The organism is Agrobacterium sp. Ap1, from assembly GCF_017313375.1.
GTDB classification, from domain to species: Bacteria; Pseudomonadota; Alphaproteobacteria; order Rhizobiales; family Rhizobiaceae; genus Neorhizobium; species Neorhizobium cellulosilyticum.
In genome coordinates, this window is record NZ_JAFLMY010000005.1 from 1 (window position 1) to 115,343 (window position 115,343).

Consider the following 115,343-nt stretch of genomic DNA (forward strand, 5'->3'; position numbering starts at 1 on the left):
TGGTCGGTGTGCCGTATGGCGATCAGTTGGACATTTCTATTTTGCAAATCGTCGGACATTTCAACCTTGCCGCCACATTGTGTGTGGCTAGGCTGGGTTCAAGGATGAAGTGCGACGAAGACATTCTCTCCGTGTTGCACTTTACGTTTAACCTAACTCGTTTGTCGCAGCCTTCGCCCTGCCCGATGAATTCGGGAACTCAGACAAACTTCGTCCAGTCGATGGAAAATATATAAGTCTGTCCTAAATGACCAAGTGGCCAGTTTGACCTTTGTTCTGCTGAACTGATGTTCGGATTGGCTAACTCTGCTTGTTTAAGTCGTGCATGCCAATTCGTTGCAAACCGGCGTTTCAAACCTGATGATTTTGAACTCGTCAGCGCCTCGCTCGTGAGGCTCGCAAAATGGAGGAAAGAGCTATGGTGAGTGGTCAGCTGAAAGCATTGCTCGGCGTTCTTGCGGTCGCTGGATATCAGAACAGAGACAAGATCGCGGAAATGCTGCGCGGAATACAGAACCCGCAGGCTGGAGATCCGAATATCGCGCAACCGGATGGTCGATCGCCACAGCCTCAGACGGCCGGACTCGATGATCTGTTCGGCAAGTTAGCCGGCGGCAGCGGTGCTGGTGGGCTCGGCGGCTTGGGCGGCCTTCTTGGCGGACTTGCGTCCGGCGGGATTCTCAGCGGCGGTCTGGGCGATCTCTTGAAGACGTTCCAGCAGAACGGGCTTGGAGAAAAGGCCGAATCCTGGGTAAATCCAGGCGCTAACGAGGATATCGACGACGTTCAACTCGAACAGGCAATCGGACCCGACGTGCTCGAAGAGCTTTCGACAAAGACTGGCCTTTCGCGAGAAGAGATCCTCGCGCGCCTGAGCAAGGATCTGCCGCGTGCGGTCGACGATCTGACGCCGGGCGGCCACCTGCCCCGTGACGACGGGGATTTTAGGAACGCCTGAAATCCTGCGTCCGCGAGAGAGCGAGCCTTGCAACATCACGTCATGTCGGCCGAAATCTCCCGTTAAAAACAATTGTATTAAAGCCGCGGCATACTCGAAAAAGCGATGCAAGTCGTGTTTTTGAGCATGTCTCCTCGGATCGCGTGAGGCAGAGGCTTAAGGCCCTGCCCGCTTTTTGGCGAGAGCGGTCAGCGCATCTCCGGCGAGCCGGTAGCGGATCCATTCATTCTGCGGTTCGGCACCGATGGCATCATAGACCTTGATTGCCGGTTCGTTCCAGTCGAGTACGCTCCATTCGAAACGGCCGCAGCCATTTTCCAGTGCAATCTGGGCCAGTCGCTGCAGCAATGCCTTGCCGGCTCCAAAACCTCGCGCGCTGGGCGTCACATAGAGGTCCTCCAGATACAACCCGTTGCGGGCTTGCCAGGTGGAATAGTTGAAGAACCAGATCGCCATGCCGATCGCTTGCCCGTCCTTTTCGCAGATCAGCGCCTGCGTCACCGAGTGGGGACCGAAGATCGACTGTTCGATCGTCTCGACGGTGGCTGCCACTTCGTGCTCGGCTTTTTCATAGATCGCAAGTTCGCGAATGAAGCCAAGCAGGGTTGCGGCATCACCACGCGTGGCGGGGCGAATAGAGAGTGACATCAATCGTCTCCGGAATTCAGTTTAAAAGCTGGATGAGGCTGCCGAACTTATTCGGCGGCGTCCTGGATCTTGGGAATTTCGAGCTCGTAGGCATAACCGTCGAGCATGCCATAGGCCTGTTCGATCGTCTTGATCTCGACTTCGGACTTCGAAATCGCCTCGCCGATCGTCTCGCAACGCGCCTTCAGCATGCGCCCCAGCACGTCGGTTCCGGGCTTGCGGCCCATCCGGTCCATATGATTGCGGATGCGGGCGCGATGCCGTTCCATTTCCAGGATATGGAACCGTGCGCTGACGATCCGGTCGGTCAACTTGCGGCGCATGGAGGCGACGGGATCGAATGAACCAGGCTCGCGCTCGTCGAGGATCATCTCGTTGACGAGCGTTTCCAGAATGACGAGCCCCTGAAGGTCTCTGGTATCCGCCAGTTCCGGATCATAGCCGGTATCGTCGAAAACCTTGCGGCGCACGGGATCGAGCAGCAGTTCATAAGCCCGCTTCAGGTCGCCGAAAGCCTCCTGGTCGCCACCTGCGTCCGGATGAGCCGTTTTCACACGCTTCCTGTAGGCGGATTTTACCGCCGCGTTATCTGCGTCTCGCGAAAGGCCCAGAATGTCATAGGGGTCGATCAAGGAGCGTCACCTGTCTTCGGCATGTCATGCTTGGAGCAATTGCTGGAATTGCTCTAGTCGTAAGCGTTAAGCCCCGACCGCTCAACCCCTTACCCATTCTTATGGCCAATTATGGGCGGGCGCCTGCCCTGCCCGGTCTTGCCCACAGTTATTGTTTTCTGAAGCGAAACGGGCGTTTACCCTCAGCCACCGGCGCCATCAGGAAACTGATGAAAACACAGGGCAGTAGCACGAGGAAGGTGGCCGTGAGGCTCACATGCTCGGCAATGAAGCCAAGAAGTGGCGGAATACCGATGGTGGACAGCATCAAGGTCAGCGCGAGAGCCGCGAGGTTTTCCGATGGCTGGCCCTTGCCGAGCGCGATCGTCGTGGCAACCGCCAGCGGGAATGCCAGAGCGATACCACAGCCGATCAGGAAAAGTGCAACGCCGGCATACATGTAGGAGGCAGACGAGACCAGCAGCACGACGCCGACGGCGACAGTCACCGCCGACATGCGGATCAGTGCCAGTGCGCCGAAACGGTCGCGCAGCATGTCGCCCATCATTCGGGTTGCGCCCATCCCTATCGTGAAGGCAGCGTAGAGCGTGCCGGCGAGCGCCGGATCGACGCGCAGTTCCTCGCGCAGGAAGAAGATGCCCCAGTCATAGATCGCGCCCTCGACGATGCAGAGACCGAAGACCATGACGCAGATCAGAAGGATGGTTCGGTCGGGCAGGACGTAAGCCGAGCGGCGCTTTTTCACTGGTACGGCCGGTGGATCGGCAGGCGTCAACAGGAAGACCGTGAGACAGGCAAGAAGAACAAGCGCAGCCGCCATGCTCTGCTGGATTGTCGGGGAAATGCCCTCCTCCGCCAGAAAGCCGGATGCAAGCGAGCCGACCAGAAGACCGACCGACCAGAAACCATGGCTGCGCGCCAGAACCTTGACGCCTTTGCGCGCCTCGATGCCGGCGGAAATCATGTTCGCCGCGACGTCGAAAATGGTACGGAAAAATCCGAAAAGAAAGAAACAGAAGATGAAACCCGGCAGCGGAAAGATCGTCAGCAGCGGGCTCAAGAGCGCCACGATCGGCAGCATGGTGACCGCGGTCACGCGCGGCGTCAGGCGATCGGTGATGCGTCCGGCGATCGGCAGAGCAAGAAAGGTTCCGACGGGAGCGCTGAGCAGCGCGAGGCCGAGCACCGCCTTGTCGACTTGAAGGGTTTCCTGGATGGAAGGCAGGCGGGTGAACAGTGAAATGAAGAGGATGGCATTGCTGAAATAGAGCAAAGCCGGGGGCAGCAAGGTCATAAAGGGTATCCGATCGAATCAGGCAGGGCATTCGTCGCAAAAGGTCACGGGAACAACAAGCGCGTATGACAGGACCCTGCCCTGCATTGGAAAGAACACAGGTTCAACGGTGCGCGATCTACCGATAAAATTCGCATGCCCATCTTTTCAGCGGTCAGAAACGCGCTACCATCAATCTTCTTGCTGGAGAACGTCTGATGGTCGCTCGCTTTGCTTCGCTGGTTGCTACTCTGGTGCTTGTCGCTCCTCCTGTCGTTTATGCCGAGGACCCTGCCTTGCAGGCCCAATCGGTGATTTCGGAACAAATAAGGGCGCTGATGCGGGACGATGCCGAGAAGGCTTATTCATACGCCTCCCCCGATATCCGGATGATGTATCCCGACGAGAATGCATTCCTGACTATGGTGCAGAAAAATTACGAGGCAGTCTATCACGCCGGAAACTATGCGTTCGGCCGCTCTAAACTGGTCGGCGGCGGCGAGATGGTGTTTCAGGAGGTGATGATCACCGGGCCGGGCGGCAAGGACTGGACCGCGATCTACGAAATGCGGCTGATGGACGACGGCAGCTACAAGGTGAATGGCGTCAGGATGATGAAGAACTCAACGAGCACCGGCATCTGACGAGAAACCGTTGCTAAAGCGGCGCGGCCGACATCATCTCGTCCGCGTCGTCGCGCGTCAAACCGATGACGCGGCGGGCGACATCTGAACCGAAGCCGTTGCGGGCGAATGAGGATAGCTCCTTGATGACGCGCTTCTCATCGGCAGCCTCGCGCCGATAAGGCCCGTAGCCGCGGCGGCGTGCGTAGGCGAGAGCGGCCTGCAGGTCGTCGACATCCTCAAGGGCAGCCGCAGCGGTTTCAGAGGCGATCCCCCTTTCCTGCAGCTTTCGTTGCAGCATGCGCCGTGAGCGCCCCGTCCGCACGCCCGAACGAACCTTGGTCTCGGCATAGTTCACATCATCGAGGCAGCCGAGAGTGCGGCCGCATTCGAGCGCGGCCGCAGCCAAGATCTGCAGGTCTTCGTCGGAAATATCCTCGAACTTCTGCCTGGCCTTTCGCTTGATGGCGTCGGCCAGCTCGCGTTCGGACATCATCCTGCGCGACAGCCGATAGATGGCGGAATTGCGCGCCCAAGCCAGCATGCGTGGCGTGACAACGATTACCTGATCCTGCTCGCTCTCTCCGCTCACGCCGACAAAACTCCTTAGAGTGGGGCGATATCGCCCTTGGCCCAGTTTTCCTGGGTTTCGGCGTAGAAGTCGGCGAACCGACCTTCCTCGATCGACTGGCGGATGCCCTTCATCAGGTCCTGATAGTAGTTCAGGTTGTTCCAGGAGAGCAGCATGCCGCCCAGCGCCTCGTCGGAGCGAATAAGGTGATGCAGATAGGCGCGGGAATAATCACGTGCGGCCGGGCAGTTGGACTCTTCGTCAAGCGGGCGCATGTCTTCGGCATGGCGGGCATTGCGGATGTTGACGCGGCCGCGGCGGGTGAACGCCAAGCCATGTCGGCCGGAGCGGGTCGGCATGACGCAATCGAACATGTCTATACCGCGGGCGACTGATTTCAGAATATCGTCCGGCGTGCCGACGCCCATGAGATAACGCGGCTTTTCCGTCGGCAGAACGGGAAGCGTCGTTTCCAACATCGCAAGCATGACGTTCTGCGGCTCGCCAACAGCAAGACCACCGACCGCATAACCCTTGAGGTCTAGTTGCTTCAGGCCTTCGGCGGAACGAATGCGCAGAGCAGGCTGATCGCCGCCCTGGACGATGCCGAACATAGCCTTGCCCGGCTGGTCACCGAAAGCGACCCGGCAGCGCTCGGCCCAACGCAGCGACAGTTCCATCGCGCGCTCGATCTCCTTCGGCTCGGCGGGCAGTGCCACGCATTCGTCGAGCTGCATCTGGATATCGGAGCCAAGAAGCCCCTGGATCTCGATAGAGCGTTCCGGCGACATATGGTGCAGCGAACCATCGACATGGCTCTTGAAGGTGACGCCCTTCTCGTCGAGCTTGCGCAGGCCGGACAAGGACATGACCTGGAAGCCGCCGCTATCCGTCAGGATCGGACCATCCCAGCGGATCAGCTTGTGCAGGCCACCGAGGCGCGCGACGCGTTCAGCACCGGGACGCAACATCAGGTGATAGGTATTGCCGAGGATGATATCGGCGCCGGTGTCCTTGACCTGGTCGAGATACATCGCCTTGACCGTGCCAACGGTGCCGACCGGCATGAAGGCGGGAGTACGGATCGTGCCGCGCGGCATGGAGACTTCGCCAAGGCGCGCGCCGGCGTCGGTCTTCTTCAGGGTGAACTGGAAATTCTCGGTGCTCATCTAGTCTTTCCGAAATAGCAGGCTGGAATCGCCGTAGGAATAAAAGCGATAGCCTGTCTTGATGGCATGGGCATAGGCGTCCTGCATCGTCTCCAGGCCGCAAAAGGCCGAGACGAGCATGAACAGGGTGGATTTCGGCAGGTGGAAATTGGTCATCAGCATGTCCACCGCCTTGAAGCGGTAGCCGGGTGTGATGAAGATGCCGGTCGGGCCGTTCCACGGCTCGATCGTGCCGCCATCGACGGCAGCGCTTTCGATCAGCCGCAGCGAGGTCGTGCCGACACAGATGATGCGCCCGCCCCTCGCCTTCACGGCGTTCAGCTTTGCAGCAGTTTCGGCGCTCACATACCCGATTTCCTGATGCATCTTGTGGTCGACCGTATCATCCACCTTCATGGGTAGAAACGTGCCGGCGCCGACATGCAGTGTAACGAAATGCCGTTCGATGCCTGCGGCATCAAGTTTTGCAAAAAGATCAGGCGTGAAATGCAGGCCGGCGGTGGGGGCCGCAACGGCTCCGTCCTCGCGAGCATAGATGGTCTGGTAATCCTGCCGATCCTTTGCATCTTCCGCACGCTTGGCGGCGATATAGGGCGGCAGCGGGATATGGCCGACGGACATGATCGCCTCGTCGAGCGCCGGTCCTGAAAGATCGAAGCGCAGGGTGACTTCGCCACCCTCGCCTTTCTCTTCCACCGTCGCCATCAACGAGCCGAGCTGACATGTCTCCGCCGAGTGACCAAATTCGATGCGATCGCCGATCTTGATGCGCTTGCCGGGCTTGGCGAATGCCTTCCAGACATCGGGCTCGCTGCGCATATGCAGCGTTGCCGAAACCTGCTGGCCGCCCGCACCTTCGCGGTGCCTGATACCCTCGAGCTGCGCCGGAATGACCTTGGTATCGTTGAACACCAGCGCATCGCCGGGTTCCAAGAAGTCCGCCAGTTCGGAAACGCGGTGATCCGCGAGAACCAGGTCGGCATCCGGACGCACGACAAGAAAACGCGCGCTGTCACGCGGGTTTGCGGGCCGCAGAGCGATGTTTTCTTCCGGCAGATCGAAATCGAAAAGTTCGACACGCATGGTGTAGTTTCGGGCCTGTTCTTGAAATGCGTAAGCCCGCCCCGTCCTTTAGAGGAACGGAGCGGGCCAAAGGCGAAAGCTCGACTTAGACGTCGGCTGCGACGCGGACCGAGACGATCGAATCCGGATCCTGTACCGGCTCGCCCTTCTTGATCTGGTCGATGATGTCCATGCCTTCGATGACCTGACCCCAGACAGAATACTGCTTGTTCAGCCAGGGAGCGTCGGTGAAGCAGATGAAGAACTGCGAGTTGGCAGAGTTCGGGTTCTGCGAACGGGCCATGGAGCAGGTGCCGCGAACGTGCGGGACGGCCGAGAATTCAGCCTGAAGATCCGGCTTTTCGGAACCGCCCATGCCGGCGCGCGACGGGTTGAAGCTTTCGCCGCCCTTCTTGCCGAACTTGACGTCACCGGTCTGTGCCATGAAGTCCGGGATGACGCGGTGGAAAACAACGCCATCATAGGCCTCTTCGCGGGCCAGCTCCTTAATGCGGGCAACGTGGCCCGGAGCGAGGTCCGGCAGAAGCGAGATCACGACCTTGCCCTTGGTGGTTTCCATGATGAGGGTGTTTTCGGGATCCTTGATCTCCGCCATGTGTATCTCCTTGCTTGCCTCTCGGGCTTTCTTCTAGTGGAAAATCGCGGCTTTGTGCCGTTACTTCTTGGTGACCGTGACCTTGATCATCTTGTCGGGGTTGCTGACTTCGCCATTGCCGCCCTCGCCGCGCTTGATCTTGTCGACGAATTCCATGCCCGACTGAACTTGACCGACGACCGTATACTGGCCGTTCAGGAAAGCACCTTCGTCAAACATGATGAAGAACTGCGAATTGGCCGAGTTCGGGCTCTGAGACCGCGCCATACCGACGGTGCCGCGCTTGAACGGGACCTTCGAAAATTCCGCCGGGATATCCGGCATCTCGGAGCCGCCCATGCCGGCACGCTTGGGGTTGAACTTCGCACCGCCCTGCTTGCCGAATTCGACATCGCCCGTCTGGGCCATGAAGCCATCGATGACGCGGTGGAAGACAACGTTGTCGTACTCGCCCTTGGAGGCGAGCGCTTCGATCTGGGCAACGTGCTTCGGCGCAACTTCCGGCGCAAGCTTGATGACGACCGGACCGTCCTTCAACTGGATAGTCAGGAGATCGTCAGCATAGGCGGCACCCGCCATGGATGCGAAGGCGACCAGACCGGCAAAGGCAGAGTGAAGCAATTTCATTGGAAACTCCGTGTTTCTGAACAAATCAGCGCGCAAATCTCGATTTCAAGGCCGCGAGCACGGTTGGCGGTACAAAAGGTGCCACATCGCCGCCCATGGCCGCGATCTGACGGACCAATGTGGCGGTTATGGGCCGCGACGCGGTGCCTGCCGGCAGGAAGACAGTCTGCACGTCAGGCGCCATCTGGCGGTTCATGCCGGCCATCTGCATTTCGTAGTCCAGATCCGTCCCGTCACGCACGCCGCGGATCAGTAGCTTAGCACCATTGGCGCGAGCGGCATCGACAACGAGTCGATCGAAGGAGACGACATCTATATTGGCAGCCTTTTCCGGCAGCGCTTCCTTGAGCGACGCACGGATCAGTTCTGCCCGTTCCTCGAAGGAAAACAGCGGTGTCTTGCCGGGATGAACGCCGATCGCGACGATGACGCGGTCGGCGACCTGCAGTGCCTGAACCAGAACATCCAGATGCCCGTTCGTCATCGGATCGAAGGATCCGGGATAGAAAGCGGTCGTCATGCCTAGGCCCAGCCCCTGACTTTGCCGATTAAGATTCCCCGGCCTTTTGTCACGTCGCCCCCTCGTCTGCAAGGGTCAGAGGCTATCGATGCCGTGAATGCAAGATGAACGGGCCATTCAAGGTCGTTTCAGCGGCAGTTTGTTTTACTCCACATCAGCGGCAGGGCTTCCTGCCCGATCATGGAGAGAAAAATGCTGGTTATGGTCGTTCTTGGTGCTGTTCTTGCTGCGTTTCTCATCGAAGGCGCCCTTTTCGCCCTGGAACAGAACGACGCCTGACAAATGCAAAAGATGAACGCCAGATGAACAACCCTTTCAGGCAAGCTTCAGAGGCGTTCAGTTAAGTTTCTCTCAAGATGCGGTGGAACCCGTGTGTGCTTGATGCGCCGGGCCAATTAAGAAGGAATGTGGATATGTTTAAGCGGAACCCGATGGCGCTCGACAAGGTCACCATGATCAATGTCGTCTGGACGTCCATGATCGCAGTCATGCTGACCGCGACGGTAACCCTTTACCAGAACAAGTCCGATCCGTCGGAAATGAACTACTCGCAGATGTCCGGTCGTTATCAGGACGTTTCCTACTATTAATCAGGCCGAACTGGCCTGACCCTCGGAGGCAGGTCATGTTCGAGACTCTGGCAATTCTTGCAGTTCTGATCAGCAGTCTGTGTGTCGCGTCAGTGACTCTGATGGTTTCCGCGCTTCACCGCCCGCGCGGAGATATTGAGGATTTCGCTCGCAGACACAGCGCCGTTTGATTGAAACCTCACCTCAGGCGCTGCATAGCTCAAAAGTCACCACAGAGTGTCAGACAGTCAAAATTCAAAAGCCGGAGAACATGTTCTCCGGCTTTTTTCGTATCTGACTTCAAGTTGGGATCAAACGGCGCGCATCACGCGCCGCTATCATCACCTTCCGGCGCCGGATTTTCGGCGGAAGCGGTGCCTGCGGCATCGATGCCGTTTTCCTCTTCGCCCTCGACGCCATTTTCCTCGTCACCTTCCGGCTCGCTGATACGCTCGACGGAAACCACCTTCTCATCCTTGGCGGTAGAGAAGATCGTGACGCCCTTTGTCGCGCGGCTGGCGATACGAATGCCGTTTACCGGAACGCGGATCAGAACACCGCCATCGGAAACGAGCATGATCTGGTCTGCTTCGTCGATCGGGAAGGCCGCAACCTGTTCGCCGATTTCCGCGGTCTTGGATGTGTCGGTGGCGCGGATACCCTTGCCGCCACGGCCCGAGGTCCGGAAGTCGTAAGAGGATGAACGCTTGCCATAACCCTTTTCCGACACGGTCAGAACGAACTGTTCGCGGGACTTCAGGTATTCGTAACGTTCATCGGAGAGCTGTCCCTCTTCGGTGACTTCCTCACCGACCAGAGCAATATCCTCCTCGTCGACACCCGCAGCGCGACGTTCTGCGGCGGAGCGCTTCAGATAGGCAGCACGCTCCCACGGCTCGGCATCGACATGATTGACGATGGTCATCGAGATGATGCGGTCGCCATCGGCCAGGTTGATACCGCGAACACCGATCGAGTTGCGGCCGGCGAACACGCGCACCTCATCGACAGGGAAGCGGATTGCCTGACCAAGTGCCGTCGTCAGAAGCACGTCATCACCCGGAATGGCCAGATCATGGTTTGGCGCCGTGCAGGTCTCTACGGAGAGGATTTCGTCACCCTCTTCCTCGAGCTTCATGGCGATCTTGCCGTTGCGGTTGACCTGAACGAAATCGGACAGCTTGTTACGGCGAACCGTACCGCGCGTTGTCGCGAACATGACGTCGAGGTTTTCCCAGGAATTCTCATCCTCGGGCAGCGGCATGATGGTGGTGATGCGTTCGCCGGGTTCCAGCGGCAGCATGTTGATCAGCGCCTTGCCGCGCGATTGCGGCGTGCCGACCGGCAGGCGGTAGACCTTTTCCTTGTAGACGATGCCACGCGAAGAGAAGAACAGAACCGGCGTATGGGTGTTGACCACGAACAGGCGCGAGACGAAATCCTCGTCACGCGTCGCCATGCCGGAGCGGCCCTTGCCGCCACGACGTTGGGCGCGATAGGTCGCAAGCGGCACGCGCTTGATATAGCCAAGGTGCGATACCGTGACGACCATGTCTTCGCGGGCGATGAGGTCTTCATCGTCCATGTCGAGGCCGGCATCCATGATCTGGGTGCGGCGCGGCGTGCCGAATTCATCACGGACGGCTGCGAGCTCATCCTTGACGATGGTCTGAATGCGGATGCGCGACGACAGGATGTCGAGATAATCGGAAATCTCGGCGCCGATCTTGTTCAACTCGTCGGCGATTTCATCGCGGCCGAGAGCCGTCAGACGGGCAAGACGCAGTTCGAGGATGGCACGCGCCTGCTCTTCGGAAAGATTGTAGGTCGCGTCCTCGTTGATCCTGTGGCGCGGATCGTCGATCAGGCGGATCAGCGATTCCACGTCATGTGCCGGCCAGCGGCGGGTCATCAACTGCTCACGGGCCGTTGCCGGATCGGGTGCACGACGGATCAGCTGGATGACTTCGTCGATATTGGCGACGGCGATGGCGAGACCGACCAAGACGTGGGCGCGTTCGCGGGCCTTGCGCAGCAGGTATTTCGTGCGGCGGCTGACGACTTCCTCACGGAAGGACACGAAGGCGCGCAGCATGTCGAGCAGCGTCAGCTGTTCAGGCTTGCCGCCGTTCAGCGCCACCATGTTGCAGCCGAAAGAGGTCTGCAGCGGCGTGTAGCGGTAAAGCTGGTTGAGGATGACGTCAGCGTTTGCGTCACGCTTCAACTCGATGACGACGCGGTAGCCCTGGCGGTCAGACTCGTCGCGCAGGTCGGAAATGCCCTCGATGCGCTTGTCCTTGACCAGTTCGGCCATCTTTTCGATCATCGTAGCCTTGTTCACCTGATAGGGAACTTCGGTAATGATGATCTGCTCGCGGTCGCCGCGCATCGGCTCGATCGTGGCAAGGCCACGCATCATGACCGAGCCGCGACCCGTCTCATAAGCCGACCGAATACCGTTCTTGCCGAGAATCATTGCGCCGGTCGGAAAATCCGGACCGGGGATGATTTCCATCATCTCGGGCAGCTCGATCGCCGGATTATCAATCAGCGCGATACAGCCGTTGATGACTTCCGAAAGATTGTGCGGCGGGATATTGGTGGCCATGCCGACGGCGATGCCGCCTGCGCCATTGACCAGCAGGTTGGGGAATTTGGCCGGAACCACGACCGGCTCCGACATGGTGCCGTCGTAGTTGTCGCGAAAATCGACGGTTTCCTTGTCGAGGTCGTCGAGTAGCGCATGCGCCACCTTTTCCAGACGGCACTCGGTGTAGCGCTGGGCCGCCGGCGGATCGCCGTCGATCGAGCCGAAATTGCCCTGACCGTCGATCAGCGGCATGCGCAAGGACCAGTCCTGCGCCATACGGGCCAAAGCGTCATAGATCGCCGAGTCGCCGTGCGGATGGTATTTACCCATCACGTCACCGGTGACACGGGCGCTCTTGACGTATTTCTTGTTCCAGTCGAGCCCCAGCTCGTTCATCCCGTAGAGAATGCGGCGATGGACCGGCTTCAGGCCGTCACGAACATCAGGAAGCGCGCGGCTGACGATGACGCTCATGGCGTAATCGAGATAGGAGCGCTGCATCTCCTCCATGATGGAAATGGGTTCGATGCCTGGGGGCAGCTTTCCGCCGCCGGGTGTGCTTTGCTCAGTCAAATCGGATCACGATCTCTGTACGGAATCAGTTGCATTTTTATAACGGAAAGAGGTAACGAGCGCCAATTTCCGCGAGGGTTTTGAACAGCTTTCGACGCCATTCAAGGCAAGACTTTGTCCATCACCGCAAGCGCGGCAAAGGTCCTGACTTCCCGTTAAGCCGGGACTGTCCTAACAATCATCCATCGTGTTCGCAAGGAACTCGACCTATCGGGGAAATTATACATGGCGACGGCCGATGCGCTGATCAACGCAATGACGACAATGCTGGTGACGCTGGACCCACCCGGCCTCGCCCCGGTCTTCCTTGGCCTTACGGTCGGCATGACAGCTGTACAACGCAAGCAGGTGGCCCTGCGCGGCTCGATCATCGGCTTCGGCATCCTGACCGTGTTCGCGCTGTTCGGCGCCGGCGTGCTCGGCCTGCTCGGCATCTCGATGGGAGCGTTCCGCATAGCAGGCGGCATGCTGCTGTTTTGGATTTCCTTTGAGATGGTCTTCGAGAAGCGGCAGGAGCGCAAGGAAAAGACCTCGCAGGCGGCCATCACCATCGACCATATCCGGGACCTTGCCGTATTTCCTCTGGCTATCCCGCTGATTGCCGGCCCCGGCGCGATTTCCGCCACGGTTCTGCTTGCCGGCACGTTCACGAGCCCATTTGACCGCGCGCTTCTGATCTCCGTCATCGCACTGATGATGCTTATTCTCTATGTGACGCTGCTGCTTGCCGAACGGCTGGACCGCATTCTCGGCGTTACCGGCCGCGCGATCCTGACCCGACTTCTCGGTGTGTTGCTGGCCGCACTCTCCGTGCAATTCGTGGTGGATGGCGTTCGCGCAGCCTTCAATCTGTGAACTGCCGACATCGGTCTTTTGACAGACGACAAATCAGTTGCTTCTGATAGAAGCAGGCGCCGCCAAAGATTCCGGCGACGCAATTGTCCGACTGAAGGAAATATCGATGTTGTCCATGCTGCGCCGGATGCTGCCCGATACTCAGCTAGTCAGCAAAACGGAGCGGCTACGCGCCTCGTCGGGTGCGCTTTTGGGAATATTGATCACCGGGTTTGTCGCTGGCCTCGCCGTCGGCCTTGACCCCGCCCTGCCCGCGCTCATTGCGCCGATGGGGGCTTCAGCCGTATTGCTGTTCGCCGTCCCGGCCAGTCCCCTCGCCCAACCATGGTCGATCCTTGGTGGAAATACGGTGGCTGCTATCACGGGTGTATCGGTGAGCCTGCTGGTTGCCGATCCATTCGTTGCAGCGGCGCTGGCGATCGGCATCGCCATCGGACTGATGATGACGCTTCGCTGCCTTCACCCGCCGAGCGGCGCAATCGCATTGACCGCCGTGCTCGGAGGGCCTTCAATCCACGATCTCGGCTACACCTTCGTCATATGGCCTGTTCTTGGAAATTCTTTGGCTTTGCTTGCCGTCGCGCTGCTTTACAACAATGTCACCGGCCGCAGATATCCGCATCGAGCAAGCCTTGCTCCAGTCGATCACCGAACCAGGGATCCAGCGCCCATCCAGCGAATTGGTTTCTCTTCGGACGATCTGGACGAGGTGCTGAAGGACTATGATGCATTTCTCGATATCGATCGGGATGATCTCGAATCCATCCTGAGACGCACCGAGCTGCGCTCCTATCGCCGCCGGGCAGGCGATCTGACCTGCAAGGAAATCATGTCCAGGGATGTCGTTGCGGTGGCACCGGATGAGAGCTTGCGCAATGCCCACGTCATCATGCGCAGCCGTCACCTGAAGGCACTGCCAGTCACCAATGATGCAGCCGAAGTCGTCGGAATCGTTACCCAGACCGACTTTCTTGACAAGCCCAACTGGATAAAAGGAGATCCGACAATCGGTTTTCGTCACCGTTTGCGGCTGATTGCACAGGGCGCCTCGGCGGCCAATGGGACGGTTAAGGACATCATGACATCCCCCGTCAAAACGATCCGCCCTGACGCGTCACTCTCCGATGCGATCATCATGTTTGCGGAGCAGGGGCTGCACTATCTGCCGGTGGTCGCGGAAAACAGGAAAATGGCCGGCATTCTCTCGCAATCGGACGTATTGATAGCCACGCTCGAGGCGGCGACAAAAGGCGACGGTCGCCTATAGAGACGTCGTTAGCGATCGGTCCGCTTTGCCTTCAGGATCCGCTTCCAGATCGTTCCACCGAGGAATTTGTTGAAGACGACAAAATAGGCGACGATCAGCGCGAAACACAAAAGCGCCGGCCATCCGTCAAGTGCGAAACCACCATCCGTGCGACCTCCGAAAATCGACGCCACCAGAAATCCGGAAGCCCAGAAAATCGTGAAGAAATCCAGGATGGCAGCGAGAACGATCCGCCATGTTGCGGGCTGTCTGGTGATATTGGCGGCGTCGCTCATTTATAGTCTTCGATCCTTTATATTGCAGCGCTCATGAAAGAGGCGCCTCGCGGCGCCTCTGATCAGAACGGAATATCGTCATCCAGATCGCGGGAGAAGTTTCCGCCGCCGGACTGGCCGCCACGGCCGCCCTGCCCGCCACCTTGATTGCCACCCTGGCCGCCAGAGCGCGGGCGATCGTAATCATTGCCGCCGCCACCATAACCGCCGCCGAAGTCGTCACCGCCACCGCCGAAGTCGCTCGAACCGCCGCGACCGCCGCGATCACCGCCGCCTTCGCCGCGACCGTCGAGCATGGTCAGCGTTGAATTGAAGCCCTGCAGCACGACTTCCGTCGAATAACGGTCATTGCCGCTCTGGTCCTGCCACTTGCGGGTCTGCAGCGCGCCTTCGATATAGAGCTTGGCACCCTTCTTTACATACTGCTCGACAACCTTGCACAGGCCTTCGTTGAAGACGACGACGGTGTGCCATTCGGTCTTTTCCTTGCGCTCGCCGGAATTGCGATCGCGCCAAGTTTCCGACGTCGCGATGCGAAGGTTGGCGATCGGACGGCCGTCCTGGGTCCGACGGATTTCCGGATCTGCACCCACGTTGCCGATCAGAATGACCTTGTTGACGCTACCTGCCATAATCTTCTCACCTTACTTTGCCGCCACCGCGGCCTAAATCCAATCCGTTCACCATAGACCATAGGCCGGGCAAGGCGCGACCTCCCCCCTACCCCTCATCCACAGTTTACAACATTGCCGAGTCTGAACTTGCGGCCGTCAGCGGCCTAAATTTTGTTCTTTATTTGTTCTGTTTTATTCCTATACTCCTGTCAACGGAGTCGGAACCGTAGCCGATTGCGGCAGTTTCGCCTCGACAGGCGCGGATCAATGACTACATAAGGGCCTTCAAATCCTCCCAGATGGGCCTCTCCAAAGGCATGACGATGAGCGAACTCAAGACCATTTCCATTCGCGGTGCGCGCGAGCACAATCTGAAGGGCGTCGATCTCGACCTGCCCCGCAATTCGCTGATCGTGATGACCGGCCTTTCAGGCTCGGGCAAGTCCTCGCTTGCCTTCGACACGATCTATGCGGAAGGCCAGCGCCGTTATGTCGAAAGCCTGTCGGCCTATGCCCGCCAGTTTCTGGAAATGATGCAGAAGCCGGATGTCGACCAGATCGAAGGCCTGTCGCCGGCGATCTCGATCGAACAGAAGACGACCTCGCGCAACCCGCGCTCGACGGTCGGCACGGTCACCGAAATCTACGACTATATGCGCCTGCTTTTTGCCCGCGTCGGCGTTCCCTATTCTCCCGCCACTGGCCTGCCGATCGAAAGCCAGACGGTCAGCCAGATGGTCGACCGCGTGCTTGACTTCGAGGAAGGCACGCGCCTTTACATCCTCGCGCCGCTGATCCGCGGCCGCAAGGGCGAGTACAAGAAGGAACTCGCAGAACTGATGAAGAAGGGCTTTCAGCGCGTGAAAGTCGACGGCCAGTTCTATGAAATCGCCGATGTGCCTACCCTCGACAAGAAATATAAGCACGATATCGATGTCGTGGTCGACCGTCTGGTCGTCCGGCCGGATATTGGTGCAAGACTGGCAGACAGTCTTGAAACCTCGCTGAAGCTGGCCGACGGTCTCGCGGTCGCAGAATTTGCCGACAAGCCGCTGCCGGCAAACGAAACAGCTGCCGGCGGTTCGGCCAACAAATCGCTCAACGAAACCCATGAGCGCGTGCTGTTTTCGGAAAAGTTCGCCTGCCCGGTTTCCGGCTTCACAATTCCGGAAATAGAACCCCGACTGTTCTCCTTCAACAACCCTTTCGGCGCCTGCCCCACATGCGACGGCTTGGGTTCACAGCAGAAGGTAGACGAGAATCTCATCGTTCCGGAGCCGGCGCGCACGTTGCGTGATGGCGCGATCGCGCCTTGGGCCAAGTCTTCTTCACCCTATTATAATCAGACGCTTGAAGGCCTCGGAAAGGTATTCGGCTTCAAGCTGTCCGACCGCTGGGACAATCTTTCCAGCGACGCGCAGGCGGCGATCCTCAAAGGCACCGAGGAGAAGATCGAGTTCAACTATGTCGACGGCGCCCGTTCCTACAAGACGGTCAAGAATTTCGAAGGCATTGTGCCGAACCTCGAGCGTCGCTGGAAGGAGACCGACAGCGCCTGGGCGCGCGAAGAGATCGAGCGTTACATGTCGGCGGCCCCCTGCCCGGCCTGCGCCGGTTATCGGCTCAAGCCGGAAGCGTTGGCGGTGAAGATCAACAAGCTGCATATCGGCGAAACGACGGAAATGTCGATCAAGGTTGCGCGCGACTGGTTTTCGGCGCTGCCCGAGCACCTGAACACCAAGCAGAACGAGATCGCGGTGCGGATCCTCAAGGAGATCCGCGAACGCCTGCAGTTTTTGAACGATGTCGGGCTCGATTATCTCAGCCTGTCGCGGAATTCAGGGACGCTATCGGGCGGTGAAAGCCAGCGCATCCGGCTTGCCTCGCAGATCGGCTCGGGTCTGACCGGTGTGCTTTACGTGCTCGACGAACCGTCGATCGGCCTGCATCAGCGCGACAATGCCCGGCTTCTCGAAACGCTGAAGCACCTGCGTGATATCGGCAATACGGTTATCGTCGTTGAACACGACGAGGATGCGATCCTGACGGCCGATTATGTCGTCGACATCGGCCCCGCCGCCGGCATCCACGGCGGCACTGTGGTCGCCGAAGGTACGCCGCAGCAAGTCATGGCGAACCCCAAGTCACTGACCGGTAAATACCTGTCGGGCGAACTCGGCGTCGCCGTTCCGGCCGAGCGCCGTAAGCCGAAGAAGGGCAAGGAGATCAAGGTCGTCGGGGCTCGCGGCAACAATCTCAAGAATGTCACGGCATCGGTGCCGCTCGGCGTTTTCACGGCGGTTACCGGCGTGTCGGGCGGTGGCAAGTCCACCTTCCTGATCGAGACCCTCTACAAGTCGGCTGCCCGCCGTGTGATGGGCGCGCGCGAAATCCCGGCGGAACACGACCGCATCGACGGGTTCGAGCATATCGACAAGGTGATTGATATCGACCAGTCGCCGATCGGCCGCACACCGCGCTCCAACCCGGCCACCTATACAGGCGCTTTCACGCCGATCCGTGACTGGTTCGCCGGCCTGCCGGAGGCGAAGGCACGCGGTTATGCGCCCGGTCGTTTCTCGTTCAACGTCAAGGGTGGTCGCTGCGAAGCCTGCCAGGGTGACGGTGTCATCAAGATCGAGATGCACTTCCTCCCGGACGTCTACGTCACCTGCGATGTCTGTCACGGCAAGCGCTACAATCGCGAAACGCTCGACGTGCATTTCAAGGGCAAGTCGATTGCCGACGTGCTCGACATGACGGTCGAGGAAGGGGTCGAGTTCTTCTCGGCAGTCCCGGCTGTGCGAGACAAGCTGCAGGCGCTGTTCGATGTCGGCCTCGGCTATATTAAGGTCGGCCAGCAAGCGAACACGCTGTCGGGTGGTGAAGCGCAGCGCGTCAAGCTCGCCAAGGAACTGTCGAAACGCTCTACCGGCCGCACGCTCTACATTCTCGACGAACCGACCACCGGCCTGCATTTCCATGATGTCGCCAAACTGCTGGAAATGCTGCAGGAACTGGTCAACCAGGGGAATTCCGTCGTGGTCATCGAGCACAATCTCGAAGTCATCAAGACGGCCGACTGGATCATCGACATCGGTCCCGAGGGCGGCACCGGCGGCGGTGAGATCGTCGCACAGGGTACGCCAGAACAGATCGTCAAGGAGAAGCGGTCCTATACCGGTCATTTCCTCAAAGAGCTTTTGGAACGGCGCCCGGCGAAAAAGGTCGAGGCTGCAGAGTAACGCAGGAAGCCATCAGGAGGGAAGATGAGCAAGAGTGGTACGATCCGCAGCGGTATCGGCGGCTGGACCTTCGAGCCTTGGGAGGGCACATTCTACCCCGAAAAGCTCGCTAAGAAACGGCAGCTGGAATATGCCGCGAGCAAGCTCTCGGTGATCGAGGTCAACGGCACCTATTACGGTTCGCAAAAACCTGAGACCTTTGCCAAATGGGCTTCGGAAGTGCCGGACGGCTTTATATTCTCGCTCAAGGCCAGCCGCTTCACCACAAACCGCAAGGTTCTGGCGGATGCTGGCGAGTCTATCGAGAAATTCCTGACGCAGGGACTGGTTGAGCTGGGAGACCATCTCGGCCCCCTGCTCTGGCAATTCGCGCCGACCAAAAAATTCGAGCCTGAAGATTTCGAGGCGTTTTTGAAGCTGCTGCCGGAAAAGCTGGAGGGCCTGCCACTGCGCCATGTCGTCGAGGTTCGCCACGATAGCTTCAAGGTGCCGGAATTCGTGGCGCTTTTGGAAAACTACAATATTGCACCGGTCTGCGCCGAGCATTTCGACTATCCGATGATCGCCGATGTCACTGCCGATTTCGTTTATGCGCGCTTGCAGAAGGGCTCGGACGATATTCCGACCTGTTATGCCGATGGAGACATGAAAGAATGGGCAAAGAGGCTCACCACCTGGGCCGAAGGTGGCGTGCCGAACAGCTTGCCGCTGGTCGATGAAAAACGGACGGTGAAAAGAGAACCGCGTGACGTGTTCGCCTTCTTCATCCACGAAGGCAAGGTGAATGCTCCGCAGGGTGCGATGGCCATGCAGGCGCTGATCGGCTAATGCAAATCCAGCAAAGGTGGGAACCGGTTCTGCGTCCAGAATTGCGTTGAAAGAAGTAGATAGAGCGGTTTCGCGTTTCAAAGAAAGGCGGAAACGCTCTAAAAACGGGCCACAAGGTTGGCCATGGCGTGGCCTGCTTGTCCGGCAAGATCCTCGGCTGTCATATAGGGTCCGGCCAGTCCGGCAGCCTCACCGTGCAGATAGACACCTGCGGCAGCCGCCTCGAAAGCCGGCAGGCCCTGCGCCAGAAAAGCGCCGATCATGCCAGCCAAAACATCGCCGGATCCCGCGGTGGCAAGCCATGGCGGGCCGTTGGTGTTGATCGCAACGCGACCGTCAGGCAAAGCGATAACCGTGTCCGCCCCCTTATAGACGATTGCCGCATGGGCACGCCGCGCCGCTTTCAACGCCTTATCCGGCTTACTCAATGTCTCGTCGGCAGCGATATCGGGAAACAGGCGACCGAACTCCCCCTCATGCGGGGTCAAAACCAGGTGTATCTCGCCATCCTCAAAAGCATCGAACAAGATGGCAGGATCATCCCTGAACGAGGTTATGCCGTCTGCATCCAGCACGAGCGGGTTGGCTTTCAACGCCAGCACGAAGTCGCGGGCGCGGCTGCCGACGCCAAAGCCGGGACCAAGAACAAAGGCCGACAGTTTGGCGCTCTCCAGCCAATTGCTCAATTCTGCGTGGGTATCGACCTTTTTCAACATCACGGCCGTAAGCTGCGCAGCATTGGCCGCCATCGCGTCTTCAGGTGACGCTAGCGTAACCAGCCCCGCCCCGGTCTTCAGGCCGGCGATTGCCGACAAGCGTGCGGCGCCTGTTTTGGACGTCTCTCCCGAAAATACAGCAAGGTGCCCTCGCCGGTATTTGTGACTATCAGCACTGACAAACGGCAGATGCGCCGACCAGATCGGCGGCCCGTTTTCAGATATCGAGCCTCCGGCAGCCTCGATAATGCGCCGAGGAATGCCGATGTCGGCAACTTCGATGTCTCCGCAGAGAGACTTTCCGGGAAGCAGGAGATGGCCCGGCTTCCTCGTCATGAAGGTTATGGTGCAATGCGACTTGAAAGCGGCGCCGAGAGGCTTGCCGCTTCGTCCATCGACACCCGAAGGCAGATCGACCGCCAGCACCGGCACTCCGGCTCTCTCCACCGAGGAAATCACGCCCGCGATCTCGTCTGAAACCTTGCGCGATAAGCCTGCGCCGAAAAGCGCATCGATAACGACATCACCGGGCTGCGGCTGGAACTTGCGAAGCGGAGCGACGCTGCCGCCCCACAACTGGAAAGCCAGCGCGGCATCTCCTTTCAGATCATCGGGATCTCCAAGAGCATGAACCGATATCTCTGCGCCACTATCCGCGAGCTGTCGCGCGGCGACATAGCCGTCTCCCCCATTGTTTCCCGGTCCGCAGAGAACGGCGAAACGCACCGCAGCGGGAAAATGAGACAGTGCAGTTGCCGCAACGGCGTAACCGGCACGCCGCATGAGACCGAAGGATGGAATCCCCGATTCCGCCGACATGCGATCGGCGCGCGCCATTTCGTCAGGCGTCAGCAGAATATGCGATGGAAGGTAGGCCATACCGTACTTCATCTCAAACCCGCATAAAATACAAGCAAAACTGGCCGACCTCAAAATGAACAATAAAAGTTCATTTGCATACTCAATGTGCAAATCGATTTCGATTGTATCCGTTCGAGATTTCGCATTTCTGTCACGAAACGAGCCGGTGCGGCGTCATTTCACATCGGACTCGGTGAAAATGGAGTGCTGGCGAGGCTTTCCGGCATGGAAACGGACAGGAATACGTGCAAAATGAGAATATCCTTTTGAAAGTCCAACATTAGTTTGGCACGATATCTGCATTGGCATGGCCGAGTGGGTCGACGACCCGCGCATGGGGAGAAGCGGAGATATAGTTTCTCATGAAGAAGATCGAAGCGATCATTAAACCTTTCAAGCTCGACGAAGTGAAGGAAGCCCTTCAGGAAGTCGGATTGCAGGGTATTACGGTAACCGAAGCCAAAGGTTTCGGTCGCCAGAAGGGCCATACCGAACTTTACCGCGGCGCCGAATACGTCGTGGACTTCCTGCCCAAGGTTAAGGTGGAAGTGGTTCTTGCCGACGAGAATGCCGAAGCCGTTATCGAAGCGATTCGAAATGCGGCACAGACTGGACGGATTGGCGACGGCAAGATATTCGTTTCCAACGTCGAGGAGGTCATCCGTATCCGCACAGGCGAAACGGGTGTAGACGCGATCTAGCCGCTCGGCGTGACCGTTCATATCGTTACTGAAATCGAGGAACCTGTAATGACGAGCGCAAGCGAAATCATGAAACAAATCAAGGAAAACGACGTAAAGTTCGTTGACCTTCGCTTTACCGACCCGCGCGGCAAGCTGCAGCATGTGACGATGGATATTTCCGCCGTCGACGAGGACATGTTCGCCGATGGTGTCATGTTCGACGGTTCCTCGATCGGTGGCTGGAAGGCGATCAACGAGTCCGACATGGTGCTCATGCCCGATCCGGCCACCGTGCATATGGACCCCTTCTTCGCCCAGTCGACGATGGTCATCTTCTGCGACATCCTCGACCCGGTTTCAGGCGAATCCTACAACCGCGACCCGCGCGGTACGGCCAAGAAGGCGGAAGCCTATCTCAAGGCATCCGGTATCGGCGACACGATTTTCGTTGGTCCTGAGCCGGAATTCTTCGTCTTCGACGACGTGAAGTACAAGGCAGATCCGTACAATACCGGATTCAAGCTGGACTCATCCGAACTGCCGTCGAACGATGACACGGATTACGAGACCGGCAATCTCGGCCACCGTCCGCGCGTCAAGGGCGGCTATTTCCCGGTTCCGCCGGTCGACAGCCTGCAGGACATGCGTTCAGAAATGCTGACCGTGCTCACCGAAATGGGCGTGGTCGTTGAAAAGCATCACCACGAAGTGGCTTCCGCCCAACACGAGCTTGGTGTCAAGTTCGACACGCTGGTGCGCAACGCCGACAAGATGCAGATTTACAAGTACGTCGTGCATCAGGTCGCCAATGCCTACGGCAAGACGGCCACCTTCATGCCGAAGCCGGTTTATGGCGATAACGGCTCAGGCATGCACGTACACCAGTCGATCTGGAAGGACGGCAAGCCGACTTTCGCCGGCGATGAATATGCAGGCCTGTCGGAAAGCTGCCTCTATTACATCGGCGGCATCATCAAGCATGCCAAGGCGATCAACGCCTTCACCAACCCGACGACGAATTCCTACAAGCGTCTGGTTCCCGGTTATGAAGCTCCAGTTCTGCTTGCCTATTCGGCTCGCAACCGTTCCGCTTCCTGCCGCATTCCGTTCGGCTCCAACCCGAAGGCAAAGCGCGTCGAGGTCCGTTTCCCCGATCCGGCACAGAACCCCTATCTCGGTTTTGCCGCCATGCTGATGGCGGGCCTCGATGGCATCAAGAACAAGATCCATCCGGGCAAGGCGATGGACAAGGATCTTTACGACCTTCCGCCGAAGGAATTGAAGAAGATCCCGACCGTCTGCGGTTCGCTGCGTGAAGCGCTCGAAAGCCTCGACAAGGATCGCAAGTTCCTGACAGCCGGCGGCGTGTTCGACGACGATCAGATCGATGCCTATATCGAACTGAAGATGACCGAAGTGATGCGTTACGAAATGACGCCGCACCCAGTCGAGTTCGATATGTATTATTCGGCGTGATCGGCCGGATAAAACGACATGCGGTTTAAACCGCATCCAGAAACGGCGGGCTTTCCCGCCGTTTTTCTTTTCAAACGGTCTCAGCCGCACGCGGCAATATTTTATTCCTGGTGAAAGATGGCTCCCCAAGCAAAGCCTGAAACAGGCCGGCCTGTCGACTGGCTGATTTTCTCCCTCGTCCCGATTTTCTTTTCCAGCAACATGATCTTCGGTCGCGGCATTATCGGTGATGTCGCGCCCTATACAACGGCTTTCCTGCGCTGGGCTGGATCGACCGCGATCATGCTACCTTTCATCTATTCCGATCGCCGCGCCAGCGCGCTTTTCGTGCGCAACCACTTCTGGCTCTGGCTGCTGCTAGGCGGGCTGGGCATGGGTATCTGCGGTGGCCTCGTCTACTGGTCGCTGACCTATACGAGCGCTGCCAATGGCACGCTGATCTATACAACCTCTCCGCTTTTCATCATCCTGTTCCAGTGGATGTTCAGCGGCCGCACGATCAGCGGGCGGGAACTGGCCGGCATGCTGGTGGCCTTTGCCGGCGTGATTTCGATCGTCTTGCGCGGCGATCCCGCAGCGCTTCTCAATCTCAGCTTCAATATCGGCGATCTCGGCATTCTCGTCGCCGCCATTTCCTTCGCTATCTATTCGATATTGTTGAAGAACCCCGCCCTCCGGCAACTTTCCCCCCTGGCGCTGTTCGGCATCATCGCTCTTTCAGGTGCGCTGGTTCTGCTGCCGCCGAGCATTTGGGAGGTCCTGCATGCAGAGCCTGTCCCGGACTCGGCCTCAGACTGGTGGAAAATCGCCGGCATGGTCGTCTTTGCTTCTCTTGCCGCCTTCTTCTGCTTTCAGCATGTGGTGCGTGTATTCGGGCCGGCGACGGGCGGCATAACGCTCTATCTCATGCCTCCGGTATCCATTGTCATGGCGATGTTTTTCCTTGGAGAGCCATTCGAGACTTACCATGCTATCGGTATCGTGCTTGTATTGGGTGGTGTCGTACTTGCATCTCTTAAAGGCAGGAAACACATTAAGGAGTGAAAGGCGGCGGAAGAGCTTCGGAAACACCACATCTTGATGTTTCAGCCGCTCACCACCACATTATTCTGTGAAAGGACATCGCACCATGAAACAGAAAAACGCAAAATTCACGATTGGGGAGGTCGTCCGTCACAAAGTATTCCCGTTCCGTGGCGTCATATTCGATGTAGACCCGGAATTTGCGAATACTGAAGAGTGGTGGAATTCGATCCCGTCGGAAATCAGGCCCGCCAAGGACCAGCCATTCTATCATCTGCTCGCCGAAAACGACGACACCGAATATGTCGCTTATGTTTCGGAACAGAATCTCGAGCACGACGAGAGCGAACAGCCGCTGCGCAATCCGCAGGTCTACCAGATTTTCGAACCGCGTGACGGCGGCCAGTTCAAGCCCAAGATGATCCTGGCGCATTAGGCCGTCTACAGCCCGAACGAAAAAAGCCCGGCATGACCGGGCTTTTTTCATGACAGCGGATCACCGCCAGCGACAGGAAAGTGGCTTGCCGCGCATGCAGCTTACTAGCCGAAGATTTCGTGGCTAAGGAGCTTCCAGCTCTCTTCGTCGGTTGCAAGCAGCAAGCCGCCGTCGACATGATGAGGGAGATAGGCGGAGCCATCCAGCCTGCGGATGTAACCGCCCGCTTCCGTGCCGATCAATGTCCCTGCAAGATGATCCCAGGGCATCAACTTGTTATAGATCGCGAACTGGACATGACCGCCCGCAAAGGTGCGGTATTCATGGGCTGCACAGCGATAGCTGGCGAAAAGCCGAACCTTGGCGAGATTGGCCAGGATCTTCTCACGCTCGTGACCGAAGAAATAGCCTGCCGAAGCCATGCCGATCATGTCGCCGAGGGGCTGGGGGGCTGCGACGGCCAGTTTTACCGCCTCTCCATCCGGGCGACGAAGGAATGCACCGGCACCTTTCTCCGCCATGACCCAGTCATCACCCATCGGATCGTAGATGATGCCGGCCACCGTTTCGCCCTTGTAGACGACTGCCGCCATGACTCCGAAGGCGGGAATGCCGGAGGCGAAATTGAAGGTTCCGTCGATCGGATCCACGACGACGGCCAGTTCCGCATCGGCCAGTTTGCCGAGCAGAGACGGATCTGCCGCAACGGATTCTTCGCCGACGAAAAGTGCGCCCGGCACCACATTGTCGATCTCCCGCCGGATCATGCGTTCTGCCGCTTCGTCCGCCTCCGTCACCAGATCCGACGGCTCGCTTTTGGAGCGGATGTCATCGCCACCCAGACGACGAAAGCGAGGCAATATTTCGGCCTTGGCGGCAGCTTTCAGGAGGTCGGCAAGCTTCAGGACGTCGAGCGGCAAAGTCATTTGAAATCCAATCTGCGTTTTAAGATGGCAAGATCAGTCGCCGGCCGAGGCCGACAGGCCGGTAAAGTCAAAGAGTTTAGGGTCAAGAAGGTGGGACGGGTTCACATGGGCAAGCGCGCGCAGCATCGTGTCCTTGCGGCCCGGCATGCGCATCTCGATATCCGCTAGCATCTGCTTCATCGCATTGCGCTGCAAGCCATCCTGCGAGCCGCAAAGGTCGCAGGGGATGATCGGGAACTGCATTGCGGCGGAAAACTTTGCCAGATCGTCCTCGGCGCAATAGGCCAGCGGCCGCAGCACCATAAGGTCACCCTCGTCGTTCAAAAGCTTGGCCGGCATGCCGGCAAGACGGCCACCGTGAAAGAAGTTCATGAAAAAGGTTTCAAGAATGTCCTCGCGGTGATGACCAAGGACCAGAGCCTGACAGCCCTCCTCCCTCGCCACGCGGTAGAGATTGCCGCGGCGCAGCCTGGAACAGAGCGAGCAATAGGTGGCGCCCGAAGGCACCTTTTCCTTCACGATCGAATAGGTATCGCGATATTCGATGCGATGTTTCACACCGATCGAGGTCAGATAATCCGGCAGAATGTGTTTGGGAAAATTCGGCTGTCCCTGATCGAGATTGCAGGCGATCAGTTCGACCGGCAACAGTCCACGCCACTGCAGATCGAGCAGAACGGCGAGCAGCGCATAACTGTCCTTGCCGCCGGACAAGCCAACCAGCCAGCGCTGCTGATCCTTCAGCATGCCAAAATCTTCGAATGCCTGGCGAACCTGGCGCAGCAAGCGCTTACGCAGCTTGTTGAACGAAACCGAGTTCGGCGCATCGCGAAACAATGCAGGCGCAAGACCGGTTACGGCCTCGTCCATCTCGTCTTCGATGACAGCGTTCAATCCCATGGCAAACCTCATGCAAGACGGGCGGCCAGAAGCCGCCCGGTCGTTTGTTTCAATCAGGCGCCAAGTGCGGCCGCAACCGACTCGATTGCCTCATCAGCCTTGGCACCATCCGGACCACCGGCCTGGGCCATGTCCGGCCGGCCACCGCCGCCCTTGCCGCCGAGAGCGGCAGACGCGATGCGGACCAGATCAACGGCGCTGAATCGGCCGACGAGATCTTCTGTTACCGCGACAACGGCACTTGCCTTGCCATCCTCGGACACGCCGATCAACGTCACCACGCCGGAGCCAAGCGATGCTTTGCCTTCGTCCGCGAGGCCCTTCAAGTCCTTGGCATCGATACCGGCCAGCACACGGCCCATGAACTTGGTGCCGGCAATCTCGCGCGCTTCGGCCACCGAGCCGCCTTCACCGCCGCCCATGGCAAGGCGACGCTTGGCATCCGCAAGTTCCTTTTCGAGCTTGCGGCGCTCTTCGACCAGAGCCTCGACGCGCGACACGACTTCCGATGGCTGCACCTTCAGCGCGCCGGCAAGCGACTTCACCCGCTCGTCCTGTTCGGACAGATAGGCGCGAGCCGCCTCTCCCGTTACGGCTTCGACACGGCGAACGCCGGCGCCGACAGCGCTTTCCGACAGAACGCGCACAAGGCCGATATCGCCTGTCGCGTCGACATGCGTGCCGCCGCAAAGCTCGATCGAGTATGGCTTGCCGGCCTTGGGACCGTCGATTGCCGTTCCCATCGAAACGACGCGAACCTCGTCGCCGTATTTTTCGCCGAACAGCGCCATCGCACCTTCGGCAATCGCGTCATCGACGCTCATCAGGCGGGTGGTGACCTTGGCGTTCTGGATGATGATGGCGTTGGCCATATCCTCGACGCGCTGCAGCTCTTCGGCCGACATCGGCTTGGGATGCGAGACGTCGAAGCGCAGGCGCTCGGGTGCCACCAGCGACCCCTTCTGGGCCACATGGGTACCGAGCACTTCGCGCAGCGCCTCGTGCAGAAGATGGGTTGCCGAGTGGTTCGAACGTAGGCGCGAACGGCGGGCGTGATCGACCGTCAGGATGACGGCATCGCCAACCTTCAGCTTGCCTTCGGAAACCTTGGCAAGGTGAACGAACAGGCCCTCCCCCTTCTTCTGGGTGTCGGAGACCGAAACCTTGCCGTTATCCGTCGCGATGATGCCGGTATCGCCCATCTGACCGCCGGATTCACCGTAGAACGGCGTCTGGCTGACGACGATCTGGACTTCCTCACCGGAAGCAGCGCTGTCGACCGCCTTGCCGTCCTTGACGATCGCCTGAACGACGCCTTCGGCTTTCTCGGTGTCGTAACCGAGGAATTCGGTTGCGCCGTGCTTTTCCTTCAGCTCGAACCAGATCGTCTCGGTTGCCTTGTCGCCGGAACCTGCCCAGTGCGAACGGGCTTCCGCCTTCTGGCGCTCCATCGCATCGGTGAAGCCTGCAAGGTCGACGCCGATTTCGCGAGCGCGCAGCGCATCCTGCGTCAGATCGAGCGGGAAGCCGTAGGTGTCGTAAAGCTTGAAAGCGGTCTCGCCGTCGAGCATGTCGCCCTTGTCGAGATCGGTCGTCGCATCGGAAAGGAGCGTAAGGCCGCGCTCCAGCGTTTTGCGGAAGCGGGTTTCTTCCAGCTTCAGCGTTTCGGACGTGAGCGCCTCGGCACGAACCAGCTCCGGATAGGCGCGGCCCATTTCCTGGACGAGCGTCGGCAAGAGCTTGTACATGACCGGCTCCTTCGCACCCAGAAGCTGGGCGTGACGCATGGCGCGGCGCATGATGCGGCGAAGGACGTAACCGCGCCCTTCATTCGACGGCAGGACACCATCGGCAATCAGGAAGGCTGAAGAGCGAAGATGGTCGGCGATGACGCGGTGGCTGGCGCTACCTTCCGCCTTGACGCCCATGACGTCTTCGATCGTGCCGATCAGCGTGCGGAACAGGTCAGTATCGAAGACGCTCTGCTTGCCCTGCAGCACGCAGGCCATACGCTCGAGGCCCATGCCGGTATCGATCGACGGACGCGGCAGAAGCGAGCGCTCGCCCGGTGCGGTCTGCTCGAACTGCATGAAAACGAGGTTCCAGAATTCAAGGAAGCGATCGCCATCCTCTTCCGGCGAGCCGGGAGGGCCGCCCCAGACGTTTTCACCCTGGTCGATGAAGATTTCCGAGCACGGACCGCAGGGACCGGTATCGCCCATCTGCCAGAAATTGTCGGAAGTCGGGATGCGGATGATCTTGTCGTCGGAGAAACCGGCGATCTTCTTCCACAGTGTCGCTGCTTCCTCGTCCTCGGAATAGACAGTTACCAGTAGCCGGTTCTTCGGCAGGTCGAAACCTTCGGTGACCAGCTTCCAGGCAAGCTCGATCGCCTGCTCCTTGAAATAGTCGCCGAAGGAGAAGTTGCCGAGCATCTCGAAAAAGGTGAGATGGCGGGCGGTATAACCGACATTGTCGAGGTCGTTATGCTTGCCGCCGGCGCGCACGCATTTCTGCGACGTGGTCGCGGTCGAATAGGGACGCTTTTCGAGGCCGGTAAAGACGTTCTTGAACTGCACCATGCCGGCATTGGTGAACATAAGCGTCGGGTCGTTGCGCGGAACGAGCGGACTCGAATCCACAACCTCGTGGCCGTTCTTCTTAAAGTAGTCGAGGAAGGTCGACCGGATGTCATTCACGCCGCTCATGCTACGCCCTTTTCAACCGCCGATGCGGTACCAGTATTTGAAGTCAAAAGGCTTGTATCGTCCACATAAGCGACTGTCCAGCCGAACGGAAAACCGGCCGCACATCTTGCGATGGCGGCCGGTAAAAAGTGACATCAGGGAAACAGAAGAGGTGTTCCGACTGCGGCGGAATGCCCCTCAACCAATCAAATCAGTCGTCGGCGGATCCGTCACCGTCATTGGCGTCCGGGCCGCCGTTCTGCAGGAAGCGATCTGCGATCAGACCGGCATTCTGGCGCAACGAAGTTTCGATCTCGCGCGCAAGTTCCGGATTTTCGCGCAGGAAGGTTTTGGCGTTTTCGCGACCCTGACCGAGGCGCTGGCTGTTATAGGAGAACCAGGCGCCCGACTTCTCGACAATACCGGCCTTGACTCCAAGATCGACAAGTTCGCCGGTCTTCGAAACACCTTCGCCATACATGATGTCGAACTCGACCTGCTTGAAGGGGGGGGCCATCTTGTTCTTGACGACCTTGACGCGGGTCTGGTTGCCCACGACTTCCTCGCGCTCCTTCACCTGGCCGATACGACGGATATCGAGACGAACCGAGGCGTAGAATTTCAGGGCGTTACCGCCGGTCGTCGTTTCCGGCGAACCAAACATCACGCCGATCTTCATACGGATCTGGTTGATGAAGATCACCATCGTGTTCGACTTGGAGATCGACGCGGTCAGCTTGCGCAGCGCCTGGCTCATCAGACGAGCCTGAAGACCCGGCAGGCTGTCGCCCATCTCGCCTTCGATTTCGGCGCGCGGCGTAAGCGCAGCAACCGAGTCGACGACCAGAACATCGACAGCGCCGGAACGGACCAGTGTGTCGGTGATTTCCAAAGCCTGCTCACCGGTATCCGGCTGCGAGATCAGGAGGTTCTGCAGGTCGACACCAAGCTTGCGGGCATAGACCGGATCAAGCGCGTGTTCAGCATCGACGAAGGCGCAGATGCCGCCCTTCTTCTGGGCTTCTGCAATCGTCTGCAGCGCGAGTGTCGTCTTACCCGAACTTTCAGGACCGTAAATTTCGATGATACGGCCCTTGGGGAGACCGCCAATGCCGAGCGCAATATCGAGGCTGAGAGAGCCGGTAGAAACCGTCTCGATCTCGACGATACTGTCGTTCGAACCGAGCTTCATGATCGAGCCTTTGCCGAAGGATCGTTCAATCTGCGAGAGTGCTGCTTCGAGCGCCTTACTCTTGTCCACGCCTTTTTCCTCTACGAGCCGCAATGTGTTCTGTGCCATGAGATCCCACCTTTAGGTTATTGCCGCCGCGCAAGCAATGAAGCAGCCGATGGGATATTCGTACTCATTTTGTTCTCATTTTGCAAGCCCCGCCCAAGTGCCTGCAACGAAAACATTATTTCACCTTTGTTCCATTAATGTTCACGCCATCTTCCGGCTGTGGAAAGATCGATTGGAATCAACAGCTTCGGTAATCGGATGCCAAGGTCGATACGCTCTCGGAAAGGCCGTTGGGCACTATTCCGAATCAAGCATTTCGCGCACGGCGACAGCCAGTTGCTTGAGCGAAAACGGCTTCGGCAGAAAGCCGAATTTCGCATCCGCTGGCAGGTTGCGGGCAAAGGCGTCTTCCGCATATCCAGATACGAAGATGAACTTCAGGTCGGGATAGGTCTTGCGCAATTCGCCGAGCAGCGTCGGGCCGTCCATCTCGGGCATCACGACGTCGGACACCACGATATCAACCTTGCCTTCAAGCTCTTCCATGATGTCGAGCGCTTCAGTGCCTGAACCGGCCTCATGGACAGTGTAGCCACGTGTCTCCAGCATGCGCTTGCCGCCGCGACGGACTGCTTCTTCGTCTTCGACGAGAAGAACGACTGCAGATTTTCCCGTCAAATCCACATGCTCAGCGGCGGCGACAGCCGTCTCGGCCTTCACTCTGTTATCAGTAACCCCTGCGAGAGTGGCCGGGGCATGAGAGACCTGCTGAACCTCAGGGATATGGCGTGGCAGGAACATACGGAAGCTCGTTCCCTTGCCCATCTCCGATTCCGGATAGATATAGCCACCAGATTGCTTGACGATGCCATAGACCATCGCGAGACCGAGGCCCGTTCCCTTGCCCACTTCCTTGGTGGTGAAGAACGGTTCGAAGATCTTGTCCATGATTTCCGGCGCAATACCCGTACCGCTGTCGGAGACTTCGATCATGACAAAATCTTCGGACGGCAGATCAGCCTGCTGGAAGCTTGCGGCATCGCTGGCCGTCACGTTGCGAGTTTTGATCAGAATGGTGCCGCCGCTGGGCATCGCATCGCGCGCGTTGACGCAGAGATTGATCAGTACCTGCTCGAACTGCGAGAGGTCCGTGCGCACCGGCCAGAGATCCCGACCATAGTCGACCTCCAGTTTGACATTGGTGCCGGAAATCAGGCGATCGACCAGCATGCGCAGGTCGCCTACAACATCGGTCAGGTTGAGCACAGCCGGGCGCATCGTCTGCTTGCGCGAGAAGGCCAGCAGCTGGCGCACCAGTACGGCCGCCCTGTTGGCGTTCCGCTTGATCTCCATCAGATCGGCAAAGCTGGCATCGGAAGGCCGCGCCTGCAACAGGAGGTGATCGGAAGACAGCAGGATCGCCGTCAGCACATTGTTGAAATCGTGCGCGATACCACCCGCCAGCGTGCCGACCGCATTCAGCTTCTGTGTCTGCGCCATCTGCGTTTCGAGCGCCTTCTGCTCGGTGGTCTCGACAGCATAGACGATCGCCACTTCCTCGGGCGCCTCGTCGCTTTCGTCGATCACCGCATTGACGTAAAAACGCACATAGCGGTTTTCGTCCGCCGGATGCCGCGATTCGAGCGGCAAGATATCGCCCTGCCTGTCCTTGGCAGCGGCAAGTGCCTCCATCAATGTTTCCCGGGCGCTCTCGTGGACGATGCGCTCCAGTTCTGCAGCACCGGCATCAACGTCGTCGCGAGACACGACGCCGGCGAAAAGCCTCAGGAACGGCGCATTGATGCGCAGTATCTTGCCATTCCCGTCCACCGAGGCGATCGCCATCGGCGTATTGTTGAAAAACCGGGTAAATCGCATGGCGGAGGCGGACTGGTCGGTTTCCGTGCCTTTCGCCCGCATCAGAACGACAGTGCGGCTTTCGCCCGGCGCTCCATCGCGCATGGCGCTGACATTGTGAACCAGTTTCGCCGGAAGACTCTGACCGTTTGCGCGGCGAAGGTCGAGTTCCAGTGTTTCCGTACGCTTCAGCCCGGGCGCTGCCTGCACGGATTGGATGAGAGCCATACCCTCACCTGCAACCAGATCCGAAATCCTCATGGATTGCGGCGTGAACTTGGTCAGGTCCAGCCCAAGCCACTCGGCAAGCGTCGCGTTCAGATAGAAGATCTCGCCCTTCCTGCCGGCAGAGAAGAACCCTACAGGCGCGTGATCGAGATAGTCGATCGCATTCTGCAATTCGCGGAAGAAGCGCTCCTGATCGTCCCGCTCCGAGGTGATGTCGGTTATTTCCCATATGTCGAGCGCGTTACGACCGCCCGTGCCGAGCAGACGGGCCTTGAGGCGATACCAGTGCGCATCCGAACCGTTGCCAGTCAGCCGGCCGAGCGGCTGCAACAAGCGAAATTCCTCGTGTCCCTCCCGCCCTTCGCGAAGGGCGGCCGTCAGGCGATAAAGAGCTTCGGTCGATTCGCGCGTTTTCGACAGCAGGGTTTCCAGCGATTGGACGTTGTGGCTGCCCGAAGCACCAGTCATCCGCCCATAGGCGGCGTTGGCATAAACAATCCGCCCCTTGGCATCGGTCACGACAATTCCATCGGGATGACTGGCCAGAAAGCTGCGGGCCAGTTCATCGGAGCGCGACTGCGGCATGACCTCGACAAGGCCGATCAGTGACGAAACGATGAAGAAGATTCCCACCATCGCCAGGATGCCCAGAATGCCGAGAACGACCTCGTTATCCAGCGCCCGCTGAAACACGATAAACGCGATGGCGACTCCCAGAAGCACCATCGCCAGAAGCACGATCCTGACAGCCGTACCACCGCGGCTGCCGCGATCAACCAATGGCGCTTCGTCGTTGCCGGCTTTCGGCGAACTGGTCATCGATACCTCTTGCTCCGATGCATGCACCGGCGTCACAAATGCACCCCGTGGCGCTTGCGATTCTCTCTTAGCAATTTGAAGATGAAGCAAAAAGCTCCTGAAAGCCACAAAAGGCGGGACAGCGCAGCACCCTGCCCTATGTGAGATGCGAATGAGACACATTTTAGCGTTGACGGGCAGGCCCGACACTTGCCTCGCGGGGCAAAAAATCGTCTGTGTCAGAAGCATAGATCGCATAAGGAGTTACATAAATGGTCGCAGAACTGTGGGGCGAATACGGTCGCAACCTCCTCGTGGCGGTCATTGGCGTAGGTTTGGCCCTTGTCTGCCTCGTCGGAATTCTGTGGATAGTGCGCGGACGCCGGGGGCCATCGCCTTTCGTGCGTGGCGGGCGCAACCGTCAACCGCGATTGCAGGTGCTCGACGCGGCAGCCGTCGATGCGCGACGTCGGCTGGTTCTTGTCAGACGTGACGATGTCGAACATCTGATCATGATCGGTGGACCGACCGACGTGGTCATCGAAAGCCGGATTGTCAGTTCAAGCCAAAGCGCCGAACCTTCGGAACAGGAAGTGCAGCCTGCTCCACGGTCAGCCATCCCTATGTCCGCCACTGCAAGACCATCCGCAGAAGAGCCGGCAAGACGACCGGTCCCGGCCTCCGCTCAAAGGGTGGAAATGATCAACGCGCGTGACACCAATATTCCCTCGCGAGAAAACCGAGGCGCAGTCTCACCGCCGCAACCTGCTGCCACTGTCGCGGCAAACACCATTCCGGCGCAGCGCCTGGAGCCAGTTGCGGCAACTCCAACCGTCAATCCGGCTCGCATTGACAATTTGCCTTCTGAGCCGCGCGTGGAATCAAAGGCGTCCGCTCAGCCGTCGCTCGACGATGCCGCCCGTTTTCTTGACAGTCAGCGCGAGCGCGTATTTGTCGATCGCAATCCGCCAGCAACCGCTTCGGCACCTGCAGTACAGGCGATATCTCAGCCCGCCCCGGCTGCTGTTGCGAAGCCCACAGGTCTCGGAAGCGATTTCGAGAAAATTCTTGAAGAGGAAATGGCGCAGAACATGGCTGCGCGCGAAGCATCCCTCGCCAATCGGACGAATCGCCCGTCGCAGCCAGCAGGCTCGGCCATCGCCATGCCTGTCGTCGCTGCGCCCGGTAACGCCACGCGGGACGAGCCGTCGTTGCAAAGCGAGGTTGCCCGCATATTCGGTGAAATGTCCGCCAGCCGCGAAAAGTAACGGCGCTCACGAACAGTAAGATGCAAACAAAAAAGGCACGTCAAAACGTGCCTTTTTTGTTTTCTATACTGACCCGGCGAACATTATTCGTCGCGATAGACCTTTTCACGTCGCTCGTGACGCTCCTGCGCCTCGATCGACAACGTTGCGATGGGACGGGCGTCCAGTCGCTTCAGGCCGATCGGTTCGCCGGTTTCTTCGCAATAGCCATAAGTCCCATCATCGATACGCTGCATGGCGGCATCGATCTTGGATATAAGCTTGCGCTGCCGGTCACGAGCGCGCAATTCGATTGCACGGTCCGTTTCCGATGAAGCGCGGTCTGCGAGGTCCGGATGGTTTGCACTCTCCTCAGCCAAGTGCCCGAGCGTTTCTCGCGCCTCTCTGAGGATGTCATTCTTCCATGCGATCAGTTTGGCCCTGAAGTATGCCTTCTGATTTGCATTCATGAACTCTTCGTTTTCCGAGAGCACATAGTTACTAAGATCGATCTTCTCACTCAACGCGATTCTCCTGAAGAACATCTCATGAGGCCCCTATACTCCATTAACCAGTCCTCATTCAAGCCTTTCGCCCAGATTTGCAGCAGTTTTAAATTTGTCACAAAATTCGGCTAAGTGACTAATTTTTATGCTTTTCCCCTAATCGCATGGGTAGCCGGCTTCAAAACACCTCAACCGGCGGCACATGATCCGGTTGACCAATCGACCAAAGCAACGTTACGCCTTTTACTCAGCGTTTCATTTTGGCGAGCCGAAGATGATCGAACCTGAACCATTCCGTATTTATCTGATGCGCCATGCTCAGGCGGCCTCGGCAGTGCCGGGCGGACGGGATTTCGACCGTGTGCTCGACGAACGCGGTTATGCGCAGGCTGAGATGGTGGCCGATCGCGCGGCAGACCTCGGATACGTGCCGGATCGCCTTATCAGCTCGACGGCCGAGCGCTGCCGGCAGACTGCGGAAATCGTGCGCAGGGCGGTTCGGGAAACGCTGGAGATCACGTTCGTCGACGAACTCTATAACGGCACGCCGGATCTTTATGCGACGATCATTGCCGGGCAGCGCCCTGCCCGATCCGTCATGCTGATCGGGCACAACCCGAGCATAGACCTGTTGCTGGAAGGACTGATAGGCAAGGCAGAGCGGCGGGCCGCCATGCCGGGAGGATATCCGACGGCGGGACTTGCCGTGCTCGACTATGGCGCGCAGGCAGATTCCGGCGGTTGGACGCTGACCAACCTGCTCAGCATCTGAGCCGGTCGACATTGCGGGCCAGCATCCCACGCCTATATAGCAGAAAACACTTTTTCGGGATCCCGCCTTGGCGCCTTCGCTGACCAGTTTTACCGACGACGCTCGAATTGCCCTCGACAACATCGCCGACCGCGCGTCGGGGCTCGTCAACCCGACGATACGACTCGGCGTGACCGGCCTTTCCCGCGCCGGCAAGACGGTGCTGATTTCGTCGATCGTGCAGAATTTGCTGAATGGGGGTCGTTTGCCACTGTTCGAAGCGGTTCGCTCCGGCCGGGTTTCGGGTATCCGGCTCGAAGAGCAGCCGGACGACGCCATTCCGCGGTTTCAATACGAAGATCACATCCAGGCGCTCGTTCGCGATCGCATATGGCCTGATTCGACGCGCGCCATTTCCGAATTACGGCTGACAATCGACTATCAGAGCGCCAGCGGCTGGAACCGCCTGTTTTCGCCCGGCAGGCTTTCCCTCGATATCGTCGATTATCCGGGCGAGTGGCTCCTCGATCTGCCGCTTCTTGCGCAGGATTATCGCGAATTCAGCAATACCACTGCGGAGCTGGCGCAGACGGGCATCCGCAAGGAACTCGCCCAGGACTGGATGCAGCTTGCAACCACGATCGATATGGACGCGCCAGCCGACGAAATGAAGGCTCGGCGTCTTTTCGAGGTGTTTTCCGCCTATCTCAAAGCCTGCAAGTCCGACGAGCGGTCGCTATCGACGCTGCCTCCGGGGCGTTTCCTGATGCCCGGAGATCTCGAAGGCTCGCCGGCGCTGACATTCGCGCCGTTGCCCGGCATTGCCGAGACACCTGCGATAAAGGGCTCATTGCGGGCAATGATGGAGCGCCGCTTCGAGGCTTACAAGACCGTGGTCGTGAAACCTTTCTTCCGGCATCACTTTGCGCGGCTAGACCGGCAGATCGTGCTCGTCGATGCGCTTCAGGCGATCAATCGCGGTCCGGAAGCGCTTGAGGATCTCGAACGGGCGCTTGGCGATGTTCTCGGCTGTTTCCGGCCGGGACATAACAGCTTCTTCTCATCGTTCGTCACACGCCGGATCGACAAGGTTCTGATCGCTGCCACCAAGGCAGACCATTTGCACCATGAGAGCCATGACCGGCTTGAGCGGCTGACCGGTCGCCTGGTGGACCGCGCCATTCAGCGCATCGGTCTGTCGGGTGCCGGTTTCGAGGTTATGGCCATTGCCTCGGTGCGCGCCACACGCGAAGCCAGCATCAAGGAAGGCAACCACATGCTTCCGGTGATCGTCGGCACGCCGATGGCGGGCGAAACGATCAATGGCGAGCGATTTGACGGCACGAAGACGACGGCGATTTTTCCCGGCGACCTGCCGGCAGATCCGACTCATATGTTTAACACGCTGGACAGCGACAGCCCCGATCTGCCGGACATCAATTTTGTCCGTTTTCGGCCTCCGGCACTGGAGGGCCGTCCGGGCAGCCTCAATCTCGCAGTGCCGCATATCCGGCTCGACCGTGCCCTGCAGTTCCTGCTCGGAGACCGCCTCGCATGAGACCGCCCTACACCAACGATCCGTCCCGACGCCGTCCGGCTGCATTTCAGGTGGAGGATGATGCCTCACGGGAGACCGAAACGCCTTCCTCCGTGCGCCGTCCCAAAAGTTTCGACCAGCCCGTTACCGTGGTGCCGGACGAAGACGATCCGTTTTCCGGTGCGGATCTCGATGCAGCGAGCCTTCCGGTTGCGGAACCACGCCCGCGCAGAGGTTTCTCGTTTGTCGGATTGGCTACGGCGGCACTCGGCACATTCCTGTCGCTCGCCTTCGGGCTCTGGGCGGATCAGATCGTTCGCGATCTTTTCGCGCGCGCAGATTGGCTCGGTTATGCTGCGATCACGGCGCTGGCGCTGGCACTTTTTGGATTACTGGTCGTTGTCGGGCGCGAGATCATGGGGATAGCCCGGCTCGCCGCCGTGCAGAGCCTGAAGACCGAAGCGGAAGAGGCGGCAGCGTCCGTGCCGGCCCATCCTGCGCGAAAGGTGGTGGAACGCCTGACATCTCTCCTCAGCCATCGGGCAGAGACGGCTAAGGGACGTAGTGTTCTCGAAGGCACCAAGGACGATATTATCGACGGGCCGCACCTTCTCGATCTGGCCGAGCGCGAATTGCTGACGCCGCTCGACCGTAAAGCCCGCGGCCTCATCCTGAACGCCTCGAAACGAGTCGCGGTCGTTACCGCCATCAGCCCTCGCGCGATCGTCGACCTTGCCTATGTGCTTTTCGAGGTCACCCGCCTTGTCCGCGCCATGGCCGAACTTTATGGCGCAAGGCCCGGAAAACTGGGGCTTTTGCGGCTGATCCGCGATGTCATCGCGCATCTGGCAGTCACAGGCTCCATCGCCGTCGGCGACGGTCTGGCGCAGCAGGTTCTCGGTCACGGACTTGCCTCGCGATTGTCGCGGCGACTTGGTGAAGGTGTCATCAACGGGCTGCTCACAGCTCGTATCGGGATCGCCGCCATGGACCTGTGCAGACCGCTGCCGTTCCGTGCCCTGCCCCGCCCGGGGATCGGCGATTTCATGTCCGATATCGTCGCTGCGGGACGCACTGACGAGAAGGATTAGCCCCCTTCGGGACACCTGGCGGGCGTCAAAAGATACGAAGCGTTAACCATTCTCGCTTAATTTCGACCCCACTAAACATTGCCGCTGACAGCGGAACGTCCCAAGGGGAAAGCCTCATGTATTCGCGCTTCTTTTCGCTTTTCGGCGGGCTTGCCGCTTTGACTTTGGTCACCGCAGTTCCGGCCTTTGCTCCGCAGGCGGAAGCCGCATCCCGGGACCAGGTCTTCTTCCAGTCCGTTGCAGGCGCATGGAAAGGTCCGGGTGAGATCGTCGCCGGAAAATACAAGGGCACGAAGTTCAACTGCAACCTGACCGGCTCGCCGTCTCCTGATGGCGACACGGGCATAAAGCTCGACGGCACCTGCCGGGTTGGCGTCTTCCAGCAGCCTATGTCTGCGGTCATCACCCAGAGCGGTCGCGGCTACACCGGCAAATTCCTCGATGGTGCCGAAGGCAAGGGGCTCGACATCGTCTCCGGCTCGGTCAATGGCGACAAGGTCGTGATGGGCATCAACCGCGCCAAGCTCAACGGTGCGATGGTGGCCAGCCTGCGCGGCGACAACAAGATGAACATCACCATTTCCGTCAAGGTGGAAGACCAGATGGTGCCGGTCATCGGCCTGTCGCTCGACCGTGACCTCGATTCGATCGCCGTCGGCTCGATCAAGGAGTGATGAAGCCTCGGGCGCAGATCATGCTCGCGTCCGGGCTAATTCAATTCATCAGGATTTACAAATATCCTATTCTTTGAAAACGTTCTTTTTGTTTTCAAAGACTTTAATTCAGCCTGCTGTCGCAATCTGCCGCCACCAGAGTCCGTCCGGCTTTGCGATGCTGATTCCTGTCGAATTCAGGCTACCCGCCCAGCTTTCGGCCTTGCGTTCATTGATCATCATCTGCGGCGCAAGATCCGCGAGCGGTAGCATGACGAAAGCACGTTCCGTCATGCGTGGATGCGGCAGTTCCAGCTTCGGTGACTTCTGAACGCGCTCGCCATAGGTCAGCAGATCGATATCGAGCGTCCGCGGCCCCCAGCGCTCCACCCGCACCCGCTTCATCTCCCGCTCCAGCGCGAGACATAGGTCGAGCAGTTCTTCAGGCTCAAGTTCGGTCTCTACCAGCGCACAGCAGTTGAAGAAGTCTGCCTGGTCGGTCTTGCCCCATGGCGGCGTCAGGTAAAGCCGGGATACAGCCGAGACGCGACAGTCCTTTCGCGCATCAAGCGTCTGCAGCGCGTGCGCCATAGCCGAAGCCGGATCGCCAACATTGCCGCCTAGTCCAAGTGCTGCGACTTCCCAGGGATGATCAAGCCCGATGCTCAAGGCGCACCTCCACGTAATCGAGAATGCCGGCGATCGGTGCGCTCGGCTTGCGGATCGCTACCTCGACGCGGCGGATCAACGGCGACCATGCGGCAAGGCCAACAGCCACGTCATTGGCAAGCGTTTCAATGAGGTTGCGGCGGCTGCCGGTCATGATCTTTTCAACCAGTTCATAGGCCAGCCCGTAATGAACCGTCTGCTCGACCTGGTCGGACACCAGCACATCCCCTGCTTCGACATCCATGACGACATCGACGAAGAAACGCTGACCGAGCGCGGATTCCTGCTCGAAGACCCCGTGATGCGCGTAGAAGGCGCAGTTTTTCAGCGTGATCTGATAGGTGGCCATCAGCGTTCTCCTGCCTCTTTTTTCATTTCGCCAGCCTCCAGGACCGCGTCAGCCATGCGCAAGGCATCGAGATTGCCTGCCACGTTGTGAACCCTGAAAATCGATGCACCGGCAAGCCGCAGCATCGCGGTGGTGGCGGCTGTCGCAAAATCCCGTTCGATCGCCGCCTCGCGCAAGGCGATGGCGCCGACAAACCGTTTTCTCGATGTGCCGACCAGAAGCGGCAAACCTGAAGAATGAAGCTCGGTGAAACGCGCCATCAATTCGCTGTCCTGTTCCCGCGTCTGGACGAAACCGAAACCGGGATCGAGCACGATTGCATCCTCCGCAATGCCGGCCGCCTTCGCCATGCCGAGCGAGCGAGCGAAAAACATCCGTTCGTCCTCGATAATATCCTCATGGAGGTCTTCACGCCCGCGAGCGGTGTACATGATACAGAGGCCGGCGCCGCTTTCAGAAACGACATCAGCCATCTGCGGATCGTGGCACAGCCCGTAGACGTCGTTGACGATATGGGCGCCGGCGGCGATGGCAAGCCTTGCGGTGTCAGCGCGATAGGTATCGACGGAAATCAGCGCGTCGGTTTCCCGCGACAGTCTTTCGATGACCGGCAGAACGCGGGCCTGCTCTTCAGCGGCGGTCACGGGTGCGGCTCCCGGCCGCGTCGACTCGCCGCCGATATCGAGAATGGATGCGCCGTCCCGGACGCAGGAAAGGCCGTGTTCGACTGCGCTTTTGACGTCGATATAACGCCCACCATCGGAAAAACTATCGGGCGTCACGTTGACGATCGCCATGATGTGGCCGCTCGCACCAAGCGTCAGGCTGCGACCATGGGCGAGACGCCAGGTGCTGTTGCGCGACGATGCCACAGGCGATCCATCTTTTTGAAAGTAACGCAAATTTTCATGCCTTCATGTTGCACTTGCGCAGCCTATGCCCCAAGCTCGTTTCAACTTCAACGTACCAGGCCTGAGAATGTTTTTGATGCGCAGAGTCCACCGGCTTTTCGGTGCAGCCTTCCTCCTCTGCGTGATCTCTATCCCGGCGCGGGCGGAACCTGTCATCTCAAAATCCTATTCCTATTTCCGCATCGGCGGCCGTACCGCCGAGGACCTCGACAAGGAACTGGAGCGCCATGGCCCGGTCACCAGGACCAGCGGACACCGGCATCCCGGCGCGACCGAGATCAAGTTCGGCGGAGAGGTGACCTATGTGGAGCGCGGCGGCCGCTGCTCCGTCGGCGGCGCCAAGGTGACGCTGCGGACCCACATCATCCTGCCGCGATGGAATAATGGCGGTAAGGCCGAGAAAGATCTGCGCTTCATCTGGGCGACCCTGTCGGCAGATATCAAGCGGCACGAAGAACGGCACGCAGAAATCGCCCGAAATCATGCCCGCATGCTGGAGAATGAGCTGCTTGCCCTGCCTGCCCGCAAAACCTGCGACGGTGTTGAGGCTCTCGTCACGGAAACCACGCGGCGCGTGCTTGCCGAACACGACAAGCAGCAAGCCCTTTTCGACCGCGTCGAAGCCAAAAATTTCGACGCTCGCATGACGAGGCTTCTGCAATACCGCATCGACCAGCGTCAGCGATAGATACGATCATAAACGAGCCGTTACCCGGCCTTGCGCCAGGCTTGCGGAGACACTGGTGAATAAAGGGTAATTTATTGCGGTGGCTTGGTGAAAGCCATTCCTGTATATTAGGCAGCAATTACCTATATATGTATCGGACAAGCATCCAACATTATTCGCTGCATGAAGCATGGCCTACTTCAACTCAATCCGAGAGCAAGGTCGTCGGTCAGCGTCCATTTTCGTGTTGTTTCAGTTTTCCGTGTTCCCTGGCGCGTAACCGAGCCGCAGGTGTCACCTCCCTCGCCTGCCGGCCTTGCGCCCACCTCGCCTCGCTCGACTCTGTGGAGCGAGGCTATTTTTTGGCGCCGCAAACTGTCTTTTATCAGGCCTGACGCTCAGGAATATTGACGATGAGGCCGTCGAAATCAGCCTTCATCTTGATCTGACAGGAAAGACGTGAAGTCGGGCGAACATCGAAGGCAAAGTCCAGCATGTCTTCTTCCATCGGCGCTGGCGCGCCAACCTTTTCCGTCCATTCCTCGTCGACATAGACATGACAGGTGGCGCAGGCGCAGGCGCCGCCGCATTCCGCATCGATGCCGGGAACAGAATTGCGTACAGCATTCTCCATCACCGTCGAACCGTTGTCCGCGTCGATCTCGAAGCGTGTGCCGTCGAAGGCTACGATGGTCAATTTCGTCATTTTTGGAAGATCCGGGTTTTCGGGCATTGCCCTTTGGAAGCCTTGGGTAGACCCCGTCTGTGCCACCAAACTGCCGGTTCAGTCAATCTCACGGACGACGCCGGCTTTGCTGCCGGCGTCCACGTGATGCAAGGTAGTGTCAGCGGCAGAGGCCGGTGATGAAGTTTTCAGCCTCTATGACCGCCGCGTAAAGCGAGGCCAACGCCGCCGCCTCGCCGGGCTCTGCTTCCAGACGTGCGGCTGCAACCGATACACCGAAGGCGCCGACGGCATTTGCTGACCCCTTGAGCCGGTGCGCAAGCGCGGTCACCGTTGCAGCCTCGGCACTAGCGATTTCCTGTACAAGCGCGCGTGCCTGTCGTGCGAACATCTGCAGGATTTCGGCCTCTAGCGCCTTATCGCCCATCGTCTGTTTCGCCAGATGGACTAGGTCAACCGGACGATCCTTCGACGGGCATGCCGTCTTGTGATTGTCGGGAGATTCAAAAGCGATACGCGCGGCCGTTGCCATCTGCTTGGTTCCTTGCTTTATAATGATCTCAACTCCGGATTGTCCGTCGGAGCCATGGCTATCCCGTTAAATTTCGGCACAACCGCGGCGCAAATCTTCGCAAATGGTTAATTTGCATTAAAGTGCCGTGATTGCAGGGGTTTCACTCTGAGACGTGGTTTAAATCCTGTTAACAAGACGATGATGCCGGTATCATGATGACGCGTTTCGTTTGTGCGAAAAGGCTGATTGTGCCACTACAATACGGTTCAATGGCTCACTGGAACATTGCAGTGACCGATGTGGGACGGTCGGTAAGCTTTCATTATCATCCATTTGAAAGAACGGCCGTCGAATGAATTTGTAATAGGCGATCCAAAGCTCTAGGGCTGGCGATCTCCGGCATGAGTATTCCGCTCATCGATCTGCAGGCGGCAGCAAGTCGAGTGGGATGCCGGGCGTGTATGTAACGAGGCGTAACCGCATGGCGAAGAACACTAACAATGAATCCATCGATGAAACGGCATTCCAGGCATTGGAAGATGCGCTGAAGATCGACTTCAACGATGAACCGCCCCGCGATAAGCCCGCCTCGGAGGCCAGAGTGTCAGACAAGCCGCGATCCCGCCCTGCCCCGTCTCAATCAGCGTCGCCCCGCCGCGAGGCGACCGCGGAAGCACCGCGCCAATCTTCGAATGAGACGTCGCCGCGCCAACCCGCCTTTGAGCCTGCCAACGATGCCGGACGCAGGAACACGGCGTCTATTATGCGCGCGCTGGACGGCGGCTCTGTTCGTGGCGCAATCCGCAATGCTCTGATCGTCTCCGTTCTCTGGGCGGTGGCCGGTATCGGCCTTGGTCAATTAATCTATGGTGGAGCGCTGTGGGAGATCACATCGGTTGCCGGCGTTCTGGCCGCTCCGGGTCTGGTCGCGCTTGCCGTCGGCATCCTGGTCCCCATCCTCCTTTTCTTCGCTTTCGCCATTATGATGGCCCGTGCGCAGGATCTCAGGAACGCTGCCCGCTCCATGGCTGAGGTCGCCCTGCGCCTGTCCGAGCCGGAAACCATCGCATCTGAACGGATCATGAGCGTCGGCCAGGCCGTACGCCGCGAAGTCTCGGCCATGAACGAGGGCATCGAGCGTACGATCGCGCGTGCAGCCGAGCTGGAAGTGCTCGTCCACTCGGAAGTCAACGCACTCGAACGCAGCTACAGCGACAACGAGATGCGTGTTCGCGGCCTCGTTCAGGAACTGGGTTCCGAGCGCGAAGCGATCGTCAATCACGCAGAGCGCATTCGCTCCTCTATGGTCGGAGCGCACGACCAGCTCAAGGAAGAACTGGCGCTCGCGACCGAGGAAATCTCTATCCGTCTCGCGACATCCGGCGAAGCCTTTGCCTCGATGATCGATACGCGGGCCGCAGCCCTGATGGAGAAGTCGGATGCAGCCGGCGAAGCACTCGCCTCATTGCTCGCAACCAAGACCGAAAATCTGATCGACACGCTGACGACCTCAGGCATTGCGCTGTCGACCGAGTTCGATATCCGTCTGGAAATGCTCAGCTCGACCTTGTCAGACAAGGGCGATGCGATCCTGTCCAATTTCGAAACCCGCGCATCGAGCCTCGATGCCAATACCGAAAAGCTCAATGCGGCACTTGCCGACCGCACGCGCCAGCTGAACGAAACCCTGATCGCGCGCACGCGGGAGATTACCGAAGGGCTGACGAACAGCGAAAAGACGATCACCGGTTCGCTCGACGGCGTGCTCACGGCCCTCAATCGTTCACTCGACGACAAGAGCAGCTCCTTCCGCCAGAGCCTGCAGTCCGCTGCAGACGATGCGGTGATGGATCTGGACCTGCGCACCGGCTTCTTCGAAGAACGCCTTCACACCACGATCGGCCACCTCAGCACCTCTTTCGACGAGGGTCTGTCGCAGTTCACCACGGCCTTCGACCAGCGTGCCGGCAGCCTCGACAGCAAGCTGATGGACAGCCTTGCACGCATCAACGAGACCGTAGCCGGCGGCCACGAAGCGATCGACGGCATCCTGTCGTCGAGCATCGAACGGATCGGCAATGCGCTGACCGACCAGCAGTTGGCGCTTGCCACGACGCTTGGAACGGGCCAGGAAGTTCTTGATTCGATGCTGGAAAGCCGCTCGAAGGAGTTTTCCGACGCACTCGCCGCACGCAGCAGCGAGATCAGCGGCGCCTTTGGCGATGCACACAACAAGATAGACATGATCATGGCAGCGCGTGGCGGGGAAATTTCCGCCAGCCTTGCCGATAGCCAGAAGCGGTTCGAAGACAGCATTTCCAGCCGCACCTCCGCGATCATCGAATCGGTCACGGAAAGCCACGAGCGCTTCGCTGGTGCTGTCGACGAAAAGGCTGGTGCATTGCAGGCGCTGATGGCGGAAACGCCGGATCGCCTTGCCTCCATTCTCGACCAGAAGAGCGAAGCGATCACGCGCGCACTGTCTGAAAGCGAATTGCGCCTGACCGACGAGATGGACAAGCGGGCGGCTGCGCTCGACACCACGCTCGCCTCCAGCCGCGATCGCATGTCGGAAATGCTCGACGACAAGTCCATGGAAATCGCAACCTCGCTGTCGCTGCACGAGGATCGCCTGACGACTACTCTGACAGACCATACGTCGAATGTCGTCAACAGCGTTGCAGATGCGGATATCCGCCTCGAACAGGCGTTTGCAAAGCGCGCCGAGGCCATCCGCGAGGCGTTTGCCGACAACCAGCTCAATCTCGACATCTCGCTGGAAAGCCGCACGTCCGAGCTTGCCAGCCTTCTACAGAGCGGCAGCGATCGTCTCGAACAGACTGTCGGCGGCGCGGCAGGCCGGATCGAAACGGCTTTGTCCGAAGGCACGGGGCGCTTCGATGCGACGATGAGCGATGGACTGCAGCGCATGGATACGTCGCTTGCCGCATCCCACGAACAGCTCACCACCTCGTTCACCGCTGCGCATGAACAGATTACATCGTCTCTTGGAAACGCCCATGAGCAGATGAAGTCTTCTCTGGGCACCGCTCACGAACGGATGGCCTCATCGCTCGACGCCGGCCATGAACGGATTTCCGGAACGCTCGATACGGCTGCGCGCCAGATCGGCGATACGCTTTCTATCAGCGGCGACCAGCTTACCGATGCCGTCGGTTCCGCTCATCTGCGCATGGCGGATGTGCTCGGCCAGGCGAGCCGTGACATGTCGGACGCACTTGACTCCGGCCATGACCGCCTGCGCACGACGCTTGACGAACGTGCAGCAACGATCGCCGGCACGCTGACCGACGCCCGCGACCAGATCGACAACCTGATGATGGATCAGGCGACCTCGATCGGCACAACGATTGCCACCAGCGCCGGCATGCTCGAAATGTCGCTCGAAAGCCAGCAGGAAGCCCTGCGCGCTGCGATCGATACCGCAGGTGAAACACTGGACACCCGCCTTCGCGACAATGTCGGCTCGATTGCCGGCCAGATCAGCGATGCGGCTCGCGAAATCAGCCAGTCTACCGACGCCTTCACATCACGCGTAGAACAGACTGTCGGCGGTGTTTCGACCGCGCTGGATAGTGCCGGAAGCCGCATCGAAGTGACCTTCGGCGGACTGGAAGACCGTATCCGCAACGAAGTCTTGAGTGTCAGCTCGATCGTCGACACGGCCGGCAGCAGCCTGGCGGATGCTCTCGGTGCCCGTACAGCCGAGCTCGAGCGTATTTCGAACGCTGCCGCTGACCGGGTCTCCGATGCAGTCAACAGCCGCGGTATCGAAATTGAACGTGCGACAGGTGAAGCAGCCGAACGCATCGCCCGCACCATCGACGAGCGCACCATCGCACTCGAACAGACAAGCACCGATGCCGCCGCCCGTATCGCCGAAACACTTGATGGTCGCACAGCCCATATCGAGGAACGTTTCGGCACCATGGACCGGGCACTGTCCTATGGTCTTGAAAACGTCGCCAAGACGATCGAAGGCAAGGCCGTAGGTTTCGCCTCCTCGCTTCGCGAAGCAGTCGTTGAAGCCGGTCAGGGCATGAATGACGAAGCCAGCCGGTCGGCAGAAACGCTGTCTCGCGCCGGCTCCGAATTCACCCAGGAACTCAGCAGTCGCAACGAGGAATTCACTCGCTCGATCGAGGAGCGCTCCAACGAAATCGTCGGACGCATCTCCGAGACGCAGAGCCGTCTCGCCGGCCAGGCTGCGACTGTCGCCCAGGCGTTCTCCGATGCCGGCAGCGCGATCGTCAACAAGGTGGCCGAAGCCGACAAGCTGGTAAAACAGCAAGTCGAGGCGATTTCGACCGCGCTCGGCGACGCCGAACAAGCGCTCGATAGCCGTGGCCAGTCTATCCGCTCGACCCTGTCGGACGCGGCAGGCGAGCTCGATGTCGCACTGGATGCCGTCGATCGCGCACTGGCCGCTCGTGGTGATGCCATCCGCACCGCGCTCGACACCCGTTCCCGCGACCTCAACTCGATGCTTGCAAGTCGTTCGGAGGAACTGTCCCGCCTGCTCGACGAGAAGGCAAAACCGATGGTGGAGGCCTATGCCGAAACCGGCAGGACCGCAGCCGAGCGCATGGAAGCGGCAGCGCAGCAGAGCGCAGAACGCCTGACCTCTGCCACGCAGCAGAGTGCCGAGTGGTTGACATCTGCGTCCCAGCAGAGCGCCGAACGTCTCGCCTCCGCTGCCAAGGAAACCAGCGCCCGTATCCGCGAAGAGAACGCCGCCCTGGTCGACGCCATCGCAGCCCGTACCAACGAGACGCTTGCGGCACTCAATCAGCGGACGGAAGCTGCCGCCCATGTTGTTCGTGGTGCCGAGCAGAGCCTGCTTGCGAATGTCGAAGGCATTATCGAGCGGCTGTCGAGCAGCAATGTCAACATAGCCTCTCTCGTCGAAACTGCAGCCGAGCAGCTGGCCGCAACGGACCAGAAGCTTGACCAGACTGCTTCGCGCTTCGCCCATTCGGCGGGTTCGGCGGCTGATCTGGTTGCAGGCTCCACCCGCCTGCTCGAAAACAACATCGACCGCCTCGTCAACATCTCCGGCCAGACGCTGAGCCAGGTCGGCGGCATTGTCGGTCGGTTCGAGGATCACTCCAAGGTTCTCGCCCAGGCTTCGGAGCTTCTTGGTGCAGCCCAGTCGAACCTCGTCAGCACGCTCGACGAACGCCAGGATGCTCTGCGCAACCTGTCCGTCGGCCTGGTAAAGCGCTCGGATGAGATCGAAGCAACGCTTCGCAACCTCACCGCGCTCGTCGACGGCGCCTTCGAACGTGCCGAGGAGCGGACAGCCCATGTCGGCGACAAGCTGCGCGAAGGCCTGCATGCCTCGTTTGTTGATATCGGTCGTCGTCTTGGCGAGACCCAGCAGCGTGCCGAGCAGACAGCGCAGGTCATGCGCGCCGCCCTTCTCGACGCAGGCGAGGAAGCCAACCGCACGATCGAAACGACACTCTCCGACGCCGAAAAGCGTGCCCGCGAACTGGCCGAGCAGATGCGCGGCAATATTTCCGGTTCGCTCACCGATGTCGAACGCCTGATGGGTGAAGCCTCGCAACGATCCGATACAGCTGCCAAGCACCTGCGTGAGACGCTGCGCCAGTCTGTCGAGGAAGCTGTCGGCCGCTTCTCCGGTGCCACCGACGAAATCCGCCGCTCCGCGCAGGATATCCGTCAGGAACTCGATGCCACCCGCTCGGAACTGAAGCGCGGTGCCTTCGACCTGCCGGAAGAAGCCAAGGAAAGCGCGGCAGCCATGCGACGCGCCGTATCCGAGCAGATCAAGGCGCTTCAGGAGATCTCCCAGCTCGTCGGCCGCTCGTCGCAGCAGCTCGAAGTCGCCGAGGCTGGTCAGCCCAAGGTATCGCTAGCACAGAGCGGGCCGACGGCTCCGATCCGGCCGCAGCAGCAGATCACTCAGCAGCCGGCTCCAGCGCCGGTCTCGGCCCCGGCAACACCGCGCAACGATGCCTATTCAGCTGGCGTGCTTCGAGGCAGCCTGCCCGCGAGCAAGCCGGCTCCGGCGGCAGCACCCGCTGCGCGTCAGGCAGACACTTCGGCCCCTGCCGGCCAGGGTGGCTGGATCAGCGACCTCCTGCGTGGCGCGTCCCGCGATGAAACCGTGGGACCGGCCCCGGCGCGTGCGCCTGCTGCCCGTCCGGCAGAACCGGCCCAGGCGCCGCGGACCGCCAATGGTGACAATCGAAACCCGCGCCACATGGTGGAATCGCTCAACTCGCTGTCCGTCGATATCGCCCGCGCTATCGATCATGATGCCTCTGTCGATCTGTGGCGTCGTTACCAGCGCGGCGAGCGCGATGTCTTCACCCGCAGACTCTACACGCTGAAGGGCCAGCAGACATTCGACGATATCAAGCGCAAGTATGATCGCGAGCCGGAATTCCGCACCGCCGTCGACCGCTACATATCGGACTTCGAAAAGCTTCTTGCAGACGTCGCCCGCACCGATCGCGACCGCACGGTTACCCAGAGCTATCTGACTTCGGATACCGGCAAGGTCTACACGATGCTGGCCCATGCTGCCGGTCGTTTCGGCTGAGCCGGAGCGTAATCGACGAGACGAACAAAAAAGGCCGCCTTATCTGGGCGGCCTTTTGTTTGATAGAGCCGGTAAGGCTTACGGCTCTTCCTGAACCGCGATAAAATCCTGATCGATCTGCAATGCCGAGATCAAATCTACAACGGTCTGCTCCGGCGATCTGCCAGCTGTATCGATGACCAGCGGCTCGGTCTCCCAGTCCTCGAAAATACGCGCCTCGGTGGAGGTCCAGCCTGGCTTGATCAGACCTGGAACATCACTCACGCGTGTCTCGACACGATGGCGATGTTCGACCTTGTCCGAACACTTGACCCAGATTTCAGAGGCCGGCACACCTTGCCGTTCCGCGACGGCCCGCCATGCCCTGCGAGTTATTGTCAGGCTGTTCACCGAATCCGCGATAACGATATGTCCTAGCGATAGATTATCCTCTGCCACACCATAGGCTACCATATATCCAGCAGGGCCGACTTCGACCCCGGCATTGCGGATATTCTGCTCGATTGTATCGACGCGCACATGAACGGCGCCAAGACGGCGCGCCAAAGCTTTTGCGAGGGTCGTCTTTCCGCTACCGGGCAAGCCTGCAAGAATAATCAGCATCGGCATCTTTCCCCAATTGTCGCGAACGATTCGGACCTGGGAAAGTTTACCGCGCCGGCTGCAAAATCACATCGATTTCAAAGCCCAGTCGACGATCTCGCCACCGACCTTCGCATAGGCCCGGTCAAGCGCTTCGATAAAGTCGCTATTCTCTGTCCCGCGAACCGGCGAGCTTCCCTTGAACACTGACTGAGCTCGGACGCTGCCATTTCTATCGTTGAGAATCTTTGCCGAAATCTCGACATTGGCAACTCGGCTGCCGCCGGTCGTAACCTCGAAAGCCCGGATATCGGTGACGACCTGATAATCAATCGCCAGCCCCTGCCCCGGTTTGCCGACGCCGCCGACTCGGCCTGAGTTTTCAAAAGCCTCGACCAGCTTCGACTGAACCAGCCGCGGCAGGCGATCACCCCAGCGGGAATTGGCAAGATACTGCACCTCGGACGGAGACACGCGGACCACGACCTGCTCGCTATCCAGCATTTTTACCGCAGTCGGTTCCGGTACGAGGATCTGCCGGTTCTTCACCGAAGGACCATCGGTTGCAGGTGTCAGCGACAGATCGAAGGTGTCGTTGTTCGCCTTTGTGCCGCAACCGCTGACCAGGACGGCCAGCAAGGGCAAGGTCAACAGCAAGGAACGATGCGGAAACTTGGATGCACTCATAAACGTCCTACCCTTGGCCTTTTGCCTTAGCGTCTCGTTCTGCCGTCATATTCCTTGACGGTCTCGCCGCCGAAGATAAGCCGTTGCGGATTCTGATCAAAATTGGTGATGGTCTGGTTGAGCGAATTCACCGTACGGCGCGTATCATCCACGAGAGCCTTCACGTCACCGAGGCCGCTAGACGAAAAACGCTGCAGGTTATCCGCAATAGGCCCCACGCGCGCATTGATGTTGTCAGCCACGGTGCGGAAGGATTCGAGCGTCTTGCGTGCCTCGGCAAACAGGCCTTGCGAGTCGTCGCTCGACACGAGGCCATCAACCTTTGCGAGGATGCCATCGACGCGGCTGGACGCGTTGTTGAGCTTGGTCGCCAGTTCGGTGAAATCGGTGATCGCCTTGTTGATGTCTTCTGAGCGGTGCGAAACATCGTCGACCACGCTGCGAGCTGAAGCCAGCGTCTGGCGGGCATCTTCAGAGGCTGCCGAGATGTTCTGGATCGCCGTACCCACCTGGCTCGGATCGACGGCCGCAAGCAGGCTGTCAGCCCGTGACAGAACCCCCTGTGCGTCGTTGCCGACCTGCGCAAAGCTCGTCGCTGCCGTCCTTACGGTCTCGACGAGCGGGCCGAAATTGTCGGACGCATTGGCGACGTTGCGCGTCACCCGCTCGGTATTGCCGACGATCTGGTTGATGCGTTCGGCATCGATTGCGCGAACCAGCTGGTCGGCCGCCTCAAGCGTAGAATTGAGCGTGCCGGACACGCGATCGACGGTCGCAGACAGGGTCGAAAGGCTGTGCAGGAACTCGTCGATATTGCCGGAATTGTTGCTGAGCGCGGCCGTAAACGTCTCGACGTTGCGGATTGTTTGCGTCAATGGCCCGCGCGCATCACCGACAAATCCCTGGATGTCGCCGATTGCCTGATCGGCTCGCTCAAGGATCTTGTCGGCCGTCGCCAGAAGGTTTGTCACGCTCGACTGGTCTGCGATCAGCACGGCGGGTCGCCCCGCTTCCATCGACTTCTGAAGGATGTTTTCCTCGCCCTTGGCGCCGCCGGAAAGCTCGATATAGGCAGCACCCGTCAGGCCCTGCACTTCCAGCACCGCCTTCGTAGACTGGTAGACCGGCGCATCGGCGCGCACTTCGGTAAAGGCGATCGAATAACGCGGATCGTCCGGATCGATCGTCAGGCCGCGCACAGAACCGACCGCAATACCGTTGAAACGCACCGGAGATCCGACCGAAAGACCATTTGCAGAGCCGGGAATGCGAATCGCAAGCTCGGCCATAGGCCCGCCGCGACCGGATTGCGCCATCCAGTAGACGAAACCGAAGGCGGCCGCGATGACCAGCAGTGTGAAGAAACCCACCAGGGCGTAATTTGCTTTGGTTTCCATGGGTTGGATCACTTCCCTGCGTCTGTCGGGCCTGCGTCTGCCGGCGGCTGGTTTTCATTGGTCACGACGGTGCGCGCACGCTTGCCGCGGAAATAGGACTGGACCCACGGATCATCGAACTCGAACATATCCTGCAGCGTACCTTCCACCAATACCCGTTTCTGTCCGAGCACGGCAATACGGTCACAGACCGAAAACAGGCTGTCGAGATCGTGGGTGACCATATAGACGGTCAGGCCCAGCGTGTCGCGAAGCTTGGCGATCAGCGCGTCGAAATCAGCGGCACCAATCGGATCGAGACCCGATGTCGGTTCGTCAAGGAAGACGAGATCGGGATCGAGCGCCAGAGCGCGTGCAAGTGCTGCACGCTTGATCATGCCGCCGGAAAGCTCCGACGGATACTTGTCCGCAGCATCTGGCGGCAGACCAACCATTTCGAGCTTCACGTAGGCGAGCTCATCCATCAGCGACTGCGGAAGATCGAGATATTCCCGCATTGGCAGCTGGATGTTTTCCTTCACCGTCAGGGCAGAAAACAGTGCGCCGTGCTGGAAAAGCACACCCAGCCGGGTGTCGAGCGCCATACGCTCCTCGTCCGACGCCTCCTCGTAATTGGCGCCCAGGATTTCGATCGTGCCGGAGCGGTGCGGGAGAAGGCGCAGCACGGTGCGCATCAGCACCGACTTGCCGGTACCGGATGCTCCAACGAAGCCGAGAATTTCGCCGCGATAGATATCGAGGTTGAGATTGTCGAGCACGATCTTGTCGCCGAAGCCGACGGTCAGATCCCGCACGGAAAGCACGACCCGCCGGTCGTCCTTTGCTGTCCTCTCCATGGTCTGCTGCTGGTCTGACAAATCCATGCCCCTTAGAAATCGATCGCGGAGTAGAAGATGGCAAAAAGCGCATCGATGAGAATGACGGCGAAGATGGCTTTGACGACCGATGCGGTGACATGCTGGCCAAGAGATTCAGCGCTGCCGCCGACCTTCATGCCCTCGACAGCAGCAACGATACCGATGGCCAGCGCCATGAACGGCGCCTTGATCATGCCCGACGCGATCGAGGTATGGTCGATCGCCTCATGCAGGCGAGAAAGATAAGTGTCGAAGGTAATGCCGGAATAGAGCAGCGCGACGATCGCCGCACCATAAAGAGCGGCAAAATTGGCGATGATGGTCAGCAGCGGCAGCGCGATGGTCAGCGCCACGAGACGCGGAAAAATAAGAACGCCGATCGGATTGAGGCCGATCACGGTCAGCGCATCGATCTCCTCACGCATCTTCATCGAGCCGATTTCGGCCGTGATCGCACTGCCTGAGCGGCCGGCGATCATGATCGCAGTCAAAAGCACTCCGATTTCGCGAAGCTGAAGGATACCGACAAGATCGACGACGAAGATTTCCGCCCCGAAATAGCGCAGCTGGAATGCGCCCTGCTGCGCGATGATCGCGCCGATCAGGAAAGACATAAGCACGATGATCGGCACGGCGCGTACGCCCATGCGGTCGATATGGGTAACAACGGAAGCCGGAGAGACACCGGCGCCGCGACCGAATTTAAGCTGGGCGCCACGGACCGCCGAGCCGAGAATGTTCATCGCGGCGTAAAAATCGCGGCCGACTTCATAGACAAGCTTTCCGGGCGGCGTGAAAACGCGCTCGAAAAAACTGCGCTTGTCGGCGGCGGGAGCAGGCGGCGCAGGTGTTGTCTCGGGCAGCGCACCGATCAGTTCCTCGATCGTGCCATTGCCGCCGGAAAGCGATGCCTCCCGCCCCTCGCCGCTTTTCGCCGTCATCAGACGACGAATCAGCCAGGCGCCTGCAGTGTCGATTTCGGAGATGCCGGAGAGGTCGATTTCGACCTTGCCCTGTCCTCCGGACTTCTCGAACTGGTCGAGATCCTTGAGCACCGGGGCCACGGAATGATTGCGCCAATCGCCCGTCAGAACATACCGTTCACCGCCATCCGGCAAGGCTTCACTATTGATTTTTGCCAGATTGGAACTCACGGGGTGCGGGTGCTCGCTTCAAATGGTCTCTGCCGCAATGCATTGATTGCGCTTCGGGAAAACGCAATATAGCCGCATCGGCCGGATTTGCCACAACAGGACGCTTAAAACCATGCCCCGTCACCTTGAAGCAACAATCGAGGCTTTCCCGATCGCAGGCACATTCACCATTTCGCGCGGGTCAAAGACCGAGGCGGATGTCATCGTCTGCACCATTTCGAAAGACGGAGTTTCCGGCCGCGGCGAATGTGTTCCCTATCGCCGTTACGGCGAGACGATGGACGGCGTGATGGCCGATATACTGGCGGTTTCAAAGGCGATCGAGGCCGGGCTGACGCGGAATGAACTGCAATCCGCGATGAAACCCGGCGCTGCCCGCAACGCCGTTGACTGTGCTTTGTGGGACCTCGAAGCGAAGCAATCCGGCCGCAGCGTCGCAGCATCGATCGGCGCCACAGGTCAGGATCCGATCGTCACCGCCTTCACATTATCGCTATCGGATGCGGCGGCGATGGGCGCGGATGCCAGGAGGAACCGCGAACGACCGCTCCTGAAGATAAAGCTCGGCACGGCGGACGACGAATCGAGGTTGCGAGCCGTGCGCGATTCGGCCCCGGATGCGCGGATCATCGTCGATGCCAATGAGGGCTGGACCAGGGATAACATAGAGCGGCATCTGGCCATTGCCGCCGAGTTGGACATATCACTGATCGAGCAGCCGCTTCCCGCCGGCAAGGACGAGATGCTTTCTCGGATAAAGCGGCTCGTACCGATCTGCGCCGACGAGAGCGTCCACTCGACTGCCGATCTATCCTCCCTGCGCGACCGGTATGACGCAGTAAACATCAAACTCGACAAGACCGGCGGGCTGACGGAAGCGCTGGTGATGAAGGCGGAAGCCCAACGGTTGGGGTTTCAGATCATGGTCGGCTGCATGGTTGGAACATCGCTTGCCATGGCGCCAGCCGTGCTGCTTGCGCAGGATACAGATTATGCCGATCTCGACGGGCCGCTGCTTCTTGCCCGCGACCGTCCGGGCGGGCTTCGTTATGAAGGCTCGCTCGTCTATCCTCCGCTTGCCGAACTCTGGGGCTGAGAACGGGTCGCGAGCACCAGAACGACAAGGCCGATCACGGCCAGTAGAGCCATGGCGAAATAACCGTAGATTTCCAGCTGCCGGTAGATGACGCCGGCAAGCAGGGTCGAGATCGCCAGAAATGCCCCGTTATACGCGACGTAGACGCCCTGCGCCGATGCCTGCTGATCCTCCGACACCATTTCAGACAGACGGTATTGCAGCCCCAAATGAACGCAGGCGAAGCTGAATGCGTGAAAGATCTGCAGTATCCCGTAATACCAGACATCCGAGCCGAACGGAAAAAAGACCCAGCGCAGGATCGCCATCAGGCAACCGAAACGCAGCAGCCCCAAGGGTGTCAGGCGTCTTGCAAGGCTGCCTGAGATGAAAAAGATACCGATCTCGGCAATCACGCCGATACACCAGAGAGCGGAGATCACGGCATTCGAAAAGCCCATGCCCTGCCACTGGATCGTGCTGAAACCGTAAAACATCCCGTGGCTCGACTGGATGAGCGATGCCCCGATCAAGAGGAGATGGACGGAAGCGCCGAGCGGACGGCGTAATGTCCTCGGAGACGCTGCGACCGTGCGCCTGCCGATCTCCTGGTCGAGCCGGGGCGCGATGAAGGCGACGGCAAATGAGGTCAGGAGGACCGCAACCAGCATGAGCGGGATCGCGATATTGCCGATGGCCGTCGAGAGACTTCCGGCGATCAGCGTCGTCACCACAAACCCGACCGATCCCCAGACCCGCATCTTTCCGTAATGAAATCCCCAGCGCTTGACGCCGGAGATCGAGATCGATTCGACGATTGGCGTATAGGGGCCAAACAAGGCGGCCTGTACCGCCACGGCGGCGAGCACGACCCAGAAATCACCGCTGAGGAGCAGGCCGAGGATGGAGAATACCGATGTCGCCGCGGACCATGCGAGAATATGGCGTGGATCGCGAGCACGGGCACTGAGAGAGCCCGTCCCCATGGCGACAAAAACGCGAAACACCACCTGGGCCGCGAGGATCGCGCCGATCTGCATTGCGCTGAAGTTCAGGCCATTCAGCCATACGGGCAGATAAGGCACGAGAATGCCGTTGAGCGACATCGGTGCGGCATAGGCGAGCGAGCAGCGAAGCTGAAACCGCGGCGGAGCGGCAGACGATTTTGCGGCAATGTTCACGGAATCACAAACGGCGATGAAAGTCTGCGAAGACTATCATCGCCGTTTGCAATGAAAACCGAATTACACGTTTTATGCGAAAACAAAGTGTATCGGTCGTGAAGATTTCGTCAGGTCAGGCAGCCTGCATGTTCTTCGTCTTCGCCGGTGCCGGCAGGGCATGCAACTCGGCTGTCACCTTGATGTCGCGCCAGGTAATCAGTTCCAGCGTTCCGTCATGATGTTCGGCAATTGCCGTGCAGCTTTCCACCCAGTCACCGGTATTGACGTAATGGATGCCGTCGATATCGGTCATCACCGCGTGGTGAATATGACCGCAGATGACGCCATCGACCTTGTTGCGCCTTGCCTCGTCGGCGACGACCTTCTGGAACTCACCGATGAAATTGACCGCATGCTTGACCTGCAGCTTCGCCCAGGCAGAAAAAGACCAGTAAGGCATGCCGAGACGACGGCGGGCCGCCGCCAGCACGACGTTGATGGCGATTGCCGCGTCATAGGCCCAGTCGCCCAGATAGGCGAGAAGGCGAGCGTTGCGCACGACCACGTCGAATTCGTCGCCGTGAAGCACGAGATATTTCTTGCCGTCAGCCATTTCGTGGATGGCGCGATCCGCAACTTCGATGCCGCCGAAATGGGTGCCGGGAAAATCCCGCAGGAACTCATCGTGATTGCCGGGGATATAGACGATGCGGGTGCCCTTGCGCGCCTTGCGCAACAACTTCTGAACCACGTCGTTGCAGCCTTGCGGCCAGAACCAGCTGCGCTTCAGTCGCCAGCCGTCGACGATGTCACCGACTAGGAACACCGTATCCGCTTCATGATATTTGAGAAAATCCAGCAGGAGTTCCGTCCGCGCCGCCTTCGAGCCGAGATGCACGTCGGAGATGAACAAGGTTCTGAAATTCCTGGTCTCACCTGTCGCTGTCACGGAAATCGTCCTTTCATAGCCAGCCCCGCCGCCTGAAAACCAGAGTCTTGTTTCAGGATGATGACAGGAGGTCTTTTCGGTGTGACAGCTGCCCTCGCGAATTCCTTACATCGATCAAATTAGCTGCTGTTACGCGGCGCTGTTTGATGTAATGAGGGGCCGCATTCTCCCTATATGGACAGGGAAAACAGACTAAAGCAGGAGCGAGCATGGACGCGCAGGATAAATCAAAGTCGGCCCCACCGAGCAGTGCGGATCTTGACGAACAGGCGCTGTTCTTCCACCGACATCCGCGTCCGGGCAAGCTGGAAATCCAGGCGACCAAGCCGCTCGGAAACCAGCGTGACCTGGCGCTCGCTTATTCTCCGGGTGTTGCAGCCCCTTGCCTCGCAATCCGCGACAATCCGGAAGCCGCTGCCGATTATACGGCGCGCGCCAATCTCGTCGCCGTCATTTCCAACGGCACGGCAGTCCTCGGTCTCGGCAATATCGGCCCGCTTGCATCCAAGCCGGTGATGGAAGGCAAGGCTGTCCTGTTCAAGAAGTTCGCTGGCATCGACGTGTTCGACATCGAGATCGATGCCGCCGGCATCGACGAGATGGTCTCGACCGTCTCTGCGCTCGAGCCGACCTTCGGCGGCATCAACCTTGAAGACATCAAGGCTCCGGAATGTTTCGAAGTCGAGCGCCAGCTGCGCGAGAAGATGAATATCCCGGTCTTCCATGACGACCAGCACGGTACCGCGATCATCGTTGCAGCCGCGATCCTGAATGGCCTGGAGCTGGCCGGCAAGTCGATCACCAACGTCAAGATCGTCACGTCGGGCGCCGGCGCGGCAGCGCTTGCCTGCCTCAATCTCCTCGTATCGCTCGGCGCGAAGAAGGAGAACATCTGGGTCCACGATATCGAAGGCCTCGTCTATGAGGGCCGTACAGAACTGATGGACGAGTGGAAGTCCGTCTACGTGCAGAAGAGCGACAATCGCGTTCTGGCCGACAGCATTGACGGCGCCGACGTCTTCCTCGGCCTCTCTGCTCCGGGTGTCCTGAAGCCGGAACTGCTTGTGCGCATGGCGGAAAAGCCGTTGATCATGGCGCTTGCCAATCCGACACCGGAAATCATGCCGGAACTCGCCCGCCAAGCGCGCCCCGACGCGATGATCTGCACCGGTCGGTCCGACTTCCCGAACCAGGTGAACAACGTTCTCTGTTTCCCGTATATCTTCCGCGGTGCGCTCGATTGCGGCGCGAGCACGATCAACGAGGAAATGAAGATGGCCGCAGTCAAGGCCATCGCAGCGCTTGCCCGTGAAGAAGTATCGGACGTTGCAGCAAAGGCCTATTCCGGCGAGACGCCGATCTTCGGCCCGACCTATCTTATCCCGTCACCCTTCGATCCGCGCCTCATCCTGCGCATTGCCCCGGCAGTGGCGCGTGCCGCTGCCGAAAGCGGTGTTGCTGCCCGTCCGATCCAGGATTTCGAAGCCTATCTCGACCAGCTGAACCGTTTCGTCTGGCGCTCCGGCTTTGTGATGAAGCCGATCTTCGCGACAGCCAAGGCGTCTGAAAAGAAGCGCGTCATCTTTGCCGAAGGCGAAGACGAGCGTGTACTGCGCGCGGCCCAGGTTCTGCTCGAGGAAGAGATTGCCCGCCCAATCCTGATCGGCCGTCCTTCCGTCATCGAAGCGCGTCTGGAACGTTTCGGCATCCGCATCCGCCCCAATGTCGATTTCGGCGTGGTCAATCCGGAAGACGATCCGCGTTACCGCGAATATGTCGAGGATTATTTCGCGCTGGTCGGCCGCAACGGCATCAATCCGGAAGCTGCCCGCACGATCGTGCGCACCAACAACACGGTGATCGGCGCGCTGTCCGTCAAGCGTGGCGAAGCCGATGCGCTGATCTGCGGCGTTGAAGGCCGTTATGATCGCCACCTGCGCGACGTCAACCAGATCATCGGCAAGCGCGCCGGTGCCTGCACCAATGCCGGCCTCAGCCTCCTGATCTCCCAGCGTGGCGCGATGTTCTTCACCGACACGTTCGTGAACTACAATCCGACCGCCGAGGAGATTGCCGAAATCACCATCCTCGCCGCTCAGGAAGTTCGCCGCTTCGGCATCGTGCCGAAGGCCGCGCTGATCTGCCATTCGAATTTCGGTTCCCGCGATTCGGAAAGCGCCCGCAAGATGCGTGCGGCTCTGGAAATCATCCGCAAGGATGCGCCGGAACTCGAAGTCGATGGCGAAATGCAGGGTGGTTCGGCGCTGGACGAGGCGCTGCGCAAGCGCGCCATGCCGAACAGCACACTCACCGGCGAAGCCAATCTTCTGGTCTTCCCGAACCTCGATGCTGCCAGCATTTCACTCGGTCTCGTGCGGACGATGATGGACGGACTGCATGTCGGTCCGATCCTGCTCGGCACAGCCAAACCGGCGCATATCCTGTCGCAGACCGTAACCTCCCGCGGCGTCGTTAACATGGCGGCTCTGGGCGTCGTCGAGGCGTCCCAGGCGGAACCGCTTGCGCTGGTGAAATGACAAGAGATGCGGGAAGCTTCAAGGCAAGCTTCCCGCATGCTCGACATGCCAGGTTGATCCCCGCAGAGCCATGCGACAGGTGAGACATGACATTTTCCAAGCCGCAGATGCTGACATCGCTGATGCTTGCCTCGCTGCTTGCGCCTCAAGCGGCCTTTCCGCGCGATGTCGAGGTCTGCGCCAATCTCTATCGCCGCCTTAACAGCACCCCACAGATCATAGGCACGAGCAGCAATGTGCGTAGCTACGCGCAGGATCTGAGCGCACTCAACGCGGATATCCGGCAACTCAGGATCGACATGCGCAGGCAAGGTTGCGGCAGCGGCAGCATCGTGACGTTGGGAGCGCCTTCCGACGGCGATGATGAATGCGGTTACATGCAGGACACGCTACAACGGCTGGAAGATGAGCGCACGGCAATCACCGAGCAACGCAACAATACCCGCTCGCTACTGCAGCCATCGGAAGAGCGCGTTGCGATCTTGTCGGCGATCCGCTCCAACAATTGCACGCCCACTGACCTCGATACCCAGACGGAACTTGACGATAAAGAACGCCTGCGGATCCGGGGGCTGGCACTGCCAAGGCCGGGAGAGGAGACGCAGACTGGGCCAAAGGTGGACGATCCGAATTCCAGCATCACCCATCTCGGCAGCGCCTCACCTGCGCCAGCGAGAGAAGCACCCGTCCAGTTCCCGCCGGATCGTCCCTATGATCCCGGCAAAAAGATTCGCTCCGTCGGGCCGCAGTTCTTCCCCGAAGAAGACATCGACCTCGCCAATCCAAAATCCAGCGGCCCCCAGCAGCTGCAGCCTTGATTATTTCTGGCCCCAACCGTCCTGAAAGACGAGATCTTCCAGAGGCAGACGCTGGCGCCAGCCCTTTATCGCCAGTTCGGGTTCTCCATACAACTGATCGACATAACCGAGGCACAGCCAGGCTACGATCTCGACGCGGTCCGGAATGCCGAGGAGCGCTCGAACATCTTCATCATGAAAGATACTGACCCAGCCGACGCCGATCCCTTCCGCGCGGGCTGCCAGCCAGAGGTTCTGGATGGCACAGACGGTCGAATAGCTGTCCATGCGGCTGTTGTGTGTACGCCCCAGAACCACCGGACCGGCACGATCCGGATCGCTGGTGACGCAGATCGACAGCGGCGCCTTTCTGATGCCTTCGAGCTTGAGGCTCCTGTAGGTGCTGCGCTTCTCCTCCGGAAACATCGCCTCAGCTTCCCTGTTAGCGCGCGAAAACGCCTCCCAAGCGGACTGGCGAACCGCCTCGTCACGGATGAGGATAAAGTTCCAGGGCTGCATGAAACCAACCGACGGGGCGGCATGGGCGGCATCCAGTAGTCTGCGCAGCACATCATCCGGGATCGTATCGGAGAGAAACTGGTCACGCACGTCGCGGCGGGTTTCGATGGCGCGATAAACGGCGGCACGCTCGTCATCGGTAAAAGCTTCGGCGGCCACGAGGCCATTGTTCAATTCATCAGGTCGCATCGTCTTTCCCCAACAACGCCTGCGGATTGCTGCCACCGTCACGGCGTGGCGCAATCCACTCAACCTGCCCGCCGTCCGCGCGGATCGGTCCATCTCGTCAGGCCGGTCTTCTGACTGGGCTTCATCCGCTCATCGCCGCCTTCCCGGAGAAATCCAGTGGCATGAATACGATAAGCGTCAGCCTCACAGCGTTGGGCACGTGCCGGAATTTCACCGGCTTCCCGATTCTCCCATCAAGGATGGGCACCTGACGGAGGCTCTTATGCTGACTGAACCCGGCCGAAGCAAGGCCGTTCACGCCGCAGGGAAATAACGCACATAGGCGAATTCATCACCCTCCGGTGACCAGTTGGGCGAGTTCATCGTGCCCTGCCCGCCAAAAAGCTCGAACAACGTTTCGACATTGCCGCCATCGGCATCCATAAGCCGAACGCGAACATTCTGATCACGCGGATGATCGAAGACTTCGGCGTCATAGGATACGAAAACGACCTTGTCACCCTTGGGTGACGGATGCGGAAACCAGTCGCCATAGTTACTGTCGGTGATGCGTTCGGCAGCGCCGCCGGTCGCCGGAACACGCCAGATCTGCATCAGCCCTTTGCGGCTGGAGTTGAAATAGATCCAACGACCGTCCGGCGAATAATCCGGCCCGTCATTGCGGCCCTCGCCGAAGGTCAGCCGGGTCTCGTTCTTTCCGTCGATGCCGATCGTATAGATATCGAAGACCTGATCACGGATACCGCAATAAGCGAACGTCTTTCCGTCCGGCGACCAGCCATGCCAGTAGGATGGCAGGTTTTCGGTGACGAGTTTCGGCGTACCGCCTCTGGCCGGCAGGACATAGATCGCCGACTTACCGAACTCGACCTTGTCAGAGATCGCAATCAGCGCGCCGTCTGGCGAGATGCCATGGTCGTTGTTGCAGAGTGTCGCGAAGTCCGTATCGACCCGGATGGGACCGGAATCACCATCCGAAGACAAACGGTAGATCAGGCCATCTGCATTAAGCATCAGATAGTCACCATCCGGCGACCAGTTGGGCGCTTCGAACAATTCCTCCGTCTGCCAGACAACCCAGCTCTGGCGGGTTCGGACATTGTAGATCTCGATGGAGCTTCGCAGTGCCAAGGGCGCCTCCCTCTCAACGATCCCGGAAACGGTTGGTGATCGGGTAACGGCGATCGCGGCCAAAATTCTTCTTGGTGATCTTCACACCCGGAGCCGACTGTCGCCGCTTATACTCAGCGAGATAGAGCAGATGCTCGATGCGGTGGACGGTTGCGACGTCATGGCCGCGGGCCACTATGTCTTCGGTGCCCATTTCCATTTCGACGAGGCATTCGAGGATATCGTCCAGAACCGGATAGGGCGGCAGCGAATCCTGGTCCTTCTGATCCGGCCGAAGCTCGGCGGAAGGCGCCTTGGAAATGATGTTTTTCGGGATCACCTCGCCGGACGGGCCGAGAGCGCCTGCCGGCACATTTTCATTGCGCCATTCGGCCAGCGCATAGACCTGCATCTTGTAGAGGTCCTTGATCGGGTTGAAGCCGCCGTTCATGTCGCCATAAAGCGTCGCGTAGCCGACCGACATTTCCGACTTGTTGCCGGTCGTCACAACCATCGAGCCGAACTTGTTGGAGATCGCCATCAGGATAGTGCCGCGCGTACGGCTCTGCAGGTTCTCTTCGGTAATGCCCTGGTCGGTGCCTTCGAACATGTCGGACAACGATGCCAGGAACCCTTCGACCGGATCGGAAATCGGCACGATATCGTAGCGGCAGCCGAGCGCCTTCGCGCAGTCCGCGGCGTCCTTGAACGAGTCTTCGGACGTGTAGCGATAGGGCAGCATGATGGTGCGCACCCTCTCCTCGCCCAGCGCGTCAACGGCGATCGCGGCGCAGACAGCCGAATCGATGCCACCGGAGAGGCCCAGCACGACCGACTTGAAGCCATTCTTGTTCACGTAGTCGCGGAATCCGAGCAGGCAGGCGTGGTAGTCAGCCTCTTCCTTTTCGGGAATACGGACCATCGGGCCGGGCTGGCAGCGCCAGCCATCCTCTTCACGTCTCCAGTCGGTGACGATAAAGGCTGTCTCGAATTGCGAAAGCTGGAAGGCCAGCGACTTGTCGGCATTGAAGGCGAAGCTTGCGCCGTCGAAGACAAGCTCATCCTGGCCACCGAGCTGGTTTGCAAAGATCAGCGGCAGACCGCTTTCGATGACCTGGCGCAAGGCCACCTGATAACGGACATCCAGCTTGCCGCGATAATAGGGCGAACCGTTCGGCACGAGCAGGATTTCCGCACCACTCTCGGCCAGCGTCTCGCAGACGCCCATGTCGTTCCAGATTTCCTCGCAGATCGGAACGCCGATGCGAATCCCTCTGAAATTGTAGGGGCCTGAAATCGATCCTTCGGTAAAGACGCGCTTTTCGTCGAACTCACCGTAGTTCGGCAGATCGATCTTGTCGCGGATGGCGATGATCTTGCCGGCATCGAGCAGCGCGACGGAATTATGCCGTCCGGTCTCGCCCTGGCGCGGGAAGCCGATCAGTACGCCGGGTCCACCATCCGCGGTTTCCGCCGCCAGCGTCTCCACGGCCTTGAGGCAGGCCTTGAGGAAGGAAGGCTTGAGCACCAGGTCTTCGGGCGGATAGCCAGAAATGAAAAGCTCCGTCAGCATCAGCAGATCGGCACCCTCGCGGGCGGCGTCACGGCGAGCCTCGCGGGCCAGGGCAAGATTGCCGGCGACATCGCCGACCGTCGGATTGAGCTGGGCAACAGCGATACGCAATGTCTTGGGATCGGTCTGGGTCATGACCGAGATTTAATGCGGTGACGCAAATGCCGCAACGGTCTTTGGCGGCAATTTTCCACAAGGATTGCCAGCTCGTACTCGATCATCAAATCCTATTGTCACAACTTCAGGTCACTTTACTATATTCAATGCATCTATTTTAGCGATGCCTTAATTGATGATGCCGATAATCCGACAAAAAAGCTCGGAGGAGACGGATGCGTATCCGGCGGTTCATCACCAACAGTTCAGGTGCGGCGGCGGTCGAATTCGCCATCGTCTCACCTCTTTTCTTTATCGCCCTGCTCAGCATGATCGCCTACGGCATCTACCTGTCCGCTGCCCATTCAGTTCAACAACTGGCGGCAGACGCTGCGCGCACCGCCGTTGCCGGTCTGAGCGATACAGAGCGCAAAACCCTCGCTAGCGATTTTATCAATCGCTCGATGATAGACAGCACGCTGCTCGACAAATCAAAGCTGACACTGATCGCACAGGCCGACCCCGGCAATCCGAACCAGTTCACCGTCGCCCTCACCTATGACGCCAGCAACCTGCCGATTTTCAATCTGTTCACCTATGCGATGCCGAGCAACCAGATAAAACGGTTCGCAACGGTTCGCGTCGGAGGCATCTGATGCAACAGATCAACCGATGGTACCGTGACCGTCGCGGCAACGTCGCTATCACGGCCGCCTTGTCCCTGCCGATCATGATCAGCGCACTGGCACTCGGCGTCGACTATGGCTACCTGACGCTGCAACAGCGCGAGCTGCAGACGACTGCCGACCTTTCGGCAATTTCAGCCGCGGCGAACCCCAGCAGCCCTGAAACCGGGGTCGTGGACTATATGGCCCTCAACAACAAGAACGTCGCCGTCCTGAAGAATGGCCAGTTATTGAATAAAGGTGCACCGGTCGCCTTCAGCCTGGAAACCGTATTCGACAAGTTCGAGGCTTATGCCGAAGTGATCGCCGGAAAATATCAGGCCGATTCCTCCGTTGCCGTCGGCACCCGATTCCAGTCCGGTGTCGCCCCCTATGACGCGGTCCGCGTCACCGTCTATCAGAAGGGGGGCCTCTTCTTTGGCGGTTCACTGGCGAAGGCGCCTATGCTGAACGCCAGCGGAACGGCCGCGATCGACAAGATGGCGGCATTTTCTGTCGGCTCGCGGCTTGCGAGTCTCAATGGCGGCGTGGTCAACGCCTTGCTCGGCAATCTCCTCGGCACCACCTTGTCGTTGTCGGTTATGGACTATCAATCGCTGGCCAGTGCCAATGTCGACCTGCTCAAGGTCTTTGATCAGCTGGCGATCAAGCTGAACCTGACGGCCGGCACCTATAATGATCTGCTCAACACCGACATTTCTTACGGTACCCTTCTGAATGCCATCGGCCAGACGACGGGAGTGACGCCTGCCGTCGCAGCGACCGTCAAGTCGCTGGAGAAGACGCTCGGCACCACCAAACTTACCGTCAAGCTAAAGGACATCATGGATATCGGTCCGCTCGGATCCCGGCTGATCGGCAAGAGCGATGGCCTGGCGGTTCAGACCGACATATTCAACGTTATCAGCGCCACGGCAAACGCCGCAAACGGCGGCACCAACCAGATCGATCTCGATCTCGGCGCTACAATTCCCGGCCTCGGCGGCCTGACCTTGTCGGTTGCGATCGGCGAGCCGCCGGTCGGATCCAAGGCTTTGGGAATAGGCCGGACCGGCTCGATCGTAAGAACTGCCCAGACCCGCATCTCGCTGACGACCACGGTCGACGGCATTACCGGCCTGCTGGGCATCAGGATCAAGGTGCCGCTTTATCTCGAAGTCGCGCATGCGGAAGGTCGCATGGCGTCGATCAGTTGCCCCAGCGGATCGACAGGCGCGACGGTGAATGTCGAGGCGGTTCCCGGAGTGCTGGAACTGTCGCTCGGCGATGTGGACAAATCCGCCTTCGCCAATTTCGGCAAGGACCTGCGAGTGACCAAGACCAAGATGGTTGCTACACCTGCACTAAACCTGACGGCGCTTGCCTATGCCAACGCAACGAATGTCAACGCAACGCAGCTGTCTTTCTCTCCGTCTGACATATCGAGTCAGAAGATAAAACAGGCATCGACGAAAAATACCGTCTCTACGCTTGTGGATTCGTTGCTCAAGAACCTGCAGCTCGAAGTCGAAATCCTGGGACTGAGGGTCGAGGTGCCATCCGCATTGCTCGGTGGCCTCGCAGATACGTTGAGGCTGCTGACCACGCCACTCGATCAGGTTCTTTACAGCGTGTTGTCCACCATCGGCGTCAAGGTCGGGGAAGTCGACGTGCGGGTCGGTGGCGCCTCATGCCGCAACCCGGTCCTCGTCCAGTAGGTCAGTCGCTGAACCTTATCCCAATTCGCTTGCGTCATATTTCGCACGTGCAGCCTTTACGGCAGCGTGGTTTTCTCCGGCCCAGGCGAGCACTTTCGATAAGGGCGCAAACAACGAATGGCCGAGGTCGGTCATGCGATATTCGACGCTCGGCGGTTTGGTCGGAAAAACCTGCCGATCAATATAACCGTCGCGCTGGAGATCGCGTAAAGTCTGTGTCAGCATTCGCTGGGAAATATCCGGCACAAGCCGTCGCAACTCTCCGAACCTGTATGGCCGCTGCGCAAGCGCCTCAAGAAGAAGGGTCGACCACTTGCCGGCAATCTGGTTCATCACGTCGCGAACCGGACAGTTGCCCGCATCCCAGGTGGACATATCACACGGCTCGCCCGCAAGCGTGTTCACTCGTGCTATGTTGTCCATTCTGGTAGTTCCCTTTTGGTAACGATCTCCCGGAAATGTGCCTCCTTTACAGAGGCGCGTCAATTCCTATTCTAGTGCTAGTCTCTTTTTGAGACCAACAATTATGCCGGGATAATCCGGCGGCATTGCAAGAGGAAACGACATGACCAAACTTCTCGTCACCGGCGCCGCAGGCCAGCTCGGCCGCGCAGTCCTCAATCACCTTCTGGAGACATCGAAGGTTTCGCCAGGCGACATTGTCGCAGCAAGCCGCGACACGTCCAAGCTGGCCGATCTTGCCGCCAAGGGCGTCGAAACCCGCAAAGCGGATTTCACCGATGAGGCGGGCCTTGCAGCAGCCTTCGCCGGCATTGATCGCGTCCTGATCATCTCCACCGATGACCTCGCCACCCCGGGTAATCGCCTGAAGCAGCACAAGACGGCAGTCGCCGCCGCCATCAAGGCCGGCGTCAAGCATATCCTCTACACGTCCATGCCGAACCCGGACAAGTCGCTGGTAAGTTTCGCACCCGATCACCTAGGCACCGAAGAAGCCATTAAGGCAACCGGCATTGCCTACACGATCCTGCGCAACGCCTGGTATGACGACAACTATCTGATGTCGATGCCGCACAATCTGGAAACCGGCACCTGGTACACGGCCTATGGCGCAGGCAAGGTCTCCAATATCAGCCGTGACGATTGCGCCCGCGCCGCCGCCGCCGCCCTTGCAAATCCGCCGGCCGGTAGCACCACCCTCACCCTGACAGGATCAGAAAGCCTGAATGCCGAAGAGATCGCGGCGCTCGTCTCCAAGGCCTCTGGCAAGCCGCTCAATATCGTGCATGTGACCGACGAACAACTGGCTGGCGGATTGACCTCGGCCGGCCTGCCTGATTTTCTGGTCAAGATGCTGGTATCTGCCGACGCCAACATCCGGGCCGGAAATTTCGATCTGATAACGAGCGATTTTGAAAAGCTCACGGGCAGCAAGCCGCAGCCTCTCTCCGTTTACCTTGCCAATAACAAGGGTGCGCTTCTGAGCGCACACTGAGCCATAACAAGGGCATAGAAACAGCAACGCCGGCAAGCAATCTCACGCCCTGCCGGTGTTGCGGTATCTACGCCTCCGATCCGCTCAATGAGCAGCGACCGCAAACGTATGATCGGAGACGACTTGATTGCGGCCGGACATTTTTGCCATGAACAGAAACTGTTCCGCCGCATTGAGATAATTATCGAACGTTTCAGGCCCGTAGACTTCGGCAACCCCGACCGAAACGGTGATATTGATCATCTCGCCCTTCCAGCCGATGGGCCGTAGCGACAGCTCGTACCGCAGGCGATCAAACGCCTCCGTCGCCCTATCGGAGTTCAACCCGACGAGAAGAAGGCCGAACTGGTCCTGCCCGAGATGGGCGACGGATATGTCCAGATCAGAGGAGAGCTGGATAAGATTGCTGCCGAATTCCTGAAGCACGTAATCAGCACAATCCGGACCGTGCTGCTCGGAAATCCTGAACAGCCGGTCTATGTCGATGATCGCGATAGAGCACGCCCGCTCCCCATCGATGCAATCGGACACGATCGGCGCCCCCAGCCGATAGAAGTCCTCTATAGACAACATTGTACGACCTGCAGCCACGTTAGGGCTATACGCTCCGTCAATCGCTTCGATGGCGCCTTGCACCGTAAAGCTATTAGGATCTGACCGTTGACGTTTCTGGCTTACAATGTAGGGCATGGGGCACCTGTCTCAGCGTTCAGGCGACATTCTTGATATCGCCGACGCTTCGAGCCGACCGCATCGAACGGATCTGTATGAGCGTGTCGAGGTTCTGGTTGACACGGCAATAGAACTCTTCGTCGATGAACGGTCGCAACATGAAATCGTTGCCGCCAGCTTTCAGGAAGCGGGCGGACAGATGCCGGTCGGAAGACGAGGACACGCCGATGATCCGCAACTCGTGTGAGCCGCGAACCGACCGAATGCGGCGGGTGAGTTCGAAGCCGTCGATATCGGGCATGTTGTAATCGGTGATGACCAGGCCGATATCGCTGTTCTTCTTGAGTATTTCGAGCGCCTTGGCACCGTTTTCGGCTGTGCTGACGCGGAAATTGTACCGCTTCAGACGGCTGGAAAGAAGCGCCCGCGCAGTTGGACTGTCATCGACGATCAAGACATGATGGCGATGATTGGTAAGGAACCTGCATACGGACTCGGCCAGCATCTCGACGGCGAACACGTTGTCCTTGAGAATGTAGTCGACAATGTCCTTTGTGAGCAGCTTGTCGCGCGTTTCCTGATGAAACGTACCGGTAAATACGATCGTCGGAATAGATAGATCGATCAGGTATTCCAGCGCCTCTCCGTTTTCCGCTCCGGGCAGATTGATATTGGAGATCGCGAGCATGATCGGATCGGTCGACCGATCATATGCGAGCTGAAGATCCTCGAAATTACGACATATCTCGATGTCGATGTCGAACAGCTCCTTGAGCCGCATGCCGATCATCGATGTGAAGACATTGGAGTCCTCGGCCAGAAGAATGCGGGATTTACCAAGCGATTCACCGGAATACTGCATCCCGGAAATACCAAGGAATGTCATTGTCGACCCTTACAAAATAAAATCATGCCCCTAAACACGGTTTTATTCGGCGTGATTTGCAGAACGGTTAACTCGCCGGCTCAATTCAAAACAAATCGAGCCGGGAGAACGATCTCGTTATCAATTAGGTCAATGAATCATGGCGATGTATGCTTAACCGGAAGAAAAGCCGTTGGTTAAAGCAAACTCTCGTTACGCTCCGCCTCGTACGTCAGGCTCTTCCGGAAGAATAGGAAGACCGCGGTGATAGACGACTTCCGACCGAGGGAACGGTATCTCCACGCCCTGCTCGCGGAAGCGTTTTAATATCTCGATACGTATATCGTTGCGAATACGCAGCCCTTCGGACATGTCGGCCAGATGGAAGCGCAGTTCGAAATCCAGCGACGATCCGCCAAATGCCAGAAACTCGACATGCGGCCCAGGATTCCGAAGGATCTCCGGCACTTCCGAAACGATATCCAGCAGAATCGCCATCACCTTTTCCGGGTCGCTTTCGTAGCTGGTCGAAACCTTGATTTCGGATCTTTGTATCCGGTTCTTCAGCGTCCAGTTGCCCACGGCCGCATTGATGAGGTCGGAATTCGGAACGATGATCGCCTGCTGGCGAAACGTCTCGATTTCCGTGGCACGAACGGAAATTCGTTTCACGATGCCTTCCGTTGTTCCCGTCACGACATGGTCACCGACCTTGAAAGGTCGTTCGACCAGCAGGATCAGGCCGGACACGAAGTTCGACACGATGTTCTGCAAGCCGAAACCGATACCGACCGAAAGCGCCGAAGCAACGAGAGCGAGGTTTGAAAGGTTGATACCGGCCGCCGAAACGCCGACGATTACCGCGAGCCCGACACCCAGATAACCGATACCCGTCTTTACCGAGTTCCGTACGCCTATATCGACATGGCTGCGGGCAAGAACGTTTCCGTCGATCCACTTCTGCGCCCAACGGGTAAGGATGTAGCCCAGCGCAAACAGAAGCAAGCCGCCGAATATGCCGACGATCGAAATCGAGATGCTGCCGATCCGGAATTCCGTGAAGAAGCTGACGACCCAGGACTCGATATCCGTGATCTGGAAACCCCAGGTAATCAGGATCAGCGGAATGCCGAGCGCCAACGCGATGGCGTAGATTCCGAGACCGACCAGCAGCCCCGCCTGGTCAAGCCCGACGTCGCCGAAGCGATGCCGCTCCACCAGCCGCCGTCCAAGGGCAGTATCATTGAATGCGCCGCGCTTCGAAATCGCCTTGCCTGACAGGAGACCGATATAGATGAGCGCAAGCACCGCCCCGGTTAGAACGATCTGCGTTGAGGCGAAGCGCGCAAGCCCGACATATCCCGCAATCACGCATAGCAGCAGCAGCCCGCCCATGACACGCAAGGTGACCGAGAAATAACGAGGCCAGGGACGCCCCTGCCCCGTAGCATCCTCACCCTCGGCCATGACCGGGCGGATGAACGATATTGCGATAAGAATGAAACCGATAACGACCGAGGCGATCAGGCTTTTTGCGATCGTCAGCACCAGCGGCGAACCGAGCGCCACGCTGACGGCACCCAACAGGTAATCCAGTCCGTTTGTCACCGCCATGGCGATGATCGCCAGACTGAGCAGGCGCGCGCCCCTGTCCGTGATCCTGACCAGCCTCCAGCCAGTCTCGTGCGGAGCAAGCGCCGCATAGGTCAGCTTCCAGACGAAATGCACGAACCAGATAAAGCCGAAGAATGTCGCGATCATGGGCGCCACATCCGGGCGCAGCACGTTGAATCCTTCAAGGAAAAGATAGGAGGTTACCAGAAATGCCGCGAAGGTGATGCTGTGCATGACCGTCGACCAAAACGTATAGGAAAGGCGCTTGATATAAGCGGGGTTATCGCTGTTGCTGCGCTGAAGAAAACGGCCGAAGAGCCGATATCCGCCAGCGAGGAAAAGGAACGCCGCTCCGACGGAGAGGGCAATCGCACCAAGCAGCGAAAACGCCTTGAACCTGAAGACGAAACTTCCCCAGCTTCCGATCGTCGAATAAAAATTTCTCATTTCGGTGACGAACGCATTGCCCGCATCGACAAAAACGTCGGGCGTCAACTCCGTATGCCGGAATAATGTCTGCGCAAATAGCGTTCGGCGCAGGTTGGTGATCATGTTGGCGAGTTGCGTCGCGCTGTTTGACAGGCTGCCCGCATCATCGACGATCAGGTTGAGCTGAGACCGCTCGTTCTCCAGTTTGCTTCTCTCCTCCGCGACTGCCGGCGCTTCTGCCGGCTGACCCGCGGCAGGCGGCTCCCCGAGGCTGGTGAGGCGGCCCTGGATCTGTTCGACGCGCACCTTCATCGCATCCGAAGCGACGCGCATCTCCTCGACGATCGCTTCCGCCTTCACTCTTATGTCCGCAAGCTTTGCATCGTCATCCGGCGTGCTTTGCACGCTTTCGCGAAACGCGTTGAGCTGCTGCCTCAAGCCATCCAGCTTGTCCTTCATCTCGATATTGATGGAGTCCCTCGTGACATCGGTCGGCGTGGACTGATCCCCTTGGGCCTGCACCGATGACTGCGCCTCAGGCGAAGACTGAGCCACTGCATTGTGAACAGAGATCGAAGAAACGGCGAGCAACAGGGTCAGGACAATCGGCAGGCGCCCGTGGCGGCGATCAAAAGCTGTGCCGAAAAGGCGTCCGAGGAAAAAGGATGGGGTCACTGGTCTCTCGTCTTGCTAACCGAATCGGCTGGCAAAATAGGGGCTGTTCAAGGCGAAGAAAAGGAATGTTGCCTTTCTAAAAAAACGAACGGGAACTCTGGAACATTTTGGCGCGTTACCTGCCGCACCCCAAGGACAGGATTAGGAAAGGGTAAGGACATGGAAGACGCAGGTATCGGCTGGATCGCAGCCATCATCATCGGCGGCATCGCCGGCTGGCTCGCCGAAAAATTCATGAAGAGCGACATGGGCATCTTCATGAACATCATACTGGGCATCGTTGGTGCAATTGTTGCGAACGCCATCCTTGGCGTCTTCGGCGTCGTCCTGGGCGGCTGGATCGGATATCTGATCGCCGGCTTTATCGGCGCCTGCATACTGATCGCCATCGCCCGCGTCTTCAGACGCTGAGAAGCGCGATCACGATGTCGGCCGGCATTGACCGTCCGACAGAGGCCTTTCAGGCCGCAAGCGCGATTTTCAACGCATCGTGACCCAGTATCTCGGCGAGAACCTCGACCACGAGATTATGATCCTCCCGTTGCGGCAAGCCCGAGACAGTTACCGCGCCAATACAACCGGTACCGGCAACGGTAATCGGAAAACTCCCCCCATGGGCGGCATAATCCGCATCTGAGAGACTGAACTTGTCTTCCAGGGTCGCACCCTGCAGCTCGAGCTTGCGTCCGACAGAGTAGCTCGAACGGAGAAAATGCAACGCGACATTTCGCTTGCGGCGTATCCAGCGCGCATTGTCGGCAGTCGATCCCGCCAGGGCGCTGTAAAAAAGGGGCATGGCATGCAGCGTAACGTCGATCGCAACCGGCAGAGCACGTTCGCTTGCGACACGCCTCAACCGCTCCCCAAGACTCCAGCCGGCATCACAATCGAACCTGTCGAACACCAGCAGTCTTTCCTGCTCGGCGATTGCCTTTATGTCGTTTTCCAATGACATTTCTTTCCCTCCCTGACCTGCCTGATAATTAAGGTCGAATAGCGCTCTGGTGCAGAGCTAATCGCCTATCGGCCCGCTCTTACGGGAAACGAAGGCCGCGAGTTCGTCGATAGCAAAACCGATCCGTTCCAACAGCGCCGAGGAGACGATCTCATGACCGGAAAAATCCCGTTTGGATGCATAGATCGCCGTCGGGATCGTATGCGCCATGAAAAATCCGAACAACGGGCGCAGTTGATGTTCGACCATCAGTGCATGCCGCTCACCGCCACCCGTGGCAGCAATGAGAACAGGCTTGCCGCGCAATTGCTCGGGATCGATCAGATCTATGAAATGTTTGAACATCCCGGGATAGCTGCCCTTGTATGTCGGCGAACCGATGACAAGCAGGTCAGACTCGACGACCGCCTTCAGAACATCCGCGGCATCTGCGTCGAGATCATTCTGTGATTTAGCCAGACCCAGCGTATCCCCGACATCCGTAAGATCGAAGACGGATCTGGTGAGGTTGTACCGATCGCAAGCAAGGTCGGCGATATACTCCACAAGTGCAGATGTCTTGGACGGCCGACCGTAACTTCCCGAGAACCCAACAAGTTTCAACTGCGTCATTCAATTATCCAGTTACAAATCTCCGCAAGGACAGGACATATCACCCGACCTACCCTTTCAACAACCATCCGCAAGAGTCAGATGCTGTTGTGGCCCTGACACCTCGTCGCCGGGATGAAGGAACCGGAAAAATTGACTTAATCGGGAGGGCTTTGGGACAAAATTATAATCGCGGGTGGCAGGCAGCAAGCCACTGGAGTTGATGTAGACACTCGTTTGGCCGCCAAAAAATCTCGGGTTCGTTAGCACCACGCAGCGTCGGCACATCATCAGCAAGCTTGTCCGGGAAAGCGAAGGTTACAAATCGAATCATCGGCCTGCCGTGAATGATGACAAAAACGACAGTTAAGCCCCCTCCGCCTCCTCTTACGGCTCTAAAGTGCGACAAATTATGAAATCTTCACATCGAAAATTCGAAATATCCAAGCCGATAGAGAGGGTAGCTCCGTGATCAAAAAAGCAGATCAGCAACCATCACGTTATCTGGATAGGGAAAACGCGCGCCGAGTCCGATCATCACAACCATAAGAAGAATTAGCCATTGGAAACCTGAGCATAAATCACCCTAAGGTGCGACGGGTAATGCGCTTGCCATGCCCTCATTAGGCGAATAATTGCCGATATCGTTGACGAGCACTCGCTATTCGCTTGCCGGGAGCCCATCCGACACTCCTGCTGCAATCTCATGTCAAAACGATAACGGGCATAAAAGGTAACGCCTCATGATGGAACTGTTCACGGCCGCCGGATTCATGGCGCTACTAGAAGTCATCGCGATCAATCTTGTTCTTTCCGGTGACAACGCAATCGTTATCGGGCTTGCCGCCGCCGGGCTTCCTGCGCATCTGCGGCAGAAGGCTATTCTCTTCGGCATTATCGCTGCCACCGTCTTGCGGCTCATCTTCGCGGTCATCACCACATATCTGCTCGGCATTCCAGGGCTGCAGCTCATCGGCGGCCTTCTCCTCGGTTGGGTGTGCTGGAAGATGTGGTCGGAACTTCGCGTTGCGCATCACGACGGCTCTCCCGACACCGCAGATGGAGCCGCATCGCGCGCGCCGGAAAAGACATTTTTCCAGGCAGCCATGCAGATCGTGCTCGCCGACGTCTCGATGTCGCTGGATAACGTCCTCGCTGTGGCAGGCGCTGCACAGGGCCATTCCACGGTCCTGGTCATCGGCCTGATCGTGTCGATCGCGCTGATGGGCGTCGCCGCGAATTTTGTCGCAAAGCTTCTCTCCCGTTTCCGCTGGATCGCCTATCTCGGCCTGATCATCATCGTCTACGTAGCCCTGAGCATGATTTACCACGGTTTCGACGAGGTTCTGCCGATGGTCTACAGCTATGTTTCCGGCGCCTGAACACGTCGCCTGACAAAATTGGCCCGGCAAGTTCTTGCCGGGCCAATTTGCGTTATAACGCCTTCACTGCCGCCAGAACTTCTTCTGCGTGGCCGGCAACTTTCACCTTCGGCCAGATCCGGGCAACCTTGCCTGCAGGATCGATCAGGAAAGTTGTACGTTCGATCCCCATATACGTCTTTCCGTACATGCTCTTCTCTTTCCACACGCCATAAGCCTGCGAGACCGCCGTGTCCTCGTCGGATCCCAACGCGATGGTCAATTCGCGTTTGCTGACGAAATTGTCATGCTTCTTCACGCTGTCGGCGGATACCCCGACAATCGCCGCGCCAGCTTTGTCGAACTCTGGCAGGAGTTGCGAAAACGAGATCGCTTCGGTCGTGCAGGCCGTTGTGTCATCCTTGGGGTAAAAATAGAGCACCAGCCGCTTGCCGCGAAAACTCGCCAGAGAAATGGTCTGGGCGCCATTTCCGGGCAGCGTGAAATCCGGTGCGTCGTCGCCGATATTCAGGTTCGCCATGGTTTTCCTTTCTTTTGCCAGCATCTTGAGTGAATGTTGCGGCCATGGGTATATACAGCCCGAAGAGGCGTCCAGATCAGCTTGGATGTGAAAAGAACGAGTTCTTCACTGAATGGCGGAAATACGTGGCGAGAAGATCGATTTCAGCAGGAAGGACATTGTCCCACTGCATGAGCTTCCGTCCGCCCAGGCTGAAGACCCGATCATCGTTCACTGCCCTCCGCACAGCACGAGAACCTGGCGTTTCTGCAAGTCCATAGTGCTTTTCGCCGTCTTGATTATGGTCGCCATCGGCAGCGCTGTGTTTGCCATCGAAGGTGGCATAGTCGACGGTACGCTGACCAGCCGCGCTCAGTCTGCCCTGAACAATGCGATCGGTCCCCGCTACGTTTCCAACGTCGGCTCCGCGGCGATCCGTTTTGATTCGGATTTCCGTCTGGCGATCGAAGCACGCGACGTCGACATCGTTGAACGCGCAACCGGTCAGCACTTGAGCCGTGCAGGCGCCCTGCGAATGGCCGTGGATCCACTCGCGCTGCTCGGGGGGCGCATATCGATCAACAGCATATCGGCGCAGTCGATCCGCCTCGAAACGGCGCAGCTGCCGGAAGGCGACCCAATCGCGCTCGCCAAGGTTCGGGTCGACGCGGTTCCGCAGCTGCTTGAGCAAGCATTCCAGAGGCTCGATGAGGCACGGGGCCTGATCGAGCGAACGGGTACCGCCTCCATCCGCCTCGCAGGCATCGAGATCGTCCTTCCGGCAGCCCCCGGCCGCAAACCAACGGTCGTCAAGGTCAACGATCTCGAGCTTGCGCGCAATGCAACGGGCGAGATCGGTATTGACGGCACCGTCAGCATCAACGACCGGGAAGCGAAGCTCACGGCCGCATCAAATACGGTCGATGGCGTAACAGCCGCCCTGTCCGCGCGCCTGTCCGGGCTGGAGGTAACCCCATTCCTGTTGCAGCGAACAGAAGATGGTCAGCCGCGTGAAGGCCTCGAGAGCTCAGTCGATTTCGACATGTCCGCAGAGCGCTCCCGCGGTGATGCCCAAAAGCCGGCGATGACGGCAACCCTGACCAATTCGCCAGGCAATTTCTACTTCGATGGCATCCAGCAGACATTCAGCGGCGCCACCATCAATGTCGCCTATGACTTCGCCAAGAACTCTATTGAAATCATGAATTCGGAGGCAAGTTTCGGTCCGACTGTCGTGCCGTTCACTGGTGCGGTTATAGATCTTAACCGCTTGAATGAGGGCGATAAACGTTTCGGCTTCGGCCTCGATCTCCTCGTTCGCGGAGGTAGAGCGATCGGCGCTTCTCAGGGAGAACAGCCGGCCGATTTCGACCTTAAGGCAACCGGGCGTTATCTGTCTGCCGACCGCCAGCTTGAATTCGACGAGATGACGGTGGCAAGTCCACTCGGTCATATGGCCGCCGCCCTCAAGGTCCGCTTTGGCAAACAGTCTCCCGAGATCAGCTTTGGGGGCCAGATCCCCCAGATGCAGGTGACAGGCGTAAAACAGCTCTGGCCCTTCTGGATGGCGCGCAAGCCGCGCGACTGGGTTATGGCGAATATGTTTGGCGGTAACGTCACGAATGGCACGATCGCTGTCTTCATCCCCGCGGGGCGCATGAAGGGTCCGGGTATTCCCATGGAGCTCGATGCGAACGAATTGCAGATCGGATTCGGGGTTACCGACACACGTCTCAACCTGCCGGGTGAAGTCCCGCCTCTGCGCGATCTTGCGGGAAAATTCTCTCTGAAAGGCCAGGAGATGCTCGTCGATGTCAGCAAGGCGGCATCCTATGCGCCTTCCGGTCGGGTCGTCACCGTCGAGAGCGGACGTTTCGCCATCCCGTCAACATATGCCAAGCCATTGATGGCAGATCTGACGCTGAAGATTTCTGGACAGGCAGACGCGATCACCGAGCTTGCCAACTTCAAGCCGATGAATGCCTTGAAGGGCACCAGCTTCAAACCTGAAGATTTTTCGGGAAATGCCAAGGCAGATATTCATGCTCGCTTCGGACTGATCTCGGATCATAATCCGCCCAAACCTACCTGGAATGCCCAAATCCGCCTTGATGGCGTTAATCTCGCGACACATATGGAAGGGCACAAGATCGGCGCACTGACCGGGCTTTTGACCGTAGACAACCAGTCTGCAAAACTGGCCGCGAACGGAACCGTGGACGACATTCCCGCCGAATTCGCCGTTACCGAACCTGTCGATCAGAACTCTGGCGTAAAGCGCGAGCGCGTTATCAAGGCGACGCTCAATAATGCCCAGCGCGATAAGCTCGTGCCTGGCCTCTCGGACATGGTAGAGGGCCAGATCGTTGCCGAACTCACGCGCATCGATGAAAAGCATCAGGCAGTTACGCTCGATCTCAGCCGCGCCGAGCTAACTGTGCCATGGATTGGCTGGACCAAGGGTAGCGGCATCGGCGCCAAGGCCCAGTTCGAGGTATCCAGTGATGCCGGAAAGCAGACGACCTTAAGCGGCTTTCAGCTCACCGGTGAGAGTTTTGGCGTCAGGGGCGACGTGCAACTGGCCGATGGGGCCTTGACGACGGCATCGTTCTCCCACGTGCAGCTGTCGCCGGCTGATAATTATAGCCTTAGCGTCAAGCGCTCGAAAGGTGCCTACGAAATCTCGATCGGCGGAAACGCCGTAGACATGCGGCCAATCATCACCATGATGCGCGCCAACAATGGCAATGCAGCGGCCGGCAGCAATGAGGGCAGCAGCACAATCTTGCGCGCACAGGTTGATCGCGTCGTGGGTTTCAACGACGAGCAGCTTTCGAATGTCGCATTGAATTTCTCCTCACGGGGGTCAAACATCGTCCGTGCTGATTTGAGCGCCATAACAGGAAGCGGACAAGCACTCGTCAGCCAGATGTCCCGCGGCGATACCATCTCGGTCACGAGCGGCGATGCAGGTTCGGTAGCACGCTTTGCCGACCTCTATGACAACATGAGCGCGGGATTGCTTAATCTGAAACTGAAAGCGCGAGGAAGCGATTGGGTTGGCTCGCTGGACATCCGCAATTTCCAGCTGCGCAACGAAGAGCGCCTGCAGTCCCTCGTGTCGACACCAGTCGGCGAAGATGGCCAGAGCCTCAACTCCGCGGTGAAAAAGGATATTGACGTCAGTTCGGCACGTTTCCAGCGCGGCTTCGCTGCATTGGTCTATCGCGACGGCGCGCTATCCGTCGCCAATGGCGTTGTGCGCGGAGAACAGATCGGTGCCACTTTCCAGGGCAAGTTGCGGGACGCCAACGGCAATATGGAGATGACCGGTACGTTCATGCCTGCTTACGGCTTGAACAGGCTTTTCGGCGAACTTCCGCTGATTGGCGCGATCCTTGGAAATGGCCGGGATCGCGGCCTTCTGGGCATCACTTTCAAGCTCGAAGGTGCTTTCGACAAGCCGCGACTGACGATAAACCCACTTTCGCTCATAGCCCCCGGCGTGTTCCGCCAGATCTTCGAATTCCAGTGACGAAAAAGGCCGCTCGAAAGCGGCCTTTGATCTTCTGTTTCCGAGGTCTAACTCAGGCCGGACGAACCAGGATATGCTTCTTCTTGCCGAGCGACAGCTTGATCACGCCATCGGCAGTCACTTCGCCGGAACCGATCACCTTGCGCTCGTCGGAAACCGCCACGTCATTGATCCGCACCGCACCGCCCTGAACGTGACGACGGGCTTCACCATTCGATGCGGCAAGACCAGCCTTTACGATCAGCGCCAGCAGGCCGACCCCGGCTTCCAGCTCGCCCTTTGCAACATCGATCGACGGCAGATTATCGGCAAGCGCACCCTCCTCGAAGGTCTTGCGAGCCGTTTCTGCCGCCTGCTCGGCATTTTCGCGACCGTGCAGCATGGCCGTCACTTCGGTCGCGAGGATCTTCTTGACTTCGTTGATCTCAGAACCAGCCAGCGCCGAAAGCCGTGCGATCTCGTCCATCGGCAACGTCGTGTAAAGCTTGAGGAAGCGCGAAACGTCGGCATCCTCGGTATTACGCCAGTACTGCCAGAAATCATAGGCCGACAACATGTCGGGGTTCAGCCAGACAGCGCCGTTCAGCGACTTGCCCATCTTGGCGCCTGAGGCGGTCGTCAGAAGTGGCGAGGTCAGCGCGTAGAGCTGCGGCGTGCCCATCCTGTGACCGAGATCGATGCCGTTGACGATATTGCCCCACTGATCCGAGCCGCCCATCTGCAGACGGCAGTCGTAACGCTTGTTCAACTCTACGAAGTCGTAAGCCTGCAGGATCATGTAGTTGAATTCGAGAAAGGACAGCGACTGCTCCCGGTCAAGGCGCGTCTTGACGCTGTCGAAGGACAGCATGCGGTTGACCGAGAAATGGCGACCGACATCCCGCAGGAATTCAAGGTAGTTGATCTCGCGCAGCCAGTCGCCGTTGTTGATCATCATGGCATCCTTCGCGCCCTCCCCGTAGGAAAGGTAATTGGCGAAAACGCGCTTGATCGAGGCAATGTTGCTTTCGATCGTGTCGATCGTCATCAGCTGGCGGGCATCGTCCTTGAACGACGGATCGCCGACCATGCCGGTGCCGCCGCCCATCAGCGAGATCGGCCGGTGACCGGTCTGCTGCATCCAGTGCAGCATCATGATCTGGATAAGTCCGCCGGCATGAAGAGAAGGCGCCGTCGGGTCGAAGCCGATATAGGCCGTCACGGTTTCCTTGGCGAACAGTTCGTCGAGACCTGCCTCGTCGGAGATCTGGTGAATGAAGCCGCGCTCATCGAGCGTGCGAAGGAAATCGGACTTGAACCTGGACATCTCTCTACTCTGTGGATGTGTTTTTAAGTTGCGAAACGGCGTCTAGCACCGTTCTTTGGCATAATCACTTTAAAAGTGATCCCCTTGCCCCAACGGCATCGCGCGATCGCTAACCAATTCCTGATACACAAGACTTCATTAACCTTAAGGATGTGTAATCCCCTCAAGCAAGCATCGGATTTGATTCAGCCTTTTCAGGAGCAATACGTGACGCACCGAGCCGAAAACAAGGTTTTTGGAAAACGGGCTGCGAATCATGTCCTCATTCTCGCAAGTGGCGAGAAAATCCGTCATATGACCATCCGCCCCTGGATGATCGCCTTGACCGTATGTTTTGCAAGCATTCTGACGATAGGTTACCTCGGGGCTACATCTTATCTGGTAATCCGCGATGACCTGATCGGAGCAACGATCGCCCGCCAGGCCCGCATGCAGCATGACTATGAAGACCGTATTGCAGCCCTGCGTGCGCAGCTGGACCGCATTACCTCGCGCCAGCTGCTCGATCAGCAAGTCGTGGAAAAGAAAGTCGAAAAACTGCTTGAGCAACAGGACGCGCTGTTCTCCCGCCACACCAAGCTCGGCTCACTTCTGGATCGCGCCGAAGAAACAGGCCTTCAGCCGGGGGCAGAGCCCCCTGCCGCTGAAATCCCTGCCTTCGCTCCCACCGGTGACGGACGCAGGGCTTCCTTGTCCGGAGGCTCTGCCGCAATCGCCAAGATACTGCAAGGCGGCGAAACTGAAACCAGACTGGCAGTCCTCTCCCCCGTGACCGGCACCGGCTTGTGTGAAGGCGCCGCCGATCGTGCCGACCGGATTTTTTCCAAGGTCACTCTGTCCCTCAAGACGCTCGAAAGCCAACAGCTGACGAAGATCACGAGCCTGACGACGGGAGCGTCCGAAGCGGCAAATGCCATCACCACGATCCTGCTGCGAAGCGGCGTTGATCTGGATCCGTCAACAGTTAGACAAAATGGCATCGGTGGGCCATATGTCGAACCTCGCCTTCCCGGCAATCGCTTCGACGCGTCGCTAGACGATCTTGATGCGGCACTGACGCGGCTGGAAAGCGTGCGCGAAACAGCGCGCGACCTTCCGTTTTCCAGTCCGGCCCCCGGACAACCGGTCACCAGCCGGTTTGGAAACAGGGTCGATCCCTTCCTTGGTCGTCTCGCATTGCATGCAGGTATAGATTTTGCCGCCCAGACCGGCGACGAAGTGAAGAGCACCGGCGCCGGCAAGGTCGTCGCAGCAGGCGCTGCCGGTGGTTACGGCAACATGGTCGAGATCGACCATGGTTACGGCATTTCGACCCGTTTCGGCCACCTTTCGAAAATCCTGGTCAATGTCGGAGACGAGATAAAGACGGGCGATGTAATCGGTCGCGCCGGGTCGACCGGACGTTCGACCGGTCCCCATGTTCACTACGAAGTGCGCCGAAATGGACAGGCAGTTGATCCGATGCATTTCCTCAATGCCGGCATGAAGCTCACAACGTATCTCGAGTAGCAAGGTCAGCCGTTTACGCGGCGTATCGCCGCGCGGTTGCTTTCATTCACCAAAACCACTGCCACCCTGGCGGGTTTTCTTGACTTTCCAGCATTTTGGTCATATGTCGCGCCCTGTTGTCGCCCCATTTGAGCGTAGCGACGGATCATGTTCTTCTTGAACGGAACGGAATAGTATTTCCATTGACCACTTTTGCTGATCTTGGCCTGAGCCAGAAAGTTCTTAACGCCGTCACCGACGCCGGCTACACGATACCCACGCCTATCCAAGCCGGAGCCATCCCGCATGCGCTGCAGCGCCGGGACATTTGCGGTATCGCACAGACAGGAACGGGCAAGACAGCTTCCTTCGTCCTGCCGATGCTGACACTTCTGGAAAAGGGTCGGGCACGGGCTCGCATGCCGCGAACCCTCATTCTGGAGCCGACCCGGGAACTCGCAGCCCAGGTTGCGGAAAACTTCGAAAAATACGGCAAGAATCACAAACTCAACGTCGCCCTGCTGATCGGCGGCGTTTCCTTCGAGGAACAGGATCGCAAGCTTGAGCGCGGCGCCGATGTTCTGATCTGCACGCCCGGCCGCCTGCTCGACCATTGCGAGCGCGGCAAGCTGCTGATGACCGGCGTCGAAATCCTCGTCATCGACGAAGCCGATCGCATGCTCGACATGGGCTTCATCCCGGATATCGAACGGATCGCAAAGATGATCCCGTTCACCCGCCAGACGCTGTTCTTCTCGGCCACGATGCCGCCGGAAATTCAGAAACTGGCAGACCGTTTCCTGCAGAACCCGGAACGTATCGAAGTCGCCAAGCCGTCTTCGACTGCCAAGACCGTGACGCAGCGCCTCGTTGCTGCACACAACAAGGATTACGAGAAGCGCGCCGTCTTGCGCGAACTCATCAAGGCTCAGGACGACCTGAAGAACGCGATCATCTTCTGCAACCGCAAGAAGGACGTCGCCGACCTGTTCCGCTCGCTGGAGCGCCACGGCTTCTCGGTCGGCGCTCTGCATGGCGACATGGACCAGCGCTCGCGCACGACGATGCTGGCTGGCTTCAAGGACAACCAGATCACCCTGCTCGTCGCGTCCGACGTGGCCGCCCGTGGGCTGGATATCCCTGATGTCAGCCACGTCTTCAATTTCGACGTTCCGATCCATTCGGAAGACTACGTTCACCGCATCGGCCGTACCGGCCGTGCCGGCCGTTCGGGTCGCGCGTTCACCATCGTCACCAAATCCGACTCGAAATATCTCGATGCGATCGAAAAGCTGATCGGCGAAAAGATCGAGTGGGAGAACGGTGATCTCTCCGCACTGCCAGCCGCCATGGAAAGCCATGACAGCGATCGCGGCGGACGCAAGGGCGGCCGGGATCGCGGTGGTAAAGACCGCAACCGTGGCAGCCGTCACGAACAACCGGCAGCCGTTGCAGCAGCACCGCAGCAGCAGGAAAAGCAAATCGTCACTGAAGAGGCAAGCGTGGAAGCAGTTCTGGAAAATACGAAGTCGGAACGTCGTTCTGACAAGAAAAATCAGCCTGCGAACAACCGCGGCCGCGAGCGCCGTGTCAATCCTGCCAATGACGACAACCGTGATCGCCGCCGTTATCGCGACCATGATGACGGCCCGACCCCGGTTGGCTTCGGCGACGATATCCCAGCCTTCATGCTGATCGTCGCAAACGCAGCGAAGTAATGTCCGCCTTAGCAAAACCAGGCCAGGATTTTCCTGGCCTTGGAGTCGGCCTGGTGATCCGCCGCGCCGATGGAAAAGTGCTGGTCTGTCGTCGCCTGAAGGCGCCCGAAGCGGGTCACTGGAACATCGTCGGCGGCAAGGTCGATATGATGGAACAGGCAGAAGACGCTGCGCGTCGGGAAGCCGAGGAAGAGACCGGGCTGAAGATTGGAAAGATCAGCTTTCTCTGCGTGATCGAAGGCATTCTTGAAGAGGAAGGTCAGCACTGGCTGTCGTTGATCTACGTGACTGACGATTTTTCCGGCGAGCCGGTTCTCACCGAACCTGAAAAACATGCGGATCTGATGTGGATCGACATGAATGAGCCACCGGCGCCTCTGTCGATATTCTCCTCACAAGCCTTTGCGCTGCTGAAATCCCACTAAAAAAGCCGTCCCGGTTGTCCAGGACGGCTCTCTTGATTGAAAATTTTACAGTATCATCGGATGCTGTCGTCGGCTCGGGCTTGCCCGAACCACATCCCCCATTACCCGACGAGAATATCCGCTGGGTCTTGCAAGCCGCAATACGTTAATTCTCGCACTTGCGAAGAAAATACGATCACGTATCGCGATTGACTCGAAGCGCTGCTTCAAAGGCCATACGCACCCAGTCTCGCAACTCGTCAGGATCGTCCAGCGCCGCATTCGGTATGGACCAATAGGGCATGAGAACGGGTTTCCCCTTTTTACCTTCATAGGACCATTGGACTGCACCTGCAGCCCGGAAAGCCGGAGCGCTCGTCTCATCCGCCTTTAACAGTATTTCATCTCGCAGATCGAGGGCGATGATCAGGCCCTGATGATAGATCCCCTTGCCGCCGAACATGCGTCGGATGGAGACCGGTCCGAGACCCTCGAACATTTCCTCGATCGCTGCATTGTCCATGACCCACCCTTCCTTTTGGCTCAGCGCAGTCGAAAGACCGTGCCGGCCAGACGACGCCGATGTCTTGTCACACGAATAGCAAGATTCCGCTCACGATCATGCTAGATTTCGCCCGTGAACTGCCAAAAACGGGAAAAAGCTTGGACGCTCATGCCCTTGCGGGTTAAAGCTGCAGCGAACACGGACTTAAGGAAAAGCATGCCTTCCCTGCGTTTCGATATCGCGATCCTGCTGACTGCAGCGGCTTTCGGATATGTTGCTCCGGCAACGACGGTCTCGGCCGCCACCATCGGTGTCGTCGCGCCAAAGACGGGACCTTATGCGTTGCTCGGCATGCAGGTTTTTGAAGGGGCCAGAGCCGCCGCACAAGTCACAGGCGACAGACTTGTCGAAATCGACGAGACCTGCAACGAGATCGGCGGCGTGGAAGCAGCAAAGACGCTTGCCGACGCCAAGGCTTCTATCGCGATCGGATTTCTATGCGTCGAAACGCTGGCCTCCGCTTTGCCGGCGCTGGCCGACAGCAAGATTGCAGCAATCACCATTTCCGTCCGTTCCCGAATCCTGATGGAAGACGCCTTGCGCAATGGCTGGCCGCTTTTCCGCATGGCTCCATCGGAAACTGCCGAGGCCGATCAGATCGCGGCGGTGATCGTCGATCGCTGGAAAGCCGAGCCGATTGCCCTTGTCGACGACGGCACCATCTACGGGCGCGAACTCGTCAGCGCTGTCCGCCAGAAACTCGAACCGATCGGCATCGCGCCGGTGTTCACCGATACGCTTCGGCCGGGCCAGGAGCAGCAGATAGCCCTCATCAGACGGCTGCAAAAAGCCGGCGCAACCCATATACTCGTCGGCGCGGACCGTAACGATGTCGCCGTCATTGCCCGCGATGCCGAAAGGGAAAACATTCCCCTCACCATTCTCGGCGGCGATGTTATGAAGGCCGCCAACCGGCCGGTCGTGCTTCGCGACGGCACGCTGGCTGTCACGCTGCCACCTTACCGGACACTCCAGACTGCCGCCAACGCTGCAACATCGCTCGAAAGCCGCCAGATCGAGCCTGAAGGCAACACGCTTCCCGCCTATGCCGCAACCCAACTGGCCAGCCAGACAGCAGCATCCGCAGGCAATGACTGGGGAAAACTCCTGTCCTCCCTCAAAACCGGCACCTTCCAGACCGCAATCGGACAGATCCGCTTCGATGCTTCGCACGAACTGGCGGACAATCCCTATCGTCTTCTGGAATGGCGCGGCGGCGAGTTTTTGCCGCCCGCCTCCGCGACCGAGTAACGATTGCGGCAATCGCCCCGGAATGCTAGTCGGCAGACGACACAGGAGATCCGTCCATGACCTTGCCGCTTCGCATCGCCCCCTCCATTCTAGCTTCCGATTTTTCGAAACTCGGCCAGGAGGTCGCAGACGTCGTCGAGGCAGGCGCAGACTGGGTTCACCTCGATGTCATGGACGGCCATTTCGTCCCCAATATCTCCTTCGGTCCCGATGTCATCAAGTCGCTGCGCCGCTATACGGACGCCTTCTTCGATTGCCATCTGATGATTGCCCCGGTCGACCCCTATCTCGAAGCCTTCGCCAAGGCCGGATGCGACGGCATTACCGTCCATGCCGAGGCCGGCCCGCATCTGCACCGTTCGCTGCAGACGATCCGGTCGCTGGGCAAGAAGGTTGGCGTGACGCTCAATCCAGCTACTCCGGTCTCGGTGCTTGAAGACGTTCTGGACGACGTCGACCTCATCCTCGTCATGAGCGTCAACCCCGGCTTTGGCGGTCAAAAGCTAATTCCATCCGCGCTCGACAAGATCTCCCGTATCAAGTCTCTGATCGGTGACAGGCCTATCGAGATTGAAGTCGACGGAGGCATCACGGCTGAAACCATCGGCGCAGCCCGCAAGGCAGGCGCCAATGTCTTCGTCGCCGGATCGGCGGTCTACAAGGGCGCGAACAAGAATGCGTATCGCGACAACATCTCGGCGCTTTTGAAGGCCGCCGAGGCCTGAAAAGCCTTAAACACGGGGCAACGCCCCAAAAAGATTGAGCTTCGCCGTTCTTCTTGATAGAGCGGCGGCAATTCTATCCAAGCAAGCGAGCTGCCCATGATCCCCCGTTATTCCCGACCGGAAATGGTCGCCATCTGGTCGCCGGAAACAAAGTTTCGCATCTGGTTCGAAATCGAGGCCCACGCCTGCGACGCGCTCGCGGCAATCGGCGTCATTCCGAAATCCGCGGCAGAAACGATCTGGGAAAAGGGCGGCAAGGCCGAATTCGATGTCGCCCGCATCGATGAGATCGAAGCCGTCACCAAACATGACGTCATCGCCTTCCTCACTCATCTGGCGGAATTCGTCGGCCCGGATAGCCGCTTCATCCACCAGGGCATGACATCTTCGGACGTGCTCGACACGACGCTCAACGTCCAGCTAGTGCGCGCCACCGACATTCTGCTTGCAGACATAGATCGTGTTCTGGCTGCTCTCAAGGCTCGCGCCTTCGAACACAAGGATACGGTCCGCATCGGCCGCAGCCACGGCATCCATGCCGAACCGACGACGATGGGCCTGACCTTTGCCCGCTTCTACGCCGAAATGAACCGCAACAAGACACGCCTTCTCGAAGCCCGCGAAGAGATCGCCACCTGCGCCATCTCCGGCGCCGTCGGCACCTTCGCCAACATCGACCCGCGCGTCGAGGAACATGTCGCAGCAGCCCTGGGCCTGAAGCCGGAGCCGGTCTCCACCCAGGTCATTCCGCGCGATCGCCACGCGATGTATTTCGCCATCCTCGGCGTCATTGCCTCTTCGATCGAAAACGTTGCGATCGAAATCCGCCACATGCAGCGCACTGAAGTTCTGGAAGCGGAAGAGTTCTTCTCGCCGGGCCAGAAGGGTTCGTCAGCCATGCCGCACAAGCGCAACCCGGTGCTTACCGAGAACCTCACCGGCCTTTCCCGTCTCGTGCGCATGTCAGTCGTTCCGGCAATGGAAAACGTTGCCCTCTGGCACGAACGCGACATCAGCCATTCCAGCGTCGAGCGCGCCATTGGCCCGGACACGACCGTTACTCTCGATTTCGCCCTCAACCGCTTGGCCGGCGTCATCGAAAAGCTCGTCATCTACCCTGAGAACATGTTGAAGAACATGAACAAGTTCAAGGGTCTGGTCATGAGCCAGCGGGTACTTCTGGCACTCACCCAGGCGGGCGTTTCGCGCGAGGACTCCTATCGTCTCGTTCAGCGCAATGCGATGAAGGTCTGGGAGCGCGGTGCAGACTTCCTTGAAGAACTGCTTGCTGACGAAGAAGTCCGCACAGCGCTCTCCGAGGAGGAGATCCGCGAAAAATTCGATCTCGGTTATCACACCAAGCATGTCGACACGATTTTCAATCGTGTCTTCGGCGAAGCTTGATATAGAAATCGGGAAGGCCCAGATAGGCGGCATGAAAGCATCAGAAGCCGATATCCTCATCATCCCCGGTTACACCAATTCCGGTCCTGACCATTGGCAGACCCGTTGGGAGCAGAAGCTCGCGACGGCCCGCCGGGTGGAACAGGCCGAATGGTCGAAGCCGGTAAAGGAAGACTGGATCCAGCGTCTCGTCGAGGAGGTCAACGCCTCGACGAAACCGGTTGTGCTGGTCGCTCATTCGCTCGGCGTTCCAACGGCGATCCATGCCATCCCACATTTCAAAAAGCCGGTGGCCGGCGCATTCTTCGTTGCGCCGCCGGATGTGCAGAACCCGAAGATCAGGCCGAAACACCTGATGACATTCGGCCCCTATCCGCGTGATCCGCTTCCTTTTCCCGCCGTTACGATTGCCAGCCGAAACGACCCCTTCGGCTCCTATGATCACGCCGGCGACATTACCAACGCCTGGGATTCGCTCCTGATCGACGCAGGCGAATCTGGCCACATCAATTCCGAGTCGGGCCACGGCCCGTGGCCTGAAGGCACGATGGTGTTTGCCCAATTTCTGAGCCGACTGAAAGCCTGACCTCTGGCGATGTGCAGCGCACAACCCGACGTCGTAATTTCGCTTTCGATAGACAATTTTAAAGTTGCCTTAATTCGAATTCACTAACATTGCGCAATTCCTGCGAATGTAGGCGAACAGATGTCATCCAAACCAGTCTTCTATGCCGGCCCGACGATATCACCTTCGAGAGACGCCGGCTCGCTGACCGGCCTCTTTGACGCCATTCCCCTTCCCGTAGCACTGCTCGATTGGCAGGCGCGACTGCACCATGCGAACAAGGCTCTCAAGGCGAACTGGTGCCCCTTCGAGGTGGAATTTTTCACCGATCTGATCGATATCGAAGACCGTTCGGATTTTCTCGCCGGGCTTCGCCGCTGCAAGGCTGCCGCTGATGGTCAGATGGAACTGCGCCTGCCGCAGCCGGACGGTACGCTGCGATGGGCTCTCGTCCATCTTGCTCCGGCGCCGACAGGGCTGGACACGCCTTATCTCGTCGCAGCCTCGTTCGTCGACATAACAGCTTTGAAGACAAGGTTTGCGGATCTCGACATCTGGGAAAGCCGTTGGAACAAGGCGCTCGTCGGGTCGTCGACAGGCGTCTGGGACCATGATTGGAAACGCGGAGAGAAATACTATTCGCCGACATGGCGGCGGATCCGTGGCATGACCGAGGATGATCCTCTTCCCGAAAGCACTCAGGCGTGGCTCGATCTCCTCCATCCGGATGATCGGGATCACGTAATCCACTGCATCGACCGGCAGAATGAAGGCGATCCGGACTATACGGTGTTTGAATATCGCGAGCGCCACAAAGACGGCCATTGGGTCTGGATCGAGTGCCGCGGCGATTGCGTCGAATGGGACGCCGACGGCAAGCCGACGCGCATCGTTGGGACGGATACGGATATCACGGCCCGCAAGCAGGCCGAGGAGGCCACGGCGCGCATGGCAAGACGCCTGGACATGGCCCTCGAAATATCAGGCATCGGCACTTACGAATGTGACCTCACAACCGGTGTCGTCGATTGGGATGACCGCATGTATCGCATCTATGGAGTCGGTCGGCGCGAAGACGTCAGGGTCGGCGGATTGTGGGAAACCTTTTTGCATCCGGCCGATCGCGAACGTGTCTTGAAAAACGTCGATGAACATATGCAAAACGGCGACCGCTTTTCGGATCAGTACCGCGCCGTTCTCCGCGATGGCTCCGATCGCATAATTCGCGCGCGCACCATGACCTTTCAGGACGGGAACGGCCACAAGATGACGGTTGGTGCGAACTGGGATGTCACCGATGATGTCGGGCTGCATCACGAACTGGAGCGTGCCAGAATTCTGGCCGAAGCCAGAAACATCGAACTGGAGGCCGCCAAGGACCGGATCGAGCACAGTGCCATGCATGATTACCTGACCGAGCTCCCGAACCGCCGTTATCTTGACGAGGTGCTGGACCGGATGGCAACGCAATACAGCGGCAGCGAGGCAGGCATCGCGATCCTCCATGTCGACCTTGATCGCTTCAAGCAGATCAATGACCGGCTCGGTCACGACGCGGGAGATGCGATGCTGGTCCATACTGCTCGCACGCTGCGCAGAACACTGAGCGAAGATGACTTCATTGCCCGTGTCGGCGGCGACGAATTCGTCGTTGTGTCGCAGCTGCGCGCCGTCGAGGAGCCGGCATCATCTGTGGCCACCCGCATGATCGACGCCCTGCGCGAGCCGATGATCTATGAGGGGCATCGCTGCCGCGTTGGCGCCAGTATCGGCATTGCCTCCCAGCGCGGCGACGCAATCGACGTACGCCAGTTGCTGCGAAACTCCGATATAGCGCTTTATGAAGCCAAGCGGCAGGGGCGAAACCGCTACGTCTGGTTCACGGCCGTCGCCTGATGCGCTACTGGTTCTCCACCTGGGCAGAAGCTTCAGTCAGCAGATCGAGCATCTTCATGCGTATCTCCGCATCCGACACTGCAATCCCGGCTGCATCGAAATCCTGCCTCAGCTTGCGAAAGACGTCCTCATGTCCGGCTTCCGCAAAATCCGCAACGATCACTTCCCTTGCATAGGCATCCCGGTCCGGCCTTCCGAGCATTTCCGCCGCCCAGAGCCCGGCCAGTTTGTTACGCCGCGACAATGCCCTGAATTTCAACTCCTCATCGTGCGCGAACTTGTTTTCGAACGCCTTTTCACGATCACTCATGCCACTCATGTTTTCCTCCCACGGCAACATTAGAATAGTTAAATAAGAGCATTCCCCCCTTTTGCAATCGGTAGCCCTGGAGGCCCCGCAGGACGCTTGATTGGAACCCAACCGATTGCAGCGCTATGGAAAGATGGAGTTCGACAACCTATCTGCCGTGGAAAGTCGGCGGTGCCGGAAAAAAGCCGGTCAAACCGATATAGTATGTTGGCAGTGATTCTTCGCATGCCGAATACAGGGCAAATCGCCTGCCAGCGGACGTCTGCATTGTGAAAAGGAAACTTTTCCGATATGGGACCGCTTCAAATATGATTGCAGCCGCTCAGGCCGCCTTAGAACGAGATAAGAATACCATGAATCGTCGCCGCCGTATTTACGAGGGCAAGGCCAAGATCCTCTATGAAGGACCCGAGCCCGGCACGCTGATCCAGTTCTTCAAAGACGACGCTACAGCCTTCAACAAGAAGAAGCATGATGTCATCGACGGCAAGGGCGTGCTCAACAACCGCATTTCCGAATACCTGTTCACCCACCTGAACAAGATCGGCATCCCGACCCATTTCATCCGCCGGATGAACATGCGCGAGCAGCTGATCAAGGAAGTCGAGATGATCCCGCTTGAGATCGTCGTGCGCAATGTCGCCGCCGGCTCGCTGTCGGAGCGCCTTGGCATCGAGGAAGGCACCGTCCTGCCCCGCTCGATCATCGAATTCTATTACAAGTCTGACCAGCTCGCCGACCCGATGGTTTCCGAGGAGCATATCACCGCCTTCGGATGGGCCAATCCGGCCGAGCTTGACGACATCATGGCGCTCGCCATACGCGTCAACGACTTCCTCTCCGGACTCTTCCTTGGCGTTGGTATCCAGCTCGTCGATTTCAAGATCGAATGCGGTCGCCTTTACGAGGGCGATATGATGCGCATCATCTTGGCCGACGAGATTTCCCCTGATAGCTGCCGCCTCTGGGACATCGAGACGAAGGAAAAGATGGACAAGGATCGTTTCCGCCGCGATCTCGGCGGCCTTCTCGAAGCCTATTCCGAAGTCGCCCGCCGTCTGGGCATCATCAATGAAAACGAACCGATCCGCGGAACGGGTCCGGTTCTGGTCAAGTAATCAGGGGTATTTTGCAGTGATCAAGGCACGTGTAACCGTCACGCTCAAGAACGGCGTTCTCGACCCCCAGGGCAAGGCCATCGAAGGTGCCCTCGGCAGCCTCGGCTTCGAAGGCGTTCACCAGGCCCGCCAGGGCAAGGTCTTCGATCTTGAGCTGGACACAGCCGACAAGACCAAGGCGGAAGCCGACCTCAAGGCCATGTGCGAAAAGCTTCTGGCTAACACGGTGATTGAGAACTACACTATCGCAATCGACTAAAGGTTGCGGAGCGTGTGATGGCCGAAGTCACCAGTGAACTCATGTATGAACTTATGAAGCGCATTCATGCAGACCTGGGTGATCTCAAGCTAGGCCAGCGAGAGTTGAAAGCAGAGATAAATGCGATGCGGGGAACGATGGTTCCGCTGCATCAGGATATTCTCAACATAAATACAACTTTGGCGCGGCATGAGTTGCGCCTCGACCGTATCGAAAACCGCCTGGAACTGCGGGAGTTCCAGGAAGCCCAAGCAAGGTTTGAACCACAGCCATGAAGTCAGCCGTCGTCCAGCTCCCAGGCCTCAACCGCGATCGCGACATGATCGCCGCCCTCACCAAGATTTCCGGCAAGGCGCCGATCACCGTCTGGCAGACGGAGACGAGCATTCCCGATGACGTCGACCTGATCGTCATTCCGGGTGGGTTCTCCTACGGCGACTATCTGCGCTGCGGCGCAATCGCTGCCCGTATGCCGGTCATGCAGGCGATCAAGGAAAAGGCGGAAAAGGGCATCAAGGTTCTCGGCGTCTGCAACGGCTTCCAGATCCTCGTCGAGGCAGGCCTGCTTCCCGGCGCGCTGATGATGAATTCCTCGCTGAAATTCGTCTGCAAGGAAGTGAAGCTCGAAATCGTCAATGCCGAGACCGACTTCACCCGTGCCTATGAAAAGGGCCAGGTCATCCGCTGCCCTGTCGCGCACCATGAGGGGAACTATTTCGTCGATCAGGAAACTCTGAAGTCGATGAACGGCAATGGCCAGGTCGTCTTCCGCTACGCCGAAGGCACAAACCCCAACGGCGCGATCGAAGATATTGCCGGTGTCGTCAATGCCCGCGGCAACGTTCTCGGCATGATGCCCCATCCGGAAAACCTGATCGAAGCCGCCCATGGCGGCAGCGACGGTCGCGGTATCTTCGCATCCGCGCTGGACGTCATCGCAGCCTGATCCTCACACGGGCGTCGGCAAAAAAGGCCGACGCTTGCTTTATCAGCCATTTTTGGGAACGCACGCAGATGGCCTGCCGCATTTCGACTGCAATTTCTGTAACCGTTCTCGCCGCAGCGCTGGCTGCGTGTCAGGCCAAGCCCGTTGCGCAATCCAGCCCATCGGCGCTGGACATCATGGAAAAGGTTGCTGTTGCCGCAAACCGCTGCTGGTTCAAGTCAGGTGACGCTGCCTTCAAGTCCTACGCCTTCGCGCCGGAACTGTCGTCCTTCTCGGGACGTCCGCGCATCCTCCTCACCCGCAAGGGCTCATCCGACATTCGCCCGCTCCTCGTCGTCCAGGCGGAGGGCAAACCTGCGCGCCTGAGCGCCTTCGGCCCTGTAATGAACGAACAGCTCGGTACACGCGTTGGCGCCGACGTCAAGCGTTGGGCGGCCGGCAACAGCAATTGCTGACGTAAAAAGGGCCCGTCCGGCGGTTGGGATGCCGGACAGGCCGCTTGCACCTGCTACAGGTGCCCGGTGCAATTCGCGCGAATGAGGGGACCAAGTTCGCGTTCGAAATTGCACTGAATATTTCAAGCCCGCATTCTCAGCCCAGGAACCAGGATTTCCCGGCTTCGCGCTTGGCTGCAATCCGCGTCACGCCGATATCCCGTAGCTGGCTCTCGTCCATATCAAGGAGAGCCGCCCGTCCTGAGCGCCGCGTCAACGCATTCTTCAGCGCATCGATCAATCCGGCAATGACACCCAATCGAACCGTCATGGTCGCTTCCGGTAGCAGATCCTTGGCGACATAGAAGGCCGCCTCGCGTTCGTAGCGATCGGGATAAATTGTATCTATTGTAACGAGATATTCGTCATACTTGCGCATTTCGCACCTGTTGGCGTTTCGTTGCATTGCCTGCATTGTGGATACATTGACTCAAAAATCACCGCAATGTAATCATTGTCACTATGACAAAATGGCTTCCAGATCTTCAGGAGGGCTCCGGCCCGCTCTACACCCGATTGGCCGACCAGATGGAAAAGGCCATCGAAACCGGTGACTTGCCGTCGGGCAGCAAGCTTCCGCCACAACGAAACCTCGCCTACGATGTTGGGGTGACAATCGGCACGGTCAGCCGCGCCTATTCGCTTCTTCATGAAAGAGGGCTGGTCAATGGCGAGGTCGGGCGCGGCACCTACGTCTTGAAACGCGACGACGAAGGCACACAGGATGATCAATATCCCGTATCCACCAGCATTGCCGGCACACGGCCGCTGCAGGCGCCGTCGGGCAAGATCCGCTTCGACAGCACAGCCGCTCCCGATCTCGGCCAGAGCGAGACAATCGCGGAGATAACATCAGAAATCATGCGCGACTGTCCGCACGACGTTGCCGGCTACACCCGCACTTCGCCCGATCATTGGCAGCAGGCCGGTGTTCGCTGGCTGAGCTATGGCGACTGGGCTCCCGCGCCAGACTCAATTGTCCCGACACTGGGCGCTCATGCCGGGATCATGTCGATCATTGCCGTCCTGACCAACCCGGGAGACAGGATCGCTTTCGAGCACCATACATATTCCCAGGTAAGCCGCGCCGCCGGCCTCGTCGGTCGACGAATATCGCTGGTCAATTCGGACGCACACGGCGTCATTCCGGACGATTTCGAGCGAGCCTGCGTGCAGGAGCATCCGAAGATCGCCTTCTTCATGTCCTCGGTGCAGAACCCGACCTTGGCAACCATGCCGCTCGAGCGGAGAGAAGCCATCGCTGCCATCGCACGCAAATACAATGTCTGGCTGATCGAGGACAATCTTTACGGCGCCATGGACAAGGGAGACATTCCACTGATCGCGACGCTCGCACCGGAGCGGACATTCGTTGTTGATGGCCTGTCGAAATCGGTATCCGCCGGCATCCGTGGCGGGTGGGTCGCCTGCCCGCCTCACTTAGCCCAGCGTGTACGGGTCGCGCACAAAATGACGACGGGCGGCATGCCTTTCCTCCTCGCCGAACTGAGTGCCCGCCTCGTGCTCAGCGGCGCGGCCGATGTGATCTGGGAGCGCTGTCGCGCGGAGATCAACGTCCGTGAAGCCATGGCCCGCGAAATTCTCGCCGGTTACGACCTCAACTCCAATCCCGACATTCCCTTCTTCTGGCTTAAGCTGCCGGATCCCTGGCTTTCCGCCACATTCAAGAATGCCGCTTATGCCGACGGCCTGTTGCTCGACGACGAAGCGGAATTCAAGGCAGGCAGGTCGGAAAAGATAATCCATCGCGTCCGCATCGGCTTTTCCTCGCCAAGCTCCAGGCAGGAAGTCAATGATGGCCTCAGGATCGTGCGAAGCCTGCTGGACAATGGCTCCGGCGGTTATGACAGCCTCGCCTAGAAGCAACCATCTGCGATTTCGAAACATAGCACGTAGCAATCCCCGGCCTTCATCCGGCCGGGCCGATTTTCCTGTCGCACTCGCGCGATAGTTAGGTTAAAGAGGCGCCAAAAGCCCCCGACCGGCAGCCATTCCAGGATAAAAGATGACGATCTCCAATTCCCGCCAGATCACCCCGGAACTCATCGCCTCTCACGGCCTCAAGCCGGATGAGTACCAGCGCATCCTTGATCTGATCGGACGCGAACCGAGCTTCACCGAGCTTGGCATTTTCTCTGCCATGTGGAACGAGCACTGCTCCTACAAGTCTTCCAAGAAGTGGCTGCGCACGCTGCCCACCAAGGGCCGTCGCGTCATCCAGGGACCGGGCGAAAACGCCGGCGTCGTCGATATCGATGATGGCGATGTCGTCGTCTTCAAGATGGAGAGCCACAACCACCCGTCCTATATCGAACCCTATCAGGGTGCGGCGACCGGCGTCGGCGGCATCCTGCGCGACGTATTCACCATGGGCGCGCGTCCGATTGCAGCGATGAACGCCCTGCGTTTCGGCGCTCCCGACCATGCCAAGACCAAGCATCTCGTCTCGGGCGTTGTTGCCGGTGTGGGCGGTTACGGCAATTCCTTCGGCGTACCGACCGTTGGCGGTGAAGTCGAGTTCGATCCGCGCTACAACGGCAACATCCTCGTCAACGCCTTTGCGGCAGGCCTTGCAAAGTCCGACGGCATCTTCCTCTCCGAAGCCAAGGGCGTCGGCCTGCCGGTCGTTTATCTCGGTGCAAAGACCGGCCGCGACGGCGTCGGCGGAGCCACGATGGCCTCTGCTGAATTCGACGAGTCGATCGAAGAAAAGCGCCCGACGGTTCAGGTCGGCGACCCCTTCACCGAAAAGTGCCTGCTCGAAGCCTGCCTCGAACTGATGAAGACCGGCGCGGTCATCGCCATCCAGGATATGGGTGCCGCCGGCCTCACCTGCTCGGCCGTCGAAATGGGCGCCAAGGGCGACCTCGGCATCGAGCTCTACCTCGACAAGGTCCCGGTCCGCGAAGAGCAGATGACCGCCTATGAAATGATGCTCTCGGAAAGCCAGGAGCGCATGCTCATGGTTCTCGAGCCGTCCAAGGAAGAAGTCGCCAAGGCGATCTTCGTTAAGTGGGGTCTCGACTTCGCAATCGTCGGCAAAACCACCGACGACCTGCGTTTCCGCGTCATTCATCAGGGCGAAGAAGTTGCCGACCTGCCGATCAAGGATCTCGGCGATCAGGCACCGGAATATGACCGTCCATGGATCCAGCACACCGTCCGCGACGCCCTGCCCGCTTCGCAGGTCGCAGAACCTTCCGATTACAACGACACACTCCTCAAGCTCGTCGGCTCGCCGAACCAGTCCAGCCGTCGCTGGGTCTGGGAACAGTATGACACGCTGATCCAGGGCAACTCGCTGCAGCTTCCGGGCGGCGATGCCGGTGTCGTGCGCGTCGAAGGCCATGCGTCGAAGGCGCTCGCCTTCTCCTCCGACGTTACCCCACGTTACGTCGAAGCCGATCCGTATGAAGGCGGCAAGCAGGCGGTTGCCGAATGCTGGCGCAACATCGTCGCCACCGGCGCAGAGCCGCTGGCGGCCACCGACAACCTCAATTTCGGCAACCCTGAAAAGCCGGAAATCATGGGTCAGCTCGTCGGCGCCATCAAGGGCATCGGCGAAGCCTGCACCGCGCTCGACTTCCCGATCGTCTCCGGCAACGTCTCGCTCTACAACGAGACCAACGGCGTTGCCATTCTTCCGACCCCGACCATTGCCGGCGTCGGCCTGATGGGCGACTGGCAGAAGATGGCCCGTGTCGGTTCGGCCAAGGATGGCGACGTGCTGATCATGATCGGCACCGACGGCAGCCACCTCGGCTCGTCGATCTACCTGCGCGACGTGCTCGATTCGACCGATGGCCCTGCCCCGACGGTCGATCTCGTCGCCGAGCGCCGCAATGGTGAATTCGTCCGTGCAGTCATCCGCAATGCCCAGGTCACCGCCTGCCACGACATTTCCTCGGGCGGCCTTGGCCTCGCTCTTGCCGAAATGGCAATGGCGTCGAACAAGGGCATGACGGTAAGCCTCGCCGACCAGCAGGGACCGGCACACGCGCTTCTCTTCGGCGAAGACCAGGCTCGTTATGTCATCGCCGTTTCGGCCGATCTTGCAAACTTCGTCCAGGCCAGCGCCGAAAGCGCCGGTGTTCCGTTCCGCACGCTCGGCAAGGTCGGCGGTGAAGCGCTGGTTGTCGAAGGCGTCGTCAACGTCGCCGTCAGCGACCTGACCGCAGCGCACGAAAAGTGGTTCCCATCCTTCATGGCCTAAACGCCTTCATGGCATAATCGCCTCGCAAGGTTCTGTGAATTGATGACAATGCCGGCGAAGAGTAATCTTCGCCGGCATTGTCGCTTTGACCGGGCCGAAAGTTTGAGGCAGTGTTCAAACGGACAAGCTCCCGGCAGCGATTCCGGGAGAAACAAGAAGGACATAACTGCATGCCCATGCGACCCGGCGAAATCGAAGACATGATCAAGGCGGGCATTCCCGGCGCCAAGGTCACCATCAGGGATCTTGCAGGCGACGGTGATCATTACGCAGCCGAAGTCGTGGCGGAAGCCTTCCGCGGCAAGAGCCGTGTGCAGCAGCACCAGATGGTCTACGATGCGCTGAAGGGCAATATGGGCGGCGTGCTGCACGCGCTGGCGCTTCAAACCTCGGCTCCTGCGGATTGACGTCATGAACAGCCTCGTCAACCAGATCGTCACCGGCGTCGTCGAAAGCCTGGTCAAGGAATTGCTCGGCAAGTCGCACGGCAAGACGGCAAGCAAGCGCAAGAAACGCGCCGCAAAGCCAGCATCGACGACGACGAGTGCGACCAAGCGGAAGGCGGCAACCACGCGCAACGCCAAACCCGCTCGCAAGCAGGTTAGCAAACGCCGGACGACGGCCAGCCGTAGCAGGCAACGCAGCCGCTAGGTTTGCATCTTTTGCGCCGGGCATTTGGCATTCAGCGCTGGAATTAATAAGGCTGCCTTGCTATTTAAGGGCAACGCGCAGCGCAGCGGTCCTTGAAACCGCATGTGAAAGGATATGATATGAGCGGCATTAACGATCTCATCGACAACGAAATCAAGACCAACGACGTCGTGCTTTTCATGAAGGGCACACCGCAGTTTCCCCAGTGTGGTTTTTCCGGCCAGGTCGTCCAGATCCTCGACTACCTCGGCGTCGACTACAAGGGCATCAACGTGCTTGCAGACGCGGAAATCCGTCAGGGCATCAAGGACTATTCCAACTGGCCGACCATTCCGCAGCTCTACGTCAAGGGTGAGTTCATCGGCGGCTGCGATATCGTCCGCGAAATGTTCCAGTCCGGCGAACTCAAGAGCCATTTTGAAGGCCAGGGCGTAAACGTACGCGCAGCCTGAACGGTCAATCCGGACGACCAATATTTTTAGGAAGGCGCCGCCCCCGCGGCGCCTTTCCCATTCTTAAGGAAATGGTTGTGACAAATCCTTCACAAAATCCGTCTGCGCGCCTTCAAGGCGTCGGCAAAACTGAATTCATTGCAATGATGGCGGCGCTGATGGCGCTGAATGCACTGGCCATCGACATCATGCTTCCCGGCCTGCAGCAGATCGGCGAATCGCTCGGCGTCGAAGACCCCAACCATCGCCAGTATGTGGTCTCTGCCTATCTGTTCGGCTTCGGCGTCGCACAACTGCTCTACGGGCCGCTTTCCGACCGGTTCGGCCGTCGCAAGCCGCTCCTGGCGGGCCTCGGGATCTATATCGTCTCCGCCATCGCCGTCGTTTTTATCCCAAGCTTTGCCGGCCTGCTGATCCTTCGCTTCATTCAGGGCCTCGGATCGGCCGCCACACGCGTGATTTCGGTTTCCATCGTTCGCGACGTCTATGGCGGCCGCGCCATGGCCGAAGTTATGTCGCTCATCATGATGGTCTTCATGATCGTCCCCATCATTGCTCCGGGAACCGGCCAGGTCGTCCTGTTCTTCGGTAACTGGCACCTGATCTTCGCCTTCATCGCGGTGGTCGGCATTATCGTCACCTGGTGGGTGGCAAGGCGGTTGCCCGAAACGCTGCATGAGGATGATGTGCGCCCGTTCACCGCTTCATCCGTACTGGCCGGCTTCATCATCGTGCTGACCAACCGGGTAGCGCTCTGCTACACGCTCGCAAGCACGTTTATCCTGGGCGCCCTGTTCGGCTTCATCAACTCCGCAGAGCAGGTCTACAATCAGATCTACGGTCTTGGCGTCTGGTTCCCCGTGGCATTTGCAGCCGTCGCGGTCTTCATGTCCCTGTCGGCCTTCCTCAACTCGCGGCTTGTCGGGCGCTTCGGCATGCGCCGCTTGTCGCATGGCGCGCTGATCGGCTTTATCACCACCACACTGATCTGGCTTCTCATCCAGATTTTTGGCCCGCAGCCCATGCCCTTCCCTCTGTTCCTGCTGCTTTTCGCGCTCACCATGTTCCAGTTCGGCTGGATAGCCTCGAACTTCAACTCGCTGGCAATGGAACCTTTGGGACATGTCGCCGGCACGGCATCGTCGGTGCTCGGCTTCATGGGAACCGTCGGCGGTGCTGCAATCGGCGCCTTGATCGGCCAGTCCTTCAACGATACGGCGCTGCCGATGGTCGCGGGCTTTTTCACCGTCTCGATTATCGGTCTCGCCTTCGTGCTGATCGGCGAAAAGGGCAAGCTGTTCCATCCGCACAATCCCAAGGTCTGAACAAGCTCAGCTCGCCTTTCCTGACGAACAGAGCGACTTTAGGGCACACCGACAATTGAAAAGACCGCGGCGCTGATGTCGTCGCGGTCTTTTGCTGTTCACGGCTCACCACGAAAAGGGAGCAGGCGTCAGCACAAACAGAAAGGGCGCCCCGAAGGAGCGCCCTTTCCTTGAAAATCGTCTGTCCGAAAGGTCTTACTGACCCTGCTTGGCAGCAGACTGAGCTTCTTCCAGCTTCTTGCGGGCTTCTTCAGCCTTCTTCTGCATGCCTTCTTCCAGCGAACGCTGGCTTTCAGCCAGCTGCGACTGGGTGATTGCCGGGCCGTCGAACGCGCCGGTAAAGCCACCGAGCGAAACCTTGATCGGGTTCGGAGCGCGACGGAAGTTCATCGAGGTGAAGACGACCTCGTTGCCCTTCTTCAGGCTGGCGATCATGGCGTCGGTCAGCGGAACTTCAGCCGTGCACTTGTCCGGCAGGCAGACGGTGTAGTCGAGCTTCTGGCCCTTGCCGCCATCGATCTGCATGACGACGCCAGGAGGAACGAGACGCGCGGTCGGTACAGACACCTGAAGGATCTTGCGGTTGACCTTGCCTTCGAGCGTGATCAGGCCGACAGCGGTGATCAGCTGGCCGTTCTGTGCAAGGATAACGTTCTGCACCACGCAAAGGTCGCTATCTTCCTGCTTGGTGCAGGTCTTGAACCAACCGAGCGGAGGAGCGCCAGGCGCCGCCGGTGCTGCGGCCTGCTGCGCCGATGCCGCGAACGGCATGGCAGCCGTGCCAACGGTAAGAGCCAGAGCGGACATAGCCGTCCGCAGAACTTTGGTAGCCTTAAGATTCATAACGAGATCCGTCTCCTGAAAACCCTAGGACGCGGCAAAGCCTTCAATCCCTCGGGGCGTCGTTCTGATGTGTCACCTGAGGTTCAAATGAGGCTTTTGAATGACCCCATCTCTTGTGCCTCTGTTACATCGCGGCCGCTCCGATATCCAGCCCCTGCCGTGATTTTTGAACACACGTAAGCGGTAAACACCGCTGTTTTATGGAATGCACGAGGTTGGTCGCAGGGCAAGACTGGTCTATTTTGCGGCGAATCGGCGATACCTATCGGGGTTCTTATGCGGCACTATCTTATATTGTTGATTGCGGTCTTTCTGCCGTTACCGCTGGCAGCAGCCCCGGTTCACGGTATTGCCATGCACGGCGCGCCGAACCTGCCCGCAGACTATCGCAATTTCGACTACGTCAACCCCGAGGTAAAGAAGGGCGGTTCGGTTCGTTATGGCGTGGTCGGCACCTATGACAGCCTCAATCCCTTCAACCTCAAGAGCATCCGCACCACGGCCCGTGGCATCTGGGATCCGGCTTTCGGCAACCTGATTTACGAAACGCTGATGACCCGCTCGGGCAACGAACCCTTCACGCTTTACGGCTTGCTGGCGGAATCGGTCGAATGGGACGATCAGCGCACATTCATCCAGTTCAACCTGAACCCCAAGGCCCGCTGGTCGGACGGCCAGCCGGTAACGCCGGATGATGTGATCTTCTCGCTCGAAGTGCTGCGCGACAAGGGTCGCGTTCCCTTCTCATCGCGGCTCGACCGGATTTCAAAAATGGAAAAGGTCGGAGAGCACGGCGTGCGCTTCACCTTCAACGAAAAGGCCGACCGCGAATTTCCGCTGATCCTTGCAAGTTCCACCCCTATCCTGCCGAAACACGCGATCGACGCCGATTCGTTCGACCAGTCGACGCTGAAGCCGCCGATCGGTTCCGGCCCTTATCTGATCAGGACCGTCGCCCCCGGCGAACGCATCGTTTACGGGCGCAATCCGGATTACTGGGGAAAGGATATTCCGTCCAAGGTTGGCTTCGATAATTACGACCGGATCTCGGTCGAATATTTCCTGCAGGAATCGACAATGTTCGAAGCCTTCAAGAAAGGCGCAGTCGACGTCTACCTCGAAGGCAGCCCCACCCACTGGGAGCGCGCCTATGATTTCCCGGCCGCCCATAACGGTGACGTCATCAAGGATACGTTCACCCCGCAGCTGCCGACCGGCATGCTCGGCTTCGTCTTTAATACGCGGAGAGTTCTTTTTTCCGACGTTAATGTCCGCGCCGGCCTCTCTCTCGTCTTCGATTTCGAATGGGCAAACCGCAACCTGTTCGAAAATGCCTATACCCGCACCGAAAGCTTCTGGCAGGGCTCGCCGCTCTCCTCGCTCGGCAGACCGGCCGATGAGCGCGAACTGAACATCCTCGGTGCCGCGAAAGACCGAATCGAACAGGAAATGCTCGACGGCACCTATCACCTGCCGAAAACCGACGGCTCCGGCGCCGACCGCGTCATTCTCAAAAAGGCGGTCGATCTCCTGGCAATGGGCGGCTACACGATCAAGGACGGCAGGATGTCGGATGAGCGCGGCCGTCAGCTCTCCTTCGAAGTCATGGCGCAGACCGTGGACCAGGAAAAGCTCGCCATCACCTACCAGCGCAGTCTCAGGCTGATCGGCATCGACATGCGCATCCGCACCGTCGATGATTCGCAATATCAGGCCCGCTCGTCGAGCTTCGACTACGACGTAATCATCAAGTCCTATCCGTCCTCCCTGTCCCCCGGTATCGAGCAGATCGGCCGCTGGGGATCAACTGCGCGCGACGCTCAAGGCAGCTTCAATTTCGCTGGAACGGCAGACCCGGACATCGACCGCCTGATCGACGCCATGCTGACGGCCCGCTCGAAGGAGGATTTCCAGGCATCGGTGCGGGCCTATGACCGGCTGCTACTTTCCGGTCACTATATCGTGCCGCTCTATCATGTACCCAATCAATGGGTAGCGCGACGCAAGCATATAAGTTATCCCGAAATCTTGCCGCTCTATGGCTACCAGCTCAACACCTGGTGGGATAACCGGGCGCAATAAGTTTTCATATTTAGAGGATAGCGCGATGGAGCGTGTCACAATCGACCTCGTCTCGGATGTCGTCTGCCCCTGGTGTTATCTGGGCAAGGCAAGGCTCGAACTCGCCATCGCTGAAGTGCGGGGCGAAGTCGGCATTGACATGAACTGGCGCCCCTACCGGCTGAACCCGGACATCCCGCCGGAAGGCGTTGACCAGAAGGCCTATCTCGAAGCAAAACTCGGCGGCGCGGAAGCAGTGGCCCGTGGCCACGAGATGCTCACCAAGCTCGGCCTGGAAGTGGGCATTCGTTATAATTTCGAAGCGATAAAAATCGGACCGAATACGCTCGATGCCCATCGCCTGATCCATTGGGCCTCACTGGAAAGCCGAGAAATTCAGGATCGCGTTGTCACCGCTCTGTTCAAGGCGAATTTCGAAGACGGAAGAAATGTCGGTGACCACACCGTTCTTGCCGAAATCGCCGAAAGCTGCAGCATGAACCGCAAGCTCATCGAAAACCTGCTGGCGTCCGATGCAGACAAGGACCTCATTCTCGGCGAAATCGATGCAGCCCAGAAGATGGGCGTCAATGGCGTTCCTTTCTTTATCATGGACGGGCAATATGCCATCAGCGGCGCCCAGACGCCCGACGTGCTTGCAGACGCGTTCCGCGACATCGCGAGACTCAAGGCCGAAGCCCGCAAGGGCATGATCTGATTTTCGAGAAAGACACGTTCGTGCAGAAAGATCAGACCCTCAAGGGTGTTCTCCTCGCCTTTGCGGCATTCGCCGCCTATGCCTTTAGCGACGCCAGCGTCAAGCTGATCGAGGGGCAGCTCAGCCCCTATCAGTCGTCGTTCCTCGGAGCGGCGTTCTGCCTGGTAGGCTTGCCCTTCATCATGAAGAAGGGAGATCGCTGGGCCGATATCTTCAATACGACCAACCGACCGCTCTGGTTCTTGCGCTTTGTTGCACAGGCTGGCGGCACGATCGGCAGCGTCACCGCATTCACACATCTTTCGATGGCGGAAGCGTTTGCGCTGATCTTCCTCCTTCCTTCCTTCGTCACCATCATGTCGGTAATCTTTTTGAAGGAGAAGGTCGGCGTAAAACGTTGGTCCGCCGTCGTCATCGGCTTTATCGGCGTCATGGTGGTCCTTCGTCCAGGCTTCCGCGAATTGTCGATCGGCCATCTCGGCGCCGTCTTCGGCGGATTGAGCGGCGCCATCTCGATCGTCGTTTTCCGCGCCATGGGCCCGTCGGAAAAGAACATTTCGCTTTACGGCGCAGGCGTGCTCGGAACGCTGGTCGTCTGCGGCGCCCTTGCCGTCCCCGGCTTTATGGCTCCGACCGCGATACAATGGCTCTGGCTCGCCGGTTACGGCCTGCTCGCAGCGCTCGCCGCCATCCTTCTCATGTATGCGGCAAATCACGCCCCTGCCACTATGATCGGACCGACCCAATACAGTCAGATGATCTGGGCGGTGATCTTCGGCTATCTCGTCTTCGGCGATCATATCGATCTAGCCATGGTCATCGGTATCGTCCTGATCATCGGCTCTGGTCTTTTGACCCTGATGCGCGAGAAAATCCGCGGCACGCCGCTTCCGCCCGCCGTTGCCCCCAACGCTCAGGCCGCCGCAATGATTGCGCCGGATGGCGGAGACAAGAAGTCCTGACAAGAGGCCGGGGATGATCCCGGCCCGGCTTCACGGTATTTCAGTCACTTAGTCATTTTTCCATCCCCGCTCTATCGCCCCATGCCTACAATCCCCCCCGTTCCGTCACGGATACACCGGCAGGCGTGCCGGCGAGACGGGACCGGCGCTGGTGGTGAAGGGACGACGTGAACCGTCGCCACCGGGGTCCGCGGAAAATGGTCCCCCTCCGGCGACACGGGGGAAGCGGCAAGGTCTTCGGACCGGCCTGCCGCTTCTGATGCCCGAACGGCGCGTCGGACGTGCCTGTGCGGCACACATGGTGGCCTCAAGGATGGTTTCGCCGGGCTCTAGCCAAGTCCGTCCGTGAAAACGGAAAGCCCGGCGGCGGCAAAGCGAGGTGTTGGCGGTAAGTCCTCGGGTTTAACCCGAGGATCCGTCCGTTTTCCATCAAGCCACCCTCGGGTTTAACCCGAGGGGAACACCATCCGGCAAGGCAACGGCAGAGGGACCGGAGTCGTGGATAAAAACTGCCGAACGGGGCGCTGAGAGGTGTCACTTACAAACTTAACTTACGAGGCAGCTTTCAGCGCCCCGTCCGTTCAATCACTCGTCCTCCTCGGGCGAACGAAGTGAGACCCGAGGATCGCCAAGGGAGCATAGTGTCCATACCGGGGCAGACGTCTTCAGCCCCGGCACAGGCTCACCCCTTCGCCAGCTCCGCAAACTGCGTCATGATCTGCGCCGCAGTCGTCAGGCGCTTGGTTGGCGTCGGCAGGTCGCGGTTGAGGAAAATGCTCTGGTCGGGCCTGATCTTGGCGAGCGATCCCTGCTTGGCGATATAACCGACGAGATTGGCCGGGTTGGGGAACTGCTTGTCGCGGAAGACGATGACAACGCCCTTCGGACCGGCATCGACCTTCTCAACATTCGCCTTGCGGCAGAGCGTCTTGATATAAACGACCTTCAAGAGGTTCTGCACCTCGGGCGGCATTGGTCCAAACCGGTCGACCATTTCCGCGCCGAAACCATCGATTTCAGACAGATCCTGCACCTCGCCGAGACGGCGATAGAGGCCCATGCGCAGATGAAGATCCGGCACATAATTTTCCGGGATCATCGTGGTGATGCCGACGGAAATCTGCGGCGACCAACCGGTATCGACGATCTCGTCCTCACCCTTCACCTCAGCGACCGCCTCCTCCAGCATCTGCTGGTAAAGCTCGAAACCGACCTCCTTGATATGGCCGGACTGTTCCTCGCCGAGCAGATTGCCCGCGCCGCGAATATCCAGATCGTGGCTCGCCAGCTGGAAGCCCGCGCCAAGCGTATCGAGCGACTGCAGCACTTTCAGGCGACGATCCGCCATCTGCGTCAGCGTCTTGTTGACCGGCAGGGTGAACAGCGCAAACGCCCTCACCTTCGAGCGTCCGACACGGCCACGCAGCTGGTAGAGCTGCGCCAGACCGAACATGTCGGCTCGGTGGACGATCAGCGTATTGGCCGTCGGCACGTCGAGACCGGATTCGACGATCGTCGTCGACAGAAGCACATCATATTTGCCGTCATAGAAGGCATTCATGATGTCCTCCAGCTCGCCCGCCGCCATCTGGCCATGAGCCACCGCGACCTTGAGCTCCGGTACGTCCGACTGCAGGAAGGCCTGGATATCGGCGAGATCCGCCAGCCTCGGGCAGACATAAAAACTCTGGCCCCCGCGATAATGCTCGCGCATCAGCGTCTCGCGGATCACCAGCGGATCGAACGGCGAGATGAAAGTGCGCACCGCCATGCGGTCGACCGGCGGCGTCGTGATCAGCGACAGTTCGCGAACACCGGTCATCGCCAGCTGCAGCGTGCGCGGGATCGGCGTGGCAGACAGCGTCAGCACATGCACGTCGGTCTTCAGGTCCTTCAGCCGCTCCTTGTGCTTGACGCCAAAGTGCTGCTCCTCGTCGATGATTAGCAGCGAGAGATTGGCGAACTGGATGCCGGCGCCGAGAAGCGCATGGGTACCGACGACGATATCGACCTTGCCTTCGGCAATATCCTTCTTCGTTTGCGCCAGTTCCTTGGCCGAGACGAGGCGAGACGCCTGTGCGATCCTTATCGGCAACCCGCGGAACCGTTCGGAAAACGTCTTGAAATGCTGGCGCGACAGAAGCGTCGTCGGCACGACCACGGCCACCTGCGCCCCGTTCATCGCCGCGAAGAAAGCGGCGCGCAAGGCCACTTCCGTCTTGCCGAAACCGACATCGCCGCAAACGAGGCGATCCATCGGACGACCGGCCGCCAGATCCTCGCGCACGGATTCGATAGCGTTTTCCTGATCTTCCGTCTCGTCATATGGGAAACGAGCGGCAAACTCGTCATAAAGCCCTTCCGGCGTCGCCAGAACCGGCGCGCGGCGCACCATGCGGGTAGCCGCGATGCGGATCAGGTCACCCGCCATGTCGAGCAGGCGCTTCTTCAGCTTTGCCTTGCGAGCCTGCCACGCGCCGCCCCCGAGCCGGTCGAGATTGGCTTCCGCCGCATCAGAACCATAGCGAGAAAGCAGGTCGATATTTTCGACCGGCAGGAACAGCTTTGCCTGATCGGCATAATGCAGTTCGAGACACGCACGCGGCGCACCGGCCGCTTCGATGGTCACCAGCCCGACGAACTTGCCGATACCATGTTCGGCATGAACGACGAGCGAACCCTCATCAAGGCCGGCGACCTCTGTGAGAAAATCCGCGCCGCGCTTGCGCCGCTTGCCGCGACGAACCATGCGGTCGCCCAGAATATCCTGCTCGCCGATGACGGCGATATTGCCCGTCTCGAAACCGGCCTCAAGGCTCATCACGGCAGATGCCGCCTCGCCCTTTTCGAGCTTGTCGAGATCGGCAAGTTTCTCGATCTGCTTGATCCGCTTCAGCCCGCGCTCGTCCAGCACCTGCAAAAGACGATCGAGCGAACCTGCCGACCAGCCGGTGACGAGAACCTTCGTGCCTTCGGCCCGCTTGTCTGCGATATGCTTGACGACGAGGTCGAAGACATTGACCCGCTCATCGCGATCCTGCGTCTCGGAGCTTGCTTCCGCCTGGCTTTTTGCCCAACGCGGACCGGTATGCGCATCGAGTGTCACCACCGGGCGACCCGACGCATCCATCTCGTTGAACGGCGTCAGGCGAAGCGCTGCAACCTCGTCCAGAGCCGAGGCAAACGCCTTGCCGTCGAGATAAAGCTGGCCGGGCGAAACCGGCTTGTAGGGCGTCGAATGGGCGGCCGCCCCTTTGCCCTGAGATCCCTGATCGCGACGTGCCTCGAAATAGTCGATGACCAGCTTCGAACGTTCCGCCGCCGCCTCACGCGCCGTGTGATCGGTGACGATCCGAAAACCTGCGAGATAATCAAAAGCCGTTTCCAGCTTTTCGTAAAACAGTGGCAGCCAATGCTCCATGCCGGCATAACGACGGCCTTCGGAAACGGCCTGATAAAGCGCATCGTCGCGGGTGGCCGCACCGAACAGTGACAGATAATTGGTGCGAAACCGGCTGATTGTATCAGGTGTCAGCGTCACTTCGCTCATCGGGTTGAGATCGAGCGAGCGCGCCTGCCCCGTCGTACGCTGGCTTGCCGGGTCGAACGAGCGGATGCTTTCCAGCGTATCGCCGAAGAAATCGAGCCGCACCGGCTCTTCCGTTCCCGGCACGAAGACGTCGAGAATGCCGCCGCGCACCGCAAATTCACCGACTTCACGCACGGTCGACACGCGGTCGAAACCATTACGCTCAAGACGAGCGGCAATATCGTCCATGCGGATCTGGTTGCCGGGTTTTGCCGAAAACGCCAGGCTCTCGATGATTTCCGCCGGCGCGATCTTCTGTAGCATCGCATTGACGGTGACGAGCACGATCGCCGGATGCGGCTTCTTCGCGTGCGCAATCAGACCCGACAGCGCCGCCAGTCTCCGTGCGGAGACATCGGCGCTAGGAGAAACGCGGTCGTAAGGCAGGCAGTCCCAGGCCGGCAGGGTCAGGACCGGGATTTCCGGTGCGACGAAGGAAAGCATCTGCTCCAGATCCGGCATGCGCTGGCCATCGGACAGCACATAGGCCACCGACTGGCCCGAACGCGCCAGTTCGGCGAGCACCATCGGTTCCATGCCGGGCGGCACATTGCCGATCGTCAGCGGCGTTGCGGCAGCCGCAATCTTCTTCGCATCAAAACCGGAAATCATTGGCCGAGTTTCTCTTTCAGCGACTCTTTCGTGACGGGATCGAAATCCGGCTTGTAGGCGGCGACACGCGCAAACAGCGGCGTGTTGCGATCTTCGGGAAGAACCATAGCCCCGGTGATCCAGGCATGCAGGTCGTGATCGTCCTCGCCCATGATCTGTTCGAACTCGTCGAGTTCCGTGTCCGAAAGCTTGGCTATCTCCGCCTCGGCAAACGAGCCGAAAACGAGATCCATCTCGCGAATACCGCGATGCCAGCAACGATAGAGAATACGCCTGCGGCGCGGGTCGAGGTCGGCGCTCGTGCGTGCCAATCCAGTCATGTGCAAATCCCTGTTTTGCGGTTCATATAGGATCAAAATGCGCGCGCGTCACCTTGCCAAATGGCCAAAACTTGCCCCATTTAACCGCCCATGCGCCCAGCCATACTCGATCCCCTCTTTGCTTCCGCCTCGTCGCTGCCCGGTGTCGGGCCGAAGATCGCTGACCTGATCGCCAAAGTGACGGGCCGCGAGGACGCCGAAGACTGCCGTGTCGTCGACCTTCTTTTCCACGCACCCTTCTCGCTGATCGACCGGCGCAACCGCCCCGGCATCGCGCTAGCGCCTCAGGGAACGATTGTCACCATCGAGGGACGTGTCGACCGTCACCAACCGCCGGCGCGCGGCACCAACCAGCCCTACCGCGTGTTTCTTCACGACGATACCGGCGAACTGGCGCTGACCTTCTTCCGCGCCAAGGGCGACTGGCTGTCGAAATCATTGCCGGTAGATGAGCAGGTCATGGTCAGCGGCAAGGTCGACTGGTTCAACGGCCGGGCCTCGATGGTCCATCCGGATTTCATGGTAAAAGTCTCCGAAGCGCAGAACCTGGCTCTGGTCGAGCCGGTCTATCCGCTGACCGCCGGCCTGTCGCCGAAGACATTGCGCAAGGTCATCGAAGGCGCCGTCGAGCGCCTGCCGGCCTTCCCGGAATGGGCCGATGCGCCACTGACGCAAAAACAGAATTTTCCGGATGTCGCAGATGCCTTCCGCAACCTGCATCACCCGGAGGACGAAAAGGACATAGACCCCAACGCCCCGGCCCGTCGGCGTCTGGCCTATGACGAATTCCTCGCCGGACAGGTCTCGCTCGCTCTGGTGCGCCAGAAGATACGCAAGGTGCCGGGCCAACCGATCCGCGTTAAGGGCGATCTCGCCGCAAAAATCGTCCACGCCCTGCCCTTCTCGCTGACCCCGAGCCAGAAGGCGGCGGTCGACGACATCATCAGGGATATGGCCGGCGAAGACCGGATGCTGCGCCTGCTGCAGGGCGATGTCGGCGCCGGCAAGACACTGGTGGCGCTTCTTTCCATGGCGGCCGCCATCGAGGCCGGCGGTCAGGCCGTGTTGATGGCCCCGACCGAAATCCTCGCCCGCCAGCATTTTGCCACCATCTCGAAACTCGCAGGCGCCGCCGGTGTCACCGTCGAACTTCTGACCGGCCGCACCAAGGGCCGCGAGCGCGACGCGATCGTCGAACGCATAGCATCGGGTGAAGCACAGATCGTCATCGGCACCCATGCGCTGTTTCAGGATACGGTGAGCTACGCCAACCTGATGATGGCGGTTGTCGACGAACAGCATCGTTTCGGCGTCCACCAGCGCCTGCGCCTCACGGCCAAGGGCATTTCCCCGCATATGCTGGTGATGACGGCCACGCCCATTCCCCGCACGCTGGTGCTTGCCGCCTTCGGCGATATGGACGTCTCGAAACTCACCGAAAAACCCGCCGGCCGCAAACCGATCCAGACGGTTACGGTCCCAACGGAACGCATCGGCGATATTGTCGGACGGCTGAAAAGCGCCATTACCGAAGGCAAGAAGGCCTACTGGATCTGCCCGCTCGTGGAAGAATCGGATGTTTCCGAACTCATGTCAGCCGAAGAGCGCCACGCAGTCCTTGCCCGCGAACTTGGCGCAAAAAACGTCGGCCTCGTGCATGGCCGCATGGCGGGACCTGAAAAGGACGCGGTGATGGCCGCCTTCAAGGCCGGCGAGATCCGCATGCTGGTCGCAACCACCGTCGTCGAAGTCGGCGTCGACGTGCCGGATGCGACGATCATGGTGATCGAACATGCCGAGCGTTTCGGCCTCGCCCAGCTCCACCAGCTGCGCGGCCGGGTCGGCCGCGGCGACGAGGCCTCCACCTGCATTCTGCTCTACAAGGGACCATTAAGCGAAACCGGCCATGCCCGCCTGTCGATCCTGCGCGACAGCGAGGACGGGTTCCTGATCGCCGAGGAGGACCTGAAACTGCGGGGCGAAGGTGAGCTTCTCGGCACCCGCCAGTCCGGCACGCCGGGTTTCCGCATTGCCAGCCTTGCGGCCCATGCCGATCTTCTGGAAATCGCCCGCAAGGACGCGACCTATCTGCTCGATCGCGACCCGGACCTGACCAGCGAACGCGGTGAGGCCGTGCGGGTGCTGCTATATCTGCACCGTCGCGACGAGGCGATCAGGTTTCTGCGGGCGGGATAACGGTGGTTTCTTCGCCACCCTTGCGGCGCGCCTTTGCTGCCTTCTTGCGCGGTGCAGGCAATGCCGGAACCACAGCTCCATCCGGATTATAATCCGGCGCGATCAGGCCGCCGGAAATCAGCAGTTTGGCGCCCTCTTCCGGCGTCATGTCGAGCATGACGATCTTGCTTTTCGGCACGAACATGAGGAAGCCTGCAGTCGGAACCGGCGTCGGCGGCATGAACACCGCGACCATCTCTTCGCCATTCTCGTTCAGTTTCGCCGCGATTTCACCTTGTGCGTCGCCCGCAATGAACACCAGCGCCCACATGCCGGGGCTTGGAAACTCGATCAGTCCGCATTTCTTGAACGAGGTGGACTGTTCGCGCAGGACCGTCTCGAAGATCTGCTTGATGCTCTTGTAGACACTGCGGATCAGCGGCATTCGCTGCAGGATCGACTCACCGAAATTGACGATCGATCGGCCGATCAGGTTCTTGCCGAGAAAACCGACAATGGTGATGAACAGGACGGCGATGAGCAGTCCGGTGCCGGGGATCGTCACGTCGAAATAATATTGCGGATTGTAGCGCTGCGGCAGATAGGGCGTCACCCAGCTGTCGGCCCAGTCGATGAAGGTGAAGGTCAGCCAGACGGTGATGGCAAGCGGCGCGCAGATGATCAGACCGGTAAGGAAATTATTCCTGAGCCGACCCGCCATGGAAATGCGCTCGGGGCTTTCACTCATCTGATCTTCCTAGGAAATTTCGGCCCGAATCACGATTGGGCATTGCCGCATTCTTGTGATGCGACAATGCAGGATGGTTTGCTGCGATGCAAGGAAACCCTTAAACCGCCGACATCACTCAACTGTGACGGACTTGGCGAGGTTCCTCGGCTGGTCCACATCGGTGCCCATGAACACGGCGGTGTGATAGGCGAGCAGCTGGATCGGCAGCGAGAAGATCATCGGCGCGATAATCTCGTCGACATTCGGGAGAACGATCGTCGCCATCGTCTCGAGCTTGGAGGCAGCGGCTCCCTTCTCATCGGTTATGAAGATGATCTTGCCGCCGCGGGCCGCCACTTCCTGCATGTTCGATACGGTCTTTTCGAAGAACCGGTCATGCGGGGCAATAACGATCACCGGCATATGCTCGTCGATCAGCGCGATCGGCCCATGCTTCAACTCACCGGCAGCATAACCTTCGGCGTGAATATAGGAAATTTCCTTGAGCTTCAGCGCGCCTTCCATGGCAAGCGGAAAACTGGTGCCACGGCCAAGATAAAGCACATCCTTGAAACGCGACAGATCGCGCGACAGGGTTTCGATCACCGGCTGGATCTCGTTCAGCACCTTGCTCATGATCCGCGGCATCTCGGCGAGATGTTTGACCATCGCTTTTTCTTCGGCCTCGGAAACGGTGCCCCGCGCACGACCGGCCGCGATCGAAAGGCTTGCGAGCACCGCGAGCTGGCAGGTAAATGCCTTGGTCGAGGCAACGCCGATTTCGGGGCCTGCCAGGATCGGGAAGATCGCATCGGATTCCCGCGCAATCGTCGATTCGCGGACATTGACGATCGCGCCGATCTTCAGCCCCTCATCTTTGCAATAGCGCAGCGAGGCAAGCGTGTCGGCGGTTTCACCCGACTGCGAGATGAAAAGTGCTGCCTGTGTCGGCGACAGCGGCAGCTCGCGGTAGCGGAATTCGGATGCGACATCGATCTCGACCGGCAGGCGCGCATACCGCTCGAACCAGTATTTGCCGACGAGACCGGCAAGATAGGCCGTGCCGCAAGCGGAAATGGCGAGGCCAGAGAGCTTGGAGAAATCGATCGACTTGTCGGTCGCCTTCACCGTATAGCTGGCGAAATCGATATAATGGCCGAGCGCATGGGAGATGATCTCCGGCTGCTCGTAGATTTCCTTCTCCATGAAATGCCGGTGATTACCCTTGTCGACCATGAAGGCGGTCGCCTGGGAAATCTGGCTTTTGCGGGTAACCGGCTTGCCCTGATAATCCATCACCTCGAGACCCTCGTGACTGATGATGGCGCAGTCGCCATCGACCAGATAGGTGATCTCGTTGGTGAACGGCGACAGCGCAATCGCATCCGAGCCAAGGAACATCTCGCCCTTGCCGTGGCCGATGGCGAGCGGCGGCCCGAAACGGGCAGACAAAATCGTGCCCGGATCATCCTGGAACATCACCACCAGCGCGTAGGCGCCGGAAACGCGGTTCAGCATGGCAAGCATCGCCTCGCGGTGGGTCCTGCCTTCGCGGGTGTATTTGGCGAGCAGATGGGCGACGACTTCCGTATCCGTCTGGCTGGTAAAAACCGCGCCGTCAGCAATCAGCTCGTCCTTCAGTTCGGAAAAGTTCTCGATAATGCCGTTATGAACGACCGCCACACCATCGACGAAATGCGGGTGGGCATTGGTCTCGTTCGGCACGCCATGGGTCGCCCAGCGCGTGTGTGCGATACCGATTGTGCCCGGTAGTGGTTCGCCATCGAGCTTCTTTTCCAGATTGAACAGCTTGCCTTCCGCGCGACGACGGTCGAGCCTGCCTTCATGGATCGTCGCAACACCGGCGGAATCATAACCGCGATATTCAAGCCTGCGCAGCGCATCCACCAGACGCGCAGCCACCGGCTCTCGACCAACGATCCCAACAATTCCGCACATGCAAAAAACCTTTCGATAAATCAGCTGGACGCAAGTCCTAGACGATTGCTGCACTTGCGCAATCGCCGCATTCGTCACTTTCGGTATCGGCGCGTAACGCGCCGCAATCTCTATTTTGCAGGCTTCTTGGCAGCTTTTATCGCCAGCGCTCGTTCACGAATGAGCGTTGCCCGCTCAGGCTTCACTTCTTGCCTAGCTCGCCCCAACGCCAAAGCATCGGCCGGCACATTTTCCGTGATGACACTGCCCGACGCGACATAGGCGCCCTCGCCAATCGAAACCGGTGCCACAAGCGACGAATTGGAACCGACAAAACTGTTTGCGCCGATTACCGTCTGGTGCTTGTTCACGCCGTCATAGTTGCAGGTAATCGTGCCAGCACCGATATTCGCATGCGCGCCGATCACGGCATCGCCGATATAGGTAAGATGGTTGACCTTGGCGCCCTCGCCGATCTTGCCGTTCTTCACTTCACAGAAATTGCCGACCTTCGAGCCTTCCGAAAGATCCGCGCCCGGACGAAGTCGTGCAAAGGGGCCAACGGTCGCGCCGGCGCTTACATGCGCACCTTCGATATGCGAGAAGGCATGGATCACTGCGCCGCCATCGATCGTCACGCCGGGGCCGAAAACGACATTCGGCTCGATCAGCGCATCCTGGCCGATCTCGGTATCAAACGAGAGGAACACGGTTTCCGGCGCAATCATCGAAACGCCCGAAACCATCAGCTCATGACGGCGACGCTCCTGCCAGAGCTTTTCGATGACCGCGAGCTCGGCGCGATTGTTGCAGCCGGTCAGTTCCGTTTCCGGCGCATCGACGGCAACCACCTTGCCACCCTCTGCGCGGGCGATCTCGACGAGGTCGGTGAGGTAATATTCACCCTTGGCATTGCTGTTACCGATCTTGTCGAGCAGCGCGAGCGCCTTCTTCCCATTGATCGCCATCAGCCCGCTATTGCACCAGGTGACCTTGCGCTCTTCGTCGGTAGCATCCTTTTCTTC

The 115,343-nt window shown here is 59.0% G+C and carries 102 protein-coding genes and 1 riboswitch (1 of these 103 running past the window's edge); of the genes, 51 read left to right on the top strand and 51 right to left on the bottom strand.

The genetic code is table 11. The annotated features are described in order from the left end of the window. Together JZX87_RS11495 and JZX87_RS11500 are read left to right on the top strand one after the other, a co-directional pair. On the top strand, positions 1 to 236 hold a 236-nt coding region (locus JZX87_RS11495; RefSeq protein WP_206825595.1), incomplete at its 5' end, for a hypothetical protein. 182 nt (positions 237 to 418) lie between these two features. Then, on the top strand, positions 419 to 958 hold the full coding sequence (locus JZX87_RS11500) for a YidB family protein (RefSeq protein ID WP_206825596.1): 540 nt from the start codon (positions 419 to 421) through the stop codon (positions 956 to 958). A 156-nt stretch (positions 959 to 1,114) separates the two neighbouring features. Here the strand turns inward: JZX87_RS11500 and JZX87_RS11505 are convergent, their stop codons facing one another. From JZX87_RS11505 to JZX87_RS11515, 3 genes are all read right to left on the bottom strand, one after another. Beyond that, a complete protein-coding gene (locus JZX87_RS11505) occupies positions 1,115 to 1,606 on the bottom strand; it encodes a GNAT family N-acetyltransferase (protein WP_206825597.1) in 492 nt (163 codons plus the stop codon). A gap of 47 nt (positions 1,607 to 1,653) precedes the next feature. After that, positions 1,654 to 2,238, bottom strand: coding sequence for a J domain-containing protein (locus JZX87_RS11510; RefSeq protein WP_206825599.1), 585 nt, complete (start codon positions 2,236 to 2,238; stop codon positions 1,654 to 1,656). 148 nt (positions 2,239 to 2,386) lie between these two features. Next, a complete protein-coding gene (locus tag JZX87_RS11515) occupies positions 2,387 to 3,532 on the bottom strand; it encodes an MFS transporter (protein WP_206825601.1) in 1,146 nt (381 codons plus the stop codon). Positions 3,533 to 3,729: 197 nt separating this feature from the next. Here JZX87_RS11515 and JZX87_RS11520 point away from each other — a divergent pair, with 197 nt between their 5' ends. Then, entirely contained in the window at positions 3,730 to 4,155 is a 426-nt protein-coding gene (locus JZX87_RS11520) for a DUF4864 domain-containing protein (RefSeq protein ID WP_206825603.1), read from the top strand. 13 nt (positions 4,156 to 4,168) lie between these two features. On the opposite strand, the gene JZX87_RS11525 is transcribed toward JZX87_RS11520, so the two are convergent. The 6 genes from JZX87_RS11525 to coaD all read right to left on the bottom strand — a co-directional run bounded on the left by JZX87_RS11525 (position 4,169) and on the right by coaD (position 8,699). Further along, positions 4,169 to 4,726, bottom strand: coding sequence for a regulatory protein RecX (locus JZX87_RS11525; RefSeq protein ID WP_353654183.1), 558 nt, complete (start codon positions 4,724 to 4,726; stop codon positions 4,169 to 4,171). A 14-nt stretch (positions 4,727 to 4,740) separates the two neighbouring features. Then, entirely contained in the window at positions 4,741 to 5,874 is a 1,134-nt protein-coding gene (gene tgt / locus JZX87_RS11530) for a tRNA guanosine(34) transglycosylase Tgt (protein ID WP_206825605.1), read from the bottom strand. Continuing rightward, positions 5,875 to 6,957: a tRNA preQ1(34) S-adenosylmethionine ribosyltransferase-isomerase QueA gene (queA, locus tag JZX87_RS11535; RefSeq protein WP_206825607.1), complete on the bottom strand. Its 1,083-nt coding sequence runs from the start codon at positions 6,955 to 6,957 to the stop codon at positions 5,875 to 5,877. An 85-nt stretch (positions 6,958 to 7,042) separates the two neighbouring features. Further along, complete coding sequence (locus JZX87_RS11540) at positions 7,043 to 7,552, bottom strand: peptidylprolyl isomerase (RefSeq protein WP_148144361.1); 510 nt, start codon at positions 7,550 to 7,552, stop codon at positions 7,043 to 7,045. A 60-nt stretch (positions 7,553 to 7,612) separates the two neighbouring features. After that, positions 7,613 to 8,179, bottom strand: a complete 567-nt coding sequence (locus tag JZX87_RS11545) for a peptidylprolyl isomerase (RefSeq protein WP_206825609.1) — start codon at positions 8,177 to 8,179, stop codon at positions 7,613 to 7,615. Between the two features lie 25 nt (positions 8,180 to 8,204). Further along, positions 8,205 to 8,699 carry a pantetheine-phosphate adenylyltransferase gene (gene coaD, locus JZX87_RS11550; protein WP_206825617.1) on the bottom strand — a complete coding sequence of 165 codons (495 nt, stop codon included), beginning with the start codon at positions 8,697 to 8,699 and terminating at the stop codon, positions 8,205 to 8,207. 413 nt (positions 8,700 to 9,112) lie between these two features. Between coaD and JZX87_RS11555 the strand changes: the two genes are divergently transcribed. Then, entirely contained in the window at positions 9,113 to 9,289 is a 177-nt protein-coding gene (locus JZX87_RS11555) for a hypothetical protein (protein ID WP_183822475.1), read from the top strand. 304 nt (positions 9,290 to 9,593) lie between these two features. Here JZX87_RS11555 and gyrA read toward each other — a convergent pair whose 3' ends face one another. Further along, positions 9,594 to 12,431 (bottom strand): DNA gyrase subunit A, encoded by a 2,838-nt coding sequence (gene gyrA, locus JZX87_RS11560; protein ID WP_206825618.1) that lies wholly within the window; start codon positions 12,429 to 12,431, stop codon positions 9,594 to 9,596. 225 nt (positions 12,432 to 12,656) lie between these two features. On the opposite strand from gyrA, the gene JZX87_RS11565 reads away from it, so the two are divergent. Then, positions 12,657 to 13,286 carry a MarC family protein gene (locus JZX87_RS11565; RefSeq protein WP_183821674.1) on the top strand — a complete coding sequence of 210 codons (630 nt, stop codon included), beginning with the start codon at positions 12,657 to 12,659 and terminating at the stop codon, positions 13,284 to 13,286. A 106-nt stretch (positions 13,287 to 13,392) separates the two neighbouring features. Beyond that, entirely contained in the window at positions 13,393 to 14,553 is a 1,161-nt protein-coding gene (locus JZX87_RS11570; protein WP_206825619.1) for an HPP family protein, read from the top strand. Between the two features lie 8 nt (positions 14,554 to 14,561). On the opposite strand, the gene JZX87_RS11575 is transcribed toward JZX87_RS11570, so the two are convergent. Next, positions 14,562 to 14,828 (bottom strand): RDD family protein, encoded by a 267-nt coding sequence (locus JZX87_RS11575; RefSeq protein ID WP_206825621.1) that lies wholly within the window; start codon positions 14,826 to 14,828, stop codon positions 14,562 to 14,564. 62 nt (positions 14,829 to 14,890) lie between these two features. After that, positions 14,891 to 15,460 carry a single-stranded DNA-binding protein gene (locus tag JZX87_RS11580; protein ID WP_206825622.1) on the bottom strand — a complete coding sequence of 190 codons (570 nt, stop codon included), beginning with the start codon at positions 15,458 to 15,460 and terminating at the stop codon, positions 14,891 to 14,893. Positions 15,461 to 15,765: 305 nt separating this feature from the next. Here JZX87_RS11580 and uvrA point away from each other — a divergent pair, with 305 nt between their 5' ends. Next, positions 15,766 to 18,687: an excinuclease ABC subunit UvrA gene (gene uvrA, locus JZX87_RS11585; protein ID WP_206825627.1), complete on the top strand. Its 2,922-nt coding sequence runs from the start codon at positions 15,766 to 15,768 to the stop codon at positions 18,685 to 18,687. A 24-nt stretch (positions 18,688 to 18,711) separates the two neighbouring features. Further along, positions 18,712 to 19,515 carry a DUF72 domain-containing protein gene (locus JZX87_RS11590; protein WP_206825628.1) on the top strand — a complete coding sequence of 268 codons (804 nt, stop codon included), beginning with the start codon at positions 18,712 to 18,714 and terminating at the stop codon, positions 19,513 to 19,515. Between the two features lie 98 nt (positions 19,516 to 19,613). Here JZX87_RS11590 and JZX87_RS11595 read toward each other — a convergent pair whose 3' ends face one another. Then, complete coding sequence (locus JZX87_RS11595) at positions 19,614 to 21,110, bottom strand: NAD(P)H-hydrate dehydratase (RefSeq protein WP_206825629.1); 1,497 nt, start codon at positions 21,108 to 21,110, stop codon at positions 19,614 to 19,616. 344 nt (positions 21,111 to 21,454) lie between these two features. Between JZX87_RS11595 and JZX87_RS11600 the strand changes: the two genes are divergently transcribed. From JZX87_RS11600 to hspQ, 4 genes are all read left to right on the top strand, one after another. Further along, positions 21,455 to 21,793 (top strand): P-II family nitrogen regulator, encoded by a 339-nt coding sequence (locus tag JZX87_RS11600; RefSeq protein WP_003515720.1) that lies wholly within the window; start codon positions 21,455 to 21,457, stop codon positions 21,791 to 21,793. Between the two features lie 48 nt (positions 21,794 to 21,841). Then, positions 21,842 to 23,251, top strand: coding sequence for a type I glutamate--ammonia ligase (gene glnA, locus JZX87_RS11605; RefSeq protein WP_112455651.1), 1,410 nt, complete (start codon positions 21,842 to 21,844; stop codon positions 23,249 to 23,251). Between the two features lie 117 nt (positions 23,252 to 23,368). Then, a complete protein-coding gene (locus JZX87_RS11610; protein ID WP_206825630.1) occupies positions 23,369 to 24,295 on the top strand; it encodes a DMT family transporter in 927 nt (308 codons plus the stop codon). 85 nt (positions 24,296 to 24,380) lie between these two features. Further along, positions 24,381 to 24,710, top strand: a complete 330-nt coding sequence (gene hspQ / locus JZX87_RS11615; RefSeq protein ID WP_148144349.1) for a heat shock protein HspQ — start codon at positions 24,381 to 24,383, stop codon at positions 24,708 to 24,710. A 104-nt stretch (positions 24,711 to 24,814) separates the two neighbouring features. Here hspQ and JZX87_RS11620 read toward each other — a convergent pair whose 3' ends face one another. The 5 genes from JZX87_RS11620 to cckA all read right to left on the bottom strand — a co-directional run bounded on the left by JZX87_RS11620 (position 24,815) and on the right by cckA (position 33,367). Then, positions 24,815 to 25,636 (bottom strand): inositol monophosphatase family protein, encoded by an 822-nt coding sequence (locus JZX87_RS11620; protein ID WP_148144348.1) that lies wholly within the window; start codon positions 25,634 to 25,636, stop codon positions 24,815 to 24,817. Positions 25,637 to 25,669: 33 nt separating this feature from the next. After that, positions 25,670 to 26,536, bottom strand: a complete 867-nt coding sequence (gene ttcA, locus JZX87_RS11625) for a tRNA 2-thiocytidine(32) synthetase TtcA (RefSeq protein ID WP_206825634.1) — start codon at positions 26,534 to 26,536, stop codon at positions 25,670 to 25,672. A gap of 53 nt (positions 26,537 to 26,589) precedes the next feature. Next, entirely contained in the window at positions 26,590 to 29,244 is a 2,655-nt protein-coding gene (gene alaS / locus JZX87_RS11630; protein ID WP_206825636.1) for an alanine--tRNA ligase, read from the bottom strand. Between the two features lie 190 nt (positions 29,245 to 29,434). Further along, positions 29,435 to 30,523: a recombinase RecA gene (recA, locus tag JZX87_RS11635; protein ID WP_148144345.1), complete on the bottom strand. Its 1,089-nt coding sequence runs from the start codon at positions 30,521 to 30,523 to the stop codon at positions 29,435 to 29,437. Positions 30,524 to 30,760: 237 nt separating this feature from the next. Continuing rightward, on the bottom strand, positions 30,761 to 33,367 hold the full coding sequence (gene cckA / locus JZX87_RS11640; RefSeq protein WP_206825638.1) for a cell cycle histidine kinase CckA: 2,607 nt from the start codon (positions 33,365 to 33,367) through the stop codon (positions 30,761 to 30,763). A 251-nt stretch (positions 33,368 to 33,618) separates the two neighbouring features. Between cckA and JZX87_RS11645 the strand changes: the two genes are divergently transcribed. Further along, complete coding sequence (locus JZX87_RS11645; protein ID WP_206825647.1) at positions 33,619 to 34,614, top strand: flagellar biosynthetic protein FliO; 996 nt, start codon at positions 33,619 to 33,621, stop codon at positions 34,612 to 34,614. An 83-nt stretch (positions 34,615 to 34,697) separates the two neighbouring features. Here the strand turns inward: JZX87_RS11645 and dksA are convergent, their stop codons facing one another. Next, complete coding sequence (dksA, locus tag JZX87_RS11650) at positions 34,698 to 35,117, bottom strand: RNA polymerase-binding protein DksA (protein ID WP_148144342.1); 420 nt, start codon at positions 35,115 to 35,117, stop codon at positions 34,698 to 34,700. Between the two features lie 256 nt (positions 35,118 to 35,373). Here dksA and JZX87_RS11655 point away from each other — a divergent pair, with 256 nt between their 5' ends. From JZX87_RS11655 to JZX87_RS11670, 4 genes are all read left to right on the top strand, one after another. Next, positions 35,374 to 35,871, top strand: coding sequence for a SixA phosphatase family protein (locus JZX87_RS11655; RefSeq protein WP_148144341.1), 498 nt, complete (start codon positions 35,374 to 35,376; stop codon positions 35,869 to 35,871). Between the two features lie 67 nt (positions 35,872 to 35,938). Then, on the top strand, positions 35,939 to 37,408 hold the full coding sequence (locus tag JZX87_RS11660) for a YcjX family GTP-binding protein (protein WP_206825653.1): 1,470 nt from the start codon (positions 35,939 to 35,941) through the stop codon (positions 37,406 to 37,408). Next, positions 37,405 to 38,478 carry a YcjF family protein gene (locus JZX87_RS11665; protein WP_206825655.1) on the top strand — a complete coding sequence of 358 codons (1,074 nt, stop codon included), beginning with the start codon at positions 37,405 to 37,407 and terminating at the stop codon, positions 38,476 to 38,478. Before JZX87_RS11660 ends, JZX87_RS11665 begins: the two co-directional genes overlap by 4 nt. A 116-nt stretch (positions 38,479 to 38,594) precedes the next feature. After that, positions 38,595 to 39,152: a hypothetical protein gene (locus JZX87_RS11670; protein WP_206825658.1), complete on the top strand. Its 558-nt coding sequence runs from the start codon at positions 38,595 to 38,597 to the stop codon at positions 39,150 to 39,152. A 108-nt stretch (positions 39,153 to 39,260) separates the two neighbouring features. Here JZX87_RS11670 and folK read toward each other — a convergent pair whose 3' ends face one another. The 3 genes from folK to folP all read right to left on the bottom strand — a co-directional run bounded on the left by folK (position 39,261) and on the right by folP (position 41,021). Beyond that, a complete protein-coding gene (folK, locus tag JZX87_RS11675) occupies positions 39,261 to 39,722 on the bottom strand; it encodes a 2-amino-4-hydroxy-6-hydroxymethyldihydropteridine diphosphokinase (RefSeq protein ID WP_500064048.1) in 462 nt (153 codons plus the stop codon). 61 nt (positions 39,723 to 39,783) lie between these two features. Further along, positions 39,784 to 40,149, bottom strand: a complete 366-nt coding sequence (gene folB, locus JZX87_RS11680; RefSeq protein WP_148144336.1) for a dihydroneopterin aldolase — start codon at positions 40,147 to 40,149, stop codon at positions 39,784 to 39,786. Next, positions 40,149 to 41,021 carry a dihydropteroate synthase gene (gene folP, locus JZX87_RS11685; protein WP_353654184.1) on the bottom strand — a complete coding sequence of 291 codons (873 nt, stop codon included), beginning with the start codon at positions 41,019 to 41,021 and terminating at the stop codon, positions 40,149 to 40,151. Before folP ends, folB begins: the two co-directional genes overlap by 1 nt. 115 nt (positions 41,022 to 41,136) lie before the next feature. Between folP and JZX87_RS11690 the strand changes: the two genes are divergently transcribed. Further along, positions 41,137 to 41,748, top strand: coding sequence for a DUF922 domain-containing Zn-dependent protease (locus JZX87_RS11690; protein WP_206825662.1), 612 nt, complete (start codon positions 41,137 to 41,139; stop codon positions 41,746 to 41,748). 364 nt (positions 41,749 to 42,112) lie between these two features. On the opposite strand, the gene JZX87_RS11695 is transcribed toward JZX87_RS11690, so the two are convergent. Together JZX87_RS11695 and JZX87_RS11700 are read right to left on the bottom strand one after the other, a co-directional pair. After that, positions 42,113 to 42,433, bottom strand: coding sequence for a 2Fe-2S iron-sulfur cluster-binding protein (locus JZX87_RS11695; RefSeq protein WP_148144334.1), 321 nt, complete (start codon positions 42,431 to 42,433; stop codon positions 42,113 to 42,115). 139 nt (positions 42,434 to 42,572) lie between these two features. After that, positions 42,573 to 42,944, bottom strand: coding sequence for an Hpt domain-containing protein (locus JZX87_RS11700; protein WP_148144333.1), 372 nt, complete (start codon positions 42,942 to 42,944; stop codon positions 42,573 to 42,575). A 463-nt stretch (positions 42,945 to 43,407) separates the two neighbouring features. On the opposite strand from JZX87_RS11700, the gene JZX87_RS11705 reads away from it, so the two are divergent. Then, positions 43,408 to 49,518, top strand: a complete 6,111-nt coding sequence (locus JZX87_RS11705) for an apolipoprotein A-IV repeat region-like domain-containing protein (protein WP_206825664.1) — start codon at positions 43,408 to 43,410, stop codon at positions 49,516 to 49,518. 78 nt (positions 49,519 to 49,596) lie between these two features. Here the strand turns inward: JZX87_RS11705 and JZX87_RS11710 are convergent, their stop codons facing one another. The 5 genes from JZX87_RS11710 to JZX87_RS11730 form a co-directional block, all read right to left on the bottom strand. After that, a complete protein-coding gene (locus JZX87_RS11710) occupies positions 49,597 to 50,121 on the bottom strand; it encodes a P-loop nucleotide/nucleoside kinase family protein (protein ID WP_183821654.1) in 525 nt (174 codons plus the stop codon). A gap of 66 nt (positions 50,122 to 50,187) precedes the next feature. Next, the gene (locus JZX87_RS11715) at positions 50,188 to 50,787 is read right to left on the bottom strand and encodes an ABC-type transport auxiliary lipoprotein family protein (protein WP_148144330.1); all 600 of its coding nucleotides are present in this window, start codon (positions 50,785 to 50,787) and stop codon (positions 50,188 to 50,190) included. A 26-nt stretch (positions 50,788 to 50,813) separates the two neighbouring features. Beyond that, complete coding sequence (locus tag JZX87_RS11720; RefSeq protein ID WP_148144329.1) at positions 50,814 to 52,184, bottom strand: MlaD family protein; 1,371 nt, start codon at positions 52,182 to 52,184, stop codon at positions 50,814 to 50,816. A gap of 8 nt (positions 52,185 to 52,192) precedes the next feature. Further along, positions 52,193 to 53,020: an ABC transporter ATP-binding protein gene (locus tag JZX87_RS11725; protein WP_148144328.1), complete on the bottom strand. Its 828-nt coding sequence runs from the start codon at positions 53,018 to 53,020 to the stop codon at positions 52,193 to 52,195. A gap of 32 nt (positions 53,021 to 53,052) precedes the next feature. Continuing rightward, on the bottom strand, positions 53,053 to 54,195 hold the full coding sequence (locus tag JZX87_RS11730) for an MlaE family lipid ABC transporter permease subunit (protein WP_183821652.1): 1,143 nt from the start codon (positions 54,193 to 54,195) through the stop codon (positions 53,053 to 53,055). 112 nt (positions 54,196 to 54,307) lie between these two features. Here JZX87_RS11730 and dgcA point away from each other — a divergent pair, with 112 nt between their 5' ends. Then, positions 54,308 to 55,291 (top strand): N-acetyl-D-Glu racemase DgcA, encoded by a 984-nt coding sequence (gene dgcA / locus JZX87_RS11735; protein ID WP_206825665.1) that lies wholly within the window; start codon positions 54,308 to 54,310, stop codon positions 55,289 to 55,291. On the opposite strand, the gene JZX87_RS11740 is transcribed toward dgcA, so the two are convergent. Together JZX87_RS11740 and JZX87_RS11745 are read right to left on the bottom strand one after the other, a co-directional pair. Next, positions 55,261 to 56,451, bottom strand: a complete 1,191-nt coding sequence (locus tag JZX87_RS11740; RefSeq protein ID WP_353654185.1) for an MFS transporter — start codon at positions 56,449 to 56,451, stop codon at positions 55,261 to 55,263. The two genes, dgcA and JZX87_RS11740, sit on opposite strands and share 31 nt — an antisense overlap. Before the next feature lie 115 nt (positions 56,452 to 56,566). Continuing rightward, positions 56,567 to 57,388, bottom strand: a complete 822-nt coding sequence (locus JZX87_RS11745) for a UDP-2,3-diacylglucosamine diphosphatase (protein WP_502711317.1) — start codon at positions 57,386 to 57,388, stop codon at positions 56,567 to 56,569. 203 nt (positions 57,389 to 57,591) lie between these two features. Here JZX87_RS11745 and JZX87_RS11750 point away from each other — a divergent pair, with 203 nt between their 5' ends. Continuing rightward, on the top strand, positions 57,592 to 59,919 hold the full coding sequence (locus tag JZX87_RS11750; RefSeq protein ID WP_206825669.1) for an NADP-dependent malic enzyme: 2,328 nt from the start codon (positions 57,592 to 57,594) through the stop codon (positions 59,917 to 59,919). Positions 59,920 to 60,005: 86 nt separating this feature from the next. Continuing rightward, positions 60,006 to 60,737, top strand: a complete 732-nt coding sequence (locus JZX87_RS11755; protein WP_206825671.1) for a hypothetical protein — start codon at positions 60,006 to 60,008, stop codon at positions 60,735 to 60,737. Here JZX87_RS11755 and bluB read toward each other — a convergent pair whose 3' ends face one another. The 3 genes from bluB to JZX87_RS11770 all read right to left on the bottom strand — a co-directional run bounded on the left by bluB (position 60,738) and on the right by JZX87_RS11770 (position 64,242). Next, positions 60,738 to 61,424, bottom strand: coding sequence for a 5,6-dimethylbenzimidazole synthase (gene bluB / locus JZX87_RS11760; RefSeq protein ID WP_206825673.1), 687 nt, complete (start codon positions 61,422 to 61,424; stop codon positions 60,738 to 60,740). 83 nt (positions 61,425 to 61,507) lie between these two features. Beyond that, a riboswitch (cobalamin riboswitch) is annotated at positions 61,508 to 61,690 on the bottom strand. A 28-nt stretch (positions 61,691 to 61,718) separates the two neighbouring features. Next, the gene (locus JZX87_RS11765; protein ID WP_206826111.1) at positions 61,719 to 62,549 is read right to left on the bottom strand and encodes a TolB family protein; all 831 of its coding nucleotides are present in this window, start codon (positions 62,547 to 62,549) and stop codon (positions 61,719 to 61,721) included. A 19-nt stretch (positions 62,550 to 62,568) separates the two neighbouring features. Further along, entirely contained in the window at positions 62,569 to 64,242 is a 1,674-nt protein-coding gene (locus JZX87_RS11770; RefSeq protein WP_206825675.1) for an NAD+ synthase, read from the bottom strand. A gap of 197 nt (positions 64,243 to 64,439) precedes the next feature. Between JZX87_RS11770 and JZX87_RS11775 the strand changes: the two genes are divergently transcribed. Together JZX87_RS11775 and JZX87_RS11780 are read left to right on the top strand one after the other, a co-directional pair. Continuing rightward, on the top strand, positions 64,440 to 64,859 hold the full coding sequence (locus JZX87_RS11775) for a TadE/TadG family type IV pilus assembly protein (RefSeq protein ID WP_206825677.1): 420 nt from the start codon (positions 64,440 to 64,442) through the stop codon (positions 64,857 to 64,859). Continuing rightward, complete coding sequence (locus JZX87_RS11780; RefSeq protein ID WP_206825678.1) at positions 64,859 to 66,586, top strand: pilus assembly protein TadG-related protein; 1,728 nt, start codon at positions 64,859 to 64,861, stop codon at positions 66,584 to 66,586. The genes JZX87_RS11775 and JZX87_RS11780 overlap by 1 nt, the downstream gene beginning before the upstream one ends. Before the next feature lie 15 nt (positions 66,587 to 66,601). Here JZX87_RS11780 and JZX87_RS11785 read toward each other — a convergent pair whose 3' ends face one another. Continuing rightward, positions 66,602 to 67,009, bottom strand: coding sequence for a winged helix-turn-helix transcriptional regulator (locus JZX87_RS11785; protein WP_148144319.1), 408 nt, complete (start codon positions 67,007 to 67,009; stop codon positions 66,602 to 66,604). A 142-nt stretch (positions 67,010 to 67,151) separates the two neighbouring features. On the opposite strand from JZX87_RS11785, the gene JZX87_RS11790 reads away from it, so the two are divergent. Continuing rightward, the gene (locus JZX87_RS11790) at positions 67,152 to 68,042 is read left to right on the top strand and encodes an SDR family oxidoreductase (protein ID WP_206825679.1); all 891 of its coding nucleotides are present in this window, start codon (positions 67,152 to 67,154) and stop codon (positions 68,040 to 68,042) included. Positions 68,043 to 68,126: 84 nt separating this feature from the next. Here the strand turns inward: JZX87_RS11790 and JZX87_RS11795 are convergent, their stop codons facing one another. The 3 genes from JZX87_RS11795 to JZX87_RS11805 all read right to left on the bottom strand — a co-directional run bounded on the left by JZX87_RS11795 (position 68,127) and on the right by JZX87_RS11805 (position 72,297). Continuing rightward, positions 68,127 to 68,732, bottom strand: a complete 606-nt coding sequence (locus JZX87_RS11795) for a GGDEF domain-containing protein (RefSeq protein ID WP_502711314.1) — start codon at positions 68,730 to 68,732, stop codon at positions 68,127 to 68,129. Between the two features lie 19 nt (positions 68,733 to 68,751). Continuing rightward, on the bottom strand, positions 68,752 to 69,600 hold the full coding sequence (locus tag JZX87_RS11800) for a response regulator (protein WP_148144316.1): 849 nt from the start codon (positions 69,598 to 69,600) through the stop codon (positions 68,752 to 68,754). Between the two features lie 192 nt (positions 69,601 to 69,792). After that, on the bottom strand, positions 69,793 to 72,297 hold the full coding sequence (locus tag JZX87_RS11805; RefSeq protein WP_353654186.1) for a mechanosensitive ion channel domain-containing protein: 2,505 nt from the start codon (positions 72,295 to 72,297) through the stop codon (positions 69,793 to 69,795). A gap of 159 nt (positions 72,298 to 72,456) precedes the next feature. Here JZX87_RS11805 and JZX87_RS11810 point away from each other — a divergent pair, with 159 nt between their 5' ends. Continuing rightward, positions 72,457 to 72,708, top strand: a complete 252-nt coding sequence (locus JZX87_RS11810; RefSeq protein ID WP_183989347.1) for a GlsB/YeaQ/YmgE family stress response membrane protein — start codon at positions 72,457 to 72,459, stop codon at positions 72,706 to 72,708. A 49-nt stretch (positions 72,709 to 72,757) separates the two neighbouring features. Here the strand turns inward: JZX87_RS11810 and JZX87_RS11815 are convergent, their stop codons facing one another. Further along, entirely contained in the window at positions 72,758 to 73,252 is a 495-nt protein-coding gene (locus JZX87_RS11815) for a heme-degrading domain-containing protein (protein ID WP_206825681.1), read from the bottom strand. A gap of 57 nt (positions 73,253 to 73,309) precedes the next feature. Next, positions 73,310 to 73,864: an FMN reductase gene (gene msuE, locus JZX87_RS11820; protein ID WP_206825682.1), complete on the bottom strand. Its 555-nt coding sequence runs from the start codon at positions 73,862 to 73,864 to the stop codon at positions 73,310 to 73,312. Between the two features lie 725 nt (positions 73,865 to 74,589). Here msuE and JZX87_RS11825 point away from each other — a divergent pair. Then, complete coding sequence (locus JZX87_RS11825) at positions 74,590 to 75,225, top strand: TerC family protein (protein ID WP_206826116.1); 636 nt, start codon at positions 74,590 to 74,592, stop codon at positions 75,223 to 75,225. 52 nt (positions 75,226 to 75,277) lie between these two features. On the opposite strand, the gene bcp is transcribed toward JZX87_RS11825, so the two are convergent. After that, on the bottom strand, positions 75,278 to 75,745 hold the full coding sequence (gene bcp / locus JZX87_RS11830) for a thioredoxin-dependent thiol peroxidase (protein WP_148144312.1): 468 nt from the start codon (positions 75,743 to 75,745) through the stop codon (positions 75,278 to 75,280). A gap of 112 nt (positions 75,746 to 75,857) precedes the next feature. On the opposite strand from bcp, the gene JZX87_RS11835 reads away from it, so the two are divergent. Continuing rightward, the gene (locus tag JZX87_RS11835) at positions 75,858 to 79,259 is read left to right on the top strand and encodes a YhdP family protein (RefSeq protein ID WP_206825683.1); all 3,402 of its coding nucleotides are present in this window, start codon (positions 75,858 to 75,860) and stop codon (positions 79,257 to 79,259) included. Positions 79,260 to 79,311: 52 nt separating this feature from the next. Here the strand turns inward: JZX87_RS11835 and tyrS are convergent, their stop codons facing one another. Beyond that, complete coding sequence (tyrS, locus tag JZX87_RS11840; protein ID WP_183821638.1) at positions 79,312 to 80,565, bottom strand: tyrosine--tRNA ligase; 1,254 nt, start codon at positions 80,563 to 80,565, stop codon at positions 79,312 to 79,314. Between the two features lie 207 nt (positions 80,566 to 80,772). Between tyrS and JZX87_RS11845 the strand changes: the two genes are divergently transcribed. From JZX87_RS11845 to JZX87_RS11855, 3 genes are all read left to right on the top strand, one after another. Then, positions 80,773 to 82,074 (top strand): M23 family metallopeptidase, encoded by a 1,302-nt coding sequence (locus tag JZX87_RS11845; protein ID WP_353654187.1) that lies wholly within the window; start codon positions 80,773 to 80,775, stop codon positions 82,072 to 82,074. Between the two features lie 182 nt (positions 82,075 to 82,256). Continuing rightward, complete coding sequence (locus JZX87_RS11850) at positions 82,257 to 83,771, top strand: DEAD/DEAH box helicase (RefSeq protein WP_148144308.1); 1,515 nt, start codon at positions 82,257 to 82,259, stop codon at positions 83,769 to 83,771. Then, positions 83,771 to 84,196 (top strand): NUDIX domain-containing protein, encoded by a 426-nt coding sequence (locus JZX87_RS11855; RefSeq protein WP_206825686.1) that lies wholly within the window; start codon positions 83,771 to 83,773, stop codon positions 84,194 to 84,196. Before JZX87_RS11850 ends, JZX87_RS11855 begins: the two co-directional genes overlap by 1 nt. 175 nt (positions 84,197 to 84,371) lie before the next feature. On the opposite strand, the gene JZX87_RS11860 is transcribed toward JZX87_RS11855, so the two are convergent. After that, the gene (locus tag JZX87_RS11860; protein ID WP_206825687.1) at positions 84,372 to 84,698 is read right to left on the bottom strand and encodes a TfoX/Sxy family protein; all 327 of its coding nucleotides are present in this window, start codon (positions 84,696 to 84,698) and stop codon (positions 84,372 to 84,374) included. A 198-nt stretch (positions 84,699 to 84,896) separates the two neighbouring features. Here JZX87_RS11860 and JZX87_RS11865 point away from each other — a divergent pair, with 198 nt between their 5' ends. From JZX87_RS11865 to JZX87_RS11885, 5 genes are all read left to right on the top strand, one after another. Then, complete coding sequence (locus JZX87_RS11865; protein ID WP_206825689.1) at positions 84,897 to 85,991, top strand: branched-chain amino acid ABC transporter substrate-binding protein; 1,095 nt, start codon at positions 84,897 to 84,899, stop codon at positions 85,989 to 85,991. Between the two features lie 56 nt (positions 85,992 to 86,047). After that, positions 86,048 to 86,716 (top strand): ribulose-phosphate 3-epimerase, encoded by a 669-nt coding sequence (gene rpe / locus JZX87_RS11870; RefSeq protein WP_183821635.1) that lies wholly within the window; start codon positions 86,048 to 86,050, stop codon positions 86,714 to 86,716. A gap of 96 nt (positions 86,717 to 86,812) precedes the next feature. Then, complete coding sequence (gene purB / locus JZX87_RS11875) at positions 86,813 to 88,120, top strand: adenylosuccinate lyase (RefSeq protein WP_183821634.1); 1,308 nt, start codon at positions 86,813 to 86,815, stop codon at positions 88,118 to 88,120. Between the two features lie 31 nt (positions 88,121 to 88,151). Next, positions 88,152 to 88,706, top strand: coding sequence for an RBBP9/YdeN family alpha/beta hydrolase (locus tag JZX87_RS11880; RefSeq protein ID WP_206825691.1), 555 nt, complete (start codon positions 88,152 to 88,154; stop codon positions 88,704 to 88,706). Between the two features lie 120 nt (positions 88,707 to 88,826). After that, entirely contained in the window at positions 88,827 to 90,581 is a 1,755-nt protein-coding gene (locus JZX87_RS11885) for a sensor domain-containing protein (RefSeq protein ID WP_206825699.1), read from the top strand. A 4-nt stretch (positions 90,582 to 90,585) separates the two neighbouring features. On the opposite strand, the gene JZX87_RS11890 is transcribed toward JZX87_RS11885, so the two are convergent. After that, a complete protein-coding gene (locus tag JZX87_RS11890; protein WP_148144300.1) occupies positions 90,586 to 90,900 on the bottom strand; it encodes a DUF1476 domain-containing protein in 315 nt (104 codons plus the stop codon). Between the two features lie 344 nt (positions 90,901 to 91,244). On the opposite strand from JZX87_RS11890, the gene purC reads away from it, so the two are divergent. The 5 genes from purC to JZX87_RS11915 all read left to right on the top strand — a co-directional run bounded on the left by purC (position 91,245) and on the right by JZX87_RS11915 (position 93,669). Continuing rightward, positions 91,245 to 92,009, top strand: coding sequence for a phosphoribosylaminoimidazolesuccinocarboxamide synthase (gene purC / locus JZX87_RS11895; protein ID WP_148144299.1), 765 nt, complete (start codon positions 91,245 to 91,247; stop codon positions 92,007 to 92,009). A 16-nt stretch (positions 92,010 to 92,025) separates the two neighbouring features. Next, complete coding sequence (gene purS, locus JZX87_RS11900) at positions 92,026 to 92,268, top strand: phosphoribosylformylglycinamidine synthase subunit PurS (RefSeq protein ID WP_206825704.1); 243 nt, start codon at positions 92,026 to 92,028, stop codon at positions 92,266 to 92,268. A 17-nt stretch (positions 92,269 to 92,285) separates the two neighbouring features. Continuing rightward, complete coding sequence (locus JZX87_RS11905) at positions 92,286 to 92,543, top strand: hypothetical protein (protein WP_183821632.1); 258 nt, start codon at positions 92,286 to 92,288, stop codon at positions 92,541 to 92,543. Then, positions 92,540 to 93,214, top strand: a complete 675-nt coding sequence (purQ, locus tag JZX87_RS11910) for a phosphoribosylformylglycinamidine synthase subunit PurQ (RefSeq protein WP_206825705.1) — start codon at positions 92,540 to 92,542, stop codon at positions 93,212 to 93,214. Before JZX87_RS11905 ends, purQ begins: the two co-directional genes overlap by 4 nt. 68 nt (positions 93,215 to 93,282) lie before the next feature. Beyond that, complete coding sequence (locus JZX87_RS11915) at positions 93,283 to 93,669, top strand: hypothetical protein (RefSeq protein WP_206825706.1); 387 nt, start codon at positions 93,283 to 93,285, stop codon at positions 93,667 to 93,669. A 136-nt stretch (positions 93,670 to 93,805) separates the two neighbouring features. Here JZX87_RS11915 and JZX87_RS11920 read toward each other — a convergent pair whose 3' ends face one another. Next, positions 93,806 to 94,087, bottom strand: coding sequence for a DUF1127 domain-containing protein (locus JZX87_RS11920; RefSeq protein ID WP_183686070.1), 282 nt, complete (start codon positions 94,085 to 94,087; stop codon positions 93,806 to 93,808). Between the two features lie 83 nt (positions 94,088 to 94,170). On the opposite strand from JZX87_RS11920, the gene JZX87_RS11925 reads away from it, so the two are divergent. The 6 genes from JZX87_RS11925 (at position 94,171) to JZX87_RS11950 (ending at position 100,370) form a co-directional block, all read left to right on the top strand. Continuing rightward, entirely contained in the window at positions 94,171 to 95,589 is a 1,419-nt protein-coding gene (locus tag JZX87_RS11925; protein WP_206825707.1) for an aminotransferase-like domain-containing protein, read from the top strand. Positions 95,590 to 95,734: 145 nt separating this feature from the next. Then, positions 95,735 to 97,942 carry a phosphoribosylformylglycinamidine synthase subunit PurL gene (gene purL, locus JZX87_RS11930; RefSeq protein WP_148144293.1) on the top strand — a complete coding sequence of 736 codons (2,208 nt, stop codon included), beginning with the start codon at positions 95,735 to 95,737 and terminating at the stop codon, positions 97,940 to 97,942. Between the two features lie 170 nt (positions 97,943 to 98,112). After that, positions 98,113 to 98,349, top strand: coding sequence for a BolA family protein (locus JZX87_RS11935; protein WP_148144292.1), 237 nt, complete (start codon positions 98,113 to 98,115; stop codon positions 98,347 to 98,349). Between the two features lie 4 nt (positions 98,350 to 98,353). Continuing rightward, positions 98,354 to 98,593, top strand: coding sequence for a hypothetical protein (locus JZX87_RS11940; protein ID WP_148144291.1), 240 nt, complete (start codon positions 98,354 to 98,356; stop codon positions 98,591 to 98,593). A gap of 119 nt (positions 98,594 to 98,712) precedes the next feature. Next, the gene (gene grxD / locus JZX87_RS11945; protein WP_183821628.1) at positions 98,713 to 99,045 is read left to right on the top strand and encodes a Grx4 family monothiol glutaredoxin; all 333 of its coding nucleotides are present in this window, start codon (positions 98,713 to 98,715) and stop codon (positions 99,043 to 99,045) included. Between the two features lie 71 nt (positions 99,046 to 99,116). Continuing rightward, a complete protein-coding gene (locus JZX87_RS11950; RefSeq protein ID WP_148144289.1) occupies positions 99,117 to 100,370 on the top strand; it encodes a multidrug effflux MFS transporter in 1,254 nt (417 codons plus the stop codon). 195 nt (positions 100,371 to 100,565) lie between these two features. Here the strand turns inward: JZX87_RS11950 and JZX87_RS11955 are convergent, their stop codons facing one another. Next, positions 100,566 to 101,213: an invasion associated locus B family protein gene (locus tag JZX87_RS11955; protein WP_148144288.1), complete on the bottom strand. Its 648-nt coding sequence runs from the start codon at positions 101,211 to 101,213 to the stop codon at positions 100,566 to 100,568. 276 nt (positions 101,214 to 101,489) lie between these two features. Here JZX87_RS11955 and JZX87_RS11960 point away from each other — a divergent pair, with 276 nt between their 5' ends. Genes JZX87_RS11960 through JZX87_RS11970 form a run of 3 tightly spaced genes read left to right on the top strand, consistent with a single transcriptional unit; the run spans position 101,490 to position 104,954 of the window. Then, positions 101,490 to 103,295, top strand: a complete 1,806-nt coding sequence (locus tag JZX87_RS11960; protein WP_206825708.1) for an extracellular solute-binding protein — start codon at positions 101,490 to 101,492, stop codon at positions 103,293 to 103,295. Between the two features lie 25 nt (positions 103,296 to 103,320). After that, positions 103,321 to 103,992 (top strand): DsbA family oxidoreductase, encoded by a 672-nt coding sequence (locus tag JZX87_RS11965; protein ID WP_206825710.1) that lies wholly within the window; start codon positions 103,321 to 103,323, stop codon positions 103,990 to 103,992. Between the two features lie 20 nt (positions 103,993 to 104,012). After that, a complete protein-coding gene (locus JZX87_RS11970) occupies positions 104,013 to 104,954 on the top strand; it encodes a DMT family transporter (protein WP_206825711.1) in 942 nt (313 codons plus the stop codon). Between the two features lie 682 nt (positions 104,955 to 105,636). Here the strand turns inward: JZX87_RS11970 and mfd are convergent. Further along, positions 105,637 to 109,155, bottom strand: a complete 3,519-nt coding sequence (gene mfd / locus JZX87_RS11975; RefSeq protein ID WP_206825713.1) for a transcription-repair coupling factor — start codon at positions 109,153 to 109,155, stop codon at positions 105,637 to 105,639. Further along, positions 109,152 to 109,475 carry a succinate dehydrogenase assembly factor 2 gene (locus tag JZX87_RS11980; protein WP_148144773.1) on the bottom strand — a complete coding sequence of 108 codons (324 nt, stop codon included), beginning with the start codon at positions 109,473 to 109,475 and terminating at the stop codon, positions 109,152 to 109,154. Before JZX87_RS11980 ends, mfd begins: the two co-directional genes overlap by 4 nt. 90 nt (positions 109,476 to 109,565) lie before the next feature. Between JZX87_RS11980 and recG the strand changes: the two genes are divergently transcribed. Further along, positions 109,566 to 111,671, top strand: a complete 2,106-nt coding sequence (gene recG / locus JZX87_RS11985) for an ATP-dependent DNA helicase RecG (RefSeq protein ID WP_206825717.1) — start codon at positions 109,566 to 109,568, stop codon at positions 111,669 to 111,671. On the opposite strand, the gene JZX87_RS11990 is transcribed toward recG, so the two are convergent. The 3 genes from JZX87_RS11990 to glmU form a co-directional block, all read right to left on the bottom strand. Then, positions 111,649 to 112,398 (bottom strand): DUF502 domain-containing protein, encoded by a 750-nt coding sequence (locus JZX87_RS11990; RefSeq protein WP_183821622.1) that lies wholly within the window; start codon positions 112,396 to 112,398, stop codon positions 111,649 to 111,651. The genes recG and JZX87_RS11990 overlap by 23 nt on opposite strands. 114 nt (positions 112,399 to 112,512) lie before the next feature. Continuing rightward, the gene (gene glmS, locus JZX87_RS11995) at positions 112,513 to 114,339 is read right to left on the bottom strand and encodes a glutamine--fructose-6-phosphate transaminase (isomerizing) (protein WP_206825719.1); all 1,827 of its coding nucleotides are present in this window, start codon (positions 114,337 to 114,339) and stop codon (positions 112,513 to 112,515) included. A gap of 110 nt (positions 114,340 to 114,449) precedes the next feature. After that, positions 114,450 to 115,343, bottom strand: the 3' portion of a protein-coding gene (glmU, locus tag JZX87_RS12000) for a bifunctional UDP-N-acetylglucosamine diphosphorylase/glucosamine-1-phosphate N-acetyltransferase GlmU (RefSeq protein ID WP_206825721.1). It continues 468 nt past the right edge of the window; only the last 894 of its 1,362 coding nucleotides appear in the window; the start codon falls outside the window, past its right edge; its stop codon occupies positions 114,450 to 114,452.

What these genes read in the sequence shown, in the direction of transcription:
- JZX87_RS11500 (WP_206825596.1), top strand. Translation starts at nt 419, where the DNA reads ATGGTGAGTGGTCAGCTGAAAGCATTGCTCGGCGTTCTTGCGGTCGCT.
- JZX87_RS11505 (WP_206825597.1), bottom strand. Translation starts at nt 1,606, where the DNA reads ATGTCACTCTCTATTCGCCCCGCCACGCGTGGTGATGCCGCAACCCTG.
- JZX87_RS11515 (WP_206825601.1), bottom strand. Translation starts at nt 3,532, where the DNA reads ATGACCTTGCTGCCCCCGGCTTTGCTCTATTTCAGCAATGCCATCCTC.
- JZX87_RS11520 (WP_206825603.1), top strand. Translation starts at nt 3,730, where the DNA reads ATGGTCGCTCGCTTTGCTTCGCTGGTTGCTACTCTGGTGCTTGTCGCT.
- tgt (WP_206825605.1), bottom strand. Translation starts at nt 5,874, where the DNA reads ATGAGCACCGAGAATTTCCAGTTCACCCTGAAGAAGACCGACGCCGGC.
- queA (WP_206825607.1), bottom strand. Translation starts at nt 6,957, where the DNA reads ATGCGTGTCGAACTTTTCGATTTCGATCTGCCGGAAGAAAACATCGCT.
- JZX87_RS11540 (WP_148144361.1), bottom strand. Translation starts at nt 7,552, where the DNA reads ATGGCGGAGATCAAGGATCCCGAAAACACCCTCATCATGGAAACCACC.
- JZX87_RS11545 (WP_206825609.1), bottom strand. Translation starts at nt 8,179, where the DNA reads ATGAAATTGCTTCACTCTGCCTTTGCCGGTCTGGTCGCCTTCGCATCC.
- coaD (WP_206825617.1), bottom strand. Translation starts at nt 8,699, where the DNA reads ATGACGACCGCTTTCTATCCCGGATCCTTCGATCCGATGACGAACGGG.
- JZX87_RS11555 (WP_183822475.1), top strand. Translation starts at nt 9,113, where the DNA reads ATGTTTAAGCGGAACCCGATGGCGCTCGACAAGGTCACCATGATCAAT.
- JZX87_RS11565 (WP_183821674.1), top strand. Translation starts at nt 12,657, where the DNA reads ATGGCGACGGCCGATGCGCTGATCAACGCAATGACGACAATGCTGGTG.
- JZX87_RS11570 (WP_206825619.1), top strand. Translation starts at nt 13,393, where the DNA reads ATGTTGTCCATGCTGCGCCGGATGCTGCCCGATACTCAGCTAGTCAGC.
- JZX87_RS11575 (WP_206825621.1), bottom strand. Translation starts at nt 14,828, where the DNA reads ATGAGCGACGCCGCCAATATCACCAGACAGCCCGCAACATGGCGGATC.
- JZX87_RS11580 (WP_206825622.1), bottom strand. Translation starts at nt 15,460, where the DNA reads ATGGCAGGTAGCGTCAACAAGGTCATTCTGATCGGCAACGTGGGTGCA.
- uvrA (WP_206825627.1), top strand. Translation starts at nt 15,766, where the DNA reads ATGAGCGAACTCAAGACCATTTCCATTCGCGGTGCGCGCGAGCACAAT.
- JZX87_RS11590 (WP_206825628.1), top strand. Translation starts at nt 18,712, where the DNA reads ATGAGCAAGAGTGGTACGATCCGCAGCGGTATCGGCGGCTGGACCTTC.
- JZX87_RS11595 (WP_206825629.1), bottom strand. Translation starts at nt 21,110, where the DNA reads ATGGCCTACCTTCCATCGCATATTCTGCTGACGCCTGACGAAATGGCG.
- JZX87_RS11600 (WP_003515720.1), top strand. Translation starts at nt 21,455, where the DNA reads ATGAAGAAGATCGAAGCGATCATTAAACCTTTCAAGCTCGACGAAGTG.
- glnA (WP_112455651.1), top strand. Translation starts at nt 21,842, where the DNA reads ATGACGAGCGCAAGCGAAATCATGAAACAAATCAAGGAAAACGACGTA.
- JZX87_RS11610 (WP_206825630.1), top strand. Translation starts at nt 23,369, where the DNA reads ATGGCTCCCCAAGCAAAGCCTGAAACAGGCCGGCCTGTCGACTGGCTG.
- hspQ (WP_148144349.1), top strand. Translation starts at nt 24,381, where the DNA reads ATGAAACAGAAAAACGCAAAATTCACGATTGGGGAGGTCGTCCGTCAC.
- JZX87_RS11620 (WP_148144348.1), bottom strand. Translation starts at nt 25,636, where the DNA reads ATGACTTTGCCGCTCGACGTCCTGAAGCTTGCCGACCTCCTGAAAGCT.
- ttcA (WP_206825634.1), bottom strand. Translation starts at nt 26,536, where the DNA reads ATGGGATTGAACGCTGTCATCGAAGACGAGATGGACGAGGCCGTAACC.
- alaS (WP_206825636.1), bottom strand. Translation starts at nt 29,244, where the DNA reads ATGAGCGGCGTGAATGACATCCGGTCGACCTTCCTCGACTACTTTAAG.
- recA (WP_148144345.1), bottom strand. Translation starts at nt 30,523, where the DNA reads ATGGCACAGAACACATTGCGGCTCGTAGAGGAAAAAGGCGTGGACAAG.
- cckA (WP_206825638.1), bottom strand. Translation starts at nt 33,367, where the DNA reads ATGACCAGTTCGCCGAAAGCCGGCAACGACGAAGCGCCATTGGTTGAT.
- JZX87_RS11645 (WP_206825647.1), top strand. Translation starts at nt 33,619, where the DNA reads ATGGTCGCAGAACTGTGGGGCGAATACGGTCGCAACCTCCTCGTGGCG.
- JZX87_RS11655 (WP_148144341.1), top strand. Translation starts at nt 35,374, where the DNA reads ATGATCGAACCTGAACCATTCCGTATTTATCTGATGCGCCATGCTCAG.
- JZX87_RS11665 (WP_206825655.1), top strand. Translation starts at nt 37,405, where the DNA reads ATGAGACCGCCCTACACCAACGATCCGTCCCGACGCCGTCCGGCTGCA.
- JZX87_RS11670 (WP_206825658.1), top strand. Translation starts at nt 38,595, where the DNA reads ATGTATTCGCGCTTCTTTTCGCTTTTCGGCGGGCTTGCCGCTTTGACT.
- folK (WP_500064048.1), bottom strand. Translation starts at nt 39,722, where the DNA reads ATGGCGCACGCGCTGCAGACGCTTGATGCGCGAAAGGACTGTCGCGTC.
- folB (WP_148144336.1), bottom strand. Translation starts at nt 40,149, where the DNA reads ATGGCCACCTATCAGATCACGCTGAAAAACTGCGCCTTCTACGCGCAT.
- JZX87_RS11690 (WP_206825662.1), top strand. Translation starts at nt 41,137, where the DNA reads ATGCGCAGAGTCCACCGGCTTTTCGGTGCAGCCTTCCTCCTCTGCGTG.
- JZX87_RS11695 (WP_148144334.1), bottom strand. Translation starts at nt 42,433, where the DNA reads ATGACGAAATTGACCATCGTAGCCTTCGACGGCACACGCTTCGAGATC.
- JZX87_RS11700 (WP_148144333.1), bottom strand. Translation starts at nt 42,944, where the DNA reads ATGGCAACGGCCGCGCGTATCGCTTTTGAATCTCCCGACAATCACAAG.
- JZX87_RS11705 (WP_206825664.1), top strand. Translation starts at nt 43,408, where the DNA reads ATGGCGAAGAACACTAACAATGAATCCATCGATGAAACGGCATTCCAG.
- JZX87_RS11710 (WP_183821654.1), bottom strand. Translation starts at nt 50,121, where the DNA reads ATGCTGATTATTCTTGCAGGCTTGCCCGGTAGCGGAAAGACGACCCTC.
- JZX87_RS11715 (WP_148144330.1), bottom strand. Translation starts at nt 50,787, where the DNA reads ATGAGTGCATCCAAGTTTCCGCATCGTTCCTTGCTGTTGACCTTGCCC.
- JZX87_RS11720 (WP_148144329.1), bottom strand. Translation starts at nt 52,184, where the DNA reads ATGGAAACCAAAGCAAATTACGCCCTGGTGGGTTTCTTCACACTGCTG.
- JZX87_RS11725 (WP_148144328.1), bottom strand. Translation starts at nt 53,020, where the DNA reads ATGGAGAGGACAGCAAAGGACGACCGGCGGGTCGTGCTTTCCGTGCGG.
- dgcA (WP_206825665.1), top strand. Translation starts at nt 54,308, where the DNA reads ATGCCCCGTCACCTTGAAGCAACAATCGAGGCTTTCCCGATCGCAGGC.
- JZX87_RS11750 (WP_206825669.1), top strand. Translation starts at nt 57,592, where the DNA reads ATGGACGCGCAGGATAAATCAAAGTCGGCCCCACCGAGCAGTGCGGAT.
- JZX87_RS11755 (WP_206825671.1), top strand. Translation starts at nt 60,006, where the DNA reads ATGACATTTTCCAAGCCGCAGATGCTGACATCGCTGATGCTTGCCTCG.
- bluB (WP_206825673.1), bottom strand. Translation starts at nt 61,424, where the DNA reads ATGCGACCTGATGAATTGAACAATGGCCTCGTGGCCGCCGAAGCTTTT.
- JZX87_RS11770 (WP_206825675.1), bottom strand. Translation starts at nt 64,242, where the DNA reads ATGACCCAGACCGATCCCAAGACATTGCGTATCGCTGTTGCCCAGCTC.
- JZX87_RS11775 (WP_206825677.1), top strand. Translation starts at nt 64,440, where the DNA reads ATGCGTATCCGGCGGTTCATCACCAACAGTTCAGGTGCGGCGGCGGTC.
- JZX87_RS11780 (WP_206825678.1), top strand. Translation starts at nt 64,859, where the DNA reads ATGCAACAGATCAACCGATGGTACCGTGACCGTCGCGGCAACGTCGCT.
- JZX87_RS11785 (WP_148144319.1), bottom strand. Translation starts at nt 67,009, where the DNA reads ATGGACAACATAGCACGAGTGAACACGCTTGCGGGCGAGCCGTGTGAT.
- JZX87_RS11790 (WP_206825679.1), top strand. Translation starts at nt 67,152, where the DNA reads ATGACCAAACTTCTCGTCACCGGCGCCGCAGGCCAGCTCGGCCGCGCA.
- JZX87_RS11795 (WP_502711314.1), bottom strand. Translation starts at nt 68,732, where the DNA reads ATGCCCTACATTGTAAGCCAGAAACGTCAACGGTCAGATCCTAATAGC.
- JZX87_RS11800 (WP_148144316.1), bottom strand. Translation starts at nt 69,600, where the DNA reads ATGACATTCCTTGGTATTTCCGGGATGCAGTATTCCGGTGAATCGCTT.
- JZX87_RS11810 (WP_183989347.1), top strand. Translation starts at nt 72,457, where the DNA reads ATGGAAGACGCAGGTATCGGCTGGATCGCAGCCATCATCATCGGCGGC.
- JZX87_RS11815 (WP_206825681.1), bottom strand. Translation starts at nt 73,252, where the DNA reads ATGTCATTGGAAAACGACATAAAGGCAATCGCCGAGCAGGAAAGACTG.
- msuE (WP_206825682.1), bottom strand. Translation starts at nt 73,864, where the DNA reads ATGACGCAGTTGAAACTTGTTGGGTTCTCGGGAAGTTACGGTCGGCCG.
- JZX87_RS11825 (WP_206826116.1), top strand. Translation starts at nt 74,590, where the DNA reads ATGGAACTGTTCACGGCCGCCGGATTCATGGCGCTACTAGAAGTCATC.
- bcp (WP_148144312.1), bottom strand. Translation starts at nt 75,745, where the DNA reads ATGGCGAACCTGAATATCGGCGACGACGCACCGGATTTCACGCTGCCC.
- JZX87_RS11835 (WP_206825683.1), top strand. Translation starts at nt 75,858, where the DNA reads ATGGCGGAAATACGTGGCGAGAAGATCGATTTCAGCAGGAAGGACATT.
- tyrS (WP_183821638.1), bottom strand. Translation starts at nt 80,565, where the DNA reads ATGTCCAGGTTCAAGTCCGATTTCCTTCGCACGCTCGATGAGCGCGGC.
- JZX87_RS11855 (WP_206825686.1), top strand. Translation starts at nt 83,771, where the DNA reads ATGTCCGCCTTAGCAAAACCAGGCCAGGATTTTCCTGGCCTTGGAGTC.
- JZX87_RS11860 (WP_206825687.1), bottom strand. Translation starts at nt 84,698, where the DNA reads ATGGACAATGCAGCGATCGAGGAAATGTTCGAGGGTCTCGGACCGGTC.
- JZX87_RS11865 (WP_206825689.1), top strand. Translation starts at nt 84,897, where the DNA reads ATGCCTTCCCTGCGTTTCGATATCGCGATCCTGCTGACTGCAGCGGCT.
- rpe (WP_183821635.1), top strand. Translation starts at nt 86,048, where the DNA reads ATGACCTTGCCGCTTCGCATCGCCCCCTCCATTCTAGCTTCCGATTTT.
- purB (WP_183821634.1), top strand. Translation starts at nt 86,813, where the DNA reads ATGATCCCCCGTTATTCCCGACCGGAAATGGTCGCCATCTGGTCGCCG.
- JZX87_RS11880 (WP_206825691.1), top strand. Translation starts at nt 88,152, where the DNA reads ATGAAAGCATCAGAAGCCGATATCCTCATCATCCCCGGTTACACCAAT.
- JZX87_RS11885 (WP_206825699.1), top strand. Translation starts at nt 88,827, where the DNA reads ATGTCATCCAAACCAGTCTTCTATGCCGGCCCGACGATATCACCTTCG.
- JZX87_RS11890 (WP_148144300.1), bottom strand. Translation starts at nt 90,900, where the DNA reads ATGAGTGGCATGAGTGATCGTGAAAAGGCGTTCGAAAACAAGTTCGCG.
- purC (WP_148144299.1), top strand. Translation starts at nt 91,245, where the DNA reads ATGAATCGTCGCCGCCGTATTTACGAGGGCAAGGCCAAGATCCTCTAT.
- JZX87_RS11905 (WP_183821632.1), top strand. Translation starts at nt 92,286, where the DNA reads ATGGCCGAAGTCACCAGTGAACTCATGTATGAACTTATGAAGCGCATT.
- purQ (WP_206825705.1), top strand. Translation starts at nt 92,540, where the DNA reads ATGAAGTCAGCCGTCGTCCAGCTCCCAGGCCTCAACCGCGATCGCGAC.
- JZX87_RS11915 (WP_206825706.1), top strand. Translation starts at nt 93,283, where the DNA reads ATGGCCTGCCGCATTTCGACTGCAATTTCTGTAACCGTTCTCGCCGCA.
- JZX87_RS11920 (WP_183686070.1), bottom strand. Translation starts at nt 94,087, where the DNA reads ATGCGCAAGTATGACGAATATCTCGTTACAATAGATACAATTTATCCC.
- JZX87_RS11925 (WP_206825707.1), top strand. Translation starts at nt 94,171, where the DNA reads ATGACAAAATGGCTTCCAGATCTTCAGGAGGGCTCCGGCCCGCTCTAC.
- purL (WP_148144293.1), top strand. Translation starts at nt 95,735, where the DNA reads ATGACGATCTCCAATTCCCGCCAGATCACCCCGGAACTCATCGCCTCT.
- JZX87_RS11935 (WP_148144292.1), top strand. Translation starts at nt 98,113, where the DNA reads ATGCCCATGCGACCCGGCGAAATCGAAGACATGATCAAGGCGGGCATT.
- JZX87_RS11940 (WP_148144291.1), top strand. Translation starts at nt 98,354, where the DNA reads ATGAACAGCCTCGTCAACCAGATCGTCACCGGCGTCGTCGAAAGCCTG.
- grxD (WP_183821628.1), top strand. Translation starts at nt 98,713, where the DNA reads ATGAGCGGCATTAACGATCTCATCGACAACGAAATCAAGACCAACGAC.
- JZX87_RS11950 (WP_148144289.1), top strand. Translation starts at nt 99,117, where the DNA reads ATGGTTGTGACAAATCCTTCACAAAATCCGTCTGCGCGCCTTCAAGGC.
- JZX87_RS11955 (WP_148144288.1), bottom strand. Translation starts at nt 101,213, where the DNA reads ATGAATCTTAAGGCTACCAAAGTTCTGCGGACGGCTATGTCCGCTCTG.
- JZX87_RS11960 (WP_206825708.1), top strand. Translation starts at nt 101,490, where the DNA reads ATGCGGCACTATCTTATATTGTTGATTGCGGTCTTTCTGCCGTTACCG.
- JZX87_RS11965 (WP_206825710.1), top strand. Translation starts at nt 103,321, where the DNA reads ATGGAGCGTGTCACAATCGACCTCGTCTCGGATGTCGTCTGCCCCTGG.
- mfd (WP_206825713.1), bottom strand. Translation starts at nt 109,155, where the DNA reads ATGATTTCCGGTTTTGATGCGAAGAAGATTGCGGCTGCCGCAACGCCG.
- JZX87_RS11980 (WP_148144773.1), bottom strand. Translation starts at nt 109,475, where the DNA reads ATGACTGGATTGGCACGCACGAGCGCCGACCTCGACCCGCGCCGCAGG.
- recG (WP_206825717.1), top strand. Translation starts at nt 109,566, where the DNA reads ATGCGCCCAGCCATACTCGATCCCCTCTTTGCTTCCGCCTCGTCGCTG.
- JZX87_RS11990 (WP_183821622.1), bottom strand. Translation starts at nt 112,398, where the DNA reads ATGAGTGAAAGCCCCGAGCGCATTTCCATGGCGGGTCGGCTCAGGAAT.
- glmS (WP_206825719.1), bottom strand. Translation starts at nt 114,339, where the DNA reads ATGTGCGGAATTGTTGGGATCGTTGGTCGAGAGCCGGTGGCTGCGCGT.